Source organism: Streptomyces sp. NPDC026062 (assembly GCF_055568375.1).
Genome location: NZ_JBVHOQ010000009.1, coordinates 57,672 through 171,812, shown reverse-complemented (window position 1 = coordinate 171,812; position 114,141 = coordinate 57,672). Strand labels below are relative to the sequence as shown.

Below are 114,141 nucleotides of genomic sequence, written 5' to 3'. Positions count from 1 at the left end.
CCGCCGCCGTACGCAACGGGGGCTGGAGCGGGACCGCGTCGAAGTCCTGCTGCTGAATGATCGAGGAGACCGTGAAGTCGTCCTGCGCGGGGGCGCCGTCACCGCCGCCGCCGTGGGTGATCGCGTCCGGCAGCATGACCAGCGAGGTGGTACCGGCCTGCTCGCCCGAGGGACGCAGCTGGACCTGGATGCCGTGCCGGTCGGCGAGACGGCCGACCACGAACAGGCCCATGCGCTGGGAGACGGCGGCGTCCACCGTGGGCGGGTTGGCCAGCTTGTGGTTGATGTCGGCGAAGTCCTCGCCGGTGAGGCCGATGCCCTTGTCGTGGATCTCGATCATCACGCGGCTGTCGGGCAGCCGGGTCGCGGTGACCCGCACCTTGGTCTGCGGCGAGGAGAACGTGGTGGCGTTCTCCAGCAGCTCGGCCAGCAGGTGCACGAGGTCGGTGACGGACTGGCCGTGGATCTCGGTCTCCGGTACGCCGGAGAGCTCGATGCGCTCGTAGGACTCCACCTCGGACGAGGCGGCCCGCAGGACGTCCACCAGCGGGACCGGCTGGTTCCAGCGGCGGCCCGGCTCCTCACCGGCGAGGACGAGGAGGTTCTCGCCGTTGCGCCGCATACGGGTCGCCAGATGGTCCAGCCGGAAGAGGCTGTCCAGCTGGTCCGGGTCGGCCTCGTTGTTCTCCAGGTCGGTGATGAGGGTCAGCTGGCCCTCGATGAGCGACTGGTTGCGGCGCGAGAGGTTGGTGAAGATCGCGTTGACGTTGCCCCGCAGCATGGCCTGCTCGGCCGCCAGCCGGACCGCCTCGCGGTGCACCTGGTCGAAGGCGCGGGCGACCTCGCCGATCTCGTCCTGGCTGTTGATCGGGATCGGGTGGACACGGGTGTCCACCCGGCCCGGATCGGTCCGGGAGAGCTGATCGACGAGCGAGGGCAGCCGCTGCTCGGCGATGGAGAAGGCGGCCGTGCGGAGCCGGCGCATCGAGCGGCTCATCTGACGGGCCATGAGCCCGGCCAGGACGAATGCGGCCAGCAGGGCGATGACCACGATCGCGGCGTTGACGAAGGCGTCGGTCCGGGCGGTGGACGAGATCTGGGCGGCCTCGGTCACCGCCTTGTCGACGAGCTCCTCCTCGACCGTGGTGTAGCCGTCGAACTTCGCGGTGGCCGCGGCCATCCAGCTCTCGGGGGTGATCCCCTTGGCCTTGAGCTGCTTGGGGTCCTTGCCCAGGCCGATCTCCTGGGCCATGCCGTCGTAGACCGAGCCGTCGATGGTGGGCGGCGTCACGAACGGCTCGCCCGCCGCCTCGGCCTTCTCCTTCGCGGACTTGAGGTCCTCGGCGCCCTCGGCGGCCTTGCCGGCCATGACCGCCTTCAGCCGGGCGGCGTCGGCCTCCGTGCCGCCGGAAGTGAACTCGCCGAGGGCGATCTGCTCCAGGTAGTTGTACGAGCCGAAGGCCTTGACCTGGTCGTTGAACTTGCCGCTCTCCCGGCTGGGCCGCACCAGAAGGTGCATGCCGATGGAGCGCTGAAGCGATTCTGCAGCCTTGGCCAGCTCAAGGGCGTACACGGTACGGCCGTAACTGGTGATGTTGCCGGTGCCGAGGCCGAGTTCGTTGCAGAACTCCATGAGGGAGTGCTGGACCTGGGTGTATCCCTCTTCGGCCTTCACCGGGTCCATGGCGGCGGTGTACGCGGCCTTGCGCAGCTCCGGGAGCTTCGGCTCCTCCAGCTTGAACAGCTTGAGACGGCGCTCCAGTCCCTGCTTCCCGGGCATGTCCTCGACGGCCGCGTCGAACTTCTTCGCGGCCGCGTCGGTGGTGGCCCGGACCCGGGTGACGATCTCGGAATCACGCTGGTTGGACAGCAGCGGCTGGGCGGTGAGGTCACGTTCGTTGAGCAGCGCCTGCCCGTACTCGGACGCCGCGCGCACGATCAGCGCGGTCTTCTCGGCGTCCTGGGCCTCCTGCCAGGTGTCGACCGAGCCCTTCACCTGGAAGCCGCCCATGATCAGGCCGACGAGCACCGGGATCAGGAGGATCGCGTTCAGCCGGGTGGGCACCCGCCAGTTGCGCGGGGACAGCCGGCTGGTGCTGCCACCGGCGGACGTCCCCTCGGACACGTCGGCGGACGGCGCCACGGCACGCGGCGGTGGGGTGAAGTTGCCCCGCTCCGCCCGCGCTGTCGTGCCCTCGTTGTTACGCCTCACTCGACCAACAACCTCTCGGCGTCGGCACCTACGTTGTGCCGTGTTTCGTTCAGGGCCGTACTACTCGGGAGTTCATCGAATTGCAGCACGCCTACCGGTCGCGTTCCAAACAGTCGGAATGTGCGATTCCGAGTGGCCCGCACCTCGAATAAAACGGGCATAAAGAACGAGCCCCGCCAAAAGGCGGGGCTCATGTGAGCGCAGCGATACCGAGCGTGTGCGTCGGGTGCTGGCTCTGGGGCAATTCTCCTTCGAAACGTTATGAACACAGGGGTGGATCGTGTCAAAGGACACAGCCCACCCCCGTGCGACTACCGTAATTGGCGTACGGCAATACCGACTTGTGCCTACTTGAGCCGCGCCATCAAGGCGTGCTCGACCAGGGTGATCAGACCGCTCTTCGCGTCACCGCGGTGCCGCGCGTCGGTCGTGATGATCGGGGTGTCGGGCCCGATCTGGAGGGCTTCGCGGACCTCGTCGGGGGTGTAGGGCTGGTGTCCGTCGAAGCCGTTGAGGGCGATGACGAAGGGGAGACCGCTGTTCTCGAAGTAGTCGACGGCGGGGAAGCAGTCGGCGAGGCGGCGGGTGTCGACGAGGACGACGGCGCCGATGGCGCCGCGTACGAGGTCGTCCCACATGAACCAGAAGCGGTCCTGTCCGGGTGTACCGAAGAGGTACAGGATCAGGTCCTGGTCCAGGGTGATGCGGCCGAAGTCCATCGCGACCGTCGTGGTCGTCTTGCCGCCGGTGTGTGTGAGGTCGTCGATGCCCGCGGACGCGGACGTCATCACGGCTTCGGTGCGCAGCGGATTGATCTCCGAAACGGCACCGACGAACGTGGTCTTACCCACGCCGAACCCGCCCGCCACCACGATCTTCGCCGAGGTGGTGGCCCGGGCTGCACCGCCACTAGAGCTTGCGAAGTCCACTGAGCACCCTTTCGAGCAGTGTCACATCCGGCGCGCCGCCGGCCTCTCCATTGCCCGGCTGGTGGATGGCCACCATGCCGGCTTCCGCCAGGTCCGCGACGAGAATCCGGGCCACACCGAGCGGCATCGACAGCAGGGCCGACACCTCGGCCACCGACTTGACCTCGCGGCACAGGTGGCAGATCCGCTGGTGCTCGGGGAGCAGCGTCCCGAGGTGCGCCGGGTCGGCCGTGGTGCTGACCAGCGCCTCTATCGCGAGTTGGTAGCGCGGTCGGGTCCGTCCACCGGTCATGGCGTACGGGCGGACCAGCGGCTGGTCGCCTTCACCTTCGTACGACGCGTGGTTCAACGCGCCGTACGGATCGGGTGAGGCGGGGGGCGGGGTCATGAATCCTCCGGGCGTGACAGCAGGGTGTCGGCTTGCCGTCTGAAGGGGCCGGTGGGGGTCTGTAAACGGCCGGACGGGCGAGTGATGAGTGCGGTACCTGGGCTAATCGTCTGTGTCACCGGTTCACGGCCGCCTAGTGAAGCAGGCTGCCCTGGAGTTCGGCGCGGAGGTCCGGCGTCAGGACAGTGCCTGCCCGGTCCACCAGCAGAGCCATCTCGTAGCCGACCAGACCGATGTCGGCGTCCGGGTGGGCCAGCACGGCCAGTGAGGAGCCGTCCGAGATGGACATCAGGAAGAGGAATCCGCGTTCCATCTCCACCACGGTCTGGCTGACGGCGCCGCCCTCGAAGATCCGGGAGGCACCCGCGGTCAGCGACGTCAGACCGGAGGCGACAGCCGCCAGCTGGTCGGCGCGGTCGCGCGGGAAACCTTCGGACATCGCCAGCAGGAGTCCGTCGGCGGAGACCACCACTGTGTGGGACACCCCTGGGGTGTTGTCCACGAAGTTGGTGATCAACCAGTTCAGATTCTGCGCGGCCTGACTCATCGGGCTCAACTAACGCTCCTGCTGGTGAGTGGGGCCGATTGGGAAACTGCCGGTCGACGGGCCGTTGTTGGCCTGACGTCCCTGCTGGATGCCCCGGCGGAGATTGGTCAGCCGCCCGCGCACATCATCGGGCGCACGCGACACCTGGGGACCGGACTGATGGTTCTGCTGCTGGGCGGTACCCGGCACCAGATTGGCACGCGGGACCCGGCGGGGCAGACCGGACGTGGTAATTCCGCCTGCTGCGGGCTTCTTCACCCGCTCCGCCTGCCGACCGAGTTCATCGTTCGGCGAGGCGCGCCAGGAGCTTGTGGCGCCGTTGGCGTCGCCCGCGCCGCGGCGCGGTGCGGCGGGAGCGGGACGCTCCTCGGCGGGCTGCTGGGGGAACCCGGGCACCTGTGGCGCGGCGGGCGGCTGCTGGCCGCCCTGCTGCGGACCGTGGAACCAGTTCGTCTCCAGCGTGTCGTAGAGCGGGGTACGGCCGTCGCCGGGACCGGCCGGCGGCAGTGCCTCGGGCTGCGACTGCTGCGGCAGCACCGGCCGGTACTCCCCACCCGGAGCCGGCGGGACGGGCGGACGCGGGGCACCGAAGTCCCCGTTGTCGCGGTCACGCTGGCGCGGCGCCGGCCGGCCCTGGTCCTGGGCGGGCTGGCCGAAGTCCGGGCGGGCGAACTGCGCGGTGCTCGCCGGGTCCGGCATCTGCGGCACGGGCCGCTGCTGCGGGGCCGGTGCCGAGAAGTCGGGACGGGCGAACTCGGAGGTCGAGCCGGGCCCCTGACGGCTGTCCAGCGGCGGACGGGGGCTGAGCGGCGGCGGGTTCTGCGGCTGCTGGAACTGGCCGGTGGACTCGGGCTCCTCGTGGCTGCGGGGTGCGTCCAGCGGGGAGTACCCGGATGCGGACGGTTCCTCGTTGCTGCCCCAGCTGGTGGCCTGCGGACGCTGCGGCTGCGGGTTGCCGCCCGGCAGCTCCGCACGCGGACCGCCCACCGGAGGCAGCTGGCGGTCGTTCTGACCGGGTCCGCCGACCGGAGGCAGCTGGCGGTCGTTCTGACCGAACCCGCCGGGCTGCTGGAAGCCGCCGCCCTGGTTCGGCCGGGGCTGCGGGGCCTGACGTCCGGGACCGTTCTGCTCCGGACGCTTCTGGTCGAACAGGCTGGGCCGGCCCGAGTCCGTACGGCCGGTGCCGTCGCCCTGGCCGCGGGCGCCGAGACGGGCACCGCCGCCGAAGGCACCGGAGAGCCCGCCGCCCTGACGCGGCGGCTCCTGACGCGAGGCGTCCGGCTGCCGGCTCTGCGGACCGGTGTGCGGGAACCCGCCGCCCTGGAAGACGTCCGGCCGGCCGCCGGTCTGCTCGGACTGGCCCGGCTGACCCTGCGGATTCTGGGGGCGGCCCGAGCCGGTGTCGCGGGACGGCAGGGCCGCCCTCGGACCGGAACCGGCGCCGACCTGCCCACGCGTGGCGCCGGGACCGGCGGGCAGCCGGCCGCCCGGGGCCGACGGAGCGCTTTCGAGGCCGGTACGGGGCGCGTTGTCGCCGGCGAGCAGCCCACCGGGGGCGGGCTGCTGGCCCGGGGCCTGCTTCGGCACCGGCTGCTTGTTGCCGTGCGCGACGTCGACCGGAAGCATGACCAGCGCGGTCGTACCACCGGAGTCGGAGGGCCGCAGCTGGATGCGGATGCCGTGACGCAGCGACAGCCGGCCGACCACGAACAGACCCATGCGGCGGGATACCGAGACGTCCACGGTGGGCGGCGAGGCGAGCCGCTCGTTGATCGCCGCGAGGTCCTCGGGGGAGAGGCCGATACCCGTGTCGTGGATCTCGACGAGCACCCGGCCGTCGGGCAGCGCGTGACCGGTGACCCGGACCTTCGTCTGCGGCGAGGAGAACGACGTGGCGTTCTCCAGCAGCTCGGCGAGGAGGTGCACGAGGTCGTTGACGACCCGGCCGGCGACCTCGGTGGCGGGCACCGCGGCCAGTTCGATGCGCTCGTACTGCTCCACCTCGGAGGCGGCGGCACGGAGCACGTCGACCAGCGGCACGGGGCGGGTCCACCGGCGGCCCGGTTCCTCGCCCGCGAGGACGAGGAGGTTCTCACCGTTACGGCGCATACGGGTCGCGAGGTGGTCGAGCTTGAAGAGCGAGGACAGCTGGTCCGGGTCGGCCTCGCGCGACTCCAGCTCGGAGATGAGCGAGAGCTGACGCTGGATGAGGCCCTGCGAACGGCGCGAGAGGTTCGTGAACATCGCGTTGACGTTGCCCCGGAGGAGGGCCTGCTCGGCGGCGAGGCGGACGGCCTCGCGGTGCACGTCGTCGAAGGCCGCGGCCACCTTGCCGATCTCGTCCCGGGAGTGCACACCGACCGACTCGACCGAGGTGTCGACGTCCTGCGGGTCGGCCTCGGAGAGCTGCTTGACGAGCTCGGGCAGCCGGTCCTGCGCGACGCGCGTAGCGGTGTCCTGGAGGCGCCGCAGCGAGCGGATCATGGACCGGGCGACGACGAAGGCACCGACCAGCGAGACACCGAGCACGAGCAGGATGAGCGCACCCGAGATGATCGCCTCGCGCTGGGACTCGTCGCGCAGCTCGCGCGCCTTGCCCTCCATGTCGCTGAGGAGCGTCTCCTCGATCTGCTTCATGGCCTGGATCTTGGTGGAGTCCTGGTCGTACCAGTCCATGTACGAACGGCGCACACCCGGGCCGCTCATGCCGTTGGCGTTGTCGAGCACCTTCTTGGCGTAGGTGTCGGCGGCCTTGATCTCGGGCTGGCCCTCGTCGAGCGTCGAGGTCAGCTCGTCGGCGCTCTTGCCCGTGGTCGTGTAGATGGCCTCGAAGGAGCGGCGGGCCGCGTCCTCCTTGCGCTGAGCGGCCAGACCGAACTGCTGGTCGTTGCGGTCGAGGTGCGGTTCCTTGTCGTTGCCGCCCGGCAGCGCCGCGGCGATGATCGCGCGCTGGACCGACGCGTACTCCTTGGCGGAGGAGAAGGCCGCCAGGGCGCGGGTCCGCTTGATCATCTCGGGGCTGCTGGTCGCCTGCGCCATGTCCTGGGAGAGGCTCAGCAGCGAGGTGATCAGCTGGCTGTAGGCGTCGACGGTCTGGAGACTCGGACTGTCCTTGGCATACGCCTGCTTGCGGATGTCGCGGATGGAGCCGAGCTGCGAGGCGATCTGCTGGACGCTGGAGTGGATGCTCTCCAGGGCCTCGTCACCGGTGGTGTCACCGAGGTCGCTCGTCGCGGTGAGGAACGACTTCTTCGCCCGGTCGGTCTTCTTCCGGGGCTCCGTGACCTTGAAGTCGTCCGCCGGCACCCCGTTGGACAGCGGTCCCGCCGACCGGTCGCGCTCCTCCTGGAGCGCCTGGGCCAGTGAGGTCGCCTGCTTCGTCATCTTCGTCAGCAGCTGCATGTGCTCCAGCTGCTGGATGTCGTTCATGGAGTCGTTGATACGGAGACCACCCAGCGTGGTCGCGGCGACCACGGGGAGGGCGAGCAGGGAAACCAGGCGCGTGCTGATGCGCCAGTTGCGAAGAGCTACTCGTGACCCCGGGCCCGCCGCCGCTCGCGGCTTGGGCGTGGCGGCCGGATCGGACTCGCTGCCCGCTGCCCCGCCGGAGCGCTGGGCGCGGTCGTTGTTGTCGCCGGCCGCAGCCGGTCCGGGGTTCTGGGCGTGCTGGGGCGAGGAACCGCGGTCGGTCCCGCCGCGCGGCTCCTGTTCCGCCGCAGCGCTGCCATCCCTCTTGAAACGTCCCTGCACTAGCGTCGCAACCTCTGGACCAGGCGTTCTTCCGTCATGACGGAAGGAACGGTGTCGGCGTCGTGGGGCGTTGTGCTGCCCCATGGTGGTCGTGAGTGACCGGCGCTCCTCCCCTTCCCGCCGCCACTCGGCGCTGCGTTGCGCCCCTGCGCGCCGGCTTTGAAACCGCGGCGGTGCGTGGAATTTCAGCACAGTGACGGATCTCCAACAAGGGCCCAGTGCCGGGCTGTGACCTGGGTGACACGTTGTGACGGGGGAGTGACAAGTCGTGGAGAGTGATCACTGACATAACGGACCATTGGGGGTGAAGCAGGTGGGGGTGGCGGGTGTCCCAGTCGACATGATCGGGAGCGGAATAAATCATTCAGTGATGCAATGTCCGTTTCCTCCGATCGCATCCGTCGCCCGAATTGGCGGAATTGTCGCCCACTTCGTGAGCAAACTCACAGGATGATCGCCGTCTCATCCAGGCCCCCGGAGGGAATCGAATGTTTAGCCTGGCGCTTTACAGGGATGGCGAAACCGACAACCGGCGCCCCTTCAGGGGGGTGCCCCTAGTGACAGGGTCCGTACGGCAGATGAAGACGACGATGATGTTCCGCAACATTGCCAACCCCCGGCGCACCACGCTGGCGCACCTCAAGGACGCCGAAGCTCTGCAGACGCCGGAGCGGCCGGAGCACGCAGTCGACCTGCCCACGCAGACGGCCAACCCGCGCCGCACGATCCTGATGACCGCCCCCGCGGCCGCCACCGCCGCGGAGTAATACGCGCGGCGTCTCCCCTCATCACCCGCGCCGCCGCTCGTCCGGCGAGGTCCGCCCCGCCGTGCCGTGCGGCGCACGGCGTTGCGGGAACGCCCTGGTGGCCCCGCCGCCGGACTGTCGCCGCACCCTTCGGCCGCGGGCACCGGACGACGCTCCCAATCGGGGGCAAACCCCGCGGGGCGAGGCGATAGCCTGGAGCGTCAGTCTTCAGCTACCCAGCAAGTGAGGGGCGACAGCTTCCCGTGCGCATCGCCAGGTTCTCCATCGACGGCAATGTCGCCTTCGGCGCCGTCGAGGGCGACGGGCCCGATGGTCTCGTCCTCGACATCATCAAGGGCATCCCGTACACCGAGTTCGAGCTCTCCGGGACCAAGGTTCCGCTGAGCAAGGTCCGGCTGCTGCCGCCCGTGCTCCCCAACAAGGTCGTGGGCATCGGCCGCAACTACACGGAGCACGCCGCGGAACTCGGCAACGAGGTCCCCGACGTCCCCGTCGTCTTCTTCAAGCCCACCACCTCGGTGACCGGCCCCGGCGACGCCATCGAGTACCCCTCCTTCTCCGAAGAGGTGCACCACGAGGCCGAGCTGGCCGTGGTCATCGGCCGGATGTGCCGTGAGGTGCCACGGGAGCGGGTCAAGGACGTCATCTTCGGCTACACCTGCGCCAACGATGTGACCGCCCGCGACGCCCAGAAGCGCGAGAAGCAGTGGGGCAGGGCGAAGGGCTTCGACACCTCCTGCCCGCTCGGCCCCTGGGTGGAGACCGACCTCGATCCGAGTGACCTGGCCATCCAGGCCACGGTCAACGGCGAGCAACGCCAGCTCGGCCGGACGAGCGAAATGATCCGGAGCATCGAGGACCTGGTGGTCCACATCACGGAAGCCATGACGCTGCTCCCGGGCGATGTGATCCTCACCGGGACTCCCGCAGGGGTCGGACCCCTCCATGTCGGCGACGAGGTCGCCGTCACCATCGAAGGCATCGGCACTCTCACCAACAAGGTGATCAAGCGTGGTTAACGGACCTGTCCGCGTACGTTTCTGTCCCTCCCCGACCGGCAACCCCCACGTGGGCCTGGTCCGGACGGCTCTCTTCAACTGGGCCTTCGCCCGGCACCACCAGGGCACCCTGGTCTTCCGCATCGAGGACACCGACGCGGCCCGCGACTCCGAGGAGTCGTACGAGCAGCTCCTCGAAGCGATGCGCTGGCTCGGCCTCGACTGGGACGAGGGCCCCGAGGTCGGCGGCCCGCACGCCCCGTACCGCCAGTCGCAGCGCATGGACATCTACAAGGACGTCGCCGAGAAGCTTCTCGCCGCCGGCCACGCGTACCACTGCTACTGCACCACCGAGGAGCTCGACGCCCGCCGCGACGCCGCCCGCGCCGCCGGCAAGCCGTCCGGCTACGACGGGCACTGCCGCGACCTGAGCGCGGAGCAGAAGGCCGCGTACGAGGCCGAGGGGCGCGCGTCCATCGTCCGTTTCCGGATGCCCGACGAGGTCCTCACCTTCACCGACCTGGTCCGCGGCGACATCACCGTCCAGCCGGAGAACGTGCCGGACTACGGCATCGTCCGCGCCAACGGCGCCCCGCTCTACACGCTGGTCAACCCGGTCGACGACGCGCTGATGGACATCACCCACGTCCTGCGCGGTGAGGACCTGCTCTCCTCCACCCCGCGCCAGATCGCCCTGTACGCGGCGCTCATCGAGCTGGGCATCGCCAAGCAGACCCCGGAGTTCGGCCACCTGCCGTACGTCATGGGCGAGGGGAACAAGAAGCTCTCCAAGCGCGACCCGCAGGCCTCGCTCAACCTCTACCGCGAGCGCGGCTTCCTGCGCGAGGGGCTGCTCAACTACCTCTCGCTGCTCGGCTGGTCGATCGCCGAGGACCGGGACATCTTCGACATCGACGAGATGGTCGCCTCGTTCGACATCACGGACGTCAACGCCAACCCGGCCCGCTTCGACCTCAAGAAGTGCGAGCACGTCAACGCCGAGCACATCCGCCGGCTGGATGTGAAGACCTTCACCGAGGCCTGCGGCCCCTGGCTCAAGGCCCCGTTCGCCCCCTGGGCCCCGGAAGCCTTCGACGCGGACGTGTTCGCGGCGATCGCCCCGCACGCCCAGACCCGGCTCACGGTCCTCTCCGAGATCACGGCCAACGTCGACTTCCTCTTCCTCGACGAGCCGGCGACCGACGAGGCGTCCTGGGCCAAGGCGATGAAGGAGGGCTCCGACGCCCTGCTCGTGACGGCCCGCGCCAAGCTGATCGCCGCCGAGTGGAACGCGGACGCCCTGAAGAACGCGATCCTCACCGCGGGCGAGGAGCACGGCCTGAAGCTCGGCAAGGCGCAGGCTCCGGTCCGCGTCGCCGTCACCGGCCGCACGATCGGCCTGCCGCTCTTCGAGTCCCTGGAGATCCTGGGCCGCGAGCGCACCATCGCCCGCATCGACGCGGCGCTGGCGAAGCTGGCCGCGTAGCGGTTTCGATCACACGATGGGGTGGCTGCTCTCCTGGAGCAGCCACCCCATCGGCATGTCTCCGTATTCATGTCGGCGCCCTGCCTTCCGCGGAACGCGGGCAGCCCGGCCCGGGCGATCGCGAGTGCGGCGTCCGACTTGTCGCCCCAAGGCCTCGGACCTGAGGAGTTGAAGATCGAAGTCTGTCCGCGCCGCGAACCGGTGGGGGCGGCCCAAGGGCACGGTTTCGGCCGAGCCGCACGCGGCATTCGGCCCCATGTTGCTGTTTGCTCACGGAAACTCGCGTGATGAATAGCGTCAGTGGACATCACCCGGTGGGGGTTCGGCAGGACGGTGCGGAGGGCGGACGGACAGCGATCTCAACGTGTCCGTAAGCGAGTTGTACACATCGGCGGGCGCCGCGAACGTACTCGTATCGGATCTGGAAGGGCCTTTGCGCAAGGCCATCGACAACGCCGCTGCGGCAGCACCCCCTGCCTCCTGCCGCCGGGTGCCGAGCAGCAGTTCCGGGCACCGTCCGCGCAGAGGTCTGTGACGCCCACCCGCGTTAGTGTGGCCGCATGCCGATCCGAGCCGTGCTCTGGGACATCGACGACACGATCTTCGACTACTCCGGCGCCGACCGCGTCGGCATGCGCAAGCACCTGGAACACGAGGGCCTGCCCGAGAGATATGCCTCCCTCCCGCGGGCCCTCGACGCGTGGAAGGCCATCACGGACGTGCAGTGGGCACGGTTCGCGGCCGGGGAGGTCAGCTTCCAGGGGCAGCGCAGGGAGCGGGTCCGGACGTTTCTCGGGCGGCCGCTGAGCGACGGCGAGGCCGACGAGTGGTTCGGCAGGCACGCCGGGCACTACGAGGCGGCCTGGGAGCTGTTCCCGGACGCCGTGCCGACGCTGGACCGGCTGGCGGACGGGTACCGCCACGCCGTCCTGTCGAACTCCAGCATCCACAACCAGGACCACAAGCTGCGCGCGCTCGGGGTGCGGGACCGCTTCGAGGTGGTGCTGTGCGCCGTGGAACTGGGCGTCTCCAAGCCCGCTGCCGGGGCCTTTCTCGCCGCCTGCGAGGCACTGGCGCTCGATCCGCACGAGGTGCTGTACGTCGGCGACGAACCCGACATCGATGCCGCGGGCGCGACGGCGGCGGGACTGACGGGTGTCTGGCTGGACCGGCGCGGCCTTGGCGGACGCCCCGAACTCGTCCGGATCACGGCTCTCGACCAGCTCCCCGGCGTACTTGCGGGCCATACCCGTTTTGGAGCGCCGGACACCTTCGGGTAATGTTCTTTCTGCGCCGCCCGAGCGGAACGAAAGATCCGGACGGGAAGCGCAGACAGGAACAAGACCCTCAGGGGTTGCGTTTCATTGGGCTATGGTGTAATTGGCAACACTACGGTTTCTGGTACCGTCATTCTAGGTTCGAGTCCTGGTAGCCCAGCGCAAGACAGTATGTTTGCAAGATCAGCAAGTTGTAGTAAGCAAGCCCCCGTTGTGTAGCGGCCTAGCACGCTGCCCTCTCACGGCAGTAGCGCCGGTTCAAATCCGGTCGGGGGTACAGATCCTTCCCGCGAGAACATCTGGGTCGCACCCACGTTCTTGATGCAGGATCGCTAGGGCCCCCGTTGTGTAGCGGCCTAGCACGCTGCCCTCTCACGGCAGTAGCGCCGGTTCGAATCCGGTCGGGGGTACTTGTAACACCATGGGCTATGGTGTAATTGGCAACACTACGGTTTCTGGTACCGTCATTCTAGGTTCGAGTCCTGGTAGCCCAGCGCAAGACAGTATGTTTGCACCATCAGTAAGTCGCAGTATCCAAGCCCCCGTTGTGTAGCGGCCTAGCACGCTGCCCTCTCACGGCAGTAGCGCCGGTTCAAATCCGGTCGGGGGTACAACAGAGCAGAAGCAGAAGGTCCCTCACTCCGGTGAGGGACCTTCTGCTTCTGCGTGGGGGCTGTTCGGCCCCAGGCTCCGGAGCCGCTCTCACAGCCCGTACCGTCCGCGAAACCGAAACAGGGACGGACGACCGCGGCGGCCGAGGAGGATGTGGTGATCCTGCCGACCGGCATGCGCGTCAACCACTTCTGGGGAGTGCGCCGTCGGCTCCCCGTGGTCCTCGCGATGCCGCGCCTGCTGGGGGAGTTGAGCCGGGACAAGAGCCACGGCCTGCTCGGATACCACGTGCTGTCCGGCTCGCCCAGGACGTACTGCGTCGTCCAAGTACGGGGAGTCGGAGGAGAAGCTGTACGCGTACGCCGTGGCGCCGGACACGCCGCACCTCAAGGCGTGGGCGATGATCAGTCGCAAGGAGAAGAAGTCCCGGCAGCACGTGGGGCTGTGGCACGGGACCCATGTCGTGCCCGAGGGCGGCTGCGAGTCCGTATACGCGGAGATGCCGGCGTACGGACCGGTCGCGGCGACCGGGTCGCTGCCGGTCGAGGGGCGGGGCCGCCGAGCGGCGGACCGGCTCGCGCACCGTTCCGGCGCGAAGTGAGGCGTTGAGCCGAGACTGATCTCGAAGGGGGCCGCCACGACGCTGGGGCGGCCTGTTGGGGGAGGAGCGGGAGCGTCGGTTCAGCCGGTACGGCGCAGGGCCTCGCTCAACCGGGCGGCGGAGTCGATGACCGCCTGGGCGTGCATCCGGCCCGGGTGGCGGGTCAGCCGCTCGATCGGCCCGGAGACCGAGACCGCCGCGACCACGCGGTTCGAGGGGCCGCGCACGGGGGCGGATACCGAGGCGACGCCCGGTTCGCGCTCACCGATCGACTGGGCCCAGCCCCGGCGGCGTACGCCGGAGAGCGCCGTCGCGGTGAACCGGGCGCCCTGGAGTCCGCGGTGGAGGCGCTCCGGCTCCTCCCAGGCCATCAGGATCTGCGCGGAGGATCCCGCCTTCATGGTGAGCGTGGAGCCGACCGGCACGGTGTCCCGTAGTCCGGACAGCCGCTCCGCCGCCGCCACGCAGATGCGCATGTCACCCTGCCGGCGATAGAGCTGGGCGCTCTCGCCGGTGATGTCGCGGAGGTGGGTCAGCACCGGGCCCGCCGTGGCGAGCAGCCGGTCCTCGCCCGCCGCGGCGGCGAGCTCCGAGAGCCGGGGGCCGAGAATGAAGCGGCCCTGCATGTCCCTTGCCACCATGCGGTGGTGTTCCAGTGCCACGGCCAGCCGGTGAGCCGTGGGTCGTGCGAGCCCGGTCGCCGCGACCAGCCCGGCGAGTGTGGCCGGTCCGGACTCCAGGGCGCTCAATACCAGAGCTGCCTTGTCGAGAACGCCGACGCCGCTAGAGTTGTCCATACGACGATACTCGCGTCTCACTCTGTGAAACGCAAGTTCAATTTTCCGGGGAAGTTGCGAACCTGTACGGGCGGCCCCACAACGGCCCGTAGCCACCGCCCCGCACGGGGGTCCGGACGGGGGCGCACCGAATCTCTAGTTGGGCCGGCGACGACGCCGGCCGGAGGGAAAGCGATGGGTAGGACACTCGCGGAGAAGGTTTGGGACGACCATGTCGTCCGGCGCGCCGAAGGTGAGCCCGACCTCCTCTACATCGATCTGCACCTGCTGCACGAGGTGACCAGCCCGCAGGCCTTCGACGGTCTGCGGCAGGCCGGACGCCCGGTGCGGCGCCTCGACCTCACCATCGCCACCGAGGACCACAACACCCCGACCCTCGACATCGACAAGCCGATCGCCGACCCGGTCTCCCGCGCACAGCTGGAGACCCTGCGCAAGAACTGCGCGGAGTTCGGCGTCCGGCTGCACCCGCTGGGCGACGTCGAGCAGGGCGTCGTGCACGTGGTCGGCCCGCAGTTGGGTCTGACCCAGCCCGGCACCACGGTCGTATGTGGTGATTCCCACACCTCCACGCACGGTGCGTTCGGTGCGCTGGCGTTCGGTATCGGCACCAGCCAGGTCGAGCACGTGCTGGCCACGCAGACGCTGCCGCTGGCCCGCCCGAAGACGATGGCCATCACCATCGACGGCGAACTGCCCGACGGCGTCACCGCCAAGGACCTGATCCTCGCGATCATCGCGCGGATCGGCACCGGCGGCGGCCAGGGCTACATCCTCGAATACCGCGGCTCCGCCATCGAGAAGCTCTCGATGGAGGCCCGGATGACCATCTGCAACATGTCGATCGAGGCCGGCGCGCGGGCGGGCATGATCGCCCCCGACCGCACCACCTTCGACTATCTGCAGGGCCGGGACCACGCCCCGCAGGGCGAGGACTGGGACGCTGCCGTCGCGTACTGGAAGACGCTGCGCACGGACGACGACGCGGTCTTCGACGCCGAGGTGGTCATCGAGGCCGCCGAACTGGCGCCGTTCGTCACCTGGGGCACCAACCCCGGCCAGGGCGCGCCGCTGTCGGCCAACGTCCCCGATCCCGCTTCGTACGAGGACGCCTCGGAGCGCAACGCCGCCGAAAAGGCCCTGGAGTACATGGGGTTGACCGCCGGCCAGCCGCTGCGTGAGATCGGTGTCGACACCGTCTTCGTAGGCTCCTGCACCAACGGCCGGATCGAGGACCTGCGCAACGCGGCCGCGATCATGGACGGCCGCAAAGTCGCCGACGGCGTGCGGATGCTGGTCGTCCCGGGCTCGGTCCGGGTCGCCCTCCAGGCCGTCGAGGAGGGCCTGGACAAGGTCTTCACCGCCGCGGGTGCCGAATGGCGGCACGCGGGTTGCTCGATGTGCCTCGGTATGAACCCCGACCAGCTGGCCCCCGGCGAGCGCTCCGCCTCGACCTCGAACCGCAACTTCGAGGGCCGGCAGGGCAAGGGCGGCCGTACCCACCTGGTCTCCCCGCAGGTTGCCGCCGCGACCGCCGTGCTGGGCCATCTGGCCTCGCCGGCCGACCTGTCCGACGCCCGTACGCCCGCCGGAGTCTGAGAATCATGGAAGCTTTCACCGCACACACCGGCCGGGCCGTCCCGCTGCGCCGCAGCAACGTGGACACCGACCAGATCATTCCGGCCCACTGGCTGAAGAAGGTCACCCGGGACGGCTTCGAGGACGGGCTCTTCGAGGCCTGGCGCAAGGACGGGGACTTCGTCCTCAACCGCCCGGAGCGCAAGGGGGCCTCGGTCCTGGTGGCAGGTCCCGACTTCGGTACCGGATCGTCTCGCGAGCACGCCGTCTGGGCCCTCCAGAACTACGGCTTCAAGGCCGTCATCTCCTCCCGGTTCGCCGATATCTTCCGGGGCAACTCGTTGAAGAACGGGCTGTTGACCGTGGTCCTGGACCAGCAGGTGGTCGACGCCCTGTGGGAGCTGACCGAGGCCGACCCGACCGCCGAGGTCACCGTCGACCTGGAGAAGAGGCAGGTCCTCGCCGAGGGAATCACGGCCGACTTCGAGCTCGACGAGAACGCCCGCTGGCGGCTGCTGAACGGCCTGGACGACATCAGCCTCACCCTGCAGAACGAAGCGGACATCGCGGCCTACGAGGCGGCCAGGCCGGCCCACAAGCCCCGTACAATTAGCGCCTGAGCAGCACGTTTCCCGTACTGCGCCCCCTGCCTTCTGGTAGGGGGCGCAGTCGCTTGTTGAGCCCCCGTCGGGCGACAACTCGCCCCAGATGGCACAATCGGTGCATGGAACGCGACAGCCAACTCAAGCTTTACGGCCAAGTCGCCGACCAATTGAAGGAAGCGCACTCGCGAGTGCGTGCACTGCAAGTCCCGGAGGGCGTACGGATGGCGCTGAACCGGAAGCTGTTGGTCGTCACGGCCGCGGCAAAGCACGATCTCCCGGATGCGGCAAGGCGTCTGGACCGGTTGATGAAGGACCTCGATGAGGGCCGATTCCCCGAAGGTGACTGACTCTGCGGAACTGTGCAGCGGTCGACTTCGTTGCGGCACTAGGGTGATTAGCCCGTTTCGTGTTTGATTTGCGGTATATATCTGCCTAACGTGCGAAAAAGCCTGAACAGTTTCGTTCGGGCGATGTCTCCGAAGGGGAAGACGTGAACAAGGCGCAGCTCGTAGAAGCGATTGCCGACAAGGTCGGCGGCCGTCAGCAGGCCGCGGACGCCGTCGATGCGGTGCTCGACGCGATCGTTCGTGCGGTTGTCGCAGGTGACCGGGTTTCGGTCACCGGCTTCGGCTCGTTCGAGAAGGTCGACCGCCCCGCCCGTTACGCCCGCAACCCGCAGACGGGTGAGCGCGTACGGGTCAAGAAGACCTCGGTGCCCCGCTTCCGTGCGGGACAGGGCTTCAAGGACCTGGTGAGCGGCTCGAAGAAGCTCCCCAAGAACGACGTGGCCGTGAAGAAGGCCCCCAAGGGCAGCCTCTCGGGCGGATCTTCCACCCGTACGACGGCCAAGGCCGCCGCGAAGAAGGCGACCGCCAAGAAGGCCGTGGCGAAGAAGGCCACCGCCAAGAAGACCGTGGCAGCGGCGAAGACCACAGCCGCCAAGAAGACCGCCGCGAAGAAGACCTCCGCGGCGGCGAAGAAGACCACGGCGGCCGCGAAGAAGGCGGCCCCGGCGGCGAAGAAGACCGCGACGGCGGCCAAGAAGGCCGTCGCGGCCAAGACCGCGCCCGCCAAGAAGACCACGGCGAAGAAGGCGCCCGCCAAGAAGACCACCGCGCGCAAGACCACGGCCAAGAAGGCCACTGCACGCAAGAAGTGAGGACCGGCTCCACAGGGCTCCTCACACGCGCCGGGCCGGGCTCCCCTCGGGGAGCCCGGCCCGCGGGCTTTTCCGGGCCCGGCCGGTCTCAGAACGTCTGGAGCGTCACCAGGGTGATGTGCAGCCCGGCGCCCTCGCCCCGGCCCTCGATCCGCACCCGCTGCCCCGGACGCAGCAGCCGCAGGCCGCCGGCGTCGAAGGCCGGGGCGTCGAAGTCCACCGGGGTGCCGTCGTCGAGCAGCACGCTGCCGGTGCGGGTCTCGGGGTCGTACGTGTACGAGGTCGCCTGCATGGGCGGCAGCCTATCGGTCCGCGGCCCGGGCCCTCGCGGCCCAGCGCCCCGCGGTGTAGGGGCCGACGCCCAGGGCCAGCGCGGCCCGCAGATCGTCGCCCGTGTCCACGTCCTGGCGCACCGAATCGATACCGGACAGCGTGACCTCCGTGGCCCCCGAGGCGAGATGCCTGGCTCTCGAAGGACCACCGAAAGCGGGGCGCAATTCCACTCCTGGCCCAGCGGAGAGAAACGTTGTTCCGATTCCCGCGGCATCGGTCACAAAGGCCCGGGGAAAAGCGGCGGAGAATTCGAGTACGCGAGACAATTCCGCCGCCCGCAATGCGGGCAGATCGGCGTTGAGCGCGGCGACGGCCGCCCGGGGACGGGCCGACCGCACCGCGCGTTCACCGTGTGCGAGGGCGGCGTTGAGCCCGACGGCAGGAGTGTCGGCGACGATCCGGGCCCCGAGAGCCGCAAGCGCCGCCCCGGCCGCCGTGTCGTCCGTGACGACCACCACATCGGTGACCCCCGGGCAGGACAGCGCGGCGGACACGGTGTCCCGGGCGAAGGCCAGGGCGAGCCGGGGCCGCAGCAGAGCGCCGGAAGCGGGCGCCAGCCTGCTCTTGGCGTGCGCCAGGGGCTTCAACGGGACGACCAGTGACCAGGGGCCGGTCGGGTCGGTGTTCGTGGCGGTCTCCCCTTCGATGCGCATGGCCGCCTATTGTCGCCTGCCGGTACGACAACCCGGAGGGTCGGTCCCGAAGGCGAGGCGTACGGTGTTCTCGACAGAGCAGGGGCCTGGGGCGAGACTTGACCGTCGGTAGTCAGCCAGCAGTGAGCTCCACAGTCAGGTCTTAGAGGAAGGTGTCCGAGTGTCCCGCCGCAGAATCGGCTTCTGGTACCGCCTGGCGGCGGTCATCGCGAAACCGCCGCTGGTGATTCTGTTCAAGCGCGACTGGCGGGGAATGGAACACATTCCGGCCGACGGCGGATTCATCACCGCGGTCAACCACAACTCGTACCTGGACCCTCTTTCGTACGGGCACTTCCAGTACAACACCGGACGGGTGCCGAGGTTCCTCGCCAAGGCCGGTCTCTTCAAGGCCCCCTTCGTCGGGATGATGCTGCGCGGCACCGGCCAGATCCCGGTGTACCGCGAGACCACGAACGCGCTGGACGCCTTCAGGGCCGCCGTCGACGCCATCGCGCGCGGCGAGTGCGTCGCCTTCTACCCCGAGGGCACCCTCACGCGGGACCCCGAGATGTGGCCGATGGCCGCCAAGACCGGCGCCGCCCGCGTCGCGTTGATGACCAGGGCCCCGGTCATCCCCGTCGCGCAGTGGGGCGCCAACCTGGCGGTGCCGCCCTACGCCACGGAGAAGAAGATGCGGTTCTTCCCCCGCAAGACCCTCCAGGTGCAGGCAGGACCGCCCGTCGACCTCTCCCGGTTCTACGGCCAGGAACCCACGCCCGACGTGCTGCGCGAGGCGACCGAGGCCATCATGGCCGCCGTCACCGCGCAGCTCGCGGAGGTGCGCGGCGAGAAGGCGCCCGCCGAGCTCTACGACCATCGCAAGGCCCGTGCGGAACAACGGCGCAAGGCCGAAGGAGAGGGAACCAAGTGACGCACCCCGTAAAGGCGGCCGTCTTCGGAACGGGCTCGTGGGGTACGGCCTTCGGCATGATTCTCGCGGACGCGGGCTGCGAGGTCACGCTCTGGGGCCGCCGGGCCGAGGTCGCCGAGGCCGTCAACACCACGCGCACCAACCCGGACTATCTGCCGGGCATCGAACTTCCCGCGTCGGTGCGGGCCACCACGGACGCCGCCGAGGCGCTGCGTGGTGCCGACTTCGCGGTGCTCGTCGTGCCGTCCCAGACGCTGCGGGCCAATCTCGCCGCGTGGGCCCCGCACCTGGAGCCGCAGACGGTACTCGTCTCCCTGATGAAGGGCGTCGAACTCGGCACCGCGAAGCGGATGAGCGAGGTCATCGAGGACGTCGCCCAGGTCCCGGCCGACCGTGTGGCCGTCGTCACCGGGCCCAACCTCGCCAAGGAGATCGCCGAACGCCGGCCCGCCGCGGCCGTCGTGGCCTGCCGGGACGAGTCCGTCGCGCGCCGCCTCCAGACCGCCTGCCACACCCCGTACTTCCGCCCGTACACCAGCACCGACGTGGTCGGCTGCGAACTGGGCGGCGCCGTCAAGAACGTCATCGGGCTGGCCGTCGGCATCGCCGACGGCATGGGCCTGGGCGACAACACCAAGGGCTCGCTCATCACCCGCGGACTCGCCGAGACCATCCGGCTGGGCGTCGCCATGGGCGCCGACCCGCTGACCTTCTCCGGACTCGCCGGCCTCGGTGACCTGGTGGCGACCTGTTCGTCGCCGCTCTCGCGCAACCACACCTTCGGCGTCAACCTCGGCCGGGGCATGACGCTCCAGGAGACCATCGCGGTCACCAAGCAGACTGCCGAGGGCGTCAAGTCGTGCGAATCCGTGCTCGACCTGGCCCGCAGGTACGGCGTCGAGATGCCCATCGCCGAGACGGTCGTCGGCATCGTCCACGAGGGCAAGCCGCCGATGGTCGCGCTCAAGGAACTGATGTCGCGCAGCGCCAAGGCCGAGCGGCACTGAGAGGCCGCCGGGCGGCCCGGGGTTGGGCGCAGCCCCCCCACGGCGGTTCACCCGCCGGGCGGCCCGGGCCGCGCTGACGTGACCCCTACCAGAAGGTACGCTCGTCGCGATATGAGCAGCGAGAACCTCCCCCAGAGCACGGAGCAGCAGCTCCGCAAGCCGCGTGTGGCCGTCGTGTTCGGCGGCCGCAGTTCCGAGCACGGCATTTCGGTGGTCACGGCCGGTGCGGTCCTGAACGCGATCGACCGGACGAAGTACGACGTACTGCCGATCGGCATCACGACGGACGGCCGCTGGGCGCTCACCGCGGACGAGCCCGAACGCATGGCCATCACGGACCGGAAGATGCCCGACGTGGCACAGCTGGCCGAGTCCGACGAGGGCGGCGTGGTGCTCTCCGTCGATCCCGGCAGCCGCGAAGTGGTCTACAGCGAGCCCGGATGCGTCCCCAAGGCGCTCGGCGAGGTCGACGTCGTCTTCCCCGTCCTGCACGGTCCCTACGGTGAGGACGGCACGCTCCAGGGCCTCCTGGAGCTCTCCGGTGTGCCGTATGTCGGCGCCGGAGTCCTCGCGTCGGCGGTCGGCCAGGACAAGGAGTACATGAAGCGCGTCTTCACCTCCTTCGGGCTCCCCGTCGGGCCGTACCTGGTCGTGCGTCCCCGCGAGTGGGACAACGACCCCCAGGGCGCCCGCGCGCGCATCACGGACTTCGCCGACGAGCACGGCTGGCCGCTCTTCATCAAGCCCGCCCGGGCCGGCTCGTCCATCGGTATCACCAAGGTCGACGACGCCTCCGGTCTCGACGAGGCGATCGTCGAGGCCCGCCGCCACGACCCCAAGTTCCTTGTGGAGTCGTTGCTGCGGGGCCGCGAGATCGAGTGCGGGGTGCTGGAGTTCGAGGACGGCCCGCGCGCCAGCGTGCCCGCCGAGATCCCCCCGGTCACCTCGCACGACTTCTACGACTTCGAGGCCAAGTACATCGACGCGGCGTCCGGGATCGTGCCCGCCCCGCTCACCGCCGAGGAGACCGCCGAGGTCCAGCGGCTCGCGGTCGAGGCCTTCGAGGCCACCTCCTGCGAGGGCCTGGTGCGCGCCGACTTCTTCCTCACCGAGGACGGCGGCTTCGTCATCAACGAGATCAACACCCTGCCGGGATTCACCCCGATCTCCATGTACCCGCGCATGTGGCAGGAGAGTGGCGTCAGCTATCAGCAGCTGGTCGACCGGCTCATCCAGGCGGCGCTGGACCGGCCGACCGGCCTGCGCTGAGGGCGCGCACCGGCACAGCACAGGGAGTGCGCTCCGCCCGGAGCGCACTCCCTACATGCTGGGCACCGTCTTCTTGACCGCCGGCGCGAAGGCCGCCAGCGGGGTCGCGTCGTGCGCGTACGCCGACGAGAGGGTCACCTCGACGTACGCCTTGCGCAGGGTCGTCGTGAAGCGCGGCCCGCCGTCCTCCTCCTGCTCCAGCAGCCAGTTGACGCCGTTCGCCTCGGCGGCCTTCGACTGGGCGTCGTTCATCTTCGCGGGGCGGGCGACACCGCAGCGCAGTACGATCGCCCCGTCCCCCCACCCGGCGGTCAGATCCGAACGGGGCGCGGGATCACTGCGCTCCAGACCGGCGACGGAACTCGGCAGCTCCTTGTGCAGCGCACGGCAGTAGGCTGCGGCTTCCGAGGACGGCGTGGGCACCGTGACCGATGCCGAGGGGTCCGTGGAGGTGCAGCCCGCCGCAGCCATGAGGACCAGGGCGGCGGACGGACCGAGGAGCACGGGGTGGAGGAGCCGGCGGCAGGAAGATGTCACCGGCCCAGCGTAGACGGGGGCTACAGGTGAACGACCGGACAGGTCAGGGTTCTGGTGATGCCTTCCACCTGCTGGACTTTGGCGACCACCATGCGGCCGAGTTCATCGACCGTGTCGGCCTGGGCGCGCACGATCACGTCGTAGGGACCGGTGACGTCCTCTGCCTGGATCACTCCCGGAATCTTGGAGATGGTCTCGGCGACGGTCGACGCCTTGCCCACCTCGGTCTGGATAAGGATGTACGCCTGTACCACGGAACCTCCAGGGCGGCCACGAGGATCATGTGGGGGAAAGGGACGCCACGTTATCGCGTTGCCGAGGGCCGCGGGGAGACCTGTGGGCCGGATGACGCCCACAGCGTGGCGTACGGAGCGCACAAGTTGACGTATCCCTTGACGGTACCGACAGCGGTGAAGGCCCGCGACCGCAAGCTCAGCGGCGCGGACGGGGGACGCGCGCGCCCGTGACCAGCACGACGGACGGCCGCCCTCGTCGGCGGCCGCGCTCCACGCCGGACGGGCGCCCGGCCGGTGAAGCGGGCCGGACGCCCGTCCGGCCCCATAGATGAGAGGTGAGACTCGGTGAAGGGAACCGTGGGCGAGTTGGGGGAGTTCGGGCTCATCAGGGAACTGACCTCCCGGCTCACCACCACTCCGGCGGTACGGCTGGGGCCCGGCGACGACGCCGCGGTCATCACCGCCCCCGACCGAAGGGTCGTGGCGAGCACGGACATCCTGCTGGAGGGGCGGCACTTCCGGCGGGACTGGTCGACGGCGTACGACGTCGGCCGCAAGGCCGCCGCGCAGAACCTGGCCGACATCGCGGCCATGGGCGCCGTGCCCACCGCACTGCTCCTCGGCCTCGTCGTCCCGGCCGAACTCCCGGTCACCTGGGCCGGGGAGCTGATGGACGGCATCATGGACGAGTGCCAGGTCGCGGGGGCGGCCGTGGTCGGCGGGGACGTGGTGCGCGGTGACACCATCACCGTCGCGATCACCGCGCTCGGCGATCTGCGCAACCACGAACCCGTCACCAGGGCGGGCGCCCAGCCCGGCGACGTCGTCGCCGTCACCGGCTGGCTCGGCTGGTCCGCCGCCGGATACGCTGTGCTCTCGCGCGGCTTCCGCTCGCCCCGCGCCTTCGTGGAGGCCCACCGCCGCCCCGAACCGCCGTACCACGCGGGTCCCGCGGCAGCCGGGCTCGGCGCCACCGCGATGACGGACGTCAGTGACGGGCTCGTCGCCGACCTCGGCCACATCGCCGAGGCCAGCAAGGTCCGTATCGACCTGCGCTCCGGGCTCATCGACATCCCGTCGCAGATGTCCGACATCGGGCAGGCCGTCGGCGTGGACCCGCTCCAGTGGGTGCTCACCGGCGGCGAGGACCACGCGATCGTCGCGACGTTCCCGTCCGACGTGAAGCTGCCGGCCCGCTGGAAGGTGATCGGTGAGGTCCTCAACCCCTCGGCGCTGCCGCAGGTGACCGTCGACGGGGCGCCCTGGACGGCCAAGAACGGGTGGGACCACTTCGGCGACATCGAGGACGCCCAGTAGATTGCGGCGTATGCCGATACCTTCCGCCGTACCGCCCCGTGTGCTCACCGTCGCCGGATCCGATTCCGGCGGCGGTGCGGGCATCCAGGCCGACCTGAAGACGATGCTGGCCTTCGGTACGCACGGCATGAGCGTCCTGACCGCCGTCACCGCACAGAACTCACAGGGCGTGCAGGGCGCCTGGGAGCTGCCCGCGGAGGCCGTACGTGCCCAGTACCGCAGCGTCGTGGACGACATCGGCGTGAACGCGGTCAAGACCGGGATGCTGGCGTCGGCCCTGCTTGTCGAGACCGTCGCCGGACTTCTCGCCGGGACGGACGCCCCCGTCGTCGTGGACCCGGTCGGCGTCTCCAAACACGGAGACCCGCTGCTGGCGGCCGAGGCGCTCGACTCGGTCCGTACGAAGCTGCTGCCCGTCGCGACCGTGGCGACCCCGAACCTCGACGAAGTGGCACAGCTCACCGGCATCACGGTCACCGACGAGACCGGAATGCGGCAGGCGGCGGCCGCACTGCTCGGACACGGGCCCCGCTGGGTCGTCGTCAAGGGCGGACATCTGCCGGGCGAACCCGTGGACCTGCTCACGGACGGTTCGCGGGAGCACTGGCTGCGCGCCCCCCGCCACGACAACCGCCATACCCACGGCACGGGCTGCACTCTCGCATCCGCCATCGCCTGCGGACTGGCCCTGGGGCAGGACGTGCCCACGGCGGTACGGGCCGCGAAGGCCTATGTCACCGGCGCGATCGCGGCGGGCTTCCCCCTGGGATCGGGGATCGGCCCGGTCGATCACGGCTGGCGGCTGCGCGGCCGCTGAGCGGGCCCCGGCCACCGCCGGGGCGACGCCTCCGCCGCCGGAGCACAGCAAAAAGCCGGTCCACCGAGGTGGACCGGCTTTTTGGGCAACCGGTAGGGCTGCGCTACGACGGGAACGTCAGCGCGCGACCTTGCCGGCCTTGATGCACGAGGTGCAGACGTTGAGCCGCTTCGGCGTCCGCCCGACCACGGCACGCACGCGCTGGATGTTGGGATTCCAGCGACGGGACGTACGGCGGTGCGAGTGCGAAATGCTGTTGCCGAAGCTCGGCCCCTTGCCGCAAACGTCGCAGTTGGCAGCCACGGGTCACTCCAAAACTTCAGATGCACTTACAGTGAATTCCGGCACGCCGGATTCATTGACTGAAGTGGCGGTACCGGGGGATGTTCCCGACTCTCGTCGGGCAACCGAAGCAGCATACAACGGCTGCGTCGGAGATACGAAACTACCATGGGTCCACAGCCGCCCGTCCCGCCCCTGGCCCCGTCCCCGCCGCCCGCCGGGGCTACTCTGCGGTCAGCCCGCCGTCCCGGTACGCGTTTTCGAGGAGGACCATCAGGTGCCGCAGCCCGCCGACGACCTGGACGCCGTCGCGGTGCGTACCTGGTGCTCACTGGCGCTGGACGCACTGGGCCGGGAGCGCGAGGCCATCGACGCGATCAACGTGTATCCCGTCGCCGACGGCGACACCGGAACCAATCTCTACCTGACCGTGGAATCAGCGGCGGCGGCCGTCGAGGCCGTATTCGCCGCCCATGAGACCGGCACCTCGGCACCCTCCACCGCCGACGCGATGCGCGCCATGGCGCACGGGGCGCTGATCGGAGCCCGCGGGAACTCCGGCACGATCCTGGCCCAGCTGCTGCGCGGCATGGCCGGGGTACTGGCCGAAGGCGCGGGAACCGGCTCGCTGCGCGCCGCGCTGGCCAGGGCCGCGGAGTCGGCCCGCGAGGCGGTCGCCCACCCCGTCGAGGGCACGGTCCTGACCGTGGCCGCCCAGGCCGCCGAAGCGGCGGGGCGGACACCGGACGGCGCGGGAGCGTCCGAGGTGGCCCAGACGGCGTACGAGGGGGCACGGAAGGCCCTGGACGCGACCCCCGGGCAGCTCGCCGTGCTCGGCCGTGCCGGGGTCGTCGACGCCGGCGGACGGGGTCTGGTGACGGTGCTCGGCGCACTGGTCGAGGCGGTCTCGGGCCGGGCTCCGCAAGGGGCGCCCGTCTCGTCCACGGCACCGATCGTTCCCGTTGCCGTGGACTGCCCCGCGGGTGACGAGCCGCAGGACGGACCGGCCTTCGAGGTCATCTACCTGCTGGAGGCCGGCGACGAGGCCGTGGAGCGGCTCAGGGGCCGGCTCGACGGGCTGGGCGATTCCCTCGTGGTGGTCGGCGGCGACGGACTGTGGAACGTCCATGTGCACGTCGACGACGCGGGAGCGGCGGTGGAGGCCGGAGTCGAGGCCGGGCGTCCGTACCGCATCCGGATCACCCACTTCGCCGCGGACCGGGTGCACGCCCGCCCCGAGCCCGCCCAGCGCGCGGTCGTCGTGGTCGTCCCGGGCGACGGCCTCGGCGGCCTGTGCGCGGAGGCGGGCGCGACGACGGTGCTCGCGCGGCCCGGTGAGCCCCCAGCCAGCGGCGAACTCGTCGACGCCATCCGCCGCGCGCACGCCCGCGAGGTGGTGCTCCTGCCCAACGACGGGGACCTGCGCCACACCGCCGCGGCCGCCGCCGAACAGGCCAGGGCCGAGGGCATCCGGGTCGCCATCATCCCGACCAGGGCCGCGGTCCAGGGCATTGCCGCCCTGGCCGTCCACGAACCGGACCGCAGCTTCGATGAGGACGTCGTCGCGATGACCGCGGCGGCCGGCGCCACCCGCTACGCCGAACTGGCCGTCGCCGAGCGGCAGTCCTGGACCATGGCGGGCATCTGCCAGGCCGGCGACATCCTCGGCCTGATCGACGGCGATGTCGCCGTCATCGGCGAGGACGTCCCCGAAACGGCCCGCAAGGTGCTGGACCGGATGCTGTCGGCGGGCGGCGAACTCGTCACGCTGGTCCTCGGCGAGGACGTCCCCGACGCCCTGGCGGACGCACTGGACGTACATGTCCGTGAGGGCTACCTGGCGGTGGACACGGTGGTCTACCGAGGCGGCCACCAGTGCGCTCCGCTGCTGATCGGCGTGGAGTGACACCGGCCTCCACCGCTGTCGCGTCCACCGCCCCACTTCTGCGGGCGGCCCGCGGCCCGGAGTTCGCGCACACAGACGCGGGGAGAGGAGTGCGGATGAGAGGAGAGAACGTCGACCTGCCCGCGCAGATCCCCCTGGAAGGAGCGACAGCGCGGGCCGGGCGAACCCTGGTCGGGTGATCGCGAACGAGCAGCGTGGGAGCCGGTCCCGGGCGCGCCGACACGGTGGTGACCAGGACTTTTGAGGGGCCCGGTGGCGCCCGGCGGACAACTGTCGGTGGCGTGGTGTGCAATGGATCGCGTGTCTGCGTTCGATGAACCCCTCAAGAAGCTGCTCGGCGGCGCCACCGCGAAGGTGATGGCCGAACACCTCGACCTGCACACGGTCGGTGATCTCCTCCATCACTACCCGCGGCGGTACGAGGAGCGCGGCCGGCTCACGGCGCTGACCGACCTCCCGCTCGAAGAGCATGTGACGGTCGTCGCCCAGGTCCAGGACGCCCGCGTGATGACGTTCAACGGCGGCCGGGGAAAGCGCCTCGAAGTGACGCTCACCGACGGCCACGGCAGGCTCCAGCTGGTCTTCTTCGGCCACGGCGTCCACAAGCCGCACAAGGAGCTGCTGCCGGGGCGGCGCGCCATGTTCGCCGGCAAGGTCTCCGTCTTCAACCGCAAGATGCAGCTGGCCCACCCCACGTACCAGCTGCTCGACGCGGAGACCGCCGACGAGGCCGGGGCGACCGAGGCCGTCGACGCCTTCGCAGGCAAGCTGCTCCCGATCTACCCCGCCTGCAAGCAGCTCGACTCCTGGCGCATCGCCAAGGCGGTCGACGCCGTGCTGCCCAGCGCGCAGGAGGCCGTGGACCCGCTGCCGCCCGCACTGCGCGAGGGCCGCGGCTTCACCGCGCTGCCCGAGGCCCTGGTGAAGATCCACCGGCCGCGGACCAAGGCCGACGTCGCCGAGGCCAGGGACCGCCTGAAATGGGACGAGGCCTTCATCCTCCAGGTCGCCCTGGCCCGCCGCAGATACGCGGACACCCAGCTGCCCGCCGTCGCCCGCAGACCGGTGACCGGCGGACTCCTCGACGCCTTCGACGCCAAACTGCCGTTCACCCTCACCGACGGCCAGGTCAAGGTCTCCAAGGAGATCTTCGACGAGCTGGCCACCGAGCACCCCATGCACCGGCTGCTCCAGGGGGAAGTCGGCTCCGGCAAGACGTTGGTCGCCCTGCGCGCCATGCTCGCCGTGGTCGACACCGGTGGCCAGGCCGCGATGCTCGCGCCCACCGAGGTCCTCGCGCAGCAGCACCACCGGTCGGTCACCGAGATGATGGGGGAGCTGGCCGAGGGTGGCATGCTGGGCGGCTCCGACCAGGGTACGAAGGTGGTGCTGCTCACCGGCTCGATGGGCATGGCCGCTCGCCGCCAGGCACTTCTGGACCTGGTCACGGGCGAGGCCGGCATCGTCATCGGTACGCACGCCCTGATCGAGGACAAGGTCAGGTTCCACGACCTGGGCCTGGTCGTCGTCGACGAGCAGCACCGCTTCGGGGTGGAACAGCGCGACGCCCTGCGCTCCAAGGGCAAGCAGCCCCCGCATCTGCTCGTCATGACGGCCACCCCCATTCCCCGTACGGTCGCCATGACCGTCTTCGGTGACCTGGAGACCTCCGTCCTGGACCAGCTCCCGGCCGGCCGCTCGCCCATCGCCAGCCATGTCGTCCCCGCCAAGGACAAACCCCATTTCCTCAGCCGCGCCTGGGAACGGGTCCGCGAAGAGGTGGAGAACGGCCACCAGGCCTACGTGGTCTGCCCCCGCATCGGCGACGACGAGGACGAAGCGGCCAGGAAGAAGGGGAAGAAGACCGCAGAGGAGAAGGAGGCCGGGGCGGAGGGGGACAAGCGTCCTCCGCTCGCCGTCCTGGAGATCGCCGAGCAGCTGGCCAAGGGCCCGCTGACCGGTCTGCGGATCGAGGTGCTGCACGGCAGGATGCACCCCGACGACAAGGACGACGTGATGCGCCGCTTCGCGGCCGGCCAGGTCGACGTCCTGGTCGCCACCACCGTCATCGAGGTGGGGGTCAACGTCCCCAACGCCACCGCGATGGTGATCATGGACGCCGACCGGTTCGGCGTCTCCCAGCTCCACCAGCTGCGCGGCCGGGTGGGCCGGGGATCCGCTCCCGGGCTCTGCCTGCTGGTCAGCGAGGCGCACGAGGCGAGCCCCGCGCGGGCCCGGCTCTCCGCCGTCGCCGCCACCCTCGACGGCTTCGAACTCTCCCGGATCGACCTCGAACAGCGGCGCGAGGGCGACGTCCTCGGGCAGGCCCAGTCCGGGGTCCGCTCCTCGCTCCGGGTCCTGAGTGTGATCGACGACGAGGAGGTCATCGCCGCCGCCCGTCAGGAGGCCGTCACGGTCGTGGCCGCCGACCCGGACCTGGAGCACCTGCCCGAGCTGCGCATCGCCCTGGACGCCCTGCTCGACAAGGACCGCGAGGAGTACCTGGACAAGGGGTGACCCGCGGCGGCAACAGGGCAGCAGGGGGAGAGGCGGCGGCACCGGGCAGCAGGGGGAGGGGCGGGCGCCCGGGGGGAGCCCCGGCAGCCCCGACGCCATATCGTGGGTGGCACGGCGCCCGCAGCACCCTGCGCGCCGCCCCGAACCGAGGACCAGACACCCATGACCCGCGTGATCGCAGGCGTGGCCGGCGGACGCCGCCTGGCCGTCCCGCCCGGCACCGGCACCCGCCCGACCTCCGACCGCGCGCGAGAGGGCCTGTTCTCCACCTGGCAGGCGCTCCTCGGCACGCTCGACGGCATCCGGATCGCCGACCTCTACGCGGGTTCGGGAGCCGTCGGCCTCGAAGCGCTCTCCCGCGGAGCGGTCCACGCCCTGCTCGTCGAGACCGACGCCAAGGCCGTCCGCGCGGTCCGCGACAACGTCCGCACGCTCGGCCTGCCCGGCGCCGAGGTCCGAGCCGGCAAAGCCGAACAGATCGTGACAGGACCGGCACCCGCCGATCCGTACGACGTGGTCTTCCTCGACCCTCCCTACGCCGTCACCGACGACGATCTTCGCGAGATCCTGCTCACACTCCGTGCCCAGGGGTGGCTCACAGCCGATGCGCTCGTCACGGTAGAACGCAGCACCAGAGGCGGAGAATTCAGCTGGCCCAAGGGATTCGAGCCATTGCGGACCCGTCGCTACGGCGAGGGAACGTTTTGGTACGGTCGCGCCGCCGCTACGTGCGAAGACGCACGATGACCGGACCGGAGAGCGAGGGAACCAAGTTGCGCCGCGCCGTCTGCCCGGGGTCGTTCGACCCCATCACCAACGGACATCTCGACATCATCGGCCGCGCCTCGAAGCTGTACGACGTCGTACATGTCGCGGTGATGATCAACCAGTCCAAGAAGGGCCTCTTCACGGTCGACGAGCGGATCGATCTGATCCGCCAGGTCACCTCGGACTTCGGCAACGTCCAGGTCGAGGCCTTCCACGGCCTGCTGGTCGACTTCTGCAAGCAGCGCGACATCCCGGCCATCGTGAAGGGCCTGCGCGCCGTCAGCGACTTCGACTACGAACTCCAGATGGCCCAGATGAACAACGGGCTCTCCGGCGTCGAAACGCTCTTCGTGCCGACCAATCCGACCTACAGCTTCCTTTCGTCCTCCCTGGTCAAGGAGGTGGCGACCTGGGGCGGAGACGTCTCGCACCTGCTGCCGCCGCTGGTCCAGCAGGCGTTGACCGAACGCCTCGCGCAGCAGTGAGACGCTGACAGTCCGTCACCAGGGCCTTCCGGAGGTCCCGTAGGTGTCGTACGGGCACCGACTGGCCGTACAGTCGTCCCGTCCGTCTCCAATCGGCAGTAGAGAGTGGCGAGCACACGGTGGACGTGCAGAAGAAGCTCGACGAGATCGTCGAGGCGGTCGGGAACGCCCGGTCCATGCCCATGTCGGCATCCTGCGTGGTCAACCGCGCCGAACTGCTCTCGATGCTCGAAGAGGTGCGCGAGGCCCTGCCCGGCTCGCTCGCCCAGGCCGCGCAGGTCATCGGCGGCCACGAGCAGCTTGTCGAGCAGGCCCGCCAGGAGGCCGGCCGGATCATCGAGGGCGCCCACGCCGAGCGCGGCTCGCTCATCTCCGGCACGGAGATCGCCCGGCAGGCCCAGGCCGAGGCCGACCGGATCCTCGGTGAGGCCCGCAAGGACGCCGAGGAGGTCCGCGCGGAGGCCGACGAGTACGTCGACAGCAAGCTCGCCAACTTCGAGGTCGTCCTCACCAAGACGATCGGCTCGGTCGACCGGGGCCGCGAGAAGCTTCTCGGCCGGGGCCAGGGCTTCGACGAGCAGGGCTACGAGGACCCCGACTTCGCCGAGGCCCCCGAGCGCAGCACCGACCCGGCCATACTCCGGAGCCGGGCCGACGAGTACGTGGACACCAAGCTCGGCGCCTTCGAGGCGGTGCTCGCCAAGACCCTGGAGGCCGTCGGCCGGGGCCGGCAGAAGCTCCACGGCCGGGTCGCCACCGACGACCTCGGCGCGCACATGGCCGCGCAGGACGCCGCGGGCGCCCAGGGGCACACCAGCGACGAGGACCACTGGGCCGGGCTGGCCGAGATCGCCACCCCGGAACCCCTCCAGGTCCCCCAGCAGCACGGCGAGCCGCAGTACCCGGCACAGCCGGAACCGCAGTACGCGCAGACGTACGCGTACCAGGAGCAGCCGCAGGACGTGTACGGGAGCGCGCGGCAGCCCGATCCGTACACCGGCTACCAGCAGCAGCCCGATCCGTACGCGGGGTACCAGCAGCAGGGCTACGACCCGAACCAGGCCCGGGCCACCGTCCCGGCGCAGGGCTACGACGCCTGGCAGCAGCCGGCGCAGGCCCCGCAGCAGCACCTTCAGCAGCACGGTGAGGCCGCACTGGACGAGACCAGCCTGTTCGACACCAGCATGATCGACCTGGACCAGCTCCGGCGCTACGAACAGGAGCGCTGAGCGCGCCCGCGGGTCCGGACCCGGTCCCGGATCAGGGCCGGATTGGGAGCTGGGCGGTGTGTCCAGTATCCTGGCTCTTCGGTCGCGCGTATATCCGCGATCCCGGCTGCCCGCTTCGACTCCGAACCGGTCGGCCCACTCCCACCCAGCGTGATGCGCATGATCTCGAAAGCAGGAAAAGCCCTGAACGGCCACCTCGACCACCGAAACCCTCTCGTGTTCGATACGCACGAGCTGGGCCGGCGTCCGGGTGCCCTCAAGCGGCTGACCCGCTCGGCGGACGCCCCCAAGGACTTCGGTATCGACGGGGTCATCGGTGTGCCGGAAGGCGCACCCGTGGAGCTGGAGGTCCGCCTCGAATCGGTCATGGAAGGTGTGCTTGTCACAGGCACCGCCCGTGCAACCGCCGAGGGAGAGTGCGTAAGGTGTCTGGAGCCGCTGAACCTTCGGGTGGAGGCGGACTTCCAGGAAATGTTCTCGTACCCTGACGCCGATGACCGGAACCGCAGCAAGACCGCGGACCCGGTCGACGACGCCGAGGACGACGAGGACAGGTTCTTCCTCGAGGACGGCTTGTTCGACCTCGAGTCTGTGCTGCGTGATGCGGTGGTGCTCGCACTGCCGATGCAGCCGGTGTGCAAGGAGACCTGTGCCGGTCTGTGTTCCGAATGCGGAATCAGGCTGGACGAGAATCCGGGCCACCACCACGATGTCGTCGACGCTCGTTGGGCGGCATTGCAAGGACTCGCCGAGACCGTTCAGGACGGCGAGAAGGACAACATGGGCGGCGCCGCACCCGGCGTCGACGAGAAGCAGGAGAAGTAGCCGTGGCTGTTCCGAAGCGGAAGATGTCGCGCAGCAACACGCGCCACCGCCGGTCGCAGTGGAAGGCTGCGGTCCCCACCCTGGTTTCGTGTGAGCGTTGCCAGGAGCCGAAGCTGCAGCACATCGCGTGCCCCAGCTGCGGCACGTACAACAAGCGCCAGGTCCTCGAGGTCTGAGCGGCTGGTGAGAGGCCCGATGTCTGAGTTGTCCCACGCCAAGAAGCAGGCAGACAACGTCAACACAGCCTCGTCCCACACGCTTCTGGAAGGGCGGCTCGGGTATCACCTCGAGTCCGCCCTTCTGGTGCGTGCGCTGACCCATCGTTCGTACGCGTACGAGAACGGCGGTCTGCCCACCAACGAGCGGCTCGAATTCCTCGGGGATTCGGTGCTCGGACTGGTGGTCACGGACACGCTGTACCGCACCCACCCCGACCTGCCTGAAGGCCAGCTGGCCAAATTGCGGGCCGCGGTGGTCAACTCTCGGGCGCTCGCGGAAGTGGGCCGCGGCCTCGAACTCGGCTCCTTCATCCGGCTCGGCCGAGGTGAAGAGGGCACGGGTGGCCGGGACAAGGCGTCCATCCTCGCCGACACCCTTGAAGCGGTGATCGGCGCGGTCTATCTCGACCAGGGCCTCGACGTGGCCTCGGAGCTGGTCCACCGGCTCTTCGACCCGTTGATCGACAGGTCCTCGAACCTCGGTGCCGGCCTGGACTGGAAGACCAGTCTCCAGGAGCTCACCGCGAGCGAGAGCCTCGGAGTCCCCGAGTACCTCGTCACGGAGACCGGCCCGGATCACGAGAAGACCTTTACTGCTGCCGCTCGCGTCGGTGGTGTCTCGTACGGCACCGGCACCGGCCGTAGCAAGAAGGAAGCGGAGCAGCAGGCGGCCGAGTCCGCCTGGCGCGAGATCAGCGCCGCCGCGGAAGCACGGGAGGCCGCGGCGAAGTCCGCTGCCGACGGAGGGGCCGCCGACACCCCTGCCGGCCCGGCGTCCACGGACATTGCTCCTGCCTGACCCCGAGAGCCCCCCGGCGCCCAGTGCGTCGGGGGGTTCTCTCTGTCCCGACCCACTTCCGAACCGTCCTTCCGGACCCTTCGGACCACCGACAGGAGAGACACCGTGCCCGAGCTGCCCGAGGTCGAAGTCGTCCGGCGCGGTCTTGAGCGCTGGGTCACCGGGCGCACGGTCGGCGAGGTCGACGTCCTGCACCCGCGTGCCGTCCGCCGGCATCTCGCGGGCGGTGCGGACTTCGCCGCCCGGCTGGGCGGTGTCCGCCTGGGTACGGCGATGCGCCGGGGCAAGTACCTCTGGGTGCCGCTCGATGACGCGGCCACATCGCTCGTCGGCCACCTGGGCATGAGCGGCCAGCTGCTCGTACAGCCCGAGGGCACCCCGGACGAGAAGCATCTGCGCGTCAGGATCCGCTTCGCCGACGCCGTCGGCACCGAGCTGCGCTTCGTCGACCAGCGGACCTTCGGCGGGCTCTCCCTCCACGAGAACACCGCCGAGGGACTGCCCGACACCCTGGCCCACATCGCCCGCGATCCACTGGACCCGGCCTTCGACGACGCCGCGTTCCACACGGCGCTGCGGCTGCGCCGGACGACCGTCAAGCGTGCTCTGCTGGACCAGTCGCTGATCAGCGGCGTCGGCAACATCTACGCGGACGAGGCGCTCTGGCGGGCCAGGCTGCACTACGACCGGCCGACCGCGACCCTGACCCGCCCCAAGTCGGCCGAGCTGCTGGGCCATGTCCGCGACGTGATGAACGCGGCGCTGGCCCAGGGCGGCACGAGCTTCGACAGCCTCTATGTGAACGTGAACGGCGAGTCGGGATACTTCGACCGCTCGCTCGATGCGTACGGACGCGAGGACGAGCCGTGTCACCGCTGCGGTACGCCGATGCGGCGGCGCGCCTGGATGAACAGGTCGAGCTATTTCTGCCCCCGCTGTCAGCGTCCGCCGCGCGCCTGAGGGCTGTCCGGCCGGGCGTCGTCGTAACGCCCGCGCGCGGCCAGGACCTCGGACATCCGGCCTTCGACGAGCTGGATCAGCCCGAGCAGCTGTCCGGCGACCTGACGCCCCAGGGGCGTGAGCTCGTAGTCGACGCGCGGCGGATTGGTCGGCTGGGCCTCGCGGTGCACGAGTCCGTCGCGCTCCAGCGCCTGCAGGGTCTGGGAGAGCATCTTCTCGCTCACTCCGTCGACCCGGCGGCGCAGGGCGTTGAACCGGAGGCCGCCCTCGTACAGCGCGCCGAGCGTCAGCGCGCCCCAGCGGCCGGTGACGTGCTCAAGCGTGCCACGCGAGGGGCACTCCTTGGAGAACACGTCGAAGGGGAGTGTCTCGTGCGGACAGCCCTCGTCCGGTGTGCTGTCGCCGATCCTGTCCATGACGGCAGCGTACGCCCACACAGCGCTTTCCACGAGGGTGCGCAATCTGTGGGTGAGTGCGAGCGAAGCCGCCGAAGCGCGAGGGGCGGGGCGGCGGATGTCGTGGGCAGGACACGCCCGGCGTGTCCTGGGGTGCCCCACCATCCCCCGCGGCTTCCTGCCACAGGGGATCGGCTGCGAGAGGCACCACGAAGGGCCATAGGCTGCGAATCGGGGTGCGATTTGTGATACGGGGCGAGGCGTCGGGCACTTCTCGGTCAACCGTCCGACCGCGCCGCCGCAGGACGATTCCTCTCGGACGAGCCAGAACGGCGGCGGCCTCGTCACCGACGGCATGGTGGCTGTCGGTACCTCGCAGTTCAGCGGGAACACCCGCCGGTACCGCGGGCGGCGGCATCGCCAGCATCGGAGTGCTCACGGTCGACGCCAGCAGCATCGTGCGCAACACCGCGCAGACCGGTGCGGGCCTGGCCAACGGTGTGCCGGCCGCGTCCGGTGGCACCTCCACGGTGACGGCCAGCAATATCAGCAACAACGTCGCCGAAGGCGCCAACCCGGGTGGCGTCTACAACAACGGCGGCACCGTGACCCTGCGCTTCAGCCGGGTCGGCGCCAACACCCCGGACAACTGCCTCAACAGCCCCAGCCCGGTGCCCGGTTGCTTCGGCTGATTCGCGGGCCCGTCATCGACGGCATGATCCGGTGAGATGTGGGACCGCACACATCTGACGGCCCAGGAGAGCTGAGGACGCTTGCCCGCGGCAGGTCAGAAGCCGAAGTCCTGCGTCCACCAGGGGCCGCCGGCGCCGAAGTGGACACCCACGCCCAGCGTCTTGTAGTCGCAGTTGAGAATGTTCGCGCGGTGGCCGTCGCTGTTCATCCAGGACTCCATCACGGCTGCGGCATCGGCCTGGCCGCGGGCGATGTTCTCACCGCCGAGACCCGTGACGCCGACTGCCGCGGCACGGTCCCACGGGGACTGCCCGTCGGGGTCGGTGTGATCGAAGAACCCGCGGGCCGCCATGTCGTCGCTGAAGTTCTGGGCGAGCGAGGCCAGTGACGCACTCGCGGTCACCGGGCTGCAGCCGACCTTGGCGCGCTCCTGGTTGACCAGGGCCAGCACGGCGGCCTGGGCCGAGGCGGCGGGGGTCGGTGCGGTGCTGGCGCGGGCGGCAGGGGCGGAGGTCTCGGGTGCGGCCGGACTCGACGCGGCGGCCGGTGCCGAGCTCGTCGTGGTGCCGGTGGCGGGGGCCTTCGAGGCGGCGGTGCGCTTCGCCTGCTCCTTCGCGGCGGCCTCCTTCGTCCTCGCCGGGCCCGAGGTCTTCGAGGGGGACGCGGACGAAGCCGAAGGCGTCGCGGAATCGGGGGAGTCCGACGGCGTGGGTGCCTTGGCGCGTTCGGTGCTCCTGCTTGCGGCGGCCGACGACTCACGGTCGGCGGGCGCGGTCGTGGAGCCGCCCTGGGTCAGGAGATCGGGGGCCCCGCCGGAGCGCACCTGGTCGGCGGCCGGACCGCCGCTCACGCTGTGGCTGTCGCCACCGGGCAGCAGACCGGAGGTCACCGCCACGGCTCCGACGGCCAGGGCTGCGGAGACGCCGAGCAGTCCCGTACGTACCGGTATGCCGGACCGCTTCCTGCGGCGCGTGCTCCTGCTCCGGCCCGCGGTCTCCCCCGCGTACTGTTCAGCGGCGGGAGCTGCGGCGGAGCGTCGATGGCGTCCCATCTGCTGTGCCCTTCTGAAGATCCGGACGCCGTTGCCGGCGCACCTTTGCTCACCCGATCGAGTGAAGCTATTGCGAGGGGACTGTACGCCATGGGGATTCGCCGAGAAGTGCTCCGAGAGCAATTGGCCCGTTAGCGTTCGGGCATGAACGAAGATGTGCGACTCACCGCTTGGGTACGCGGCCGAGTGCAGCAAGTAGGGTTCCGCTGGTTCACCAGGGCAAACGCTTTGGAGATCGGCGGACTCACCGGATTCGCCCTCAACCTCGAAGACGGCAGAGTGCAGGTCGTGGCCGAGGGGCCGCGTGAGAATTGCCACCGTCTGCTGGATTGGCTGCGCTCCGACGACACACCCGGCCGCGTTGACGGAGTCACTGAGATCTGGGACACGCCGCGGGGTGGATACGAGGGATTCGCGATCCGCTGATCCGGTCGTCGGGAGGGGAGGGATACGGCCCGTGTTCGGGCCGTGTTCGAGGTGCGTCGAGGGGTGACGGCGAAGGGCGCGGCCATGCGTACACATGAAATGACCTGCGGAATGAGCTGATGGTTGCCAAGATTCGGTTGCCGTGCCAGGCTGCCGGAGTAAGGGTGATCTCCGCTCCCCCGAGGGCCCCGTCGCAGAGTCGCGCCGCATGATCGCCAAGCCGTGCGCGCCCGGGGTGCCCGCCTTTACGGGGTGTGATCGTGTTGACCGTCAAACTTTTTGGTGAGACGCTGAAATCCCCGCGCACCTCAGCTGTTCGGCAGAGCTGTTTGGCAGCAGAACAGCAGTGAACACAGAGCACTGCCGAGCACCGCGGGTGCGATTCCCTCACGACCCACACCGCATCGGTCGGTCACTCAGTGTGGAGGACCATCCATCATGGCAAAGGCGCTTCTCGGTTACGTCGGCGGTTCCGACCCGCGACTCCTCGCCGAGATGCGACGGCTTCAGCAGCGCGTCCAGGATCTTGAGTCCGAGCTCGTCAGGATTCAGGACGAGAACGACGCGCTCAACGCCGCCGCCCAGCACCAAGAGTCGCTGCTCGACAGCATCGACATCGACGTACCTCAGGCGGAGCCGGCGCTGACCTGACCGCAGGCCCCCAGGGGCCGGTCGGGCCGTACGCGTCAGCCGCACGGGAACACCGCCGGATCGTCACCGGATCATTGAAGATCAATCGCTTTTGATCTGCCTCTTCCTATGCCTTGTCACTGGTCCGGCACGCGTGCCTTCATGGAGGCCGCGGATCCGTCGAGGCAGCATCGCAACAAGATTTACCGGGGACGCTTCGGCGTCCCTTCTTTCTTTTCCTCTCCGGCCTGCGCCCGTCCCGCCCCGGACGTACACCCCTTCCCTTAACGTCTGATGTGCCCTGCACCTTCATCAGCGAAACCGAGAGCGAAAGGTAGAGTCCGGCGGCGTGCACCTCAAGGCCCTGACCCTGCGTGGTTTCAAATCGTTCGCCTCCGCCACCACTCTGCGGTTCGAACCCGGGATCACCTGCGTGGTCGGCCCCAATGGGTCGGGCAAGTCCAATGTGGTGGACGCGCTCTCCTGGGTCATGGGGGAGCAGGGCGCCAAATCCCTGCGTGGCGGCAAGATGGAGGATGTGATCTTCGCCGGCACCACCGGGCGGCCGCCGCTGGGCCGGGCGGAAGTATCGCTGACCATCGACAATTCCGACGGCGCGCTGCCCATCGAGTACGCCGAGGTGACCATCACCCGGATCATGTTCCGCAACGGCGGCAGCGAGTACCAGATCAACGGCGACACCTGCCGGCTGCTGGACATCCAGGAACTCCTCTCGGACTCCGGTATCGGCCGGGAGATGCACGTCATCGTCGGCCAGGGCCAGCTGGATTCCGTGCTCCACGCCGACCCGATGGGACGCCGCGCGTTCATCGAGGAGGCGGCGGGCGTCCTCAAACACCGCAAGCGCAAGGAGAAAGCGCTGCGGAAGCTGGACGCGATGGGGGCGAACCTGGCCCGGGTGCAGGACCTCACCGACGAACTGCGGCGCCAGCTGAAGCCGCTCGGCCGGCAGGCGGCGGTGGCCCGCCGGGCCGCCGTCATCCAGGCCGATCTGCGTGACGCCCGGCTGCGTCTCCTCGCCGACGACCTGGTGCGGCTGCACACCGCACTGCGCAGCGAGATCGCCGACGAGGCGGCCCTGAAGCAGCGCCGTGAGGCGGCCGAGACGGAACTGAAGGCCGCTCTCGCGCGCGAGGCCGAACTGGAGGGCGAGGTACGGCGGCTGACGCCGCGGCTCCAGCGCGCCCAGCAGACCTGGTACGAGCTCTCGCAGCTGGCCGAACGGGTACGCGGCACCATCTCGCTCGCCGACGCCCGGGTGAAGAGCGCCACCGCGCCGCCCGAGGAGGAGCGGCGGGGGCGCGATCCCGAGGACATGGAACGCGAGGCCGCCCGGATCCGTGAGCAGGAGGCGGAACTGACCGCCGCGCTGGAGGCGGCGGAGCACGCACGGGAGGACACCGCGTCCCACCGCGCCGAACTCGAACGGGAACTGGCGGCCGAGGACCGCAGGCTCAAGGACGCGGCCCGCGCGCTCGCGGACCGCCGCGAAGGGCTCGCCCGACTGAACGGCCAGGTCAACGCGGCCCGTAGCCGGGCCGGTTCGGCGCAGTCGGAGATCGACCGGCTGGCCGCGTCGCGCGACGAGGCGCAGGAACGGGCAGTCGCGGCCCAGGAGGAGTACGAGCAGCTGAAGGCCGAGGTCGACGGCCTGGACGCGGGCGACACCGAACTCGGTGAGCGGCACGAGGACGCCCGTCGCGAGCTGAAGGAGGCGGAGGGGGCGCTCTCCGCGGCCCGGGAGGAGCTCACCGCCGCCGAGCGCAAGCGCGCGGCGGTCTCGGCCCGCCATGACGCGCTGGCCCTCGGGCTGCGACGGAAGGACGGGACCGGGGTGCTGCTGGGCGCCCGGGACCGGCTGGCGGGCCTGCTCGGACCGGCTGCCGAACTGCTCACGGTGGCCCCGGGCCATGAGGTCGCGGTGGCGGCGGCGCTGGGCGCGGCGGCGGACGCGGTGGCCGTGACGGACCCGGCCACGGCGGCGGAGGCGATCAGGCTGCTGCGTAAACAGGACGCGGGACGCGCCTCCCTGTTGCTCGGCGGCGTCCCCGCAGACGTGAGCCAGGGCGGGGGCGCGCTCGTGAACGGTGGTGAGGGCCGGGGCCTGCCCGTCGGCGGCGCTGTTCCCGGCGGGCCCGATGCCGTGGGCGCGGGGCACGTACCCGGTCAGGGGCCGGAGGCCCGCCCCGCGCCGGGGACCGGTGCGGCCCATGTCCCCGGGCAGGGGGTGGAGCACCATGTTCCCGGTCAGGGTGCGGAGCCCGGCCCCCGGGCACCGGCCGCCGCTTCCCTCACCTCCCACGGCGCGGACGAGGCCGCAGCCGAGGCAGCCGGACGGACGACAGTCCTGGCCCTCGCCGATGGCCGGGGCGCCCCCGCCGTCGCCGACCTCGTCAGCGGTCCCGTCGAACTGATGGCCGCGGTCCGCAGGCTGGTACGGGACATGGTGGTCGTCGGGACGCTGGAGGACGCCGAGGACCTGGTGGCCGCCCGCCCGGAGCTGACAGCGGTGACCGGCGAGGGGGACGTGCTCTCGGCGCACTTCGCCCACGGCGGCTCGGCAGGGGCGCCCAGCCTCCTGGAGGTCCAGGCTTCCGTGGACGAAGCGGCGGCGGAGCTGGCCGAACTCACTGTGCGGTGCGCGGAGCTGGCCGAGGCGCAGCGGCACGCGGACCGGCGGCGCGGCGACTGCGTGGCGCTCGTCGAGGAGCTGGGGGAGCGGCGGCGGGCCGCGGAGCGGGAGAAGTCCGGCGTGGCCCAGCAGCTCGGCCGGCTGGCCGGCCAGGCCCGCGGGGCGGCGGGCGAGGCCGAGCGGATGGCATCGTCCGCCGCCCGCGCGCAGGAGGCCCTTGAGCGGGCGACCGAGGATGCCGAGGAGCTGGCCGAACGGCTGCTGGTGGCCGAGGAGACGGCAGAGGACGGCGCGGACGAGGAGCCGGACACCGCCGTGCGCGACCGGCTGGCCGCCGACGGTGCCAACGCCCGCCAGACCGAGATGGAGGCCCGGCTCCAGGTCCGTACCCACGAGGAACGGGTCAACGCCCTCGCCGGCCGCGCCGACTCGCTCGACCGTGGCGCCCGTGCGGAGCGCGAGGCCCGCGCCCGCGCCGAGCAGCGCCGCGCCCGGCTGCGCCGCGAGGCCCAGGTGGCCTCGGCCGTCGCGGCCGGTGCCCGTCAGCTGCTCGCCCATGTCGAGGTGTCGGTCGTGCGGGCGCAGGAGGAGCAGGCCGCCGCGGAGACGTCGAAGGCCGAGCGGGAGCGGGAGCTGGCTGCCGAACGTCACCGGGGCCGTGAGCTCAAGGGTGAGCTCGACAAGCTGACTGACTCGGTCCACCGGGGCGAGGTGCTCGGTGCCGAGAAGCGGCTGCGCATAGAGCAGCTGGAGGCGAAGGCCCTGGAGGAGCTGGGCGTGGAGCCGGCCGGTCTGGCGGCGGAATACGGGCCGGACCAGCTCGTGCCGCCGTCCCCAGCCGCGGAGGGCGAGGAGCTGCCGGAGGATCCGGAGCATCCGCGCAACCAGCCGAGGCCGTTCGTCCGGGCCGAACAGGAGAAGCGGCTGAAGTCGGCCGAACGGGCGTATCAGCAACTCGGGAAGGTGAATCCTCTCGCCCTTGAGGAGTTCTCGGCGCTGGAGGAGCGGCACAAGTTCCTCTCCGAGCAGCTGGAGGACCTGAAGAAGACCCGGGCCGATCTGATGCAGGTCATCAAGGAGGTCGACGAGCGGGTCGAGCAGGTGTTCACCGAGGCGTACCGGGACACGGCCCGGGAGTTCGAGGGGGTCTTCTCACGACTCTTCCCGGGCGGCGAGGGCCGGCTCATCCTGACCGATCCCGACAACATGCTGGCGACCGGCGTGGACGTCGAGGCCAGGCCGCCGGGCAAGAAGGTCAAGCGGCTCTCCCTGCTGTCGGGCGGGGAAAGGTCGCTGACGGCGGTGGCGTTGCTGGTCTCGATCTTCAAGGCCAGGCCGAGCCCGTTCTATGTGATGGACGAGGTCGAAGCGGCGCTCGACGACACCAATCTGCAGCGCCTGATCCGGATCATGGAGGAGCTCCAGGAAAGCTCCCAGCTCATCGTGATCACCCACCAGAAGCGGACGATGGAAGTCGCCGACGCGCTCTACGGAGTCTCGATGCAGGGGGACGGCGTCTCCAAGGTGATCAGCCAACGGCTGCGCTGAACCTTCGCCCATTCTTCAAGAATTCAACACGCGGATAGGGGTGTTCTTGGGTAGGCGGGGGGAGAAATTGCACCTGCTTCGCAATGTTGACTTTATGAATTGAATGCATAGTCTCTGCGGTGCCGTTTCTCTCTTCAGGTGGTGGCAGCGCTGAAGTTATGCCCCACTAGGAGAGTTCACCCCCCACCGCCTGACGTTGCGGCCAGGCCCCAGGAGTTCATGTGACCAGCACCTCGCAGGGACCGGAGTCCGGAGCACGGGCGGCCCATCCGGACCACATCGGCCATGTCATCTTCATCACCGCCGCGGCCGCTATGGGTGGCTTTCTCTTCGGCTACGACAGCTCCGTCATCAACGGCGCGGTCGAAGCGATCCGCAGCAGGTACGACATCGGCTCCGGCACGCTCGCGCAGGTCATCGCCATCGCACTGATCGGCTGTGCGATCGGTGCCGCCACGGCCGGCCGGATCGCCGACCGCATCGGCCGTATCCGCTGCATGCAGATCGCCTCCGTGCTCTTCACCATCAGCGCCGTGGGCTCCGCGCTTCCCTTCGCGCTGTGGGACCTGGCGATGTGGCGCATCATCGGCGGCTTCGCCATCGGCATGGCGTCGGTGATCGGCCCGGCGTACATCGCCGAGGTCTCCCCGCCCGCCTATCGCGGCCGGCTCGGTTCCTTCCAGCAGGCGGCGATCGTCATCGGTATCGCCATCTCCCAGCTGGTCAACTACGGCATCCTGCAGATCGCCGACGGAGACCAGCGCGGCAAGATCGGCGGGCTGGAAGCCTGGCAGTGGATGCTCGGTGTGATGGTCCTGCCCGCGGTGCTCTACGGACTGCTCTCGTTCGCGATCCCCGAGTCGCCGCGCTTCCTGATCTCCGTCGGCAAGAAGGACCGGGCCCGGCAGATCCTGGAGGAGGTCGAGGGCAAGAACATCGATCTCGACGCCCGGGTCGCCGAGATCGAGACCGCGATGCACCGTGAGCACAAGTCGAGCTTCAAGGACCTGCTCGGCAGCCGCTTCGGCTTCCTGCCCATCGTCTGGGTCGGTATCGGTCTGTCGGTGTTCCAGCAGCTCGTCGGTATCAACGTGGCCTTCTACTACTCGGCGACGCTGTGGCAGTCGGTCGGCATCGACCCGACCGACTCGTTCTTCTACTCGTTCACGACCTCGATCATCAACATCATCGGCACGGTGATCGCGATGATCCTGGTGGACCGGGTCGGGCGTCGCCCGCTGGCCCTCGTCGGCTCCTGCGGTATGGCCATCGCTCTCGCCTTCGAGGCCTGGGCCTTCTCCGCCGACCTGGTCGACGGCAAGCTCCCCACGACCCAGGGCGTGGTCGCGCTCGTCGCCGCCCATGTCTTCGTGCTCTTCTTCGCCCTGTCGTGGGGCGTCGTGGTCTGGGTCTTCCTCGGCGAGATGTTCCCGAACCGGATCCGCGCCGCCGCACTCGGCGTCGCCGCCTCCGCGCAGTGGATCGCCAACTGGGCGATCACCGCGAGCTTCCCGAGCCTCGCCGACTGGAACCTGTCGGGCACGTACATCATCTACGCCTGCTTCGCCACGCTCTCGATCCCCTTCGTCCTCAAGTTCGTCAGGGAGACCAAGGGCAAGGCGCTGGAGGAGATGGGCTGATCCCCGCTGCCCTTCCCCTCGAAGCCGTGAGGCCTCGCCCCGCCCCGGCGGGACGAGGCCTCACGCGTGCTCATCCCCCGATCGCCCCGCAGAACAGGCGCAGGCTGCGCCACCCCTCCTCGACCGGCATCCCGCCGCACAGCGGGTGCAGCACCAGGCTGTCCAGCTCCCCGGCCAGGCCCGCGCACCGGTCCGGTGTGACGATCCGGTAGACGCCCTCGTCCCGGAGCTCCTCCACCGTCGTCGCCGCCGACCGGACGGCCGAGCGGATCTCCTTGGACTGCCAGGAGGCGTACGTACGCGCCTCGTGCAGGAAGTGCTTCCCGTAATCGGCCCACGCCCGGTCCGGATCCTCGGAGACGTGGAGCAACGGCGTCTCGGCCGAGGGCATCATGCAGAAGCCCTCCGTGCCGTGCTCCGCGCGCTGCTCGTGGTAGTACGCCTCCAGCTCCGGCAGATGCGCGCTCGGGAACAGCGGCAGCCCCAGCCGGGCCGCCCGTCGCGCCGCCGCCCGTGAGCTGCCGCCCACCAGCAGCAGCGGATGGGGGCGGGTGAACGGCTGCGGGGTGACCGTGACCGTACGGCCGCGGAACACGAACGGCTCCCCGGTCCACGCCTTCAGCAGCGTCTCCAGCAGCTCGTCCTGGAGCCGCCCCCGCCTGCCCCACTCGACGCCCGCCCGCTCGTACTCCTCGGGCCGGTAGCCGATCCCCGCGACCGTGACCAGCCGGCCCGCGCTCAGGAGATCGAGCACGGCGATGTCCTCGGCCAGCCGCAGGGGATCGTGCAGCGGTCCGATGACGGCGGAGACCGTCACCGCGATCCGGCGGGCGGCTCCGAAGACCGCTCCGGCGAAGGCGAAGGGGGACGGCAGCCACGAGTTGGCCGCCCCGTGGTGTTCCTCGGTCTGCACCGTGTCGACGCCGTTCTCGTCGGCGTACGCGGCCATGTCCAGCGCCGCGCGGTAGCGGGCGGAGAGGGAGTCCGGGGTGGCTGCCGGATCGACGAGGTTGAACCGGACGACGGTGAAGGCCATGACGCTGTCCCCCTGGGGCCTGGCTGGCGGGCTGGGCGGGAGCGGACCATAGCTGACGTAGCGTCAGATGTGTAGGGGTGCGATTCGTGGTCCGCAGCCGCCGGGCGGCCGGGCTGCCCGGCGGCTGGGCGGGTATCCAGGCAGCACCGGCACACGCGCCGGGGTCCGCTGCCCGGGGCCGAAGCCGCTCCCGGACGGGTGTCCGGCCGCGCGGTCGGGGGCTGCCGCGCACACGCGGCCCCGTGAGGGACCGGGCATCCCCCGCGCGGTGCCGCACGTGACCGATACTGGGTGGGTTATGGAATTCGTCATCCTTGCTGTAGTCATCGCCCTGGTCGCGGTCGGCGTGATCAGCGGGCTCGTGGTCAGCAGCCGCAAGAAGAAGCAGCTGCCCCCGGCGCCGTCGAGCACGCCGACCATCACTCCTCCCGCCGAACCCCATGTCGGCGAGGAGGCCGAAACGCCGCGCGACGAGTCGCGCCGCACCATCGAGGAGGCCGGCCTTCCGCCCGAGGGGGCCGCCGGGAAGGCCCCGGAAACCGCCGAGCCGGAGGCGCCCGCCGCCCCCGCGCTGGACGTCCCCGAGCCCACAGCCGGCCGTCTCGTACGGCTCCGGGCCCGGCTCGCCCGCTCGCAGAACTCCCTCGGCAAGGGGCTGCTCACGCTCCTGTCCCGGGACAATCTCGACGAGGACACCTGGGAGGAGATCGAGGACACTCTCCTCACCGCCGACGTCGGTGTCGCTCCCACCCAGGAACTGGTCGAACGGCTCCGGGAGCGCGTCCGCGTCCTCGGCACCCGCACCCCCGAAGAGCTGCGCAAGCTGCTGCGTGAGGAGCTCCTCACTCTCCTCGGAACCGACTTCGACCGTGCGGTCAGGACGGACGGCGGCGCCGAGACCCCCGGCGTCGTGATGGTCGTCGGCGTCAACGGCACCGGCAAGACCACCACCACCGGCAAGCTGGCCCGGGTGCTGGTGGCCGACGGCCGCAGCGTCGTGCTCGGCGCGGCCGACACCTTCCGGGCCGCCGCCGCCGACCAGCTCCAGACCTGGGGCGAGCGCGTCGGCGCCCGCACCGTGCGCGGACCCGAGGGCGGCGACCCGGCGTCGATCGCCTTCGACGCGGTGAAGGAAGGGATCGCCGAGGGCGCCGACGTCGTCCTCATCGACACGGCGGGCCGGCTGCACACCAAGACCGGGCTGATGGACGAGCTCGGCAAGGTCAAGCGGGTCGTCGAGAAGCACGGACCGCTCGACGAGGTCCTGCTCGTCCTCGACGCCACCACCGGGCAGAACGGCCTGGTTCAGGCGCGCGTGTTCGCCGAGGTCGTCGACATCACCGGCATCGTCCTCACCAAGCTCGACGGCACCGCCAAGGGCGGCATCGTCATCGCGGTCCAGCGCGAGCTGGGCGTACCGGTGAAGCTGGTCGGGCTCGGCGAGGGGCCGGACGACCTGGCTCCCTTCGAGCCGGAGGCATTCGTGGATGCCCTGATCGGGGACTGAACCCCCTCCGTACAGCGAGGAGCCCGGCCGCACGCACCGCGTGGGGCCGGGCTCCTCGCTTTCGCGCCCGGGCCGTCGCCGGGCCGCCGGCCCGCAGCTCAGCCGCCGGGGGGCAGCCGGTGGCAGATGTACGCCAGCGTGCCCAGCAGCAGCCGGGCCTCCGGCGGCGCGGCCGCGGTGTCCAGGGCCGGCGGGCGCAGCCAGCGGACCGGGCCGAGGCCGCCCTGGTCCGAAGGGGGTGCGGTGATGTGGGAGCCGGCGCCGAACGCCCGCAGGTCGAGGCCCATGCCGTCCCAGCCCATCCGGTACAGCAGCCGGGGAAGTTCGGCGGCCGCTCCGGGGGCGACGAAGAACTGCGCCCGGCCGGCCGGGGTCACCGCCACCGGGCCCAGGGGCAGCCCCATCCGCTCCATCCGCACGAGCGCCCGGCGCCCGGCGGGCTCCGCGACATCGAGCACATCGAAGCTGCGGCCCACCGGAAGCAGCATCGAGGCGCCGGGCACCTCGCCCCACGCGCGCGCCGCGGTGTCGAGCGTCGCCCCGGCGGGCACCTCCCGCGCGAACGCCAGCGGATGCGCCCCCGGGGAGGGGCAGCCGGCGTCCCCGCACGAGCAGTCGCCGTCCGAGGCACGCGCGCCGGGCATGACCGCCCAGCCCCACAGCCCTGTGTACTCGGCCACCGCGGTGGTCTCGGCCGCACGGCCGCGGCGCCGTGTGCCGGACCGCATCTCGCGGATGCCGCCGATCGTGAAGCCCATACCCCCTCCAACGGGTCCAACGCGCCGGTGGTTACGAACCGGAGCACACTTCGAGAAGCCCTGTCGCTCCCGGCGCTCGGTGTGCACCCGGAGTACGCCCCGGGTGGTGCGAGGGCCCGCGCGCGCCCTTGAATGCATCTCTGCGCCCACCACTGATCGCTGCCCGTCAAGTGAATCGCGCCCGGCCGTGGTGGCGTTCATTCGAAGGGGTGGCGAATGGTGGCGTTTCAGCAAACGCCCTGCCGAGGGGGTGATCGTAGGATTACCGTCGGTACGCGAACCGTGGAAGTATGTACGCCCGTGGGCATGCCGGAGGCAACTCGATTTTCTGTTCGATGCTGGGTAACCGGCATACGATCAGCGTCGGTTCGCGGCATTCTGATAGAGGTCCGCGCGACAGTATTTCGACGGATGGGGGCGTTCCGGTGAGTGGCAGCGGCGCAGGCGATTCGAATGCCGGTAAGCGCCCGAACGGGCAATTGGGATCGTGGTTCGTGCGCAGCGGCTGGTCGAAAGGCGAGCTGGCCCGTCAGGTCAACCGCAGAGCGCGCCAGATGGGTGCCCACCACATCAGCACCGACACCTCGCGGGTGCGGCGCTGGCTCGACGGTGAGCAGCCGCGCGAACCGATCCCGCGCATTCTGTCCGAGCTGTTCTCCGAGCGCTTCGGTTCCGTCGTGGCCGTCGAGGACCTGGGGCTGCGCACCGCCCACCAGGCGCCCTCCGTGGCCGGCGTCGATCTGCCCTGGGCCGGACCCCAGACCGTTGCCCTGCTCAGCGAGTTCTCCCGCAGCGACCTGATGCTCGCCCGCCGGGGATTCCTCGGCAGCTCACTCGCGCTCGCCGCCGGACCCGCCCTCATCGAACCCATGCAGCGCTGGCTGGTGCCCGTCACGCCCGGCGGATCCGGCGCCTCCGTCGAGCCGGAGTCGCCCGACGCCGCCCGCCGCCCCTCCCGGCTCTCCGGCCCCGAGCTCGACCTGCTGGAATCCACCACCGCGATGTTCCGGCAGTGGGACGCCCAGTGCGGCGGCGGACTGCGCCGCAAGGCCGTCGTCGGCCAGCTCCACGAGGTCACCGACCTGCTCCAGGAGCCGCAGCCGGCCGCCACCGCCAAGCGCCTCTTCCGCTGCGCCGCCGAACTGGCCGAGCTGGCGGGGTGGATGAGTTACGACGTCGGCCTCCAGCCCACGGCCCAGAAGTACTTCGTGCTGGCCCTGCACGCCTCCAAGGAGGCCGGTGACAAGCCGCTGGGCTCGTACGTCCTGTCCAGCATGAGCCGCCAGATGATCCACCTCGGCCGGCCCGACGACGCCCTTGAGCTCATCCACCTCGCGCAGTACGGCAGCCGCGACTGCGCCACCGCACGGACCCAGGCCATGCTGTATGCGATGGAGGCCCGCGCCTACGCCAACATGGGCCAGCCCAGCAAGTGCAAGCGGGCCGTCCGGATGGCCGAGGAGACCTTCCTCGACGCGGGGATCGACGGCGAGCCCGAGCCCGACTGGATCCGCTTCTTCTCCGAGGCCGAGCTCAACGGCGAGAACTCGCACTCCTACCGCGACCTGGCCTATGTGGCCGGCCGCAGCCCCACGTACGCCTCGCTCGCCGAACCCGTCATGCAGAGGGCGGTCGAGCTCTTCCGCGAGGACGACGAGCACCAGCGTTCGTACGCACTCAATCTGGTCGGTCTCGCCACCGTCCACCTCCTCAAGCGCGAGCCCGAGCAGTCCACCGTGCTGGCCGAGAAGGCCCTGCGGGTCGCCAAGAAGGTCCGCTCGGAGCGTGTCAACACCCGGCTGCGCAAGACCGTCGACACCGCGGCCAGGGATTTCGGGGACATTCCCGAGGTCGCCCGGCTCACTGATCTCCTCACCGCGCAACTGCCCGAGACCGCTGAAGCGGTCTGAGCGGCACCTCCACTCCGGCCACGACGGCCACCCCGCACCGACCGACTTCGGCTCCCCCGATTGCCTGGTCAGTGGGTGGTTGTCGTGGCCGGTTCGTGTGGTCGTTCCCCTGCCGGAGCGTCGTAACCGCACCGTATGCGGCGTCGGCCGCAGAGTAGGCCCGAGCGCGGGCACGGCATGGGCGGTTCATGGGGACGTAACACGGCGGTCCTCTTAGTCACTGCGGTGAAACACCGTGTGGCATCGGGCGAAACGGCGCTGGGCGAATCTCATGGCGCATAAGGACCGACCGGCAATCGGAGGGCGGTCCGAACCGGCCCGCACCTTTTCCCCAGTGGTCCCGCACGTGGATACGTCCCCACCGCCCCCGCACGCGGCCGCACCGACGACGAGGAGACGCCGATGCCCCCAGGCATCACGACGCTTGCAGCAGACGCCCCGACGCTCTCTGCCGCCAACACCGGGTTCATGCTCATCTGCTCGGCCCTGGTGATGCTCATGACGCCGGCCCTGGCCTTCTTCTACGGAGGCATGGTCCGCGTCAAGAGCACCCTCAACATGCTGATGATGAGCTTCATCAGCCTCGGGATCGTCACGATCCTGTGGGTGCTGTACGGATTCAGCCTCGCTTTCGGCACCGACTCCGGCTCGGTCATCGGCTGGAGCCAGGACTTCGTCGGCCTCAGCGGGATCGGCGTCACGGAACTCTGGGACGGCTACACCATCCCGGTCTACGTCTTCGCCGTCTTCCAGCTGATGTTCGCCGTGCTCACCCCGGCCTTGATAAGCGGCGCCCTCGCCGACCGCGTCAAGTTCACCTCGTGGGCGCTCTTCATCACCCTCTGGGTCACCGTCGTCTACTTCCCGGTCGCGCACTGGGTCTGGGGCGCCGGCGGCTGGCTCTACGAGCTCGGCGTCATCGACTTCGCCGGCGGTACGGCCGTCCACATCAACGCGGGTGCCGCGGCCCTCGGCGTGATCCTGGTGATCGGCAAGCGCGTCGGCTTCAAGAAGGACCCGATGCGGCCGCACAGCCTGCCGCTCGTCATGCTCGGCGCCGGTCTGCTGTGGTTCGGCTGGTTCGGCTTCAACGCCGGCTCGTGGCTCGGCAACGACGACGGCGTCGGCGCGGTCATGTTCGTCAACACACAGGTCGCCACCGCCGCCGCGATGCTCGCCTGGCTCGGCTACGAGAAGCTCCGCCACGGCTCGTTCACCACCCTCGGCGCCGCCTCCGGTGCCGTCGCCGGACTCGTCGCCATCACCCCGGCCGGCGGCGCGGTCAGCCCGCTCGGCGCCATCGCCGTCGGCGCCATCGCCGGTGTGCTGTGCGCCATGGCCGTCGGCCTCAAGTACAAGTTCGGCTACGACGACTCCCTGGACGTCGTCGGCGTCCACCTCGTCGGCGGTATCGCCGGATCCCTCCTCGTGGGCTTCTTCGCCACCGGCGGAGTGCAGTCCGACGCCAAGGGCCTCTTCTACGGCGGCGGGCTCGACCAGCTCGGCAAGCAGGCCGTCGGGGTCTTCGCGGTCCTCGCGTACTCTCTGGTCGTCTCCGCGGTCCTCGCGCTCCTGGTGGACAAGACCATCGGAATGCGGGTCCAGGAGGACGACGAGGTCTCCGGCATCGACCAGGTCGAACACGCCGAGACCGCATACGACTTCAGCGGTGCGGGCGGCGGTTCGTCCTCGCGCTCCACACCCCCCGCACCCGGCACCGCGGCAGCCCCGGCGAACAAGAAGGTGGACGCATGAAGCTCATCACCGCAGTCGTGAAGCCCCACCGGCTCGATGAGATCAAGGAGGCCCTCCAGGCCTTCGGCGTCCAGGGCCTCACGGTCACGGAAGCCAGCGGTTACGGGCGGCAGCGCGGCCACACCGAGGTCTACCGGGGCGCCGAGTACACCGTCGACCTCGTCCCGAAGATCCGCATCGAGGTCCTGGTCGAGGACGAGGACTCCGAACAGCTCATCGACGTCGTCGTGAAGGCCGCCAGGACCGGCAAGATCGGTGACGGCAAGGTCTGGAGCGTCCCGGTCGAGACCGCGATCCGGGTCCGTACCGGCGAACGCGGCCCGGACGCACTCTGACCGACTGTTCCGTACACGGAAAGGCAGCTGGGTGACGAGCACCGAAGTGACCACCGAATCAGAGGACTCGGGACCCAGCGGCTACGCGGCGGCCCGGCTGCTCCTTCTCCAGGAGAAGGAGCGGTCCGGGCCGCCGCGCCGTGCGGCCCTCGCCTCGCTCACCGACGAGTGGCTGACCGCGCTCTTCACCGCCGCGGCCGAACACGCCGGCGTGCGGGGCGCCGCCCTCGTCGCCGTCGGCGGCTACGGCCGGGGCGAACTCTCCCCGCGCAGCGACCTCGACCTCCTCCTCCTGCACGACGGCAGCGCGGACGCCGGAGCCGTCGCCGCTCTCGCCGACCGCGTCTGGTACCCCGTATGGGACCTGGGCCTCTCCCTCGACCACTCGGTACGCACCCCCGCCGAGGCCCGCAGGACAGCGGGGGAGGACCTCAAGGTCCAGCTCGGCCTCCTCGACGCACGGCCCGTCGCCGGGGACCTCGGCCTCGTCGCCTCCCTGCGCACGGCGATCCTCGCCGACTGGCGGAACCAGGCCCCCAAGCGCCTGCCCGCCCTCGACGAGCTCTGCCGCGAACGGGCCGAGCGCCAGGGCGAGCTCCAGTTCCTCCTGGAACCCGACCTCAAGGAGGCCCGAGGCGGACTGCGCGACGCCACCGCCCTGCGCGCCGTCGCCGCCTCCTGGGTCGCCGACGCCCCCCGCGAAGGCCTCGCCGAGGCCCGCCGCGTCCTCCTCGACGCCCGCGACGCCCTCCACCTCACGACAGGCCGCGCCACCGACCGTCTGGCCCTCCAGGAGCAGGACCAGGTCGCCGCCGCCCTCGGCCTTCTCGACGCCGACGCGCTGCTCCGCCAGGTGTACGAGGCCGCCCGCACCGTCTCGTACGCCACCGATGTCACCTGGCGCGAGGTCAACCGGGTGCTGCGGGCCCGCTCGGTCCGTCCCCGGCTGCGCGCCATGCTCGGCGGCGGCAGGGCACCGGCCACCGACCGCACCCCGCTCGCCGACGGCGTCGTCGAGGCCGACGGCGAGGTCGTCCTCGCCCGCACGGCCCGGCCCGAGCGCGACCCGGTTCTCGTCCTGCGGGCCGCCGCGGCCGCGGCCCAGTCCGAGCTGCCGCTCTCCCGCCATGTCGTACGCCACCTCGCCGGCGCCGCCAAACCGCTGCCGGTGCCCTGGCCGGCCGAGGCCCGGGACGAACTCGTCACACTCCTCGGCGCCGGCGAGGCCACCGTCCCCGTCTGGGAGGCACTGGAGGCCGAAGGGCTCATCACCCGGCTGCTGCCCGACTGGGAACGGGTCCACTGCCGGCCCCAGCGCAACCCCGTCCACACCTGGACGGTCGACCGCCACCTCGTCGAGACGGCCGTCCGCGCCTCCTCCCTCACCCGCCGCGTCGGCCGCCCCGACCTCCTGCTCGTCGCCGCGCTGCTCCACGACATCGGCAAGGGCTGGCCCGGCGACCACTCCGTCGCCGGTGAGGTCATCGCCCGCGACATGGCCGCCCGGATCGGCTTCGACCAGCACGACGTGGGCGTCATCGCCACCCTCGTACGCCACCATCTGCTGCTCATCGAGACCGCCACCCGACGCGACCTCGACGACCCGGCCACCGTCCGCTCCGTCGCCGACGCGGTGGGGAGCGCCGCCACTCTGGAGCTTCTGCACGCGCTCACCGAGGCCGACGCGCTCGCCACCGGGCCCGCCGCCTGGTCCACCTGGCGCGCCTCCCTCGTCGCCGATCTCGTCAAACGTGCCGCGGCGGTCCTCGCCGGGGAAGCACCCGAGGAGCCCGAGGAGACGGCGCCCAGCGCCGAGCAGGAGCGCCTGGCCATCGAGGCCCTGCGCACCGGCGAACCCGTCCTCGCCCTGCACGCCCAGGCGGAGACCCCGCAGGAGGACGGGGGCCCCGAACCCGTCGGCGTCGAACTCCACATCGCCCTCCCGGACCGCCCCGGCGTGCTTCCCGCAGCGGCCGGGGTCCTCGCCCTGCACCGGCTGACCGTCCGCGCCGCCGACCTGCGTGCAGTGGAGCTCCCCACGGAGCTGGGCGAGAGAGCGGATCTGCTGCTGCTCAGCTGGCGGGTGGCGGCCGAGTACGGGTCCCTGCCCCAGGCCGCCCGGCTGCGCGCCGACCTCGTCCGCGCCCTGGACGGCTCCCTGGACATCAGGGCCCGTCTCGCCGAGCGGGAGGCCGCCTATCCGAGGCGCCGGGGGGTGAAGGCCCCGCCGCCGAGGGTGACCGTCGCGGCGGGCGGCTCGCAGCTGGCCACGGTGATCGAGGTACGCGCCCAGGACGCCCCCGGCCTGCTGCACCGGATCGGCCGGGCGCTGGAACAGAGCGCGGTCCGGGTACGCAGCGCGCATGTGTCGACGCTGGGGGCCAACGCGGTGGACACCGTCTATGTCACGGACGCGGCGGGCGAGCCGCTGTCCGCGGAGCGGGCCGCCGAGGTGGCCCGGGAGATCGAGAAGGCGCTCGGCTGAGGCGTGCCGCTTCCGTCGGCGAACCACCGGACCGGATGGCGTCCCCGCTGTCGCGGGGCGCTCCGCGCCACGGCGTAGCGGCCTTCCGTACCCCGGCACCCTCCCCGTCGGCCGCGGGGATGGCCGACCTCGCACGCCGAATACGACGGGCGAGGCCGGCCGCTCGCCGGAGCCGGATACCCTGGGGGACGACTACCTGCCCACACCCCCGACCCTGAGGACCGACGAGCGCCGTGTTCGATACTCTCTCCGACCGCCTTGCCGCGACTTTCAAGAACCTCAGGGGCAAGGGCCGCTTGTCCGAGGCGGACATCGACGCCACGGCTCGCGAGATCCGTATCGCCCTGCTGGAAGCCGATGTCGCGCTCCCCGTCGTCCGGTCCTTCATCGCCAAGGTCAAGGAGCGGGCGCGCGGCGCCGAGGTCTCCCAGGCGCTGAATCCTGCGCAGCAGATGATCAAGATCGTCAACGAGGAGCTCGTCTCCATCCTCGGTGGCGAGACCCGGCGGCTGCGGTTCGCCAAGACCGCCCCCACCGTGATCATGCTCGCGGGTCTCCAGGGTGCGGGCAAGACGACCCTCGCCGGAAAGCTCGGTGTCTGGCTCAAGGGCCAGGGCCACTCCCCGCTGCTCGTCGCCTGTGACCTCCAGCGCCCCAACGCCGTCAACCAGCTGAGCGTCGTCGCCGACCGCGCCGGAGTGGCGGTGTACGCGCCGGAGCCGGGCAACGGCGTCGGCGACCCGGTCCAGGTCGCCAAGGACTCGATCGAGTACGCCCGGTCCAAGCAGTTCGACATCGTCATCGTCGACACCGCCGGCCGTCTCGGCATCGACCAGGAGCTGATGCGGCAGGCCGCGGACATCCGCGACGCCGTCAGCCCCGACGAGATCCTCTTCGTCGTCGACGCGATGATCGGCCAGGACGCGGTCAACACCGCCGAGGCCTTCCGGGACGGCGTCGGCTTCGACGGCGTGGTGCTCTCCAAGCTCGACGGTGACGCCCGCGGTGGTGCGGCCCTGTCGATCGCCCATGTCACGGGCAAGCAGATCATGTTCGCGTCGAACGGCGAGAAGCTTGAGGACTTCGACGCCTTCCACCCCGACCGCATGGCGTCCCGCATCCTCGACATGGGTGACCTGCTCACCCTGATCGAGCAGGCGGAGAAGACCTTCAGCCAGGAAGAGGCCGCTCAAATGGCCTCCAAACTGGCGTCCAGCAAGGGCGGAAAGGACTTCACGCTCGACGACTTCCTGGCCCAGATGGAGCAGGTCAGGAAGATGGGCTCCATCTCCAAGCTGCTCGGGATGCTGCCCGGCATGGGGCAGATCAAGGACCAGATCAACAACATCGACGAGCGCGACGTCGACCGCACCGCCGCGATCATCAAGTCGATGACCCCGAAGGAGCGCGCCGAGCCGACGATCATCAACGGCTCTCGGCGGGCCCGTATCGCCAGGGGCTCCGGTGTCGAGGTCAGCGCCGTGAAGAACCTGGTCGAGCGGTTCTTCGAGGCCCGCAAGATGATGTCGAAGATGGCCCAGGGCGGCGGCATGCCGGGGATGCCCGGGATGCCGGGCATGGGCGGCGGCCCCGGCCGGCAGAAGAAGCAGGTCAAGCAGGCCAAGGGCAAGCGCAAGAGCGGTAACCCGATGAAGCGCAAGGCCGAGGAAGCGGCCGAGGCGGCCCGCCGCGAGCAGGCGGCCCAGGGCGGCGCGCTCGGGCTGCCCGCCGGCCAGGCCGACAAGAACTTCGAGCTGCCGGACGAGTTCAAGAAGTTCATGGGCTGAGCGGCCTGCCGAGTCACGTCCCCGAGGGGGCGCCCGCTTCACCGCGGGCGCCCCCTCGGGCGTGTACGGGGGTGAAGGCCCTCGCGGGAATCCCTCCATGGGCCCAGCGGACCACCGCTCCGAGGGCTTCGTCCGCGATTCTCCCTTAATGTCGGCTCAACGGCTGTCGGCAGAGGAGACCGCGTGACCAACCCCGTACCTCCCCGCGACCGCACCGACCAGCCCTGGCGTTCCGAGGGCGCACCGAAGCCCCCGCCCCCCGGACGGAAGATGCCGGGAGGCTGGGGCCGACTTCTGCTGACCGCGCTCGCCGTCTATCTGATCGCCAACCTGGTGCTCTCCTTCTTCAACGGCAAGGACGAGCCGACGATCGCGTACACGGAGTTCAGCAAGCAGGTCACCTCGGGCAATGTCTCCAAGATCTACTCCAAGGGCGATGCCATCCAGGGGCAGCTGAAGAAGGAGGCGAAGGTCCCGGGCAGCGACGACAAGTACACCAAGTTCGTCACACAGCGGCCCGCCTTCGCCGACGACAACCTCTGGGGGGAGCTGGTCAAGGACGGCGTCACGGTCACCGCCGAACCGGTCGTCAAGGAACGGAGCTTCCTGGCCAACCTGCTGATCTCGCTGGCGCCGATGCTGCTGCTGGTCCTGCTGTGGGTGTTCATCGCCCGGCGGATGTCGCGCGGTGGGATGGGCGGCGGAATGGGCGGGTTCGGCCGCAAGGCCCCGCCCAAACCGGTCGAGCTGGAGGGAGACCGGCGTACGACGTTCAAGGACGTGGCGGGCATCGACGAGGTCGAGGGCGAGCTCAACGATGTCGTCGACTTCCTGAAGAACCCGGACGCCTACCGGCGGATGGGCGCCCGGATGCCCGGGGGAGTGCTGCTGGCGGGCCCTCCCGGCACGGGCAAGACGCTGCTGGCGAGGGCGGTCGCGGGAGAGGCGGGGGTGCCGTTCTTCTCGGCCTCGGCCTCCGAGTTCATCGAGATGATCGTCGGGGTCGGGGCCGGCCGGGTCCGGGAACTGTTCGCCGAGGCCCGCAAGGTCGCCCCGGCCATCGTGTTCATCGACGAGATCGACACCATCGGACGGGCCCGCGGCGGCGGATCGGGCATGGGCGGGCACGACGAGCGCGAACAGACGCTCAACCAGATCCTCACGGAGATGGACGGCTTCTCCGGCTCGGAGGGAGTGGTGGTGCTCGCGGCGACCAACCGCGCCGACGTACTCGACCCGGCGCTCACCCGGCCCGGCCGCTTCGACCGGATCGTTCAGGTCAGTCCGCCGGACAAGAAGGGCCGGGAGGCGATCCTGGAGATCCACACCCGGCAGATCCCGGTGGCGGGGGACGTGGACCTGGCCCAGGTGGCCCGTACGACCCCGGGAATGACCGGCGCCGATCTCGCCAACCTCGCCAACGAGGCCGCGCTCCTCGCCGTGAAGCGGGGGCAGCACGAGGTGAACGGCGCCGATTTCTCGGACGCGCTGGAGAAGGTGCAGCTCGGGGCGGAGCGCTCACTCGTCATGTCGGACGAGGAGCGTCGCCGGACCGCCTACCACGAGAGCGGGCACGCGCTGCTGGGGATGGTCCAGCCGGGCTCGGACCCGGTCCGCAAGGTCACCATCGTGCCGCGCGGGCGTGCGCTGGGCGTCACTCTCTCGACCCCGGACGCCGACAAGTACGCGTACACCGAGGAGTACCTGCGCGGCCGGATCATCGGCGCGCTCGGCGGGATGGCGGCCGAGCAGGTGGTGTTCGGCGTCATCACCACCGGTGCGGAGAGCGATCTGGAACAGGTCACCCAGCTGGCCCGGGGCATGGTGGGCCGCTGGGGTATGAGCCACAAGGTGGGCCGGCTGACGGCGATCCCCGGCGACGCCCAGCAGGCGTACGGCCTGTCGGCGGCGCCTTCGACGCTGGACGCGGTGGACGGCGAGATGCGGCGCATCGTCGACGAGTGCTACGAGGACGCCTGCCGGCTGCTCCGCGAGAACCGGGACCGGCTGGACTCACTGGCCACGACGCTGCTGGCGAGCGAGACCCTGGACGAGGCGGACGCCTACCGGGCGGCAGGGATCACCCGGCTGTCGAAGTAGGGCCTCCGGAGTCCGGCCCGCAGGGCCGGCCCGCACAGGGACCGGCACCGTGAGGTCCTACGTGGTGCAGACACCGTGAGGTCCTACGTGGTGCAGACACCGTGAGGTCCCTACGTGGTGCAGACGAGGTAGCGGAACACATTCGGCATCCACACCGTGCCGTCCCGGCGCAGATGCGGACGCAGAGCCTCCGAGACCTCCTTCTCGACCTGCGACCGGTCCGTCGCCTCCATGGCGGCGTCGAAGAGCCGCGTCGACAGCAGGCCCCGTACCGCGCTGTCCATGTCCGCGTAGCCGAACGGGCACGCCACCCGCCCCGACCCGTCCGGCTTCAGACCGGACCGGAACGCCACGTTCTCCAGATCGTCCCGCCGCGCTCCGCGCCCGCTCGCGCCCCGCGCCGCGTCCGGGCCCTCCGCGAGCCGGGCAGCCACCCGCAGCACGGCATCGGTCGCGCACCGCTCGGGCGGCCCCCAACCGGTCAGCACGACCGTGCTGCGTCGCTCCGCCGAGGCGGTGGCGGCACCCAGCGTCCTCACCAGCTCCTCGCCGTCGCCGGGGGAGCAGCCGATCGGGGTGAAGGCGGTGATCAGGTGGTAGGGCTCGTGGCTGGACACCGGGGCGGGAAGGGACTCCAGCAGCTGCGGTTCGGCGGCCCCTGGCCCCCGCCCGTCCTCCGGGCCGGGCAGCAGCCGGATCCGGGCGAGCGCCAGACGTTCGAGATCGGCGTCGACGCCGGTGACGCGGGCCCCGCGGCCGGCCGCGATCAGCAGCGCGAGCCCGGATCCGCAGCCGAGCGAGAGCATGCGCGTGGCGGGGCCGACTTCGAGCCGCGTGTACACCGCTTCGTAGAGCGGTGCGAGCATCCGCTCCTGGATCTCGGCCCAGTCACGGGCACGGGAACCGGTGTCCACGGGCGCCGACGGCTTCGCCTGCGAGTGGTGCCGGACGAGCGTGGGTGTCATGGAATGTGCCCCAATCAGCCGAGATGCCGGTCATGCCGATGAGTCGTGCCGGAATGGACGATCTCCCCGTGGCCGTGCGTCCGCGCTTCCCCCGTATGCCAGAGAACTGCGCATCCGCCTCCGCGTCCAGGGGTCTGCGGGCCGTGGTTGCCGGCGGTGGCGGCCGACGGGCCGGGACCGGGCACCCGAATGACCCCGGTGCCCGGGGGCGTGCTCTCCCGCGCCGCCGTCCCAGTCTCACCCGTCGGGCGGGGGTGGGCACGTCGAGGGCTCCGTGCCGTGCGGGGACCGGGTTCCGGGGCTGCTCGGGGGACGGGGCCGCGGGGCGCGTGCGAGCCGGGTAGTGTCGGGTCTCCACGCCCGGCGCCCCGCATCACCGACGGGTGGGCGCGTACGCGCCGTCTACGCCCCGGCGTACGCGACGCTACGTACCACCTTGGCGTGAGCTGTGAGTCTTCTCCGCAGATCAGCGCACCCGCCCTCGTCAGGACGTATGAACGGCAACTGACTGGTACGTGCAAAATATTTGGGATGGCCCGGAATCGGAACACCGGGGCACTCGCGCTCGTTGTCACGACGTGAGCACGACACCACCTGTACTTGCCGCAGAGCTGGCACAGGCGTGGGCCGACATTCAGCGGTACCACCCCGAGCTGCCCGATCTAGCCGCGCCCGAGTCCCTTATCGGAGAGTCCTCGTCCGCCTGTGGCGCCGAGCTCTCCTTCGAGCGACTGCTCCATGAGGCAGTCCATGGCATTGCCGCCGCCAGAGGTGTCCGCGACACCTCGCGCGCCGGCCGATACCACAACCGTCGATTCCTCGCGATCGCCGAGGAGCTGGGCCTCGATCACGCCGAGGAACCCCACCCCAGCAGTGGCTTCTCGCTGGTCACGCTCAACCCCGAAGCCAAGCGCCGGTACCGGCCGACGATGGAACGGCTGCAGCGCGCCCTCAAGGCGCACACCGTCGCCACCGCCGCCGACACCAAGCGCTCCTTCCGGGGCCCCGCGGCCCGGCACGGCTCCTCCGGAGGAGGTGTGCGGGTGAAGGCCGTCTGCGACTGCGGCCGCAATGTGCGCGTCGTTCCGTCGGTCCTCGCACAGGCCCCGATCGTCTGCGGCGGCTGCGGAAAGCCCTTCCGGATCCCGGAAGCAGTGGTCGCGGTGGGGTGAGGCGATGTGGTGTGGCACAATGGCTAGCTGTACTCGACAGTCGCATAGGACCCCTCTCTCCTCCGGCTGACGCGTCCATCGGGCACTCCGAGTACCGCAACCCCACGTGGCATCTACGTTGTGCCCAACCACGTCATAGACCAGGAGACACCACTTCCGTGGCAGTCAAGATCAAGCTGAAGCGTCTGGGCAAGATCCGTTCGCCTCACTACCGCATCGTCGTCGCCGACTCCCGCACCCGCCGTGATGGCCGGGCGATCGAGGAGATCGGCCTGTACCACCCGGTGCAGAACCCCTCGCGCATCGAGGTCAACGCAGAGCGCGCGCAGTACTGGCTGTCCGTCGGCGCCCAGCCGACCGAGCCGGTTCTCGCGATCCTGAAGCTCACCGGTGACTGGCAGGCGCACAAGGGCCTCCCGGCCCCCGCGCCGCTGTTGCAGCCGGAGCCCAAGGCTGACAAGCGCGCCCTGTTCGAGGCTCTCACCAAGGACATCGGTGAGGAGTCCAAGGGCGAGGCCATCACGCAGAAGGCGAAGAAGGCCGACAAGAAGGCGGACGACGCTGCTGAGGCAGCTGCGCCCGCCGAGTCGACCGAGGCCTGAGCATGCTCGAGGAGGCTCTCGAGCACCTCGTGAAAGGCATCGTTGACAACCCCGACGACGTGCAGGTCGCCTCGCGTGATCTGCGCCGTGGACGTGTGCTCGAGGTCCGGGTCCATCCCGATGACCTTGGCAAGGTGATCGGCCGCAACGGTCGCACCGCACGCGCGCTGCGTACCGTCGTGGGCGCCATCGGCGGCCGTGGTATCCGCGTCGACCTCGTCGATGTGGATCAGGTTCGCTGACAAGAGTTGAACACCGGCACGGGCCGGGGAGGGCCATGAGCCCACCCCGGCCCGTCGTCGTACGACAGGAGAGACACAAGGTGCAGTTGGTAGTCGCACGGATCGGTCGCGCCCACGGGATCAAGGGCGAGGTCACCGTCGAGGTGCGTACGGACGAGCCGGAGCTCCGGCTCGGGCCCGGCGCCGTACTGGCCACCGAGCCGGCCTCGGCCGGGCCGCTGACGATCGAGACCGGCCGGGTGCACAGCGGCAGGCTGCTGCTCCGCTTCGAAGGAGTACGGGACCGTACGGCCGCCGAGGCGCTGCGCAACACGCTGCTGATCGCCGATGTGGATCCGGCGGAGCTCCCGGAGGATCCCGAGGAGTTCTACGACCATCAGCTGATGGATCTGGACGTGGTCCTCGCCGACGGCACCGAGATCGGCCGGATCACCGAGATCACGCACCTGCCGTCCCAGGACCTCTTCATCGTGGAGCGTCCCGACGGCACCGAGGTGATGATCCCGTTCGTCGAGGAGATCGTCACCGAGATCGACCTGGAGGAGCAGCGCGCGGTGATCACGCCGCCGCCGGGTCTGATCGACGAGAGCGAGGCGATCGTGGTGTCCACGCGGGACGAGGACGCGGCGGCCGGGTCCGGGTCCGCCGAGGCGGGTTCCGCCGAATCCGGGAAAGACGTCTGATGCGCCTCGACGTCGTCACGATCTTCCCCGAGTACCTGGAACCGCTGAACGTCTCGCTCGTGGGCAAGGCCCGCGCGCGCGGGCGCCTCGACGTGCATGTGCATGACCTGCGGGAGTGGACGTACGACCGCCACAACACGGTCGACGACACCCCCTACGGCGGAGGTCCCGGCATGGTCATGAAGACCGAGCCATGGGGCGAAGCGCTGGACGAGACCCTGGCGGACGGATACGAGGCAGGGGCGCACACCCCCGTGCTGGTGGTCCCCACGCCGAGCGGCCGGCCCTTCACCCAGGAGCTGGCCGTCGAGCTCTCCGAGCGACCGTGGCTGATCTTCACCCCGGCCCGCTACGAGGGCATCGACCGGCGGGTGACGGAGGAGTACGCGACCCGGATGCTGGTCGTCGAGGTGTCCATCGGCGACTACGTGCTGGCCGGCGGCGAAGCCGCGGTGCTGGTGATCACGGAGGCGGTGGCCCGGCTGCTGCCCGGCGTACTCGGCAACGCCGAGTCGCACCGGGACGACTCCTTCGCGCCCGGAGCGATGGCGAACCTGCTGGAGGGTCCCGTCTACACCAAGCCGCCCGAGTGGCGCGGCCGGGAGATCCCGGATGTGCTGCTCAGCGGCCACCACGGGCGGATCGCGCGCTGGCGCCGGGACGAGGCCTTCCGTCGTACCGCACTCAACCGGCCCGATCTGATCGAGCGCTGCGAGGCGACGGCCTTCGACAAGAAGGACCGCGAGATGCTCTCCATCCTGGGCTGGTCACCGGAGCCCGGCGGCCGATTTTGGCGCAGGCCCCAAGCCGTGGAACAATAGCCGCTGCTGTACGTCCGCGTGCGCCCCTGCCACAGGGGGAAAGCGGCCACTGCGTTCCCTCTCATACGGGGGGTGGTCCCGACGCCCGTCCGACGCGATCAGCACTCTGAACTCACCACTCTCCCGTCGATGACCTGTGGCATCGGCGAAGAAAGCAGACACCATGGCTTCCCTGCTCGATGACGTCAATGCCGCTTCGGTGCGCACCGACGTCCCGGCGTTCCGCCCCGGCGACACCGTCAACGTCCACGTCCGCGTGATCGAGGGCAACCGCTCCCGTATCCAGCAGTTCAAGGGCGTTGTCATCCGCCGCCAGGGCGCCGGCGTCAGCGAGACCTTCACGGTCCGCAAGGTCTCCTTCAGCGTCGGCGTCGAGCGCACCTTCCCGGTGCACAGCCCGATCTTCGAGAAGATCGAGCTGATCACCCGCGGTGACGTCCGCCGCGCCAAGCTGTACTTCCTCCGTGAGCTGCGCGGCAAGGCCGCGAAGATCAAGGAGAAGCGCGACCGCTGAGCTGATTCCCAGGTCCACAGGACGGCCGGATAAGCTCTGGCCCCGATGGACACGGAAGCAAAGCCCCAGGAGCGCGACCGCTCCTCCGCACCCGCTACGGGAACGGAGGAGGGGGCGCGCTCCTCGCGTATCCCGAGCCGGTGGGTCACCTCGATGTCGTGGCGGCGCACCCTTGCGCTCGGTGCTGTCGGCTCGGTCTGTGTGCTGCTCTTCAGTAACTTCGTGGTGCAGCCCTATCTGATTCCCAGCGGCTCGATGGAGTCCACGTTGCGGGTCGGGGACCGGGTGCTCGTCAACAAATTGGCGTACCGTTTCGGCTCCGTACCCCAGCGCGGCGATGTGGTGGTCTTCGACGGCACCGGCTCCTTCGTCCGGGAGACCCCGCCGGAGAACCCGGTGACCGGCCTGCTGCACGGAGCAGCGGCTTCCCTCGGGCTCGCGGAGCCCGCCGAGACCGACTTCGTGAAGCGAGTGGTGGGTGTGGGGGGTGACCGGGTGGTCTGCTGCGACAAGCGCGGACAAGTCGAGGTGAACGGCCGGCCCGTGAACGAGGACTACCTGTTCGCGGGGGACGCGCCGTCCCGAGTGGCCTTCGACATTGTCGTGCCCGACGGCAAGCTGTGGATGATGGGCGACCACCGGAGCAACTCCCGCGACTCCCGTGACCACCTGGGTGAACCGGGCGGCGGCATGGTGCCGGTCGAGAAGGTGATCGGCCGGGCCGACTGGTTCGGCTGGCCGCTGGGCCGGCTGGGATCGGTTCCGGACACCGCTGCCTTCGACGGAATACCGGCGCCCGGTTCGGCGCATGGGTAACCGCGGGCGGAGGCACGGAGCAGCGGATCCGGAGACTCCGCTGCCCACGGGCACCCGGCCGACGACTCCGCGTTCGCTGCCCACTCGCGCGGAGCGGCGCAAGCTGGCCCGCAAGGTGAAGCGGAAGCGGCGAAGGTCGGCGGTGAGGGAGATCCCGCTCCTCATCACCGTCGCCCTGGTGATCGCGCTGATCCTCAAGACCTTTCTGGTACAGGCCTTCGTGATCCCGTCGGGGTCGATGGAACAGACCATCCGGATCGGTGACCGGGTACTCGTGGACAAGCTGACGCCCTGGTTCGGGTCCAAGCCGCAGCGCGGCGATGTCGTTGTGTTCAAGAACCCTTCGGACTGGCCGCCGCCGAACCCTGTGGAGAAGTCGGAGGAGTCGCCCGTCGTCATCAAGCAGGTGAAGCAGGCGCTGACCTTCATCGGACTGCTGCCGTCCGACGACGAGCAGGATCTGATCAAGCGGGTGGTCGCCGTCGGTGGCGACACGGTGAGGTGCTGCGGGAAGGACGGCAGGCTCATCGTCAATGGGGTAGCAGTCGACGAGCCCTACATCTATCCCGGTGATTCGCCCTCCACGATCAAATTCGAGGTAAAGGTTCCAGCCGGAAGAATCTTTGTGATGGGGGACCATCGCTCCAATTCCGCTGATTCACGCTTCCATCTGGACAAGACGGGTAACGGCACGGTTTCCGAGGATGCGGTCGTGGGGCGGGCCGTGGTGATCGCCTGGCCCTTCGGACACTGGCGTGGACTGGAGGAACGTTCGGCGTTCTCCTCGGTCCCGGACGCGCGTGCCGGGACGGCGGCAGGCCCCGGACCGTCGAATAGTGTGTCCCCGGATCCCAACGGATTGATCCGGCTCCCGACCCCTGCGGAACTCCCGCTCGTTATGGGAGTGGTGGGCCTGCACCGGCTGGGGCGCAGGCGGTGGCACGGAATAAGGAGTGGATGTGGGGGATTTGGCGGTCGGCGCACGATCCGGACACGGCGAACCCGAGGACCGGCCGGAGAATCCGGGGAACGCCGAGTCCGCCGGGGCCGCGGCGGACTCGACGGAGAATGACGACAGCACCCCGAGCAGCGGCAGCACGGCGCGGAACAAGCCCCGCTCCTTCTGGAAGGAGCTGCCTCTCCTCATCGGTATCGCGCTTGTTCTCGCGTTGCTGATCAAGACGTTTCTGGTGCAGGCGTTCTCGATTCCTTCGGACTCGATGCAGGACACGCTGCAGCGGGGTGACCGGGTGCTGGTCGACAAGCTGACGCCGTGGTTCGGCTCGGAGCCCGAGCGCGGTGAGGTGGTGGTGTTCCACGACCCGGGCGGCTGGCTGAACGACACCCCGCAGGTCCATCCGAATGTGGTCCAGAAGGTCCTCAGCTTCATCGGACTGATGCCGTCCGTCGAGGAGAAGGACCTGATCAAGCGGGTCATCGCGATCGGCGGCGACACGGTGGAATGCAAGACGAACGGCCCGGTCGTGGTCAACGGCAAGGCCCTGGACGAGAAGTCGTTCATTTTCCCGGGCAACACACCTTGCAACGACAAGCCCTTCGGCCCGATCAAGGTGCCCGAGGGCCGTATCTGGGTCATGGGCGACCACCGCCAGGACTCGCTCGACTCCCGATTCCACCAGGAACTGCCGGGTGGCGGCACGGTCTCCAACGACGAGGTCGTCGGCCGGGCCATCGTCGTGGCGTGGCCGATCAACCGCTGGGCGACCCTGCCGGTTCCGAAGACCTTCGACCAGCCGGGGCTGAACGCCGCGATGGCCGCGGCGCCCGGCGCGATCGGCTTCGCCGGAGCCGTGCCGCTCGTTCTCTGGCGACGCAGGCGGGCCGAGAGGGACGCCGGCCGGCGGTAGCGAGTGACGGTGCTTCGTGGTTCGTTCAGTCGTGCCGATTTGCCGGGGTGCCGGGATGGCAGGGCGTCGGGATGGCAGGGCGTCGGGATGTCGGGATTTCGTTGTGATCAAGACATCGGCAAGACCGAGTAAATGACCGTCGATTTCCGGATGTTTTCGTACGATCATTTCCGTCGATTTTGCATAACTTCACTCGGGAAAGACATGAAACGTATTTCTCGGTGAAGGCCATGGGTGCTACTGCCGCAGCCGCAGCCGCAGCCGTCGTGGGTGCGGGCCTCGCAAGCGCTCCGGGTCGCTGCTGACTCGGGCATTCCTGGGGCTGCGACGCCCGCGGCCGCGTGCCACGGCCGGGACCGGGGCGCTGCTTCCGTCAGCGGGAGGCGGACCTTGGGGCAGAGGCCGTACGGTGTGTCAGGAAAGACGTCGGTGCTCGCTATGCGGGCACCGGGTGGCACGGTTGAACCGCCCTCCGGTCGCTCGGCGAGCACGCTGAGCGACCGGAGGGCGGTTTTCGGTGGTGGGATGTCTGGTGGCCCGCTGACGACGCGGCGGTCGGGGACGCGGTGTCCCCTGTGGAACTCCCGTTCGTTGTTCGAGGCAGTGGGCTCGAACAACGAACCCTGGAGCAGGTGTGGGCCGCAGAGTGAGGACTGGAACGTGAGCGACATGGCTGCCGGTGCACGACCTGGACGCGAAGAGCCTGCGAAGTGGCGAGACCAGCCCGCCGATGCCGCCTCCGGTCCGCCGGAGGAGATCCCGGGTTCGGATGCGCCCGGGGGGATTCCGGGTTCTGATGGGCTTGCGGAGAGCCGGGTTTCGGACAAGCCCGAGGAGGCGTCGGGGCCGGATGGGCCTGCGGAGGCTTCGGGTTCGGGCGGGCCTGCGGAGGCTTCGGGTTCGGACCGGCTCGGGGAGGCTTCGGGTTCGGGCGATCTCGCGGAAACGAAGACTACGGACGCGAGCGGGGACGGCGAGGGAGACGGGGACAAGGACGGGAGGAAGGCGCGCAAGCAGCGTCCCTTCTGGAAGGAGCTGCCCCTTCTCATCGGTATCGCGCTTGTTCTCGCGTTGCTGATCAAGACGTTTCTGGTGCAGGCGTTCTCGATTCCTTCGGACTCGATGCAGGACACGCTGCAGCGGGGTGACCGGGTGCTGGTCGACAAGCTGACGCCGTGGTTCGGCTCGGAGCCCGAGCGCGGTGAGGTGGTGGTGTTCCACGACCCGGACAACTGGCTGGCCGGGGAGCCGACGCCCGATTCGAATGTGGTCCAGGACTTCCTGAGCTTCATCGGCCTGATGCCGTCGGCCCAGGAGAAGGACCTCATCAAGCGGACGATCGCGGTCGGCGGCGACACCGTGGAGTGCGCGAAGGGCGGTCCCGTCAAGGTCAACGGGAAGGCGCTCGACGAGCCGTACATCTTCCCGGGCGACTCGGCGTGCGACGACAAACCCTTCGGGCCGTTCAAGGTTCCCGAGGGGAAGATCTGGGTGATGGGCGACCACCGGCAGAACTCCTGGGACTCGCGCTATCACACCGAGGAGGCGACCAAGGGGTTCGTGCCTGTCGATGACGTGGTGGGACGGGCCGTGGTGGTGGCGTGGCCGGTCAATCGATGGTCGGCGCTGTCGGTCCCGGACACCTTCGACCAGTCGGGGATCGATGCCGCGGCGGGCCTGGCCCCCGGGGTGTTCGGTGTCGCGGGCGCGCTGCCGCTCGTGCTGTGGCGGCGCAGGAGGCTGACCGGCGGACGTACCGCCGGGTAGGGTGCCGACTCGGATCAGCGATTGTCGATCTCCGATGGGGGACGCTGCGATGAGTGCAACAGGACGTACAGGTGACGGCCACGGCCGTCTCGGCAGCAAGCTGTCGGGGCTGGCCGTGGCCGTCGGCTGTGTGCTCTTTCTCGGCGGCTTCGTCTGGGTGGCCGTGGTGTACCGGCCGTACACGGTGCCGACCGAGTCGATGACCCCCACGGTGAACGCCGGCGACCGGGTCCTTGCGCAGCGGGTGGACGGCAGCGAGGTGCGCCGGGGCGATGTGGTGGTGTTCACGGACAAGGCGTGGAGCGACATGCCGATGGTGAAGCGGGTCGTCGGTATCGGCGGTGACAAGATCACCTGTTGCGAGAAGGACGGCCGGCTCACCGTCAACGGCGTACCCGTGGCTGAAACGTATCTCCCGTCGGGGGACCCGGCCTCGGCGATCGATTTCACGGCCGAGGTGCCGAAGGGGAAGCTCTTCCTCCTGGGAGATGACCGCAGCGTCTCGCAGGACTCCCGGGTCCACCTGGAGGAGGGCGGGCAGGGTTCGGTGCCGCGCAGCGCCGTACAGGCCCGGGTGGATGCCGTCGCATGGCCGATGGGCGGCATGATCGGACGGCCGCAGGCCTTTGCCGCACTGCCTGGCGGGGTGTCGTCCGAGGGGCCGCTGATGCTTCAGCTCACTGCCATGGCCGCGGGCGTGGTGCTCATCCTCGGCGGTGCCGCGTACGGGCCGGTCGCGGCTCGGTCCTCCCGCTCCAAGCGGAACAAGCACGGGAAGGCGACCGTCGGTGCACGCTGAGACGCGCAAGGTCGCCCGCCTGGTGCTCCTCGATCCGGACGACCGCATTCTGCTGATGCACGGATTCGAGCCGGAGGACCCGGCGAGTACCTGGTGGTTCACTCCGGGCGGCGGACTGGAGGGCGACGAGACCCGGGAGCAGGCCGCCCTGCGGGAGCTGGCCGAGGAAACCGGGATCACGGACGTCGTTCTGGGCCCGCTGCTCTGGCAGCGGATGTGCTCCTTTCCGTTCGACGGGCGGCGCTGGCACCAGGACGAGTGGTACTTCCTGGCCCGCACGGCGCAGACCGCGACGGACACCAGCGGGCAGACCGGGCTGGAACGCCGCAGCGTCGCGGGTCTGAGGTGGTGGACCTCCGCCGAACTGTCGGCGGCGCGTGAGACGGTGTACCCGACCAGACTCGCCGAGCTGCTGCGCACGCTGCTCGACGACGGTCCTCCAGGTACACCGCTGGTTCTGGCCCCCGAAATCGCCTGAGCGACCGAGGAGCCGGTCCCTGGCGCACAATGGGGGAACGCACGGCTGAAGGGGAACATGCCAATGAGCGCCGAGGACCTCGAGAAGTACGAGACCGAGATGGAGCTGAAGCTCTACCGGGAGTACCGCGATGTCGTCGGTCTGTTCAAATATGTGATCGAGACCGAACGGCGCTTCTACCTCACCAACGACTACGAGATGCAGGTGCACTCGGTCCAGGGCGAGGTCTTCTTCGAGGTGTCCATGGCGGACGCCTGGGTCTGGGACATGTACCGGCCCGCACGGTTCGTCAAGCAGGTACGGGTTCTGACGTTCAAGGACGTCAATATCGAGGAGCTCAACAAGAGCGATCTCGAGCTTCCGGGTGGCTGAGTTGTCCACAACGGATGAGTTGTCCACCAAGATCCAATAGTTGGGGGCGGTCGCGTCACAGTCGGTGCCGGAGGTGGTGCCGATATGAACGCACGGGGGGCACTCGGGCGGTACGGCGAAGATCTGGCGGTACGGCTGCTGACCGATGCCGGCATGTCCGTACTCGAACGGAACTGGCGCTGTCGCGTCGGCGAGATCGACATCGTCGCGAAGGACGGTGACGCTCTCGTCGTCTGCGAGGTGAAGACCCGCAGGGTGGGGGCTTTCGAGCACCCGATGGCCGGGGTCACCCCGGCCAAGGCGGACCGTCTGCGGCGGCTGGCCGAGTTCTGGCTGGCCCGCCATGGCGGGCCGCCGCCGGGCGGGGTGCGGATCGACCTGATCGGCGTGGTGCTGCCCAGGCGCGGCGCGCCCCTCGCCGAGCATGCGCGGGGGGTGGCCTGATGGGGTTCGCGCGAGCCTGCTCGGTGGCACTGGTCGGCGTCGAGGGCGTGGTGGTGGAGGTCCAGGCGGACCTGGAGGCCGGGGTCGCGGCGTTCACGCTGGTGGGTCTGCCGGACAAGAGCCTGGTGGAGAGCCGGGACCGGGTCAGGGCTGCCGTGGTCAATTCCGGGGCGGAGTGGCCGCAGAAGAAGCTCACGGTGGGGCTGTCCCCGGCCTCGGTGCCCAAGGGCGGGTCCGGCTTCGACCTGGCCGTCGCCTGCGCCGTGCTCGGCGCGGCCGAGCGGATCGACCCCGCTTCGATCGCCGACGTGGTGATGATCGGGGAGCTCGGGCTGGATGGCAGGGTGCGGCCGGTGCGCGGAGTCCTGCCCGCAGTCCTGGCCGCGGCGGAGGCCGGGTACCGGCAGGTCGTCGTACCCGAACAGACCGCGGGTGAGGCGGCTCTGGTGCCAGGGATCTCCGTGCTCGGGGTCCGGAGCCTGCGGCAGCTGATCGCCGTGCTCTGCGACGAGCCGGTGCCCGACGAGGCGGCGGCCCACGACCAGGGCCGCCCCGACACCATGCTGGCCGGGCTGATGGTGCCCGGCGCCGGGATGGGTGCCGGGCCGGCCGGGGGAGCGGTACCGGGCGGCGGCAACCTGCCCGATCTGGCGGATGTCGCGGGTCAGGAGCGGCCGCGCAAGGCCCTGGAGGTCGCGGCGGCGGGCGGACACCACCTCCTGCTGTCAGGGCCGCCAGGAGCGGGCAAGACCATGCTGGCCGAACGGCTGCCCGCCATCCTGCCGCCGCTGAACAGGCAGGAATCCCTTGAGGTGACCGCAGTGCACTCGGTGGCCGGCATCCTGCCGCCCGGTGAGCCCCTGGTCTCCCGCCCGCCCTACTGCGCACCGCACCACTCCGCGACCATGCAGTCGCTGGTCGGCGGGGGGAACGGGCTGCCCCGGCCCGGAGCCGTCTCGCTGGCTCATCGTGGGATTCTCTTTCTGGACGAGGCGCCGGAATTCTCCGTACGCGCACTGGACGCGTTGCGTCAGCCGCTGGAGTCGGGGCATGTGGTGGTGGCACGCAGCGCCGGGGTGGTGCGACTGCCCGCGCGCTTCCTGATGGTGCTCGCCGCCAACCCCTGCCCGTGCGGGCGGCACACCCTGAGCGGGGCGGGGTGTGACTGCCCGCCCTCGGCAGTCCGCCGGTATCAGTCCAGGCTCTCGGGGCCGCTGCTGGACCGGGTGGACCTACGGGTCACCGTGGACCCCGTCAGACGTGCGGACCTGATCGGCCGGGGCGGTCGGGGTGAGTCGACCGAGACGGTCGCCGCCCGGGTGATCCGGGCCAGGGCGCGGGCCGCGGAGCGCCTGGCGGGCACCCCGTGGACCACGAACAGCGAGGTGCCCGGACATGAGCTGAGGACCAGGCTGGTCGCGGCACCGGGTGCGCTGATGGCGGCCGAGCGGGACATGGAGCGGGGCATGCTCACAGCACGTGGTCTGGACCGGGTGCTGCGGGTGGCGTGGACGGTCGCGGATCTGCGCGGAGCCGACCGTCCGGACGCCTCGGACATCGGGGTGGCCCTGGAGCTGCGGACCGGCATTCCGCGCGGGGCCTCGATGACCGCGGGGGCGTCATGACAGGGCAGCGGGCCGGGGAATGCGCGGGCGCCGCCGGGGGAGCGGGGCGGGCGGAAGACACGAACGGGCCGGCGGCCGGTGAGCGGCGGATTCCCGGCGGGACCGGCTCTCCCGGCGGGACAGGATCTCCCGGCGGGACCGGTTCTCCCGGCGGGGTGAGCGATCGGGAGCGGCTGGCGCGGGCGGCACTGACCCGGGTCATGGAGCCGGGGGACATCCGGGGTGGGCGCTGGCTGCGTGAGTGCGGTGGCGCGGAGCTGATACGGCGGATCACCGCCCGGGACGGATCGGCCGAGCAACTGAGCGGGATGACCGCGCGGCGGCTGGCGGGCTACCGACTGCGGGTCCGGAACGTCGAGCCCGAGCGGGACCTGGCCGCGGTGGCCTCGGCGGGCGGGCGCTTCATCTGCCCGGGTGACCGGGAGTGGCCGAGCCAGCTCGACGACCTGGGGGACGCCAGGCCGACAGGGCTCTGGGTGCGAGGGAGGCCCGACCTACGGCTCTGGGCGTTGCGTTCGGTCGCCGTGGTGGGAGCCCGAGCCTGCACCCCGTACGGGGTGCACATGGCGACGACGCTCGGCGCGGGCCTCGCGGAGCGGGGGTGGGTGGTCGTCTCGGGCGCGGCTTTCGGGATCGACGGAGCGGCTCACCGGGGTGCCCTGGCCGCCGGTGGTGCGACGATAGCGGTCCTGGCCTGCGGGGTGGACGTCGCCTACCCACGCGGTCATACCGAGTTGATCGGACGCATGGTCGAACAGGGGCTGGTCCTCGGTGAACTGCCGCCGGCCGAGCACCCCACCCGCAGCCGATTCATCCTCCGGAACAGAGTGATCGCCGCGTTGACGCGGGGAACCGTCGTTGTCGAGGCCGAGTACCGCAGCGGCTCGCTCGTCACGGCGCGAAGCGCGCAAGGGCTCGGCCGCTACACCATGGGTGTACCGGGCCCCGCCACCAGCGGTCTGTCGGCAGGAGTCCACGAACTCCTGCGGGGTGAGGGCGTGCTGGTCACCGACGCTGCGGAAGTCGCCGAACTGGTCGGGGAAATCGGGGATCTGGCCCCTGTGAGGCGGGGGCCGATGCTGCCTCGCGATCACCTGGACGCCGTCTGCGGCAGGGTACTTGACGCCCTGCCGGCTCATGGGCTCGTCAACGGACGAGAGGTTGCGCGTGCCGCCGCCACAAGTGCTGACGAGGCGCTCGGCAAGCTGTACGAACTGCACTCACTGGGGTTCGTCGAACGCGAAGGCGACGGATGGAGATTGACGAAGCGGCCCACATGCAATGGCGACGCGCGGCGAGGCGGTTCTTGACCTGGGGCATTCGGGTGAAAAGGTGATGCCGATGACCTCGGTGGATCCGTCAGTGACACCTCCGGGGCCGGCGCGTGAGGCGCCGGCCCCGGAGGCCCGTCATGTCCTCGCCCAGGTGCGCGCCCATGTCCGCCGCCGCGTCACGTTCCATGTCCGCTCGCCGGGAAGCGCACAGCGCCGATCCTTTATCCTGCGCGGACCGCGACAACTCGGTCACGCTACGCTCACAAGGATTCCGGCCCAGACACAAGTCCCCCGGCACTTCACAGCAGAACGGCTCAAGGCACTACATGCCCCAGCACACCTCCGGGTCTGACCGCGCGGCAGCACCACCGGCTGCGCGTGGCACTGTGCGCCCGCCCGCCCCCTCCTCGCTCGACGAGTTGTGGCGTTCGTACAAGACCACGGGCGACGGGCGGCTGCGGGAACAGCTGATCCTGCACTACTCGCCCCTGGTGAAGTACGTCGCCGGCCGAGTGAGCGTGGGCCTGCCGTCCAACGTCGAGCAGGCGGACTTCGTTTCCTCCGGGGTCTTCGGACTGATCGACGCGATCGAGAAGTTCGACATCGAGCGCGCGATCAAGTTCGAGACCTACGCGATCACCCGCATCCGTGGGGCGATGATCGACGAACTGCGGGCCCTGGACTGGATCCCGCGCTCCGTGCGCCAGAAGGCGCGAGCGGTCGAGCGCGCCTACGCCACCCTGGAGGCGCAACTGCGACGCACCCCCTCGGAGGCGGAAGTGGCCGCCGAGATGGGCATCGCGCTGGAGGAACTGCACGCGGTTTTCAGCCAGTTGTCGCTCGCCAACGTTGTCGCGCTGGAGGAGCTGCTCCATGTGGGCGGTGACGGAGGCGGCCGTCTGAGTCTGATGGACACGCTGGAGGACACGGCCGCCGACAATCCGGTGGAGGTGGCCGAGGACCATGAGCTCAGACAGCTCCTCGCCCGCGCCATCAACACTCTCCCCGACCGCGAGAAGACGGTCGTCACGCTCTACTACTACGAGGGCCTCACCCTCGCCGAGATCGGAAATGTTCTCGGGGTCACCGAGAGCAGGGTCAGCCAGATTCACACCAAGTCGGTGCTGCAACTGCGCGCGAAGCTGGCCGACGCAGGACGTTGACACGGACGTTGACACGGGCGGGGAGGGACCGGGCAGCTCCCGGGGCAGCCTCCGGGGGAAGCTCTTCGGCCGACGACCGAGGCCGCCCGCCCCCTCGTGAACACCGGCCGCCGTACAGTGGTGGTGTGCCCAGGATTCGAGCGGCCTCCGTGGCCGAGCACCGGACCATGCAGCGCGGCGCCCTCCTGGACGCAGCGCGCTCCCTGCTGTCCGAGGGGGGCACGGAGGCATTGACCTTCCCCGCGCTCGCCGAACGCACGGGCCTCGCCCGCTCCTCCGTCTACGAGTACTTCCGCTCGCGCGCCGCCGTGGTCGAAGAGCTCTGCGCCGTCGATTTCCCTGTGTGGGCGGCCGAGGTCGAGAGTGCGATGGAGCGGGCGGGGACGCCCGAGGAGAAGATCGAGGCGTACGTCCGGCGGCAGCTCGATCTTGTCGGCGACCGTCGGCACCGGGCCGTGGTCGCGATCTCGGCGAGCGAGCTGGACGCGGGGGCCCGCGAGAAGATCCGGGCGGCGCACGGCGGTCTGATCGCCATGATCGTGGAGGCGCTCAGCGATCTCGGGCACGATCAGCCCCGGCTCGCGGCCATGCTCCTCCAAGGCTCCGTGGACGCAGCGGTCCGTCGTATCGAGCTGAGCGTGGCGGAGGAACCGGGCGTGATCGCGGATACCGCCGTCGCCATGGTCCTGAACGGCGTCCGGGGCATTCGAGGCGACCGGGACTGAGGGCCCTCGTCGGCTCCCCGGCCCAGGTGCTCACCGTGGTGAATGGAACCCATGACCGGCGGGGTGGGGCAGGGGTACTCCCGCGACCGGCAACAGCCGGGACGGTCCGCGTCGCACCAGTGACGGGGGCAGCAATGACAGCGGGTCCAGATACGAGTCCCCGAGCCGCAGGCCCCAGTGCAGACAGCCGGACACGCAGTGGGAAGGCCCGGCCGAAAGGAGCGCCACCACCTGCCCCGGCCTGACCTCCTCGCCCTCCTCGACCTGCGGGCGCACCGGTTCGTACGTGGTCCGCAGCGGCGGATCGCCCGTCCCCGCAAGCTCGATCACGACCACGCCCCGCCCCGCGACGGTGCCCGCGAAGGACACCCGCCCCGCAGCGACCGCGAGCACCGGCGCACCCGGTCCGCCACCGAGGTCCACGCCGCGATGCCCCCGCCCGTACTCCGTGGCAGGCGGCTCCCACCCCCGAAGGACCGGGGGCCGCCCCTTCAGCGGCCAGACCCGCCCGGCGGCCGGATCCAACGGCACGGGGCCATGGCCATCCGCCACGCCCTGCGAACCGGCGGCTGACACCCCCGACGTCCCCGCTCCGCGCCGGGCTCCCGGCATCTCGGCCCCACCCCAAACGCCCGCACCGTCCGCAGTCCCTGCCGCGCCCCCGGGCGGCCGCTTTGCCGCCAGGGCGTAGAGCCCGCCGAATCCTGTCGCGAGCAGCCCCATGAGCAGTAACCCCACGACGGCCACCACCGTCCCGCCGGCCCGCCACCCGGCCCCGCGGGACGGCGCCACGCGGCGCGCGGCAGGGCGGGCGGAGCGGATCCGGGAACGCGTCCGTTCAGGAGTGAATCGCATGCCGCCACCGTCCCCCGCCCGGCGGATCCGTGGGGATCATGGACCGGATCTGTGGACTACCGGCCGGTTGTGGACATCGCCGTCACCCGGCACCCGGCGGGTCCCGTACACTTCTTCTGGCGATCCGGGTCACCGGGTCGACTTCGCACGCCCCGCCACCTGCCTCTCTGCGGAAGGTGGCCGCGCTCCTCGGTCCTTCGTGGCACGGCGCGTCGGGGCGTCAGGCGCGACAGCAATCCTGCGGTCGCGATAACCGAGCACCTCAAGGAGTACGGCCATGGCCGTCGTCACGATGCGGGAGCTGCTGGAAAGCGGCGTCCACTTCGGTCACCAGACCCGTCGCTGGAACCCGAAGATGAAGCGCTTCATCTTCACCGAGCGCAACGGCATCTACATCATCGACCTGCTCCAGTCGCTGTCGTACATCGACCGCGCCTACGAGTTCGTCAAGGAGACCGTCGCCCACGGCGGCTCCATCATGTTCGTGGGTACGAAGAAGCAGGCCCAGGAGGCCATCGCCGAGCAGGCGACGCGCGTCGGCATGCCGTACGTCAACCAGCGTTGGCTCGGTGGCATGCTCACCAACTTCTCCACCGTCTACAAGCGCCTTCAGCGTCTGAAGGAGCTTGAGCTCATCGACTTCGAGGACGTGGCCGCCTCCGGCCTCACCAAGAAGGAGCTCCTGGTTCTCTCCCGCGAGAAGGCCAAGCTGGAGAAGACCCTCGGTGGTATCCGCGAGATGCAGAAGGTGCCGAGCGCCGTCTGGATCGTCGACACCAAGAAGGAGCACATCGCCGTCGGTGAGGCGCGCAAGCTCCACATCCCGGTCGTCGCGATCCTGGACACCAACTGCGACCCCGACGAGGTCGACTACAAGATTCCGGGCAACGACGACGCGATCCGCTCCGTCACCCTGCTCACCCGCGTGATCGCCGACGCCGTCGCCGAGGGCCTCATCGCCCGCTCCGGCGCTGCGACCGGCGACTCGAAGCCGGGCGAGAAGGCTGCCGGCGAGCCGCTCGCCGAGTGGGAGCGTGACCTGCTCGAGGGCGACAAGAAGGCCGACGCCGAGGTCCAGACCTCCGCCGAGACCGAGAAGGTCGCGGACGCGGAGGCCGCCGAGGCCCCCGCCGCCGAGGCTGCTGCCGAGGCTCCGGCCGCGGACGCCGAGCAGGCCTGACACCCGTCACGGCTGAAGACGGCGGGGGCCGGTGCCACAAGCACCGCCCCCGCCGTTCACCCGTAGATCTTTCAGACTTCGAGAGAGAAATACAGACTCATGGCGAACTACACCGCCGCTGACGTCAAGAAGCTCCGTGAGCTCACCGGCGCCGGCATGATGGACTGCAAGAAGGCGCTCGACGAGGCCGACGGCAACGTCGACGGGGCTGTCGAGGCCCTCCGCATCAAGGGTCAGAAGGGCGTCGCCAAGCGCGAAGGCCGTTCTGCCGAGAACGGCGCGGTCGTCTCCCTCGTCTCCGAGGACAAGACGTCCGGCGTTCTGCTCGAGCTGAAGTGCGAGACCGACTTCGTCGCCAAGGGTGACAAGTTCCAGGCCGTCGCCAACACGCTCGCCGCGCACGTCGCCGCGACCTCCCCGGCCGACATCGAGGCGCTTCTCGCGTCCGAGATCGAGCCCGGCAAGACCGTCCAGGCGTACGTGGACGAGGCCAACGCCAACCTCGGTGAGAAGATCGTCCTGGACCGCTTCGCGCAGTTCGAGGGCGCCTTCGTCTCCGTGTACATGCACCGCACCATGCCCGACCTGCCGCCGCAGATCGGTGTCCTGGTCGAGCTGGACAAGGCCGACGCCGATCTGGCGAAGGGCATCGCCCAGCACATCGCCGCCTTCGCGCCGAAGTACCTGTCCCGCGAGGACGTCCCGGCCGAGGTCGTCGAGGCCGAGCGCCGTGTCGCCGAGGAGACCACGCGCGCCGAGGGCAAGCCCGAGGCCGCGCTCCCGAAGATCGTCGAGGGTCGCGTCAACGGCTTCTTCAAGGAGGCCACCCTCCTTGGCCAGCCGTACGCGCTGGACAACAAGAAGTCCGTCCAGAAGGTCCTGGACGAGGCCGGTGTCACCCTGAAGCGCTTCACGCGTATCAAGGTCGGCATCTGAGTCCGTCCGCGAAAAACGGTGGACCCCGATAGGGTCTGGTGCAGTCGACGGCCGCACACCGCCGTACGACCGCAGATCTGACGAGGAGGCCATTGCCGCTGAGGGACACCAGACCCACCGGCAATGGCCTTCTTCGTATGTGCACGAGGAGAATCTCCATGAACAAGGGCGCGGACGCCGCAACAGGTGACCACAAGCGCGACGACGGCAAGGTGCGCGGACGCTTCATGCTGAAGCTGTCCGGAGAGGCGTTCGCCGGTGGCGGGGGTCTCGGTGTCGACCCCGACGTCGTGCACGCCATCGCCCGCGAGATCGCGGCAGTCGTCCGCGACGGCGCGGAAATCGCGATCGTCATCGGTGGCGGCAACTTCTTCCGCGGTGCCGAGCTCCAGCAGCGCGGCATGGACCGGGCCCGGTCCGACTACATGGGCATGCTCGGCACCGTCATGAACTGCCTCGCACTCCAGGACTTCCTGGAGAAGGAGGGCATCGACTCCCGCGTCCAGACGGCCATCACCATGGGCCAGGTCGCGGAGCCGTACATTCCGCTGCGTGCCGTACGGCACCTGGAGAAGGGGCGCGTCGTCATCTTCGGCGCCGGCATGGGTATGCCGTACTTCTCCACCGACACCACCGCGGCACAGCGCGCCCTGGAGATCGACGCCGAGGCGCTGCTGATGGGAAAGAACGGCGTGGACGGGGTCTACGACTCCGACCCCAAGACCAACCCCGGCGCGGTGAAGTTCGACGCGCTGGAGTACAGCGAGGTGCTCGCCCGCGATCTCAAGGTCGCCGACGCCACCGCCATCACGCTCTGCCGTGACAACCAGCTGCCGATCCTCGTCTTCGAGCTGACGACCGAGGGCAATATCGCCCGCGCCGTCAAGAGTGAGAAGATCGGCACGCTCGTGAGTGACCAGGGCACCCGGGCCTGACAGCCGGGGGACTCCGCCGGGGCGACCCGGTGGGATCCCGGGGGCCCACGGGACGGCCCCGAAAGATGGACAACGGCCTGCCGGTCGGACACCGTGCAGGTGAGGACGCGACGCAGGACCCGCCGGGCCCGAGCACGCCGGGCCCACTCAAGACACGCAGGAGCACGTGGTGATCGAAGAAACCCTCCTCGAGGCCGAGGAGAAGATGGAGAAGGCCGTCGTGGTCGCGAAAGAGGACTTCGCCGCGATCCGCACCGGCCGTGCGCACCCGGCGATGTTCAACAAGATCGTCGCCGACTACTACGGCGCGCTGACCCCGATCAACCAGCTGGCCTCGTTCTCGGTGCCCGAGCCCCGTATGGCCGTTGTGACGCCGTTCGACAAGACCGCGCTGCGCAACATCGAGCAGGCCATCCGCGACTCGGACCTCGGCGTCAACCCGAGCAACGACGGCAATATCATCCGGGTGACCTTCCCCGACCTCACCGAAGAGCGTCGTCGCGACTACATCAAGGTCGCGAAGACCAAGGCCGAGGACTCCAAGATCTCGATCCGGGCCGTCCGCCGCAAGGCCAAGGAGACGCTCGACAAGCTGGTCAAGGACAAGGAGTCCGGCGAGGACGAGGTGCGCCGCGCCGAGAAGGAGCTCGACGACACCACCGCGAAGTACGTCGCGCAGGTGGACGAGCTGCTGAAGCACAAGGAAGCCGAGCTGCTCGAAGTCTGATGAACGACTCTCCCTGGGGCGTCCCGCAGGGTGCTGGCCACCGGGCGGCGCCCGAGATGCGGGCCGCTCCGGCGGGTCCTGCATATGATGTGCATGACGCCCAGCAGACTCGGCCCATGCCCATCGTGCCGGACGTTCCCGACGCAGGTAGAGACGCCGACGACCGTGATGACAGGGACCAGGGGGCCGGACGCCTGAGCGGCGGCCCCCTGTTCCGTGACGAGAAGCCGCAGGAGCCCATGTCCACCGCGCCACCACCCCCGCAGAAGAAACGTGCGGGCCGTGATCTGGGAGCTGCCATAGGGGTCGGCGTCGGGCTCGGTGCCGTCGTCATCGCCTCGCTCTTCGTCGTCCAGGCCGTCTTCGTCGGTGTGATCGTGATCGCCGTTGTTGTGGGCCTGTGGGAGCTCACCTCCCGGCTGGAGGAACGCAAGGGCATCAAGGCCCCCCTCGTGCCCCTCGCGATCGGTGGCGCGGCCATGGTCGTGGCCGGTTACGCACGCGGTGCCGAGGGCGCCTGGATCGCCATGGCGCTGACCGCCCTGGCGGTGCTCGTCTGGCGGATGGCCGAGCCGCCGGAGGACTACCTCAGGGACGTCACGGCCGGCGTCTTCGCCGCGTTCTACGTACCGTTCCTGGCGACCTTCGTCGCCATGCTCCTGACCGCCGACGACGGACCTCAGCGGGTTCTGACCTTCCTGCTGCTGACCGTGGTCAGCGACACCGGCGCGTACGCCGTCGGGTGGCGGTTCGGCAAGCACAAGCTCGCACCGCGCATCAGCCCCGGCAAGACCCGCGAGGGCCTGTTCGGAGCCGTGGCCTTCGCGATGGTGGCCGGTGCGCTGTGCATGCAGTTCATGATCGACGACGGCTCGTGGTGGCAGGGGCTGCTGCTCGGCCTCGCGGTCGCCGCCAGCGCCACCCTGGGTGACCTGGGCGAGTCCATGATCAAGCGGGACCTGGGGATCAAGGACATGGGCACGCTGCTGCCCGGGCACGGCGGGATCATGGACCGGCTGGACTCGCTCCTGCCGACCGCTCCGGTGGTCTGGCTACTGCTGGTGATCTTCGTCGGATCCGGCTGAGATGCCGCCGGTCCAGGGGTACCGCTTCTGACCTGCGTTTTTACGAGTGAGGGTCCGTTGTCCACAGGGCGGCGGGCCCTCACTGTTCTGTCTGCGACACTGGATGAACCATGCCTAAGCCCGGAGAACTCACTTTCGTCGCGCCCCGCGGAGCCAAGAAGCCGCCGCGGCACCTCGCCGACCTCACGCCCGCCGAGCGCAAGGAAGCCGTCGCCGCGACCGGCGAGAAGCCCTTCCGCGCGCAGCAGCTCTCGCAGCACTACTTCGCGCGGTACGCGCACGACCCGTCGGAGTGGACCAACATCCCGGCCGGATCGCGGGACAAGCTCGCCGAGGCGTTGTTCCCCGACCTGATGTCCGTGGTGCGGCACATCAGCTGCGACGACGACACCACTCGCAAGACGCTGTGGAAGCTGCATGACGGGACGCTGGTCGAGTCCGTCCTGATGCGCTACCCCGAGCGCGTCACCATGTGCATCTCCTCACAGGCCGGCTGCGGCATGAACTGCCCGTTCTGCGCCACCGGGCAGGCCGGTCTCGACCGGAACCTCTCCACCGCGGAGATCGTCCACCAGATCGTCGACGGCATGCGCGCCCTGCGCGACGGCGAGGTCCCGGGTGGCCCGGCCCGGCTCTCCAACATCGTCTTCATGGGCATGGGCGAGCCGCTCGCCAACTACAACCGCGTGGTCGGCGCGATCCGCCGGCTGACCGACCCCGAGCCCGACGGCCTGGGGCTCTCGCAGCGTGGGATCACCGTCTCCACCGTCGGTCTCGTCCCCGCGATGCTCCGCTTCGCCGACGAGGGCTTCAAGTGCCGTCTCGCCGTCTCGCTGCACGCCCCGGACGACGAGTTGCGCGACACCCTCGTGCCGGTGAACACCCGGTGGAAGGTCCGCGAGGTACTGGATGCCGCGTGGGAGTACGCGGAGAAGTCCGGCCGCCGTATCTCCATCGAGTACGCGCTGATCCGCGACATCAACGACCAGGCCTGGCGGGGTGACCGGCTCGGCCGGCTCCTCAAGGGCAAGCGGGTCCACGTCAACCTGATCCCGCTGAACCCGACGCCCGGCTCGAAGTGGACCGCCTCGCGGCCCGAGGACGAGAAGGCGTTCGTCGAGGCGATCGCCGCCCACGGAGTTCCGGTGACCGTCCGGGACACCCGCGGCCAGGAGATCGACGGGGCCTGCGGACAGCTGGCGGCAGCCGAGCGCTGAGGCCGAAACCGGGCGTGTAGCCTGGGATCGAAATCAACTTCATATTCCGACAGGGGAGCGCCACAGCGCTGAGAGTGCGGCACCGAGGACAGGTTGGCCGCAGACCCTCTGAACCTCGCCCGGGTCATTCCGGGTAGGAAGTTCGGACATTACTCAAGCTGTTGCGCCCTGCCCGCTTCCGGTTTCGACCGGTGCGGGCAGGGCCGCGTCTCTTCCTGGTCATGCCCAGGAGGAATCACATGAGCACCACCAAGAAGATCGCGGTGACGGCTGTCGCCGCCGCGCTCGGCGCGACCGCGCTCGCAGGTTGCGGAAGCTCCCACGACCCGGCCGCCGGCAGCGGCGGGACCAAGGGCTCCGGCTCCAAGACCGTCACCCTCGTCAGCCACGACTCCTTCAATGCCTCCAAGGACGTGCTGAAGGAGTTCACCCGGCAGACCGGCTACACCGTCAAGGTGCTGAAGAGCGGGGACGCGGGCGCCGCCCTCAACCAGGAGATCCTGACCAAGGGCTCGCCCCGCGGCGATGTGTTCTTCGGAGTCGACAACACCCTGCTCTCGCGTGCCCTCGACAACGGTCTGTTCACGCCGTACGAGGCCAAGGGCATCGACCGCGTCGCGTCCGATGTCCAGCTGGACGCGGGCAAGCACCGGGTCACCCCGGTCGACACCGGCGACATCTGCGTCAACTACGACAAGAAGTACTTCGCGGACAAGAAGCTCGCGCCGCCGAAGACCTTCGACGACCTGGCGAAGCCCGCGTACAAGAACCTGCTCGTCACGGAGAACGCGGCGACCTCCTCGCCCGGTCTGGGCTTCCTCCTCGGCACCGTCGCCACCTATGGCGAGGACGGCTACCAGGACTACTGGAAGAAGCTGAAGGACAACGGCGTCAAGGTCGTCGACGGCTGGGAGCAGGCCTACAACGAGGAGTTCTCCGGTTCCGCCGGCGGGAAGAAGACGAAGGCCGACCGGCCGCTGGTCGTCAGTTACGCCTCCAGCCCGCCCGTCGAGGTGCTGTACGCGGACCCGCAGCCGAAGACCGCTCCGACCGGCGTCGCCACCGGGACGTGCTTCCGCCAGATCGAGTTCGCGGGCCTGCTCGACGGGGCGAAGAACGAGGCGGGCGGAAAGGCCCTGCTGGACTTCCTGATCAGCAAGAAGTTCCAGGAGGACATGCCGCTCAACATGTTCGTCAGCCCGGTCACGAAGGACGCGAAGGTGCCGGAGCTGTTCACCGAGTTCGGTGCCACCGCCGACAAGCCGGCGACCGTCGCCCCGGACACGATCGCCAAGAACCGTGAGCAGTGGGTCCAGTCATGGTCCTCGCTCGTAGTGAAGTAGCGAGGACTCCCGTACGCGGACCGGGCGCGCGCGGGAGGGCCGCGCGCGCCCGGTCGCTGCGGGGGAGCGCGGTGCGGCTCGGTCTGATGGCCGTCCCCGTGGCGTTCTTCGCGCTGTTCTTCGCCTACCCCGTCGTCGCGATCGTCGGACGCGGGCTCAAGGCCGACGGGGTATGGCAGTTCGGACGGTTCGGCGAGGTACTGAGCCGGCCGGACATCCAGGACGTCCTCCGGTTCACCTTCTGGCAGGCGCTCGCCTCAACCGCTCTGACCCTGCTGATCGCGCTGCCGGGTGCCTATGTGTTCGCCCGGTTCGACTTCCCGGGCAAACAGCTGCTGCGGGCGGTCGTCACCGTGCCGTTCGTTCTGCCGACCGTCGTCGTGGGTACCGCGTTCCTCGCGTTGCTGGGGCGCGGCGGGCTGCTCGACGAGCTGTGGGGTGTAAGGCTCGACACCACGGTGTGGGCGATTCTGCTGGCACATGTCTTCTTCAACTACGCCGTCGTCGTGCGTACTGTCGGCGGGCTCTGGTCGCAGCTCGACCCCCGGCAGGAGGAGGCCGCACGGGTCCTGGGCGCCGGGCGGTTCGCCGCCTGGCGGCGTGTCACCCTTCCGGCGCTCGCCCCCGCCGTGGCCGCCGCCGCGCTGATGGTCTTCCTCTTCACCTTCACCTCCTTCGGTGTCGTCCAGATCCTCGGCGGCCCCGGATTCTCCACGCTGGAGGTGGAGATCTACCGGCAGACCGCACAGCTGCTGGCCCTGCCCACGGCCGCGGTCCTGACCCTGGTGCAGTTCGCCGCGGTCGGCGGTGTCCTCGCCGTGCACGCCTGGACCGTGCGGCGCAGGGAGACCGCGCTGAAACTCGTCGACCCGGCGCGGACGGCCCGCAGGCCACGCGGCGCGGCGCAGTGGACGCTGCTCGGCGGGGTGCTGCTGACCGTACTGGTCCTGATCCTGCTGCCCCTGGCCGTCCTGGTGGAGCGGTCGCTCGATGTGTCCGGCGGGCATGGATTCGCGTTCTACCGCGCGCTCGGCTCGGCGGAGGCGAACAGCGGTACGTTCCTGGCCGCGCCCCTCGAAGCGATCGGGAACTCGCTGCGCTACGCCCTGGTCGCGACCCTCATCGCCCTGGCAGTCGGGGGACTGGCCGCGGCGGCCCTGACCAGGAAGGCGGGCCGGCTCGTCCGGGGGTTCGACGCGCTGCTGATGCTGCCGCTCGGTGTCTCCGCCGTCACCGTCGGCTTCGGGTTCCTGATCACTCTCGACAAGCCGCCGCTGGATCTGCGGACCTCCTGGATCCTGGTACCGCTCGCCCAGGCGCTGGTGGGGGTGCCCTTCGTCGTACGCACCATGCTGCCGGTCCTCAGAGCGGTGGACGGGCGGCTGCGTGAGGCGGCCGCGGTGCTCGGCGCATCGCCGTGGCGGGCCTGGCGGGAGGTGGACCTGCCGCTCGTGCGCCGTGCACTGCTGGTAGCCGCCGGTTTCGCCTTCGCCGTTTCCCTCGGTGAGTTCGGTGCCACGGTCTTCATCGCGCGGCCCGACAACCCGACCCTCCCGGTTGCCGTCGCCCGGCTCCTTGGCCGGTCCGGAGAGCTCAACTACGGCCAGGCGATGGCCCTCAGCACCATCCTGATGCTCGTGTGCGCGGTGTCCCTGCTGCTGCTCGAACGCATCCGCACCGACCGATCCGGGGAGTTCTAGAGATGCTGACACTTGAATCGGCCACCGTGCGCTTCGGTGACCGCGCAGCGCTCGACGCCGTGGACCTGGAGGTCGCGGAACACGAGATCGTCTGCGTCCTCGGACCGAGCGGCAGCGGGAAGTCGACCCTGCTGCGTGTCGTCGCCGGTCTCCAGCAGGCCGATGACGGACGGGTACTGCTCGACGGCGCGGACCAGGACGGCGTGCCCGTGCACCGGCGCGGCCTCGGCCTGATGTTCCAGGACCACCAGCTGTTCCCGCACCGCGACGTCGGTGCCAACGTCGCCTTCGGCCTGCGGATGCACGGTGTGAAGCGGGCGGAGCAGGACCGCAGGGTCGCCGAACTCCTCGACCTGGTGGGCCTGGCCGGAGCCGAGCGCCGGGCCGTCGCAGCGCTCTCGGGCGGCGAGCAACAGCGCGTCGCCCTCGCCAGGGCCCTCGCCCCCCGCCCCAAACTGCTGATGCTGGACGAACCGCTCGGCCAGCTGGACCGCGGTCTGCGCGAACGGCTCGTCGTCGAACTGCGCACGCTCTTCGGCAGGCTGGGTACGACGGTGCTCGCCGTCACCCACGACCAGGGAGAGGCCTTCGCGCTCGCCGACCGGGTGGTCGTGATGCGCGACGGACGCATCGCCCAGGTGGGCACCCCGCTGGAGGTCTGGCAGCGTCCCGCCTCCGCCTTCGTCGCCCGGTTCCTCGGCTTCGACAACGTGGTGGACGCGATGGTCGCCGGCGAGGCCGCGGTCACGGACTGGGGCCGGGTGCCGGTGCCGGCGGGATCGCCGCAGGGAGCGTGCGACCTGCTGGTGCGGCCTGCCGGGGTCCTGATCGGCGGCGAGCGGGACGGTCTGCCCTGCACCGTGGGCGCGCGCACCTTCCGCGGCAACCATGTGGCTGTGAAGCTGCACCCCGACCGCGGGCCGGTCCTGGACGCGGAGTGCCCGCTGAGCGGTGCCCCGGACGAGGGCGCGCGGGTCGGCGTCACCTTCGCCGCCGCGGAGAGCGTCGTGCTGCCCGCCGGCCGCTGACTCCGCACGGGGCACCGGCTGCCCGGGCCGGGGCCGCGGGGGCGGATCCCGGGCACATTCTGCGTCGGGCGTCACCCCGCGCCCGCCTTCGTACAGCGCCGCGCCGCGGTCCGTCAGATCGACGGACTGGACGCGGTGGCCCGTCACATGCGCCGACGGCTGCCGCCGCGCCGAATGCGGGGAGCGATTCGATCTCGGCGCCGCGTGCGGGAGCGCCGGCTGCCGGTCTCTCCACGCCCCTCGTGCCACCGACCTGAGCCCCCGCGCGCGGAGCCGCCGTAGGCGGACCCGGCCGGGAACGATGCCCAGGCCGGGTCCTGGTCAGGCAGTCAGCGGCAGTGCGGCCAGCTCGGCGATTGCCCAGGTCAGTGGGGCGAAGACGAGGAGCAGGGCGGCCGCCCGCAGCGCTGTCGCCGCGCGCAGCGCCGACGCGGGTGCGCCGAGCCGCAGCAGCGTCCGAGCCGTCTCCGCACGGGCCTGCTTCGCCTCCAGCGCCGACGTCAGGAGCGTCGCGGTGGTGCAGCCGATGACCAGCAGGGCGCCGAGCGCGGTGAGCGGGCCGAACGGCCGCGGTCCCGTCCCGTACAGCGCGAACGCGGCGACGATCGCGGAGAGGACGGCGCAGACGACCCCCAGCGGCCGGCCGATCCGGCGCGCCTCGTTCATCAGGACCCGGCCCGCCAGCAGGCGTACGGCTCCGGGGCGTACCGCCTGGAGCAGTCGCCCGCACAGGTAGGTCAGTCCAGGGCCTGCCGTGGCCAGGCCGATCGCTGTGAGGGTCCACCCGACGAGCACCCAGGCCGGCGTGGAGTCGAGCTTTCCCGGGAGGGGGAAGGCGCTGCCCGTCGAACCACGGTTCGCGTACGCTTCCACGGCGAGTCCTGCGGCGGTCAGGGCCACGCCCCACGGCAGCCCGGCGGGTGGTGCGGCGGGTGCCGGGGTCTGCTTCCCGGGCAGCAGGTCCTCGGTGTCCTCCACAGCCGTGGCCCGCACCGGGCTGGTCCGAAGGGCCAGGGCGCTCGCCGTCGCGGCGGCGACGGGCAAGAGGGCCAGCAGGACGAGGACGGCGGCCGGCGGCAGCGGCGCCTCGGCGTTGAGGAGCCCGGCAGCGGCACCGTCGAAGGGCAGTCCGGACAGGTCACCGCGCAGGTGGAGGAAGAAGAGCAGCGCCACCATCGAGCCGAGGGCGCACGAGACGGCGGTGGAGACCGCGGCGAGCACGCTGAGCCGTACCGGGCCGAGGCCGACGGCCGACAGTCCGGCGCGTGGCCGGGTGCTCGGGTCCGTACGGGCCACCGCGACCGCGAACTGCACCGTGGCGGCCAGCGGTACGAAGCACCACAGCAGACGCAGCACGGAGCCGGCGGATTGGGCCGGGTGTCCCGAGGCGTAACCGAGCGTGCACAGCAGGAGGAAGCCGACCCCGGCGGAGGCGGCCGCGACGAGCAGCCGCCGCATCAGGACCAGTGGATGGGAACCGCGGGCTAGACGGAGAGCGAGCACGCCGCGCGGCCCTCCGCATCGGTCACGGCGGGCAGGGCGACCGTGGCGACCCGGCGCCCGTCCAGCAGCGGCACCACGCGGTCGGCGAGTGCAGCGGTCTCCAGGTCGTGCGTGGCGAGCACCACCGTGATGCCGTGGGACCGGGCCGCGCTCGTGAGGGTGCGCAGGACATGAGCGCGGTCGGTGCGGTGCAGCGTGGCGGTCGGCTCGTCGGCGAAGATCACCGAGGGCCCGGCGGCCAGGGCGCGGGCCACCGAGATCCGCTGCCGCTGGGCCTGCTGGAGGGTGTGCGGCCGTTTCCGCGCGCACATGCCGATGTCGAGGCGCTCCAGCCACTCCATGGCGGCCTTCCTGGCCTCGCGGTGCGGGGTGCCGCGCAGCAGCAGTGGCAGGGCGGTGTTCTCCCAGGTGTTCAGTTCCGGGACGAGCTGGGGTTCGGGGGCGATCCACCCGAACCTGTCGCGGCGCAGCCGCTCACGCAGGCGCGGGCCCATGGTGTGGACGGGGACGCTGTTGAACCACACCTCGCCCTGCTGGGGTACCAGCTGGCCGGAGAGGCAGTGCAGCAGAGTCGTCTTGCCGCTGCCGCGCGGGCCGGTCACGGCGAGGATCTCGCCGTCGCGGATTCCCAGGGAGACCCCGCCGAGCGCGGGTGAGCCGTTGTGGGAGTGCTGCAGGGAACGTGCCCAGATCACGTCGTTGTCCGGCGGGGCCACCATGGCGTACACCTCGGTTCAGATCAGATATCCCGTTCCCCCGTACGAGGGAACGAAGGCGGGGCCGATCGGTCACTCGGCACCGTAGGGATTCGGATCGCGGTGTGCGCACAGCACGCGGCCCGGGTGCGCTTCTTCCCACTCGAATGGGCGCATCCGGGCCGCGTGGACCGTATGAAATGACCGCCGGGAGCCCGTCGCGGGACGGCAGGGCCGGGGCGAACCGGTACCGGCAGAGGGGGCCGTCCGGGCTAATGCTCAGAGCTTCGTCCAGGCTTCCGTCAGGACGGACCGCAGGATGCCCTCGATCTCGTCGAACGTGGACTGCTCGGAGATCAGCGGCGGTGCGAGCTGCACGACCGGGTCGCCCCGGTCGTCGGCCCGGCAGTAAAGGCCGTTGTCGTACAGTGCCTTGGAGAGGAAGCCGTACAGGACCCGCTCGGTCTCCTCGTCGGTGAACGTCTCCTTGGTCGTCTTGTCCTTCACCAGCTCGATGCCGTAGAAGAAGCCGTTGCCGCGGACGTCGCCCACGATCGGCAGGTCGAGCAGCTTCTGGAGCGTGGTGAAGAAGGCGTTCTCGTTGTCGAGGACGTGCTGGTTGAGGCCCTCGCGCTCGAAGATGTCGAGGTTGGCGAGGCCGACAGCGGCGGAGACCGGGTGGCCGCCGAAGGTGTAGCCGTGCAGGAAGGTGTTGTCACCCTCGTAGAACGGCTCGGCGAGCCGGTCCGAGACGATGCAGGCACCGATGGGCGAGTAGCCCGAGGTCATGCCCTTGGCGCAGGTGATCATGTCCGGCACGTAGCCGAACTTGTCGCAGGCGAACATCGTGCCGAGACGGCCGAACGCGCAGATGACCTCGTCGGAGACGAGCAGCACGTCGTACTTGTCGCAGATCTCGCGGACGCGCTGGAAGTAGCCGGGCGGCGGAGGGAAGCAGCCGCCGGCGTTCTGCACGGGCTCCAGGAAGACGGCCGCGACGGTGTCCGGGCCCTCGAAGAGGATCTCCTGCTCGATCTGGTCGGCGGCCCAGCGGCCGAAGGCCTCCGGGTTGTCGCCGTGGATCGGGGCGCGGTAGATGTTCGTGTTCGGCACCTTGTGCGCACCGGGGACCAGTGGCTCGAACGGGGCCTTGAGGGCCGGCAGACCGGTGATGGACAGGGCGCCCTGCGGGGTGCCGTGGTAGGCGACCGCACGCGAGATGACCTTGTACTTGGTCGGCTTGCCCTTGAGCTTGAAGTACTGCTTGGCCAGCTTCCAGGCGGTCTCGACGGCCTCGCCGCCACCGGTGGTGAAGAACACCTTGTTGAGGTCGCCCGGGGCGTAGCCGGCGAGGCGCTCGGCCAGCTCGACGGCCTTCGGGTGGGCGTAGGACCACACCGGGAAGAAGGACAGTTCCTGGGCCTGCTTGTAGGCGGCCTCGGCGAGCTCGTGGCGGCCGTGGCCGGCGTTGACCACGAACAGGCCTGACAGGCCGTCGAGGTAGCGCTTGCCCTGGGCGTCGTAGATGTAGGTGCCCTCGCCACGCACGATGGTGGGAACGGGCGCGTTCTCGTAGTCCGACATGCGGGTGAAGTGCATCCACAGGTGGTCGTACGCGGTCCGGCTGAGGTCCTTGCTCACGGCTATCGGGTTCCCCACATATAGGTCTGCTTCTTGAGCTTGAGGTAGACGAAGCTCTCGGTGGAGCGCACGCCGGGTATGGCCCGGATGCGTTTGCTGATCGTCTCCAGCAGGTGGTCGTCGTCCTCGCAGACGATCTCCACCATCAGGTCGAAGGAACCGGCGGTCATCACCACGTACTCGCATTCGGTCATGGCCGACAGCGCCTCCGCGACGGGGTCGAGTTCGCCCTCGACATTGATCCCGACCATGGCCTGCCGCCGGAACCCCACGGTGAGCGGGTCGGTGACGGCGACGATCTGCATCACGCCCTGGTCGAGCAGCTTCTGGACGCGCTGCCGGACAGCCGCCTCGGAGAGGCCTACGGCCTTGCCGATCGCGGCGTACGGGCGGCGCCCGTCCTCCTGGAGCTGCTCGATGATCGCGAGGGACACGGCATCGACCGCTGGGGACGATCCGTTCCCGGTCCTGGAGTCTGCGCTGCGACTGGCCACGTGGCCACTCTGCACCGGGACTCGTCTGTCTCGCAACCCCGGATCGATGAAATTCGTTGTCGAAGGGCTCAGATATCACTGAATCCGAAGTTGGCAGCGGTTGGGCATGTCGAAACCGTTACCCATGCGACTAGGCTGGAAGTCTCACCCATTGGACGTGTCGACAGGAGGGGTGGTTGTGACCACCGAGGTGCGCCGTCTGCGCAACTACATCAACGGAGAATTCCGGGACGCCGCCGACGGGCGGACCATCGATGTGGTCAACCCGGTGACGGAGGAGGTCTACGCGACCTCCCCGCTGTCCGGCGGGGCCGACGTCGATGCCGCCATGGAAGCTGCCGCGGCGGCCTTCCCCGCGTGGCGCGATGCCACGCCCGCCGAGCGTCAGCGTGCCCTGCTGAAGATCGCGGATGCCTTCGAGGAGCGTGCCGAGGACCTCATCGCTGCCGAGTCCGAGAACACCGGCAAGCCGCTCGGGCTGACCCGGACCGAAGAGATTCCGCCGATGGTGGACCAGATCCGCTTCTTCGCGGGCGCCGCCCGGCTCCTGGAGGGCCGCTCGGCCGGCGAGTACATGGAGGGGCTGACCTCCATCGTCCGCCGCGAGCCGGTCGGTGTCTGCGCGCAGGTCGCGCCCTGGAACTACCCGATGATGATGGCCGTGTGGAAGTTCGCCCCGGCGCTCGCCGCGGGCAACACCGTCGTCATCAAGCCGTCCGACACCACCCCGGCGTCCACCGTGCTGATCGCCGAGATCATCGGGCAGATCCTGCCGAAGGGCGTCTTCAACGTCATCTGCGGCGACCGTGACACCGGCCGCGCGATGGTGGAGCACCGGACCCCGGCGATGGCCTCCATCACCGGTTCGGTACGGGCCGGGATGCAGGTCGCCGAGTCCGCGGCCAAGGACGTCAAGCGAGTCCATCTGGAGCTCGGCGGGAAGGCCCCCGTCGTCGTCTTCGAGGACACCGACATCGCCAAGGCCGTCGAGGACATCTCCGTCGCGGGCTACTTCAACGCCGGACAGGACTGCACCGCCGCGACCCGGGTGCTCGTCCACGAGTCGATCCACGACGAGTTCGTGGCCGCGCTGGCCAAGGCCGCCACCGACACGAAGACCGGGCAGCCGGACGACGAGGACGTGCTCTACGGCCCGCTCAACAACGCCAACCAGCTGGCCCAGGTCAGCGGCTTCATCGAGCGGCTTCCCGCCCACGCCAAGGTCGAGGCGGGCGGCCACCGGGTCGGCGACAAGGGGTACTTCTACGCCCCGACCGTCGTGTCCGGGCTCAAGCAGGACGACGAGATCATCCAGAACGAGGTCTTCGGCCCGGTCATCACCGTCCAGTCCTTCACGGACGAGGCCCAGGCCCTGGAGTGGGCGAACGGCGTCGAGTACGCGCTGGCCTCCTCGGTGTGGACCAAGGACCACGCCCGGGCCATGCGGATGTCCAAGAACCTCGACTTCGGCTGCGTGTGGATCAACACCCACATCCCGCTCGTCGCCGAGATGCCGCACGGCGGATTCAAGAAGTCCGGCTACGGCAAGGACCTCTCCGCCTACGGCTTCGAGGACTACACCCGCATCAAGCACGTCATGACCTCGCTCGACGGCTGACCGCCGCGGTCCGGGTACGGGTACGGACGGGTAGCGACAGGGCCCCCGGGCGCACTGTGCGAGTGCCCGGGGGCCGTACCCGTACCGCGGGCATCCGTACGGCAGCTCTGCGGTGCGGCAGGCATCCGTACCGCTGGGCAAGGCCGCCCTCGACAGGGTGTGCGCGGGGAGCCGCCGCCGCTGGACGGTTGGTCCATTGTCTGCCGCACCGGCGGACAGGCATTCTGCGCAGGTGCGAGCGATCCCGAACCACCCCATGTCCCGCCGGTCCCTGCTCCGCGTCTTCGGGGCGGGAGCGGCCGGCGTCACGCTGGCCGGCTGCGGAGTCCCCGCCGCCTACGTGGAGCCGGGTGACCGTGCCGGACGCGACTACTCCGCAGGCGACCACACCCTTCACTTCGCCAACTGGCCCCTCTACATCGACACCGACGACGAGAACGAGTCGAAGCGGCCCACCCTCGACGCGTTCAGCAAGCGGACCGGCATCTCCGTCACTTACACCGAGGAGATCAACGACAACGACGAGTTCTTCGGCAAGATCAGCCCGGCGCTGATGAACCACCAGCGGACCGGCCGGGACCTGATCGTCATCAGCGACTGGATGGCCGCGCGTTTCGTCCGGCTCGGCTGGGTCCAGGAGATGGACCGGGCGAAGCAGCCCAATGTGACGAAGTACCTCGACCCGCAACTGCGCTCGCCCGCCTTCGACAAGGGCCGTACGCACAGCGTGCCCTGGCAGTCCGGGATCACCGGCATCGCGTACAACCGCAAGAAGCTGGGCCGGGAGATCAGGCACATGAGTGACCTGTGGGCGGACGACCTGCGCGGCAAGGTCACCCTGCTGTCCGGTCTCGACGAGTCCTTCGCGCTGCTGATGCAGGGCAACGGCGTCGACATCACCCGCTGGAAGCGCGACGACTTCTACGCCATCTGCGACCAGGTGGAGAAGCTGGTGAAGAGCAAGCACATCCGCCGCTTCACCGGCAACGACTACATCAAGGATCTCTCCACCGGCGACGTTCTCGCCTGCCAGGCCTACTCCGGTGACGTCATCCAGCTCCAGGCGGACAATCCCGAGATCGAATTCGTGGTGCCGGAGGAAGGGGCCGAACTCTGGGCGGAGTCCCTCATGATCCCCAACCTCGCCCGCCACAAGCGCAATGCGGAGAAGCTCGTCGACTACTACTACGAGCCCGAGGTCGCCGCCGAACTCGCCACCTGGGTCAACTACGTCTGCCCAGTGCCGGCCGCCCGCGAGGTGCTCGCCTCCTCCAAGGACGAGGAGACCGCCGCGCTGGCCGAGGATCCACTGATCTTCCCCGACGACGCCATGCGCAAGCGGCTCGCCATCGCCCGCGACATCACGTCCGAGGAACGCACGGAATTCGCCAAGAAGTGGAACTCGATCGTCGGTTTGTGAAGTCGTGCCGGGGTGGTGTGAGGGAGAGGTGAACCCAGGCATACGCTGCCTGGCATGAGCGAGCGACGCGTCTTGCGGAGGCGTATACGCGTGTGGTTGGCCGTCTTCATCGTCTGTCTGGTTCTGAGCGGGCTGACCGCCTTTCCGCTCGTCCATGAACTGCGGTGGGCCGAGGACCTGCTGACCTCCTCCGCCTCGCCCGTCCCCGAGCACTTTCCGGCCCTGATGGAGTGGATCACCCGCGTCCGGACCGGGCTCGACACGGCCGACGCCGAGTACCCCTTCGTGCTCTACGGCACCGACTGGCTGGCCTTCGCCCATCTTGTGATCGCGGTCGCCTTCTACGGTCCCTACCGCGATCCGGTCCGCAACATCTGGGTCGTCGAGTTCGGCATGATCGCCTGCGCCGGAATCATCCCGCTCGCGCTGATCTGCGGACCCATCCGCGACATTCCCTTCTGGTGGTCGGTCATCGACATGTCATTCGGCTTCTTCGGGGTGATCCCGCTGCTGGTCGTGCACCGCAAGATCAAACAGTTGGAGGTCATGAGCGGACACCGGTGCCCGCCCAGGAGAGCGTTCCGGCGGTCTGAGTCACGGAGCGGACGGGGCGCCGAAGGCGGCCACCACTATGTCCATCGCCGTCGCATTCATGTCCTTGCCCTTCGCATCGTTCGAGTTGACGCTGTAGACCAGGGTCCGCGAGAGGTCACGGGTTGCTCCGATGGCCGTGTTGTAGCCCCAGCGGCCGCCCGTCTTGCCCCAGATCTCGCGCCCGCCGAGCTTCATGACGGAGAGGCCCGCGCCGAACACGGCGGGCTTGCCCGTGCCGAACTCGCGCACCGACGGATCCGGCAGCGTGAACATCTCCTCCAGCAGTGGTCCGCGCACCACCCGCCCGCCGAACAGAGCCCGGGTGAACCGCTCCAGATCGGCGGTGGTCGAGATCAGGTCCCCCGCGGCCCAGGCGTCGCTCACCCCCCACACCGTGACATCGCGCAGTTCGCCTTCGGTGCCGAAGATCTGGTAGCCGTGGTTGTGCGGCCCCCGGATCGTCGGGTCGGTGCCGGGGAAGCAGGTGTCCTTCAGACCCAGGGGCCTCAGGACACGGCGGGAGACCTCGGAGGCGTACGAGCCGCCCGTGACGCGCTCGATCAGCAGGCCCGCCACGGTGTAGCCGATGTTGGCGTAGTGCTGCTGGGTGCCGGGCGCGAAGTCCGGCTTCCGCGCGGTTGCTTCGCGTACGACGTCCTCCGGGTCGGTCACGTCGAAGCGGTGTGCGTACCAGTCCTCCAGCGTGTCGCCGTCGTCCGAGCCGACGGACGGGATCCCGCTCGTGTGATTCAGCAGCTGGCGCACCGTAACTTTCGAGTAGGCCGCCGGAATCAGGTCCGGCAGATAACGCCGGACGGGACGGTCGAGGCCGATCCTGCCCTCGCCCGCCAGTTGCAGCACGACGGCCGCCGTGAACACCTTGGTGACCGAGCCGGCCCGGAACCGGCCGGCCGGGTCTGCAGGCCGCCCGGACGCCAGGTCATGAACGCCGGAGCTGCCCCGCCAGACGCCGGCGGTGCCCGAGACGCGCACCAGCGCGGCCGTGGCGTCGGCCGCCGGGAGCCCCTGGATCGCGGCCCGCAGCGCCTCGCCGTCCGGCGCCTCGGCTGCCGGTGACCACAGCGCGCTCCGGCCCCCCACCGGGGAAGAGGCCGCCAGGGCCGGTGAGGCGGGGGCCGCGGCGAGGCCGAGGAGCAGCGCGGCCGGCAGTGCTGCCGCGATGACGGTGCGGGACGTACGGGTGTTCATGTCCGGTGCCTCCTGGGCGTGGAATCCGGTGGATCCGTCAACTGCTGACGGATTCCATCCTGTTGATCCACACCTCCGGGCGGATCACCCGGCCGGGGGTTTCTCCGGGGGAGGCCTCCTCCCCTGCGCGGGGGAGGAGAGGACCGGACCTCCCTCCGCGGAGGGAGAGACGACACCGCACTCGTACGCGCAGATCACCGCCTGGATCCGGTCGCGCAGCCCGAGTTTGGAGAGCACGTTGCCGACATGCGTCTTCACCGTGTGCTCGCTGACGAACAGCGCCGCCGCTATCTCCGCGTTGGACAGCCCGCGCGCCAGCTGGAGCAGCGTCTCGCGCTCCCGTGCGGTCAGCACGTCCAGGCGGGCGGAGGGCTCCGCGGCCACGGCGGCGGGCGGACGCGAGGTGTACTCGGCGATCAGCCGACGGGCCACCGAGGGCGCCAGCAGTGAGTCCCCGGCCGCCACCACTCGTACCGCGTGCACCAGGTCGTCGCGGCGGACGTCCTTGAGCAGAAAGCCGCTGGCACCCGCGTGCAGCGCCTCGTAGACGTACTCGTCGGAGTCGAAGGTGGTCAGCATGACCGTCCGGCAGGCGCTCCTCGCGGTGATGGCGCGGCAGGCCTCGATCCCGTCCGTTCCGGGCATCCGGATGTCGAGCAGCGCCACTTCGGGCGCCAGCCGCTGTACCGCCTCGACCGCCGCGGCGCCGTCACCCGCCTCGGCCACCACCTCGATGTCCGGCTGTGCGTCCAGGATCATCGCGAAGCCGCTGCGCACCAGCTCCTGGTCGTCGGCCACCACTACACGGATCGTCAACTGCCCACCCCTGCCTGTTCCTCTGTCTGTCCCTCTGTCCTCGTTCGCGGAATCGTCACCAGGACCCGGAACCCCCGGCCGCCGGGCCCCGGGCCGGTGCGGGCCGTTCCACCGTGGGCGGCTGCCCGTTCCCGAATGCCGACCAGCCCCAGACCTGTGCCGGTGCCCGGACCGCGCCCGTCATCGGTGATGGTGAGGGTCAACGCCTCAGGACCGTGCTCGAGTTGCACGCGGACCGTGCCTGCGGCCGCGTGCCTGACCACGTTCGTCAGGGCCTCCTGCACGATCCGGTAGACGGTGGCCTCGACCGCCAGGCCGGGCGGGCGGGGGCGCCCCGTGACCTCGTACGAGACCGCCGGGCCACTCGCGCCCACCCGGGCGACCAGCGCGGGCACCCCGGCCAGCGCGGGCTGCGGTTCGCGCGGTGCGTCCGGCGATTCGCCGTCCTCGCGCAGCACGCCGAGCATGCGGCGCAGCTGGCCCATGGCGTCCCGCCCCGCCTCCGAGATCGCGTCGAACGCCGCCTCGGCCCGCTCCGGTGCCGTACGGACCGCCACCGGACCGGCCTCCGCCTGCACGATCATCAGGCTGACCGCATGGGACAGGATGTCGTGCATCTCCCGGGCGATCCGGGCCCGCTCGCGGGCCGCCGCCTGTTCCGCCTCGATGCGGTGCGTCAGCTCCAGTTGACGTGCCCGGTCCTCCACCGCCCGCAGATAGGCCTGGCGCGTCACCGCGAGCCGGCCGAAGGCGTAGGCCGCGGCGAACACGAACAGGGAGAACAGCAGCTCCCTGAGCGCGTCGCTGTCGAGTCCGACGGAGACCACCACCGCCACCGCCGTGAGCGCCGCGATCCCGGTCCGCTTCGACGTCGAGGAAAGCTCGGCCACCGTGTAGAAGGCCACCAGGCCGGTGTACGGGAGCGGCTGGCCCGGACCGTCCACGGCGAACTTGTACAGACCACCGGCCATGAGCACGGCGAGAAGGACCGCGACCGGCGCCCGGCGGCGGGCTGCCAGAGGGAGCACCGTCAGGGTGGTCAGCCCGTACGCCGTCCATGTCGCGTCCGGCAGATCCGGGGCACGTGGGACGACGAACGGCATGGTCACGGCGGCCTGGACCAGCAGCGTGATGAGCAGGTCGACGGCGCGGGGGCCGGGCCGCAGCACTCGCGACACGACGTCCTGTATGTGCACGGGGCCGCGCTGTCAGCGCTTGCGTGCCACGGCACCGAACTGGGCGACCGCGGCCCCGGCCCGGCCGGGTGCGGCGCGCCAGTGCGCGCACGAGACGATGCCTGGCTCCACGAGGTCGAGTCCGGCCAGGAACGAGGCGAACTCGAAACGGCCACGGGCGGTGATCGGGGGCGTGGCGTGCTCGTTCCAGAACCGCATCGCCGCCTCGTTGCCCTCACCGCCCAGTTCCAGCGTGGGGTGGGTGAGGACCAGATGGCTTCCGGAGGGCACCGAGTCCATCAGGCTGCGGACGATGCGCAGCGCTTCGCCCGTGTCGGGGACGAAGTTCAGGATGCCCAGCAGCATGACCGCGACCGGGCGCTCCAGATCGAGGGTGGGCTGCGCGGCCCGCAGGATGGCTTCCGGATTCCGGGCGTCCGCTTCGATGTACTCGGTCGCCCCCTCCGGGGAACTGGTCAGCAGCGAGCGGGCGTGCGCCAGGACGATGGGGTCGTTGTCGACGTAGACGACGCGGGCGTCGGGTGCGGTGTGCTGGGCCACCTCATGGGTGTTGTCCGCGGTCGGCAGGCCGGTGCCGATGTCCAGGAACTGGCCGATGCCCGCGTCACCGGCCAGATACCGCACCGCCCGTCCCAGGAACGCCCGGTCGGCCCGCGCCACTTCGCCGATGCCCGGATACATGCCGGTGACCTGATCGCCGACCGCCCGGTCCACCGGGAAGTGGTCCTTGCCGCCGAGCCAGTAGTTCCAGACCCGGGCGTTGTGGACGACGTCGGAACGGACGCGGGCGGGCGGGGAATCGCTGCGGGGGGCGGTCACGTCTGGCTCCTTGGCGCCGGCCTGGCATCGGGGCGATGAGGTCCTCTCCATGATGCCGGACCGGTCAAGATCTCCCGGTGGTGCCGAAGTCGGCCTTCACCGTGTGCAGGACATCGATCCGGTTGGTGGTGATGGAGTCCACACCATGCCGGATCAGCCGGCGCATCGTGCGGCCGGTGTCGGCCGTCCACGCCGAGACCAGCAGTCCGTCCCGGTGGTTGCGGTCCGTCAGTTCCCTGCTCACCAGCCCGAACCGGTAGTTCAGCCAGCGGGGCCGTACGGCGTCCAGCAGCGCCGCCCGGGGCGGCGCGAGCGTCGTCCAGGTCATCGCGATCTCGGCGGACGGGTCGGCGGCCCGCACCCGCAGCATCGCTTCGGGCCCGGCGCAGTAGTAGGCGCGCTCCCCGGCCCCGCACTCCCGGACGACGCCGACGGTCTTCCGTACGGACGCGTCGGTGGAACCGGGGAGATCGACCATGACGCGGTGCGCCCCGGCGGCGAGCAGCGCCTCGCGCAGGGTCGGTACAGCGCCCCCGGTCAGCTCGGTCACCTCCTGGTGGGTGAGCCGGTCCAGCCGCAGGTTGTGCCCCCAGAGCCGCTTCAGCGTGGCGTCGTGCAGCAGGACCGGCACGCCGTCGCGGGTGAGCCTGACATCGATCTCGACCGCGTCCGCGCCCCGTTCGAGAGCGGAGCGGATCGAGGCGAGGGTGTTCTCCCGAACACGGTACGGATCGCCGCGGTGCGCGACGGCGGTGACAGGGGTGACAGTGGCCATGGGGTCATTGTCACCACCGAACGGTCACCGGCCGGTCTGCTCCAGCCACTTCGCCGTGTACGTGTCGATCTCGGCGGACAGCGCGCGCTTGCCGGACGCGTCGAGGAAGGACGCCTCGACGGCGTTCTTCGCGAGCGCGGCAAGGCCCCGCTCGTCGAGGCCGAGGAGGCGGGCCGCCACTCCGTACTCGCTGTTGAGGTCCGTACCGAACATGGGCGGGTCGTCGCTGTTGATGGTGACCAGGACACCGGCCTCCACCATCTCCCTGACCGGGTGCTGCTCGATGTCCGCGACCGCGCGGGTCGCGATGTTGGAGGTGGGGCAGACCTCCAGCGCGATGCGGTGCTCGGCGAGGTGGGCCAGCAGCCTGGGATCGCGCACCGAGCTGGTGCCGTGGCCGATGCGCTCGGCCCGCAGCGAGGTCAGCGCGTCCCAGACCGTCTGCGGTCCCGTGGTCTCACCGGCGTGCGGTACGGAGTGCAGGCCCTCCGCGATCGCCCGGTCGAAGTAGGGCTTGAACTGCGGCCGCTCGACTCCGATCTCGGGGCCGCCGAGACCGAAGGAGACGAGCCCCTCGGGCCGCAGGTCCACGGCGAGCCGGGTGGTCTCCTCGGCGGCCTCCAGCCCTGCCTCGCCCGGAATGTCGAAGCACCAGCGCAGGACGACCCCGAGCTCGGACTCGGCGGCCTTGCGGGCGTCCTCGATGGCTTCCATGAACGCCTGCTCGGGGATGCCCCGGCGGGTGGAGGAGAAGGGGGTGACGGTCAGTTCCGCGTACCGGATGTTCTGCCGCGCCATGTCGCGGGCGACCTCGAACGTCAGCAGCCGGACGTCCTCCGGGGTACGGATCAGGTCCACGACCGAGAGGTACACGTCGATGAAGTGGCCGAAGTCGGTGAAGGAGAAGTAGTCGGCCAGCGCCTCGGGGGCGGTGGGGACCTTGGAGTCGGGGTGGTGCGCGGCCAGTTCGGCGACGATACGGGGCGAGGCCGAGCCGACATGGTGGACATGGAGTTCGGCCTTGGGCAGCCCCGCGATGAAGGGGTGCAGATCGGTCATCGGATCCTCCGGGGACAGGAGTGGCACGGGCCCGGCACATGGGGACCCGGGCAGGGGACGGGAGTCATCGTAGGACCACGCGGCCCGTAGCATGACGGGCATTACGATGGGGGAGGCCCATGTCAGACAGCTCAGAACGGCCCGTTGACGGGTCCGTGCCGCGAGATCCGTGGGCTCCGCCGAGCAGCAGGGTGCCGTTGGAGAAGAACACCGCGGATTCCCGCCCGGTACAGGACGGGGACACCGGCAACAGCGGGGACACCGGCAACACCGGGGACACCGGCAACACCGGGGACGCCGGTACTCCCGATCCGTCGTCGGCGCACGACCAGCGGACGGTCACATCGATGCCGGGCCCCGGGACGGGCCCGATACCCACCGCCGGTTTCGGTCCGCCCGGCCAGGGACAGCCGACGGATCCCTGGCAGGGTCCCGGCTCGGTGCCGGCACCACCGCTCGGGCCGAACGGTCCGGGTCAGCCGGTACCGCCGCCCGCCGGGCAGTACGGCTACCCGGCTCCGCAGCAGCCGCAGTACGGCTACCCGGTCCAGCAGTACCCGGGCTACCCCGGCTACGGCGGCCAGCCCGGGTGGGGGGCCGGGCCCGCCAACGGCATGGGCACGGCTGCGATGGTCCTGGGGATCCTGGCCGTCTGCCTCTTCTGCGTCTACGGCATTCCCAGTCTCATCCTGGGTGTGCTCGCGCTGATCTTCGGCATCCTCGGCCGTAAGCGGGTCGCCCGGGGCGAGGCCGACAACTCCGGCCAGGCGCTGGCCGGGATCATCCTGGGGTCCATCGGCATGGCCATCGGCGTTCTCATCATCGGAGGCCTCATCTGGCTCATCGCCACGCACGCGGACGAGTTCGACGACGACACCTACGTCGACGACACCTACGGGGCGTCACTGGTCGTCGACGACGCACGGTGACGGCCTCGGCCGCCGGCCGTCGACGAACCCCGGGGCTGTGCGCGGCCGGGACGCGGTGACGGCTCCCGCGGGCGTCGACGACCACAGGACGGCATCGGCAATCGGCGACCCATGATGACGTCCGACGCATGCTCATGATGATGTCCCCGGTCCGGGTGCTGCCCGACAAGCGGCCGGGAAACCGGTCTGCGGGGCGGTGGGGAGCAGCCCCTCCGCCCCGCAGACCGTCTCATATGCCGCCCGACCCGCTCCGCAGCCCGGCCCGCGCCTCCATCAGCGCGAATCCCAGCAGATTCAGCCCCCGCCACGTCGCCGGATCCTCCGCGCGCGGGTCGTCCGCCGCCAGCCCGATGCCCCAGATCCGGTCCATCGGGCTCGCCTCGACCAGCACCCGGTCGCCCGTGGCCAGCAGGAACCCGCCCAGCTCCGGGTTCTGGCCGAACTTGTGCACGCTGCCCGCCACCACCAGGCCGTACCGCTCGCGCTCCCAGACGGGCTCGTCGAAATCGCGGACCAGCCGGCCCACCTTCTTCGCTTCCGCCGGGCTCTTCGCCGCCACGGCCCGCTCCATGGCCTCCGCGTCTCCGAACAGTCTCGCCTTGGCGGCCATCATCCAGTGCTCGGCCGACGCGTACGTCACCCCGTCGACCGTGAACGGCGACGGCCACCACTGGCTGAGACAGCTCGCACCGATCCGGCCGTCCGGGCGCGGCCGGTGTCCCCAGAACAGCAGATACTTGACCCGCTCGCTTCCGCTCCGGCCGGCCAGGGCCACGAGCCCGCCGACATCCCGGACATCCCCGATGTGTTCCATGACACGCGAGTCTGACATCCGCCACTGACAATACGTACGGGGAATTCCGCGCCGACACGACACATGGTCGACAGATTCCGTCGCGTAACCAAAAGGCAACAACGGAATCACTTGTTGGGCTCAGTCCCCTCTGTCAGGATCGGCACTCAAATCGAGCAGAAGCTACGCCGCCCCCGGTCTGCGGGCAGCGGCGGAGGAGAGCATGATGGGCAACAGCTTCCAGGTGCAGGACCGCTTCGCGGACGGCGCGCAGTACATCGGCGGAAGGCTGCGGTCCGGCACATCAGGGCACAGGCACGAGGTGGTGAATCCGGCCACCGGTGAAACGGTCTACACCTACGAGACGGCCGGAACCGCCGACGTGGACGCGGCCGTCGCCGCCGCGCGCGAGGCCTTCCCCGGCTGGTCGGGAGCGACCCCCGCCGAACGGTCCGAGGCCATGCACCGCTTCGCCGCGGTCCTCGCCGGGCAGGCGGACGACTTCGCGTACGCGGAATCCCTCCAGTGCGGCAAGCCGGTCAAGCTCTCCACCGAGTTCGACGTTCCGGGCACGGTCGACAACACCTCCTTCTTCGCCGGCGCCGCCCGCCATCTGGAGGGCAGGTCGGCCGCCGAGTACGACGGCGACCACACCTCGTACGTACGGCGTGAGGCGATCGGTGTCATCGGCTCGATCGCCCCCTGGAACTACCCGCTCCAGATGGCCGCCTGGAAGGTCCTGCCGGCCATCGCGGCCGGTAACACCATCGTGCTCAAACCTGCCGAGATCACCCCGTTGACCTCGCTGATGTTCGCGCAGGCGGCCACCGAGGCGGGCATCCCGGACGGCGTCATCAACATCGTCACCGGCACCGGCAAGGAGGCGGGCGAGCACCTTGTCGGCCACCCCGACGTCGTGATGACCTCCTTCACCGGCTCCACCGCCGTCGGCAAGCGCGTCGCGGAGATCGCCACCTCCACCGTCAAGCGCCTCCACCTCGAACTCGGCGGCAAGGCCCCCTTCCTGGTGTTCGACGACGCCGATCTGGAGGCCGCGGTCAACGGAGCCGTCGCCGGCGCCCTCATCAACACCGGCCAGGACTGCACGGCGGCCACCCGCGCCTACGTCCAGCGCCCGCTCCACGACGCCTTCGTCCAGGGGGTCGCCGCACTGATGGAGACCGTCCGGCTCGGCGACCCGTTCGACCCGAAGACCGACCTCGGCCCGCTGATCAGCCACGCCCAGCGTGACCGGGTCGCCGGCTTCGTCGAGCGGGCCCGCGCCTACGCCACCGTCGTCACCGGCGGCGAGGCCCCGGGCGGAGACCTGGCCGACGGCGCGTACTACCGGCCGACCCTGGTCGCCGGGGCCGCGCAGGACAGCGAGATCGTCCAGTCCGAGATCTTCGGCCCCGTCCTGGTCGTGCTGCCCTTCGACACCGACGACGAAGGCATCGCCCTGGCCAACGACACCCCCTACGGACTCGCGGCCTCCGCCTGGACCCGTGACCTGTACCGGGCGGGCCGTGCCACCCGCGAGATCGAGGCGGGCTGCGTCTGGATCAACGACCACATCCCGATCATCAGCGAGATGCCGCACGGCGGATACAAGGCCAGCGGGTTCGGCAAGGACATGTCGTCGTACTCCTTCGAGGAGTACACGCAGGTCAAGCACGTCATGTACGACAACACCGCGGTTGCCAGGAAGGACTGGCACCGCACGGTCTTCGGGGACCGGTAGGACCCGTCCGCCACACGGGGGCAAGAGGGAACGGGACCGGATGCGCGCGGCTGCGATGCGGAGGCATCGAGCCATGGCGCAGCCCTGGTGACCGACGACAACGCGGCACACGCACCCGCCCGCCCCGCGCCGCCACCCCCCTGTGACGGACGGTCCAACCCGGCCGGTCCGGCCGCACACCCACCCGAAAGGGCAACGCGTATGGAGCAGTACGAGCCCGAGCGTCTCTCCGCGGTCCAGCTGGCCGCGATGCGCCGGAGTCTGACCCACGGCAGAGGAGCTCTCACCCGCCGATCGCTGCTGCGCGCCTCAGGCCTCGGCGCACTGGCGGTCGGCGGGCTGGGGACGCTGAGCGCGTGCGGCATCCCGCCGGCCAAGCGGGAGGGCGACGCGGCGGCTGCCTCGGACGACCACTCGGCCACGGAGAAGCGCGTCAACTTCTCCAACTGGACCGAGTACATGGACGTCGGCGAGGACGAGAAACACCGGCCCACCCTGGACGCGTTCACCGAACGCACCGGGATCAAGGTCAAGTACACCGAGGACATCAACGACAACGTCGAGTTCTTCGGGAAGATCAAGCCGCAGCTCGCGGCCGGCCAGGACACCGGCCGCGACCTGATCATCGTCACCGACTGGCTGGCCGCCCGTATCATCCGGCTCGGCTGGGCCCAGAAGCTCGACCCGGCGAACCTGCCGCACGCCTTCGCCAACCTCTCGCCCCAGTTCCGCACCCCCGACTGGGACCCCGGCCGCGCCTACTCCTACCCCTGGACCGGCATCCCGGCCGTCATCGCGTACAACTCCAAGGCGACGGACGGCCGCAAGGTCGACTCCGTGACGCAGCTGCTCGACGACCCCACGCTCAAGGGCCGGGTCGGTTTCCTCTCCGAGATGCGCGACTCCGTCGGCATGACCCTGCTCGACATGGGCAAGGACCCGGGGAAGTTCACCGACGCCGACTACGACGCGGCGATAGGCCGGCTCCAGAAGGGCGTCGACAGGAACCAGATACGCCGCTTCACCGGCAACGACTACACCGCCGACCTCGACAAGGGCGACATCGCCGCCTGCGTCGCCTGGGCAGGCGACATCATCCAGCTCCAGGCCGGAAACCCGGACATCAAGTTCGCCATCCCGGCCGCCGGATACATCACCTCCAGCGACAACATGCTCGTCCCGGCCAAGGCCCGGCACAAGACCAACGCCGAGAAGCTCATGGACTACTACTACGAGCCCCCGGTCGCCGCCCAGCTCGCCGCGTACATCAACTACGTCTGCCCGGTCGACGGAGTCCGCGAGGAGCTCGCCGCCATCGACAAGGCGATGGCCGCGAACACCCTGATCCTCCCGGACAAGGCGATGGCCGCCAGGTCGCACGCCTTCCGATCCCTCACCTCCAAGGAAGAGACGGCGTACGAGGAGAAGTTCGCCAAGCTCATCGGTGCCTGACGCCGTGCCCCTCCTCTCCTGATCTCCCTCTGACACCACTGGGACTGCGATCCATGACACAGCAGCAGACAGGCGGCGACGTCCGCCTCACCGGGATCAGCAAGACGTACGGCTCCTTCGCCGCCGTCCAACCGCTCGATCTGACCGTCCCGCAGGGCTCCTTCTTCGCGCTGCTCGGCGCGTCCGGCTGCGGCAAGACCACCACCCTGCGGATGATCGCGGGCCTGGAGGACGCCACCACCGGCACCATTTCGCTCGGCGGCCGGGACATCACCGGCCTCCCCCCGTACAAGCGGCCCGTCAACACGGTCTTCCAGAGCTACGCGCTGTTCCCGCACCTCGACATCACGGAGAACGTCGCCTTCGGACTGCGCCGCCGCGGCATCAAGTCGGTCAAGAAGCAGGTCGACGACATGCTGGAACTCGTCCAGCTCGGCGACTTCGCGAAGCGCAAGCCCCATCAGCTCTCCGGCGGCCAGCAGCAGCGCGTCGCCGTGGCCCGCGCCCTGATCAACCACCCGCAGGTACTGCTGCTCGACGAGCCGCTGGGCGCCCTCGACCTCAAGCTGCGCCGCCAGATGCAGCTCGAACTCAAGCGCATCCAGACCGAGGTCGGCATCACCTTCATCCACGTCACCCACGACCAGGAGGAGGCCATGACGATGGCCGACACCGTCGCGGTGATGAACGCGGGCCGGGTCGAGCAGCTCGGCGCCCCCGCCGATCTGTACGAGAACCCGTGTACGACCTTCGTCGCCAACTTCCTCGGCACCTCGAACCTCATCGAGGGCGAAGTCGTCTCCGGCGGCACCGACCTCGTCGTCGCGGCCGGCGGCGGCAAGCTGCGGCTGCCCGCCGACCGGTGCGCCGGGCCCACCGGGAACGGCGGCAGACTGCTGCTCGGCATCCGTCCGGAGAAGATATCGCTCGCCCGCGCCGGCGAGGCGGACGCGATAGCGGACGGGCGCAACCGGGTCACCGGCCGGATCGTCGACTCCAGCTTCATCGGCGTCTCCACGCAGTACGTGGTCGAGAGCCCGGCGGGCAAGGCGCTGCACGTCTACGAGCAGAACGTCGAATCCCGCACCGGCCTCACCCCCGGCGCCGAGGTCGTCCTGCACTGGAACCCGGCCCACACCTTCGGCCTCGACGCGGCCCAGGACATCGACGCCGGTGTGGAGACGGTGGAGGACGCGGCGTGACCCTCACCAAGGAGGCGCCACCGGCGCCCGCCACCGAGCCGGACGTGCGCAAGCCCTCCACCCGCAGGCGCCTCGTCCCCTACTGGCTGCTGCTCCCGGGCATCCTCTGGCTCGTCGTCTTCTTCGCCCTGCCGCTGGTCTACCAGGCCTCGACCTCCGTACAGACGGGATCCCTGGAGAAGGGCTTCGAGGTCACCTGGCACTTCCGGACGTACTGGGACGCGCTGGCCGACTACTACCCGCAGTTCATCCGGTCCCTGCTGTACGCCGGCACCGCGACGGTCCTGTGCCTGCTTCTCGGCTACCCGCTCGCCTACTTCATCGCGTTCAAGGCCGGGCGCTGGCGCAACCTGGTGCTGGTGCTGGTCATCGCGCCCTTCTTCACCAGCTTCCTGATCCGTACGCTCGCCTGGAAGACGATCCTCGCGGACGGCGGTGCGGTCGTCGACGTACTGAACACGCTGCACGTCCTGGACGTCACCAGCTGGCTCGGCTGGACCGAGAACAACCGGGTGCTGGCCACTCCGATGGCAGTGGTCTGCGGCCTCACGTACAACTTCCTGCCGTTCATGATCCTGCCGCTCTACACCTCCCTGGAGCGGATCGACGGCCGGCTGCACGAGGCGGCCGGGGACCTCTACGCGACCCCCGCCACCACCTTCCGCAAGGTGACCTTCCCGCTCTCCATGCCGGGGGTCGTCTCCGGGACCCTGCTGACCTTCATCCCGGCCAGCGGTGACTACGTCAACGCGGAACTGCTGGGCTCCACCGACACCAAGATGGTCGGCAGCGTCATCCAGACCCAGTTCCTGCGCGTCCTCGACTACCCGACGGCGGCCGCGCTCTCCTTCATCCTCATGGCGGTCGTCCTGATCATGGTCACCGTCTACATCCGCCGCTCCGGCACGGAGGACCTGGTCTGATGCCCGTACTGCGCCGGCTGCGACGCCATCTGGTCGTCATCGCGGGTCTGCTGACCCTCGCCTACATGATCCTGCCGAACATCGTCGTGATGGTGTTCTCCTTCAACAAGCCCAACGGGCGCTTCAACTACTCCTGGCAGCGCTTCTCGCTGGACGCCTGGAAGGACCCCTGCGGCGTCGCCGACATGTGCGGCTCGCTCTCGCTGTCCCTGCGGATCGCCGCCTGGGCCACGGTCGGCGCGACCGTACTCGGCACGATGATCGCGTTCGCCCTGGTCCGCTACCGGTTCCGGGCACGGGGCGCGATCAACTCGCTGATCTTCCTGCCGATGGCGATGCCCGAGGTCGTCATGGCTGCCTCGCTGCTCACCCTCTTCCTCAACATGGGCGCGCAGCTGGGTTTCTGGACGATCCTCATCGCACACATCATGTTCTGCCTCAGCTTCGTCGTGACCGCCGTCAAGGCACGCGTCATGTCGATGGACCCGAGGCTGGAGGAGGCGGCCCGCGATCTGTACGCCGGACCGGTCCAGACCTTCGTGCGGGTGACGCTGCCGATCGCCGCCCCCGGAATCGCCGCGGGAGCGCTGCTCGCCTTCGCGCTCTCCTTCGACGATTTCATCATCACCAATTTCAACGCGGGCTCCACCGTGACCTTCCCCATGTTCGTCTGGGGCTCGGCACAGCGCGGCACGCCCGTGCAGATCAACGTCATCGGTACGGCGATGTTCATCATTGCGGTACTGGTGGTACTCGTCGGCCAGCTGATCGCGAACCGGCGGAAGAACGCGCGACCCTGAAAGTCCCGAAGGAGTTGGAAACCATGGCCCCAGCTGCCATGCGTACTGCCGCACAATCACTTTCCGACGCGAAGCCGGTGTCGTTCTGGCTCGACGACCCCGGCAAGCCCGAGGCGCTTCCCGCGCTCACCGGCGACGAGCACTGCGATCTCCTCGTCATCGGCGGCGGCTACAGCGGACTGTGGACCGCGCTGCTCGCCAAGGAACGTGAACCGGAACGCGATGTCGTCCTGATCGAGGGGCACGAGACGGGCTGGGCCGCCTCGGGCCGCAACGGCGGATTCTGTGCCGCGTCCCTCACCCACGGGCTGCCCAACGGTCTCGACCGCTGGCCGGACGAGATCGGGAAGCTGGAGGAACTGGGCGCCCACAACCTTGACGCCATCGAGGCGGCCGTGGCCCGCTACTCCATCGACTGCGAGTTCGAGCGCACGGGCGAGATCGATGTCGCCACCCAGCCCCACCAGCTCGAAGAGCTGCGGGAATGGCATCAGGAGACTGAACGGCAGGGTTTCGGAGGAGTCGACTTCCTCGACGCTGACGCGCTCCGCGCCGAGGTCGACTCGCCGACCTTCCTGGGCGGTCTCTGGGACCGGCGCGGCGTCGCGATGCTGCATCCGGCGAAGCTCGTCTGGGGTCTGAAGCAAGCCTGTCTCGACCTCGGTGTGCGGATCTACGAGACCACTCGCGGACTGGAACTGGCCAGAACCGGAACCGGAATGGCGGTCCGGACGCCGTACGGCAAGGTCCTCGCCCGCCGCGTCGCGCTGGGCACGAACATCTTCCCCTCGCTCGTGAAGCGGGTCCGTCCGTACACCGTCCCGGTCTACGACTACGCGTTGATGACCGAGCCGCTGAGCGGGGAACAGCTCGCGTCCATCGGCTGGAAGAACCGGCAGGGACTCGGTGACAGCGCCAATCAGTTCCATTACTTCCGCCTTTCCGCGGACAACAGGATTCTGTGGGGCGGATATGACGCGATCTATCCGTACGGCGGCCGGCTCAGTTCCGGACTCGACCAGCGGCCCGAGACGTTCCTGAAGCTCGCCGGGCAGTTCTTCGAGTGTTTCCCGCAATTGGCGGGTGTGCGTTTCAGTCATGCCTGGGGCGGTGCGATCGACACCTGTTCCCGGTTCTCCGCATTCTTCGGAACGGCCCATCAGGGCCGGGTCGCCTACGCCGCCGGATTCACCGGACTCGGCGTCGGAGCCACCCGGTTCGGCGCCGATGTCATGCTCGACCTTCTCGCGGGCCGGCCCACCGGGCGGACCGCCCTGGAGATGGTGCGCACGAAGCCGGTGCCGTTCCCGCCGGAGCCCCTCGCATGGGCCGGGATCGAGCTGACGAAGCGCTCGCTGGCCAGGGCGGACGACAACGGCGGCCACCGCAATCTGTGGCTGCGGACGATGGACCGGCTGGGCCTCGGCTTCGACAGCTGAGCCACGGAGCATGGCCGAGACGATCCCCGTGACCCAGCTCACTACCGATGGGTAGCCGAACCCGCGTAAGGGATCGGCCCGACCGCTCTCTCCCTGGTGAACGCGCCGGCAACTCCTGCCGGTGCGACACGGAACGGAGGCCGGCCATGGTGGGCACGGAGGTCAGGGCAGCAGTCGAGTGGCTTGCGTCGGCGGCGCCGGATCCCGGCGCCTGCCGGTGGGAATGGGAGCGTGATCCGAGGGGGATCGTGCTCCTGCCCGCCGGCAGGCGCTGGGACGTACTCATTCTTCCGGGGGAGCTCGGCCGTCCGACGCTCGACGTGGTCTCCCGCCTCGTCGACCGGCCGGGACCGGTCCTCGCCGACTTCGGCGACGCCCGCATGGGCTTCTTCGTGCCGCCGGGCACGGTCACCCGCTGGGTGGGCACCGGGGTGCGGGGTGCCGGCACGGGCACCTGGATCGTCGTCCCCCACCCGGCGCGTGCCGCCGTCGGCGGGGTGCGCTGGCTGATCCCGCCGGACGGATCGGGCACACTCACCGACGCCACGCTGCTGGAACTGGCGATGCACGAAGCCGTGGCGAGGGGCCGGGACAGGGGGGACGGCTGCCAGAGGTCTTGACAACTCGATTGGTCTGGACCATGTTGTGCGCCACCATCAATTCCCCCCTGCACGGAGGCCGTTGTGGAACGCACGGGACCCCCCGCCCGCATGACCGGACTTCTGGCCGTCTTCTCGGCCGCCCTTCTGGCCGTCGGCGGCCTGGTCGCCACGGCGACCGGCGCCGTCGCGGCCGACGCCGATCTGGCGAGCAACGGCACCTTCGAGGCCGGCCTGACCGGCTGGAACTGTACGGGCGGCAGCGGAGCCGCCGTCAGCACGCCCGTACATGGCGGCATCTCGGCGCTGAAGGCGACCCCGGCCGGCAGCGACAACGCCAAGTGCTCCCAGACCGTGACGGTCAAGCCCGATTCCACGTACACGCTGAGCGCCTGGGTGCAGGGCAGTTACGTCTACCTGGGCGCGGACGGCACCGGCACGACGGACGCGTCCACCTGGACGCAGTCGGCCGGGGACTGGAAGCAGCTCACCACGACGTTCAAAACGGGTGCCTCGACCACCTCGGTCACCGTGTACACACACGGCTGGTACGGCACCCCCGCCTACTACGCCGATGACCTCACCCTCGTAGGCCCCGGCGGCGACCCGGTGGCGCTCCCCGCCGTCCCCGCGGGCCTCAGGGCCGGCACGCCCACCGCGTCCTCGGTCCCGCTGTCCTGGACCGCGGCCGCGGGCGCCACGGGCTACAACGTCTACCGGGGCGGTACCAAGGTCCTCTCCGCCACCGGCACCTCGGCGACCGTGACGGGCCTGACCGCCTCGACCGCGTACAGCTTCCAGGTCTCCGCCACCAACTCCGCGGGCGAGTCCGCGAAGTCGGCCGCGGTCTCCGCCACCACGGCCACCGGCAGCACCGGGGGAGGCGGCTCCGCGGACCTGCCGGCCCACGCACTCGTCGGCTATCTGCACGCCAGCTTCGCCAACGGCTCCGGCTACACCCGGATGGCGGACGTGCCCGACTCCTGGGACGTCATCGACCTCGCCTTCGGCGAGCCGACCTCCGTCACCTCCGGCGACATCCGCTTCTCGCTCTGCCCGGTCACCGAGTGCCCGAACGTCGAGTCCGCGGCCGAGTTCAAGGCGGCCATCAAGGCCAAGCAGGCGGCGGGAAAGAAGGTGCTGATCTCCATCGGCGGCCAGAACGGCCAGGTGCAGCTCGCCACCACCGCCGCCCGTGACACCTTCGTCTCCTCGGTCAGCAAGATCATCGACGAGTACGGCCTCGACGGCCTCGACATCGACTTCGAGGGCCACTCGCTCTCGCTGAACACCGGCGACACCGACTTCCGCAGCCCCACCACGCCGGTGATCGTGAACCTGATCTCCGCGGTGAAGACCCTCAAGGCCAAGTACGGCGAGAAGTTCGTCCTCACCATGGCCCCCGAGACCTTCTTCGTGCAGCTCGGCTACCAGTACTACGGCTCCGGACCGTGGGGCGGCCAGGACCCGCGCGCCGGTGCCTACCTGCCGGTGATCCACGCGCTGCGCGACGACCTCACCCTGCTGCACGTCCAGGACTACAACTCGGGTTCCATCATGGGTCTGGACAACCAGTACCACTCGATGGGCGGCGCCGACTTCCACATCGCGATGACCGACATGCTGCTGACCGGGTTCCCCGTCGCGGGCGACCAGACGAAGATCTTCCCCGGCCTCCGCCCCGACCAGGTCTCCATCGGCCTGCCGGCCTCCACCCAGGCGGGCAACGGGCACACCTCCCCGGCCGAGGTCACCAAGGCGCTGAACTGCCTGACGAAGAAGACCGACTGCGGCTCGTACGCCACGCACGGAACGTGGTCGGGTCTGCGCGGGCTGATGACGTGGTCCGTCAACTGGGACCGCTTCAACAACTGGGAGTTCTCGAAGAACTTCGACGCGTACTTCGGCGGCTGAGCAGCCACAGCGCCACCAGCATCACTCCGCACAGAAACCAGCTGCCGAGCACGTCCAGCGGCCAGTGGTAGCCGCGGAGCACCAGACCGATGCCCGTCGCCACCGTCATCAGGACGGCGGCGACGGGCATCATCCACGCGCGCCGCACATACGGGGCAAGCAGGAGAGCCGTGGCGCCGTACGCGACCGCTGCCGTCGCGGCATGGCCCGACGGGTAGTAGCCGGTGGCGTCGGTCAGCGGCCCCGGACGGGCGATCCAGTCCTTGAGCGGGACGACGAGCAGCGGCACCGCGATCATGGCCAGGGCGGCGGCGAGGGGAGCCCGGCGCTCCCCGCGGACCAGAGCAAGGACGATCGCGCAGCCGAGGACCGGGAGCGCGACCTGCATGTTGCCGAGATCGGCGAGGAATTCGGTGAACCGCTCCGGACCGTGCCCGACGAGAGCCCGGCCGGTGCGCTCGTCCAGCCCGCGCAGCGGGCCGTCGGCCGCGATCTGCCAGGTGGTGAGCGCGAACAGGGCCGACAGACCCGACACCACGGAGAGGAAGAGGGCCGTCCGGCCCGGAACAGGGGGGGTTGTTCCGGGCCGGACGGTGGGACCGGAATGCCGCGCGCCCCGGGGGGTGTGGGGCGGGCGGCCGTCCGATCGGTGAGGAGTTCCGGAGCCGGAGGCTCCAGTGGCGTGCGCGAAGGCACAACCAGGACGGCGCTGGGGGAGCCCCGACCCGGTATCGCCCGCAGTCCCCTGCGGGCGGGGTGTATCTCTCATCTGCGGAAACCGTACGTCAGGCGGTGGGGGACCGACAGCGGCAACGGTATCCCGCCATCGCCCCCGCACACGTTCTTCACAGGCCCTCACGCGGGCACCGGGCATCCCCGGAGAAAACGCCGTGCGCCGCCTCCGGGGACGGTGCGGGTCACGCGGATCAGGCCACGCGGACGGAACCGCCCGCGTCCGATCCGGACGGGACCACCCGTGTCGGACGGCCCGACGGGACCGCGCGGATCGGACGGCCTGATGGGACCGTCCGATGGTTCCGGACGCCGGGCGGACGGCAGAGGTCAGACCCCGGCGAACGCCTGCTCGATGACGTCCAGGCCCTCGTTGAGCAGGTCTTCGCCGATGATCAGCGGCGGCAGGAAGCGCAGGACGTTTCCGTACGTGCCGCAGGTGAGGACGAGAACGCCCGCGGCGTGGCAGGCCTTCGCCAGCGCGGCCGCCACCTCCGGGTTCGGGTCCTTGGTGCCCGCCTTCACCAGCTCGATCGCGATCATCGCGCCGCGGCCCCGGATGTCACCGATGAGGCCGCCGTTGGGCAGCTTCGACTGCATCTCGGCGAGCCGGCCCTTCATGACCTCCTCGATGCGCTTCGCCTTCCCGTTCAGGTCCAGCTCGCGCATCGTCTCGATGGCGCCGAGCGCCCCGGCGCAGGCGACCGGGTTACCGCCGTACGTGCCACCGAGGCCACCGGCGTGCGCCGCGTCCATGATCTCGGCGCGGCCGGTCACGGCGGAGAGCGGGAGGCCGCCCGCGATGCCCTTGGCGGTGGTGATCAGGTCCGGGACGATCCCCTCGTCCTCGCAGGCGAACCACTGACCGGTGCGGCAGAAGCCGGACTGGATCTCGTCGGCGACGAAGACGATGCCGTTGTCCTTGGCGAACTGCGCGATCGCCGGCAGGAAGCCCTTCGCCGGCTCGATGAAGCCGCCCTCGCCGAGGACCGGCTCGATGATGATTGCGGCGACGTTGTCCGCGCCGATCTGCTTGGTGATCTGGTCGATGGCCTGGGCGGAGGCCTCCGCGCCGGCGTTCTCGGCACCGGTCGGCCAACGGTAGCCGTACGCCACCGGTACGCGGTGGACCTCGGGCGCGAACGGGCCGAAGCCCTGCTTGTACGGCATGTTCTTCGCCGTCAGCGCCATCGTGAGGTTGGTCCGGCCGTGGTAGCCGTGGTCGAAGACGACGACTGCGGTGCGCTTGGTGTACGCGCGGGCGATCTTCACCGCGTTCTCGACGGCTTCGGCGCCCGAGTTGAACAGCGCGGACTTCTTCGCGTGGTCGCCCGGCGTCAGCTCGGCGAGCTGCTCACAGACCTCGACGTAGCCCTCGTAGGGCGTGACCATGAAACAGCTGTGGGTGAAGTCGGCCAACTGGGCGGAGGCGCGGCGCACGACGGCCTCGGCGGAGGCGCCGACGGACGTCACGGCGATGCCGGAACCGAAGTCGATCAGACGGTTCCCGTCCACGTCCTCGATGATTCCGCCGCCGGCCCGGGCAGTGAACACCGGCAGGGTGGAGCCCACCCCCGCGGCGACCGTCGCGAGCCGGCGGGCCTGCAGCTCCACGGACTTCGGGCCGGGAATGGCAGTGACGACGCGGCGCTCCTGCGGAATTGCGGTCATGCGGGGCTCCTGGGGGTGTTTCGGACGCTTCTCTCTCTGCAGGCTAGGGGTGGGGGCGGGGGTCCGGCATGCTCCGATCGGGAGTGATGGCCGGACCGCGTTGTCCGCCGCGGACATAGTGAGGGTCATTCGGCCGGAGCCGCGGCGCCCGGGGGTGCGGCTCAGGACAACCCTGGCGGACCGCGTCCGGCGAGGTGGCACGGGGCACTAGATTGATGACTTCGGGTGCGTGCGCCCGGAGTTACCGGTCGGCGCTGGTCAGGGGACGAGGGACAGCACATGGACACCGAGGGCACGTACGACTCACGCGGTACCCGCTCCGGCCATCCCGTGCCGCGCCCCGCGGGCCCGCCTCCGTCCGCACCCCCGCCCCGGCCGGGTTACGCACCGGCCTCGGGGCCCCCGCTCCGTGAGTGGCTGAGTACTCCGCGCGCGCCCGCCGAGCCGGGCCTGTGGCGCTTCGGCCACACGCCGCGCCCCGAGGAGGACCCGGACCGGGTGCCCGACCGTGCGCTCATCGGCGGGGCGGTGGTGGCGCTGCTCGCGGCCGTTCTCGTCTGGTCGCTGTGGCGCAATGGGTACATTCCGCACAGCAGGATTCTCCTTGAGCTGGTCACGCCGACCGACTGGTGGGGGCTCGAACGGCCCGAGGCGGCCCAGAACGCCATCTACATCTACAACAGTCTGGTCGCCTGTCTGGTGATCTACGGCTTCGGCCGACTGGGTAACTGGTACGAGGCCTTCCGCCGCTACGCGGTCGTCCCGACCCAGCCGGGCCGGGCCCTGCGCACCGCACTGGCCGGCGCCGTACTCGTCTGGGTCTTCGTGAAGTCCGACGATCTGCTGCCCTTCTTCTATCTGGTCCTCGGGCTGACGCCGCGTTCCTGGCTGTTCGGCGGCACCAACGAGCAGAACGCGGCGAGCCTGGAGAACTTCAGTACCGCCTACCACCTGGTGGGTGCCGCCCTGATCCTGCTCCCCATCGCCCGCGCGGGTGACTGGCTCACCTGCGTGCGGGAGGCGCTGAACGGCCGGAAGGAGGAGCCGGAGCCCGTGACGGCCGAGGCGGTCGTCGCCGACTGGCCCCAGCTCCGCGCCGCCGGCCAGACGGCGGCCGCGGACCGGCTGATGGCGGAGGAGCATGCCGGGCGCATGAACGACGTCGACTTCGTACGGATCCGGCGGGCCTGGAGCTCGGTGCGGGCCGATGCCTCGAAACTCGGCCGGTTCACCGACGCCGTGTCCGGCCACGGCGCGCGAGCCTGTCTGCACCCGTCCGGCGACC

103 protein-coding genes, 5 tRNA genes and 2 pseudogenes (2 of these 110 running past the window's edge) are annotated in these 114,141 nt (G+C 70.1%); 80 read left to right on the top strand and 30 right to left on the bottom strand.

The genetic code is table 11. The annotated features are described in order from the left end of the window. The 5 genes from ACZ4LX_RS10995 to ACZ4LX_RS10975 form a co-directional block, all read right to left on the bottom strand. Window positions 1–2,212, bottom strand: the 5' portion of a protein-coding gene (locus ACZ4LX_RS10995; protein WP_467640947.1) for a sensor histidine kinase. It extends 1,010 nt beyond the left edge of the window; 2,212 of the gene's 3,222 nt are visible here — the first part of the coding sequence; its start codon is at window positions 2,210–2,212; its stop codon lies beyond the left edge, outside the window. 347 nt (window positions 2,213–2,559) lie between these two features. Further along, window positions 2,560–3,141 (bottom strand): GTP-binding protein, encoded by a 582-nt coding sequence (locus ACZ4LX_RS10990; protein WP_073738725.1) that lies wholly within the window; start codon window positions 3,139–3,141, stop codon window positions 2,560–2,562. After that, window positions 3,122–3,529 carry a DUF742 domain-containing protein gene (locus ACZ4LX_RS10985; RefSeq protein WP_073738726.1) on the bottom strand — a complete coding sequence of 136 codons (408 nt, stop codon included), beginning with the start codon at window positions 3,527–3,529 and terminating at the stop codon, window positions 3,122–3,124. Before ACZ4LX_RS10985 ends, ACZ4LX_RS10990 begins: the two co-directional genes overlap by 20 nt. 133 nt (window positions 3,530–3,662) lie before the next feature. Further along, on the bottom strand, window positions 3,663–4,076 hold the full coding sequence (locus ACZ4LX_RS10980) for a roadblock/LC7 domain-containing protein (RefSeq protein WP_006127850.1): 414 nt from the start codon (window positions 4,074–4,076) through the stop codon (window positions 3,663–3,665). 9 nt (window positions 4,077–4,085) lie between these two features. Continuing rightward, window positions 4,086–7,826, bottom strand: coding sequence for a sensor histidine kinase (locus ACZ4LX_RS10975; RefSeq protein WP_467640942.1), 3,741 nt, complete (start codon window positions 7,824–7,826; stop codon window positions 4,086–4,088). A 578-nt stretch (window positions 7,827–8,404) separates the two neighbouring features. Between ACZ4LX_RS10975 and ACZ4LX_RS10970 the strand changes: the two genes are divergently transcribed. From ACZ4LX_RS10970 to ACZ4LX_RS10925, 10 genes and pseudogenes are all read left to right on the top strand, one after another. Next, complete coding sequence (locus tag ACZ4LX_RS10970) at window positions 8,405–8,593, top strand: hypothetical protein (protein WP_467640939.1); 189 nt, start codon at window positions 8,405–8,407, stop codon at window positions 8,591–8,593. 242 nt (window positions 8,594–8,835) lie between these two features. Continuing rightward, the gene (locus ACZ4LX_RS10965; RefSeq protein ID WP_467640936.1) at window positions 8,836–9,612 is read left to right on the top strand and encodes a fumarylacetoacetate hydrolase family protein; all 777 of its coding nucleotides are present in this window, start codon (window positions 8,836–8,838) and stop codon (window positions 9,610–9,612) included. After that, complete coding sequence (gene gltX / locus ACZ4LX_RS10960; protein WP_467640933.1) at window positions 9,605–11,077, top strand: glutamate--tRNA ligase; 1,473 nt, start codon at window positions 9,605–9,607, stop codon at window positions 11,075–11,077. Before ACZ4LX_RS10965 ends, gltX begins: the two co-directional genes overlap by 8 nt. A gap of 560 nt (window positions 11,078–11,637) precedes the next feature. Then, window positions 11,638–12,357, top strand: coding sequence for an HAD family hydrolase (locus tag ACZ4LX_RS10955; RefSeq protein ID WP_467640930.1), 720 nt, complete (start codon window positions 11,638–11,640; stop codon window positions 12,355–12,357). A gap of 85 nt (window positions 12,358–12,442) precedes the next feature. Then, a tRNA-Gln gene (locus tag ACZ4LX_RS10950) sits at window positions 12,443–12,514 on the top strand. 44 nt (window positions 12,515–12,558) lie between these two features. Next, a tRNA-Glu gene (locus ACZ4LX_RS10945) sits at window positions 12,559–12,631 on the top strand. Between the two features lie 60 nt (window positions 12,632–12,691). Then, a tRNA-Glu gene (locus tag ACZ4LX_RS10940) sits at window positions 12,692–12,764 on the top strand. Window positions 12,765–12,776: 12 nt separating this feature from the next. Further along, window positions 12,777–12,848: transfer RNA gene (locus ACZ4LX_RS10935), tRNA-Gln, on the top strand. Between the two features lie 44 nt (window positions 12,849–12,892). Further along, window positions 12,893–12,965: transfer RNA gene (locus tag ACZ4LX_RS10930), tRNA-Glu, on the top strand. A gap of 175 nt (window positions 12,966–13,140) precedes the next feature. Then, a pseudogene (locus ACZ4LX_RS10925) lies at window positions 13,141–13,567 on the top strand (monooxygenase family protein). Between the two features lie 80 nt (window positions 13,568–13,647). On the opposite strand, the gene ndgR reads toward ACZ4LX_RS10925, so the two are convergent. Continuing rightward, a complete protein-coding gene (gene ndgR / locus ACZ4LX_RS10920) occupies window positions 13,648–14,364 on the bottom strand; it encodes an IclR family transcriptional regulator NdgR (protein WP_003966003.1) in 717 nt (238 codons plus the stop codon). Window positions 14,365–14,538: 174 nt separating this feature from the next. Between ndgR and leuC the strand changes: the two genes are divergently transcribed. The 4 genes from leuC (at window position 14,539) to ACZ4LX_RS10900 (ending at window position 17,706) form a co-directional block, all read left to right on the top strand. After that, the gene (gene leuC, locus ACZ4LX_RS10915) at window positions 14,539–15,963 is read left to right on the top strand and encodes a 3-isopropylmalate dehydratase large subunit (protein ID WP_467640926.1); all 1,425 of its coding nucleotides are present in this window, start codon (window positions 14,539–14,541) and stop codon (window positions 15,961–15,963) included. Between the two features lie 5 nt (window positions 15,964–15,968). Then, window positions 15,969–16,562, top strand: a complete 594-nt coding sequence (leuD, locus tag ACZ4LX_RS10910) for a 3-isopropylmalate dehydratase small subunit (protein WP_467640923.1) — start codon at window positions 15,969–15,971, stop codon at window positions 16,560–16,562. 104 nt (window positions 16,563–16,666) lie between these two features. Then, window positions 16,667–16,894, top strand: coding sequence for an SCO5555 family protein (locus ACZ4LX_RS10905; protein ID WP_136330716.1), 228 nt, complete (start codon window positions 16,667–16,669; stop codon window positions 16,892–16,894). 143 nt (window positions 16,895–17,037) lie between these two features. After that, window positions 17,038–17,706, top strand: coding sequence for an HU family DNA-binding protein (locus ACZ4LX_RS10900; RefSeq protein ID WP_467640919.1), 669 nt, complete (start codon window positions 17,038–17,040; stop codon window positions 17,704–17,706). An 88-nt stretch (window positions 17,707–17,794) separates the two neighbouring features. On the opposite strand, the gene ACZ4LX_RS10895 is transcribed toward ACZ4LX_RS10900, so the two are convergent. After that, window positions 17,795–17,998 (bottom strand): hypothetical protein, encoded by a 204-nt coding sequence (locus ACZ4LX_RS10895; protein WP_326739002.1) that lies wholly within the window; start codon window positions 17,996–17,998, stop codon window positions 17,795–17,797. A gap of 10 nt (window positions 17,999–18,008) precedes the next feature. Further along, window positions 18,009–18,692, bottom strand: coding sequence for a 2-phospho-L-lactate guanylyltransferase (gene cofC, locus ACZ4LX_RS10890; RefSeq protein WP_467640916.1), 684 nt, complete (start codon window positions 18,690–18,692; stop codon window positions 18,009–18,011). Window positions 18,693–18,852: 160 nt separating this feature from the next. Between cofC and ACZ4LX_RS10885 the strand changes: the two genes are divergently transcribed. From ACZ4LX_RS10885 to ACZ4LX_RS10875, 3 genes are all read left to right on the top strand, one after another. Beyond that, window positions 18,853–19,605 (top strand): lysophospholipid acyltransferase family protein, encoded by a 753-nt coding sequence (locus tag ACZ4LX_RS10885; protein ID WP_467640914.1) that lies wholly within the window; start codon window positions 18,853–18,855, stop codon window positions 19,603–19,605. Then, window positions 19,602–20,612 (top strand): NAD(P)H-dependent glycerol-3-phosphate dehydrogenase, encoded by a 1,011-nt coding sequence (locus ACZ4LX_RS10880; RefSeq protein ID WP_467640911.1) that lies wholly within the window; start codon window positions 19,602–19,604, stop codon window positions 20,610–20,612. The genes ACZ4LX_RS10885 and ACZ4LX_RS10880 overlap by 4 nt, the downstream gene beginning before the upstream one ends. A 111-nt stretch (window positions 20,613–20,723) precedes the next feature. Further along, window positions 20,724–21,881 (top strand): D-alanine--D-alanine ligase family protein, encoded by a 1,158-nt coding sequence (locus ACZ4LX_RS10875; RefSeq protein ID WP_467640908.1) that lies wholly within the window; start codon window positions 20,724–20,726, stop codon window positions 21,879–21,881. Window positions 21,882–21,932: 51 nt separating this feature from the next. Here the strand turns inward: ACZ4LX_RS10875 and ACZ4LX_RS10870 are convergent, their stop codons facing one another. Further along, entirely contained in the window at window positions 21,933–22,418 is a 486-nt protein-coding gene (locus ACZ4LX_RS10870; RefSeq protein WP_467640905.1) for a DUF3515 domain-containing protein, read from the bottom strand. A gap of 20 nt (window positions 22,419–22,438) precedes the next feature. Then, window positions 22,439–22,672 (bottom strand): Lrp/AsnC family transcriptional regulator, encoded by a 234-nt coding sequence (locus ACZ4LX_RS10865; RefSeq protein ID WP_360979368.1) that lies wholly within the window; start codon window positions 22,670–22,672, stop codon window positions 22,439–22,441. A 327-nt stretch (window positions 22,673–22,999) separates the two neighbouring features. On the opposite strand from ACZ4LX_RS10865, the gene ACZ4LX_RS10860 reads away from it, so the two are divergent. Continuing rightward, on the top strand, window positions 23,000–23,971 hold the full coding sequence (locus tag ACZ4LX_RS10860) for a thiamine-phosphate kinase (protein ID WP_467640901.1): 972 nt from the start codon (window positions 23,000–23,002) through the stop codon (window positions 23,969–23,971). 10 nt (window positions 23,972–23,981) lie between these two features. Continuing rightward, window positions 23,982–24,788 carry a bifunctional hydroxymethylpyrimidine kinase/phosphomethylpyrimidine kinase gene (gene thiD, locus ACZ4LX_RS10855; protein ID WP_467640899.1) on the top strand — a complete coding sequence of 269 codons (807 nt, stop codon included), beginning with the start codon at window positions 23,982–23,984 and terminating at the stop codon, window positions 24,786–24,788. A gap of 117 nt (window positions 24,789–24,905) precedes the next feature. Here thiD and rpmB read toward each other — a convergent pair whose 3' ends face one another. Continuing rightward, window positions 24,906–25,091, bottom strand: coding sequence for a 50S ribosomal protein L28 (rpmB, locus tag ACZ4LX_RS10850; protein WP_003965989.1), 186 nt, complete (start codon window positions 25,089–25,091; stop codon window positions 24,906–24,908). A gap of 256 nt (window positions 25,092–25,347) precedes the next feature. On the opposite strand from rpmB, the gene ACZ4LX_RS10845 reads away from it, so the two are divergent. The 9 genes from ACZ4LX_RS10845 to mutM all read left to right on the top strand — a co-directional run bounded on the left by ACZ4LX_RS10845 (window position 25,348) and on the right by mutM (window position 34,777). Then, complete coding sequence (locus ACZ4LX_RS10845; RefSeq protein ID WP_467640896.1) at window positions 25,348–26,976, top strand: DAK2 domain-containing protein; 1,629 nt, start codon at window positions 25,348–25,350, stop codon at window positions 26,974–26,976. Window positions 26,977–27,267: 291 nt separating this feature from the next. Further along, complete coding sequence (gene recG / locus ACZ4LX_RS10840) at window positions 27,268–29,493, top strand: ATP-dependent DNA helicase RecG (RefSeq protein ID WP_467640893.1); 2,226 nt, start codon at window positions 27,268–27,270, stop codon at window positions 29,491–29,493. A 162-nt stretch (window positions 29,494–29,655) separates the two neighbouring features. After that, window positions 29,656–30,240 carry a 16S rRNA (guanine(966)-N(2))-methyltransferase RsmD gene (gene rsmD, locus ACZ4LX_RS10835; protein ID WP_467640890.1) on the top strand — a complete coding sequence of 195 codons (585 nt, stop codon included), beginning with the start codon at window positions 29,656–29,658 and terminating at the stop codon, window positions 30,238–30,240. 26 nt (window positions 30,241–30,266) lie between these two features. Further along, window positions 30,267–30,746 (top strand): pantetheine-phosphate adenylyltransferase, encoded by a 480-nt coding sequence (coaD, locus tag ACZ4LX_RS10830; protein WP_467641160.1) that lies wholly within the window; start codon window positions 30,267–30,269, stop codon window positions 30,744–30,746. Window positions 30,747–30,865: 119 nt separating this feature from the next. Further along, window positions 30,866–31,975 carry an ATP synthase F0 subunit B gene (locus tag ACZ4LX_RS10825; RefSeq protein WP_467640887.1) on the top strand — a complete coding sequence of 370 codons (1,110 nt, stop codon included), beginning with the start codon at window positions 30,866–30,868 and terminating at the stop codon, window positions 31,973–31,975. A gap of 159 nt (window positions 31,976–32,134) precedes the next feature. Next, a complete protein-coding gene (locus ACZ4LX_RS10820; protein WP_467640884.1) occupies window positions 32,135–32,800 on the top strand; it encodes a YceD family protein in 666 nt (221 codons plus the stop codon). Window positions 32,801–32,802: 2 nt separating this feature from the next. Next, window positions 32,803–32,976 (top strand): 50S ribosomal protein L32, encoded by a 174-nt coding sequence (gene rpmF, locus ACZ4LX_RS10815; protein WP_003965982.1) that lies wholly within the window; start codon window positions 32,803–32,805, stop codon window positions 32,974–32,976. Between the two features lie 19 nt (window positions 32,977–32,995). Next, entirely contained in the window at window positions 32,996–33,817 is an 822-nt protein-coding gene (rnc, locus tag ACZ4LX_RS10810; RefSeq protein ID WP_467640881.1) for a ribonuclease III, read from the top strand. 105 nt (window positions 33,818–33,922) lie between these two features. Next, window positions 33,923–34,777 (top strand): bifunctional DNA-formamidopyrimidine glycosylase/DNA-(apurinic or apyrimidinic site) lyase, encoded by an 855-nt coding sequence (gene mutM, locus ACZ4LX_RS10805; protein ID WP_467640878.1) that lies wholly within the window; start codon window positions 33,923–33,925, stop codon window positions 34,775–34,777. Here mutM and ACZ4LX_RS10800 read toward each other — a convergent pair. Next, a complete protein-coding gene (locus tag ACZ4LX_RS10800; RefSeq protein WP_467640875.1) occupies window positions 34,756–35,193 on the bottom strand; it encodes a winged helix-turn-helix transcriptional regulator in 438 nt (145 codons plus the stop codon). The two genes, mutM and ACZ4LX_RS10800, sit on opposite strands and share 22 nt — an antisense overlap. Window positions 35,194–35,603: 410 nt before the next feature. On the opposite strand from ACZ4LX_RS10800, the gene ACZ4LX_RS10795 reads away from it, so the two are divergent. Beyond that, a complete protein-coding gene (locus tag ACZ4LX_RS10795; protein ID WP_467640872.1) occupies window positions 35,604–35,864 on the top strand; it encodes a hypothetical protein in 261 nt (86 codons plus the stop codon). A gap of 95 nt (window positions 35,865–35,959) precedes the next feature. Here the strand turns inward: ACZ4LX_RS10795 and ACZ4LX_RS10790 are convergent, their stop codons facing one another. Then, a complete protein-coding gene (locus tag ACZ4LX_RS10790) occupies window positions 35,960–36,916 on the bottom strand; it encodes a CAP domain-containing protein (protein WP_467640869.1) in 957 nt (318 codons plus the stop codon). Window positions 36,917–37,060: 144 nt separating this feature from the next. Here ACZ4LX_RS10790 and ACZ4LX_RS10785 point away from each other — a divergent pair, with 144 nt between their 5' ends. The 4 genes from ACZ4LX_RS10785 (at window position 37,061) to ACZ4LX_RS10770 (ending at window position 43,813) form a co-directional block, all read left to right on the top strand. After that, the gene (locus ACZ4LX_RS10785) at window positions 37,061–37,342 is read left to right on the top strand and encodes an acylphosphatase (protein ID WP_326739020.1); all 282 of its coding nucleotides are present in this window, start codon (window positions 37,061–37,063) and stop codon (window positions 37,340–37,342) included. 438 nt (window positions 37,343–37,780) lie between these two features. Further along, the gene (locus tag ACZ4LX_RS10780; protein WP_018551753.1) at window positions 37,781–37,993 is read left to right on the top strand and encodes a hypothetical protein; all 213 of its coding nucleotides are present in this window, start codon (window positions 37,781–37,783) and stop codon (window positions 37,991–37,993) included. A gap of 328 nt (window positions 37,994–38,321) precedes the next feature. Beyond that, window positions 38,322–42,173: an AAA family ATPase gene (locus ACZ4LX_RS10775; RefSeq protein ID WP_467640863.1), complete on the top strand. Its 3,852-nt coding sequence runs from the start codon at window positions 38,322–38,324 to the stop codon at window positions 42,171–42,173. A 221-nt stretch (window positions 42,174–42,394) separates the two neighbouring features. Continuing rightward, window positions 42,395–43,813 (top strand): sugar porter family MFS transporter, encoded by a 1,419-nt coding sequence (locus ACZ4LX_RS10770; protein WP_467640860.1) that lies wholly within the window; start codon window positions 42,395–42,397, stop codon window positions 43,811–43,813. Window positions 43,814–43,883: 70 nt separating this feature from the next. Here the strand turns inward: ACZ4LX_RS10770 and ACZ4LX_RS10765 are convergent, their stop codons facing one another. Further along, window positions 43,884–44,849, bottom strand: coding sequence for an LLM class flavin-dependent oxidoreductase (locus tag ACZ4LX_RS10765; protein ID WP_467640857.1), 966 nt, complete (start codon window positions 44,847–44,849; stop codon window positions 43,884–43,886). Window positions 44,850–45,147: 298 nt separating this feature from the next. On the opposite strand from ACZ4LX_RS10765, the gene ftsY reads away from it, so the two are divergent. After that, window positions 45,148–46,356, top strand: a complete 1,209-nt coding sequence (gene ftsY, locus ACZ4LX_RS10760; protein ID WP_467640855.1) for a signal recognition particle-docking protein FtsY — start codon at window positions 45,148–45,150, stop codon at window positions 46,354–46,356. A gap of 98 nt (window positions 46,357–46,454) precedes the next feature. On the opposite strand, the gene ACZ4LX_RS10755 is transcribed toward ftsY, so the two are convergent. Further along, window positions 46,455–47,114: a bifunctional DNA primase/polymerase gene (locus ACZ4LX_RS10755; RefSeq protein ID WP_467640852.1), complete on the bottom strand. Its 660-nt coding sequence runs from the start codon at window positions 47,112–47,114 to the stop codon at window positions 46,455–46,457. Window positions 47,115–47,539: 425 nt separating this feature from the next. Between ACZ4LX_RS10755 and nsdA the strand changes: the two genes are divergently transcribed. From nsdA to ftsH, 6 genes are all read left to right on the top strand, one after another. After that, complete coding sequence (gene nsdA / locus ACZ4LX_RS10750; protein WP_467640849.1) at window positions 47,540–49,024, top strand: transcriptional repressor NsdA; 1,485 nt, start codon at window positions 47,540–47,542, stop codon at window positions 49,022–49,024. A 402-nt stretch (window positions 49,025–49,426) separates the two neighbouring features. Then, window positions 49,427–50,779, top strand: a complete 1,353-nt coding sequence (locus tag ACZ4LX_RS10745; RefSeq protein ID WP_467640846.1) for an ammonium transporter — start codon at window positions 49,427–49,429, stop codon at window positions 50,777–50,779. Next, window positions 50,776–51,114, top strand: a complete 339-nt coding sequence (locus ACZ4LX_RS10740) for a P-II family nitrogen regulator (RefSeq protein ID WP_136330688.1) — start codon at window positions 50,776–50,778, stop codon at window positions 51,112–51,114. Before ACZ4LX_RS10745 ends, ACZ4LX_RS10740 begins: the two co-directional genes overlap by 4 nt. A gap of 31 nt (window positions 51,115–51,145) precedes the next feature. Then, window positions 51,146–53,599, top strand: a complete 2,454-nt coding sequence (locus ACZ4LX_RS10735) for a [protein-PII] uridylyltransferase (protein ID WP_467640843.1) — start codon at window positions 51,146–51,148, stop codon at window positions 53,597–53,599. A 233-nt stretch (window positions 53,600–53,832) separates the two neighbouring features. After that, on the top strand, window positions 53,833–55,386 hold the full coding sequence (ffh, locus tag ACZ4LX_RS10730; protein WP_467640840.1) for a signal recognition particle protein: 1,554 nt from the start codon (window positions 53,833–53,835) through the stop codon (window positions 55,384–55,386). 183 nt (window positions 55,387–55,569) lie between these two features. Then, window positions 55,570–57,486 carry an ATP-dependent zinc metalloprotease FtsH gene (gene ftsH, locus ACZ4LX_RS10725; protein ID WP_467640838.1) on the top strand — a complete coding sequence of 639 codons (1,917 nt, stop codon included), beginning with the start codon at window positions 55,570–55,572 and terminating at the stop codon, window positions 57,484–57,486. Between the two features lie 110 nt (window positions 57,487–57,596). Here the strand turns inward: ftsH and ACZ4LX_RS10720 are convergent, their stop codons facing one another. After that, window positions 57,597–58,451: an SAM-dependent methyltransferase gene (locus tag ACZ4LX_RS10720; RefSeq protein ID WP_467640835.1), complete on the bottom strand. Its 855-nt coding sequence runs from the start codon at window positions 58,449–58,451 to the stop codon at window positions 57,597–57,599. A gap of 578 nt (window positions 58,452–59,029) precedes the next feature. Between ACZ4LX_RS10720 and ACZ4LX_RS10715 the strand changes: the two genes are divergently transcribed. The 18 genes from ACZ4LX_RS10715 to ACZ4LX_RS10630 all read left to right on the top strand — a co-directional run bounded on the left by ACZ4LX_RS10715 (window position 59,030) and on the right by ACZ4LX_RS10630 (window position 73,816). Next, a complete protein-coding gene (locus tag ACZ4LX_RS10715; RefSeq protein WP_073739095.1) occupies window positions 59,030–59,623 on the top strand; it encodes a hypothetical protein in 594 nt (197 codons plus the stop codon). Window positions 59,624–59,781: 158 nt separating this feature from the next. Next, window positions 59,782–60,225, top strand: a complete 444-nt coding sequence (gene rpsP / locus ACZ4LX_RS10710; protein ID WP_467640831.1) for a 30S ribosomal protein S16 — start codon at window positions 59,782–59,784, stop codon at window positions 60,223–60,225. Between the two features lie 2 nt (window positions 60,226–60,227). Further along, window positions 60,228–60,467: an RNA-binding protein gene (locus tag ACZ4LX_RS10705; protein ID WP_014153811.1), complete on the top strand. Its 240-nt coding sequence runs from the start codon at window positions 60,228–60,230 to the stop codon at window positions 60,465–60,467. Window positions 60,468–60,547: 80 nt separating this feature from the next. Then, complete coding sequence (gene rimM, locus ACZ4LX_RS10700) at window positions 60,548–61,150, top strand: ribosome maturation factor RimM (protein ID WP_467640828.1); 603 nt, start codon at window positions 60,548–60,550, stop codon at window positions 61,148–61,150. Further along, window positions 61,150–61,971: a tRNA (guanosine(37)-N1)-methyltransferase TrmD gene (gene trmD / locus ACZ4LX_RS10695; protein WP_467640825.1), complete on the top strand. Its 822-nt coding sequence runs from the start codon at window positions 61,150–61,152 to the stop codon at window positions 61,969–61,971. Before rimM ends, trmD begins: the two co-directional genes overlap by 1 nt. A gap of 163 nt (window positions 61,972–62,134) precedes the next feature. Then, window positions 62,135–62,485: a 50S ribosomal protein L19 gene (gene rplS, locus ACZ4LX_RS10690; protein ID WP_467640823.1), complete on the top strand. Its 351-nt coding sequence runs from the start codon at window positions 62,135–62,137 to the stop codon at window positions 62,483–62,485. Between the two features lie 45 nt (window positions 62,486–62,530). After that, entirely contained in the window at window positions 62,531–63,301 is a 771-nt protein-coding gene (gene lepB, locus ACZ4LX_RS10685; RefSeq protein WP_467640820.1) for a signal peptidase I, read from the top strand. After that, the gene (lepB, locus tag ACZ4LX_RS10680) at window positions 63,294–64,373 is read left to right on the top strand and encodes a signal peptidase I (protein WP_467640817.1); all 1,080 of its coding nucleotides are present in this window, start codon (window positions 63,294–63,296) and stop codon (window positions 64,371–64,373) included. Before lepB (ACZ4LX_RS10685) ends, lepB (ACZ4LX_RS10680) begins: the two co-directional genes overlap by 8 nt. Continuing rightward, window positions 64,270–65,169 (top strand): signal peptidase I, encoded by a 900-nt coding sequence (gene lepB, locus ACZ4LX_RS10675; protein ID WP_467641157.1) that lies wholly within the window; start codon window positions 64,270–64,272, stop codon window positions 65,167–65,169. Before lepB (ACZ4LX_RS10680) ends, lepB (ACZ4LX_RS10675) begins: the two co-directional genes overlap by 104 nt. 660 nt (window positions 65,170–65,829) lie before the next feature. Then, window positions 65,830–66,936 carry a signal peptidase I gene (lepB, locus tag ACZ4LX_RS10670; protein ID WP_467640814.1) on the top strand — a complete coding sequence of 369 codons (1,107 nt, stop codon included), beginning with the start codon at window positions 65,830–65,832 and terminating at the stop codon, window positions 66,934–66,936. Window positions 66,937–66,985: 49 nt separating this feature from the next. Then, window positions 66,986–67,735 (top strand): signal peptidase I, encoded by a 750-nt coding sequence (gene lepB / locus ACZ4LX_RS10665; protein WP_467640812.1) that lies wholly within the window; start codon window positions 66,986–66,988, stop codon window positions 67,733–67,735. Then, entirely contained in the window at window positions 67,725–68,213 is a 489-nt protein-coding gene (locus ACZ4LX_RS10660; protein WP_467640809.1) for an NUDIX hydrolase, read from the top strand. The genes lepB (ACZ4LX_RS10665) and ACZ4LX_RS10660 overlap by 11 nt, the downstream gene beginning before the upstream one ends. 63 nt (window positions 68,214–68,276) lie before the next feature. After that, complete coding sequence (locus tag ACZ4LX_RS10655) at window positions 68,277–68,585, top strand: DUF2469 domain-containing protein (protein ID WP_003965949.1); 309 nt, start codon at window positions 68,277–68,279, stop codon at window positions 68,583–68,585. An 84-nt stretch (window positions 68,586–68,669) separates the two neighbouring features. Further along, window positions 68,670–69,029: a YraN family protein gene (locus ACZ4LX_RS10650; RefSeq protein WP_467640806.1), complete on the top strand. Its 360-nt coding sequence runs from the start codon at window positions 68,670–68,672 to the stop codon at window positions 69,027–69,029. Further along, a complete protein-coding gene (locus ACZ4LX_RS10645) occupies window positions 69,029–70,654 on the top strand; it encodes a YifB family Mg chelatase-like AAA ATPase (RefSeq protein ID WP_467640803.1) in 1,626 nt (541 codons plus the stop codon). Before ACZ4LX_RS10650 ends, ACZ4LX_RS10645 begins: the two co-directional genes overlap by 1 nt. Beyond that, window positions 70,651–71,964: a DNA-processing protein DprA gene (dprA, locus tag ACZ4LX_RS10640; protein WP_467640800.1), complete on the top strand. Its 1,314-nt coding sequence runs from the start codon at window positions 70,651–70,653 to the stop codon at window positions 71,962–71,964. Before ACZ4LX_RS10645 ends, dprA begins: the two co-directional genes overlap by 4 nt. Before the next feature lie 290 nt (window positions 71,965–72,254). Continuing rightward, the gene (gene whiG, locus ACZ4LX_RS10635) at window positions 72,255–73,091 is read left to right on the top strand and encodes an RNA polymerase sigma factor WhiG (protein WP_467640797.1); all 837 of its coding nucleotides are present in this window, start codon (window positions 72,255–72,257) and stop codon (window positions 73,089–73,091) included. Window positions 73,092–73,240: 149 nt separating this feature from the next. Next, window positions 73,241–73,816 (top strand): TetR/AcrR family transcriptional regulator, encoded by a 576-nt coding sequence (locus tag ACZ4LX_RS10630; protein ID WP_467641150.1) that lies wholly within the window; start codon window positions 73,241–73,243, stop codon window positions 73,814–73,816. 30 nt (window positions 73,817–73,846) lie between these two features. On the opposite strand, the gene ACZ4LX_RS10625 is transcribed toward ACZ4LX_RS10630, so the two are convergent. Further along, complete coding sequence (locus ACZ4LX_RS10625) at window positions 73,847–74,539, bottom strand: murein hydrolase activator EnvC family protein (RefSeq protein ID WP_467641145.1); 693 nt, start codon at window positions 74,537–74,539, stop codon at window positions 73,847–73,849. A 409-nt stretch (window positions 74,540–74,948) separates the two neighbouring features. Between ACZ4LX_RS10625 and rpsB the strand changes: the two genes are divergently transcribed. The 9 genes from rpsB (at window position 74,949) to ACZ4LX_RS10580 (ending at window position 84,822) form a co-directional block, all read left to right on the top strand. Beyond that, window positions 74,949–75,851, top strand: coding sequence for a 30S ribosomal protein S2 (rpsB, locus tag ACZ4LX_RS10620; protein WP_383772891.1), 903 nt, complete (start codon window positions 74,949–74,951; stop codon window positions 75,849–75,851). A gap of 99 nt (window positions 75,852–75,950) precedes the next feature. Then, window positions 75,951–76,787 (top strand): translation elongation factor Ts, encoded by an 837-nt coding sequence (tsf, locus tag ACZ4LX_RS10615; RefSeq protein WP_467640794.1) that lies wholly within the window; start codon window positions 75,951–75,953, stop codon window positions 76,785–76,787. Between the two features lie 158 nt (window positions 76,788–76,945). Beyond that, window positions 76,946–77,722, top strand: coding sequence for a UMP kinase (pyrH, locus tag ACZ4LX_RS10610; protein WP_467640791.1), 777 nt, complete (start codon window positions 76,946–76,948; stop codon window positions 77,720–77,722). A gap of 169 nt (window positions 77,723–77,891) precedes the next feature. Further along, window positions 77,892–78,449 (top strand): ribosome recycling factor, encoded by a 558-nt coding sequence (gene frr, locus ACZ4LX_RS10605; protein WP_037690170.1) that lies wholly within the window; start codon window positions 77,892–77,894, stop codon window positions 78,447–78,449. Beyond that, entirely contained in the window at window positions 78,449–79,534 is a 1,086-nt protein-coding gene (locus ACZ4LX_RS10600; protein WP_467640787.1) for a phosphatidate cytidylyltransferase, read from the top strand. Before frr ends, ACZ4LX_RS10600 begins: the two co-directional genes overlap by 1 nt. Before the next feature lie 110 nt (window positions 79,535–79,644). Then, complete coding sequence (gene rlmN / locus ACZ4LX_RS10595; RefSeq protein ID WP_327178246.1) at window positions 79,645–80,751, top strand: dual-specificity RNA methyltransferase RlmN; 1,107 nt, start codon at window positions 79,645–79,647, stop codon at window positions 80,749–80,751. 239 nt (window positions 80,752–80,990) lie between these two features. Next, window positions 80,991–82,094, top strand: coding sequence for a thiamine ABC transporter substrate-binding protein (locus tag ACZ4LX_RS10590; RefSeq protein ID WP_467640783.1), 1,104 nt, complete (start codon window positions 80,991–80,993; stop codon window positions 82,092–82,094). 86 nt (window positions 82,095–82,180) lie between these two features. Further along, window positions 82,181–83,794, top strand: a complete 1,614-nt coding sequence (locus ACZ4LX_RS10585; RefSeq protein ID WP_467641142.1) for an ABC transporter permease — start codon at window positions 82,181–82,183, stop codon at window positions 83,792–83,794. Window positions 83,795–83,796: 2 nt separating this feature from the next. Continuing rightward, window positions 83,797–84,822 (top strand): ABC transporter ATP-binding protein, encoded by a 1,026-nt coding sequence (locus ACZ4LX_RS10580; protein WP_467640780.1) that lies wholly within the window; start codon window positions 83,797–83,799, stop codon window positions 84,820–84,822. A gap of 321 nt (window positions 84,823–85,143) precedes the next feature. Here the strand turns inward: ACZ4LX_RS10580 and ACZ4LX_RS10575 are convergent, their stop codons facing one another. The 4 genes from ACZ4LX_RS10575 to ACZ4LX_RS10560 form a co-directional block, all read right to left on the bottom strand. Next, entirely contained in the window at window positions 85,144–86,325 is a 1,182-nt protein-coding gene (locus ACZ4LX_RS10575) for a hypothetical protein (RefSeq protein WP_467640777.1), read from the bottom strand. Beyond that, entirely contained in the window at window positions 86,307–87,044 is a 738-nt protein-coding gene (locus ACZ4LX_RS10570) for an ABC transporter ATP-binding protein (RefSeq protein WP_467640774.1), read from the bottom strand. The genes ACZ4LX_RS10575 and ACZ4LX_RS10570 overlap by 19 nt, the downstream gene beginning before the upstream one ends. Window positions 87,045–87,299: 255 nt before the next feature. Beyond that, window positions 87,300–88,679 carry an aspartate aminotransferase family protein gene (locus ACZ4LX_RS10565; protein WP_467640772.1) on the bottom strand — a complete coding sequence of 460 codons (1,380 nt, stop codon included), beginning with the start codon at window positions 88,677–88,679 and terminating at the stop codon, window positions 87,300–87,302. After that, a complete protein-coding gene (locus tag ACZ4LX_RS10560; protein WP_467640769.1) occupies window positions 88,664–89,155 on the bottom strand; it encodes an Lrp/AsnC family transcriptional regulator in 492 nt (163 codons plus the stop codon). Before ACZ4LX_RS10560 ends, ACZ4LX_RS10565 begins: the two co-directional genes overlap by 16 nt. Before the next feature lie 178 nt (window positions 89,156–89,333). On the opposite strand from ACZ4LX_RS10560, the gene ACZ4LX_RS10555 reads away from it, so the two are divergent. The 3 genes and pseudogenes from ACZ4LX_RS10555 to ACZ4LX_RS10545 form a co-directional block, all read left to right on the top strand. Next, on the top strand, window positions 89,334–90,773 hold the full coding sequence (locus ACZ4LX_RS10555; protein ID WP_467640766.1) for a gamma-aminobutyraldehyde dehydrogenase: 1,440 nt from the start codon (window positions 89,334–89,336) through the stop codon (window positions 90,771–90,773). Window positions 90,774–91,029: 256 nt separating this feature from the next. Beyond that, window positions 91,030–92,193, top strand: a complete 1,164-nt coding sequence (locus ACZ4LX_RS10550; protein WP_467641139.1) for an ABC transporter substrate-binding protein — start codon at window positions 91,030–91,032, stop codon at window positions 92,191–92,193. A gap of 54 nt (window positions 92,194–92,247) precedes the next feature. Then, window positions 92,248–92,742: pseudogene (locus ACZ4LX_RS10545) on the top strand (hypothetical protein); the annotation flags it as partial. Between the two features lie 45 nt (window positions 92,743–92,787). On the opposite strand, the gene ACZ4LX_RS10540 reads toward ACZ4LX_RS10545, so the two are convergent. From ACZ4LX_RS10540 to ACZ4LX_RS10515, 6 genes are all read right to left on the bottom strand, one after another. Continuing rightward, window positions 92,788–93,996: a serine hydrolase domain-containing protein gene (locus ACZ4LX_RS10540; protein ID WP_467640763.1), complete on the bottom strand. Its 1,209-nt coding sequence runs from the start codon at window positions 93,994–93,996 to the stop codon at window positions 92,788–92,790. Between the two features lie 84 nt (window positions 93,997–94,080). Further along, window positions 94,081–94,812 (bottom strand): response regulator, encoded by a 732-nt coding sequence (locus ACZ4LX_RS10535; RefSeq protein WP_467640760.1) that lies wholly within the window; start codon window positions 94,810–94,812, stop codon window positions 94,081–94,083. Next, a complete protein-coding gene (locus ACZ4LX_RS10530; protein ID WP_467641136.1) occupies window positions 94,809–95,981 on the bottom strand; it encodes a sensor histidine kinase in 1,173 nt (390 codons plus the stop codon). Before ACZ4LX_RS10530 ends, ACZ4LX_RS10535 begins: the two co-directional genes overlap by 4 nt. 39 nt (window positions 95,982–96,020) lie before the next feature. After that, window positions 96,021–96,827 (bottom strand): SAM-dependent methyltransferase, encoded by an 807-nt coding sequence (locus tag ACZ4LX_RS10525; protein WP_467640757.1) that lies wholly within the window; start codon window positions 96,825–96,827, stop codon window positions 96,021–96,023. Between the two features lie 64 nt (window positions 96,828–96,891). Then, window positions 96,892–97,602 (bottom strand): glycerophosphodiester phosphodiesterase, encoded by a 711-nt coding sequence (locus ACZ4LX_RS10520; RefSeq protein ID WP_467640754.1) that lies wholly within the window; start codon window positions 97,600–97,602, stop codon window positions 96,892–96,894. 24 nt (window positions 97,603–97,626) lie between these two features. After that, a complete protein-coding gene (locus ACZ4LX_RS10515) occupies window positions 97,627–98,661 on the bottom strand; it encodes an adenosine deaminase (RefSeq protein ID WP_467640751.1) in 1,035 nt (344 codons plus the stop codon). A gap of 119 nt (window positions 98,662–98,780) precedes the next feature. Here ACZ4LX_RS10515 and ACZ4LX_RS10510 point away from each other — a divergent pair, with 119 nt between their 5' ends. Further along, complete coding sequence (locus ACZ4LX_RS10510) at window positions 98,781–99,590, top strand: DUF4190 domain-containing protein (RefSeq protein WP_467640748.1); 810 nt, start codon at window positions 98,781–98,783, stop codon at window positions 99,588–99,590. A gap of 229 nt (window positions 99,591–99,819) precedes the next feature. Here ACZ4LX_RS10510 and ACZ4LX_RS10505 read toward each other — a convergent pair whose 3' ends face one another. Further along, a complete protein-coding gene (locus ACZ4LX_RS10505; RefSeq protein ID WP_467640745.1) occupies window positions 99,820–100,404 on the bottom strand; it encodes an NADAR family protein in 585 nt (194 codons plus the stop codon). Window positions 100,405–100,609: 205 nt separating this feature from the next. Between ACZ4LX_RS10505 and ACZ4LX_RS10500 the strand changes: the two genes are divergently transcribed. The 8 genes from ACZ4LX_RS10500 to ACZ4LX_RS10465 all read left to right on the top strand — a co-directional run bounded on the left by ACZ4LX_RS10500 (window position 100,610) and on the right by ACZ4LX_RS10465 (window position 110,453). After that, on the top strand, window positions 100,610–102,124 hold the full coding sequence (locus ACZ4LX_RS10500; RefSeq protein ID WP_467641133.1) for a gamma-aminobutyraldehyde dehydrogenase: 1,515 nt from the start codon (window positions 100,610–100,612) through the stop codon (window positions 102,122–102,124). Between the two features lie 201 nt (window positions 102,125–102,325). Next, complete coding sequence (locus tag ACZ4LX_RS10495) at window positions 102,326–103,576, top strand: polyamine ABC transporter substrate-binding protein (protein ID WP_467640742.1); 1,251 nt, start codon at window positions 102,326–102,328, stop codon at window positions 103,574–103,576. 53 nt (window positions 103,577–103,629) lie between these two features. Beyond that, a complete protein-coding gene (locus ACZ4LX_RS10490; protein WP_467640739.1) occupies window positions 103,630–104,778 on the top strand; it encodes an ABC transporter ATP-binding protein in 1,149 nt (382 codons plus the stop codon). Beyond that, the gene (locus tag ACZ4LX_RS10485; protein ID WP_467640736.1) at window positions 104,775–105,701 is read left to right on the top strand and encodes an ABC transporter permease; all 927 of its coding nucleotides are present in this window, start codon (window positions 104,775–104,777) and stop codon (window positions 105,699–105,701) included. The genes ACZ4LX_RS10490 and ACZ4LX_RS10485 overlap by 4 nt, the downstream gene beginning before the upstream one ends. After that, the gene (locus tag ACZ4LX_RS10480) at window positions 105,701–106,501 is read left to right on the top strand and encodes an ABC transporter permease (RefSeq protein ID WP_467640733.1); all 801 of its coding nucleotides are present in this window, start codon (window positions 105,701–105,703) and stop codon (window positions 106,499–106,501) included. Before ACZ4LX_RS10485 ends, ACZ4LX_RS10480 begins: the two co-directional genes overlap by 1 nt. A gap of 23 nt (window positions 106,502–106,524) precedes the next feature. Continuing rightward, entirely contained in the window at window positions 106,525–107,940 is a 1,416-nt protein-coding gene (locus tag ACZ4LX_RS10475) for an NAD(P)/FAD-dependent oxidoreductase (protein ID WP_467640730.1), read from the top strand. Window positions 107,941–108,086: 146 nt separating this feature from the next. Then, window positions 108,087–108,560, top strand: a complete 474-nt coding sequence (locus tag ACZ4LX_RS10470; RefSeq protein WP_467640727.1) for a hypothetical protein — start codon at window positions 108,087–108,089, stop codon at window positions 108,558–108,560. Between the two features lie 63 nt (window positions 108,561–108,623). Next, complete coding sequence (locus ACZ4LX_RS10465) at window positions 108,624–110,453, top strand: chitinase (protein WP_467640724.1); 1,830 nt, start codon at window positions 108,624–108,626, stop codon at window positions 110,451–110,453. On the opposite strand, the gene ACZ4LX_RS10460 is transcribed toward ACZ4LX_RS10465, so the two are convergent. Beyond that, entirely contained in the window at window positions 110,404–111,222 is an 819-nt protein-coding gene (locus ACZ4LX_RS10460; protein WP_467640722.1) for a phosphatase PAP2 family protein, read from the bottom strand. The genes ACZ4LX_RS10465 and ACZ4LX_RS10460 overlap by 50 nt on opposite strands. A 293-nt stretch (window positions 111,223–111,515) precedes the next feature. Further along, window positions 111,516–112,856 carry a 4-aminobutyrate--2-oxoglutarate transaminase gene (gabT, locus tag ACZ4LX_RS10455; RefSeq protein WP_467640719.1) on the bottom strand — a complete coding sequence of 447 codons (1,341 nt, stop codon included), beginning with the start codon at window positions 112,854–112,856 and terminating at the stop codon, window positions 111,516–111,518. Between the two features lie 279 nt (window positions 112,857–113,135). Between gabT and ACZ4LX_RS10450 the strand changes: the two genes are divergently transcribed. Continuing rightward, window positions 113,136–114,141, top strand: partial view of an ATP/GTP-binding protein gene (locus ACZ4LX_RS10450; RefSeq protein WP_467640716.1) — the 5' end (the start) only. It continues 1,346 nt past the right edge of the window; only the first 1,006 of its 2,352 coding nucleotides appear in the window; it begins with the start codon at window positions 113,136–113,138; the stop codon falls past the right edge of the window.

Excerpts from the sequence above, each read along its gene's own strand:
- ACZ4LX_RS10985 (WP_073738726.1), bottom strand. The coding sequence starts at position 3,529 with ATGACCCCGCCCCCCGCCTCACCCGATCCGTACGGCGCGTTGAACCAC.
- ACZ4LX_RS10980 (WP_006127850.1), bottom strand. The coding sequence starts at position 4,076 with ATGAGTCAGGCCGCGCAGAATCTGAACTGGTTGATCACCAACTTCGTG.
- ACZ4LX_RS10970 (WP_467640939.1), top strand. The coding sequence starts at position 8,405 with ATGAAGACGACGATGATGTTCCGCAACATTGCCAACCCCCGGCGCACC.
- ACZ4LX_RS10955 (WP_467640930.1), top strand. The coding sequence starts at position 11,638 with ATGCCGATCCGAGCCGTGCTCTGGGACATCGACGACACGATCTTCGAC.
- ndgR (WP_003966003.1), bottom strand. The coding sequence starts at position 14,364 with ATGGACAACTCTAGCGGCGTCGGCGTTCTCGACAAGGCAGCTCTGGTA.
- leuC (WP_467640926.1), top strand. The coding sequence starts at position 14,539 with ATGGGTAGGACACTCGCGGAGAAGGTTTGGGACGACCATGTCGTCCGG.
- leuD (WP_467640923.1), top strand. The coding sequence starts at position 15,969 with ATGGAAGCTTTCACCGCACACACCGGCCGGGCCGTCCCGCTGCGCCGC.
- ACZ4LX_RS10905 (WP_136330716.1), top strand. The coding sequence starts at position 16,667 with ATGGAACGCGACAGCCAACTCAAGCTTTACGGCCAAGTCGCCGACCAA.
- ACZ4LX_RS10895 (WP_326739002.1), bottom strand. The coding sequence starts at position 17,998 with ATGCAGGCGACCTCGTACACGTACGACCCCGAGACCCGCACCGGCAGC.
- cofC (WP_467640916.1), bottom strand. The coding sequence starts at position 18,692 with ATGCGCATCGAAGGGGAGACCGCCACGAACACCGACCCGACCGGCCCC.
- ACZ4LX_RS10875 (WP_467640908.1), top strand. The coding sequence starts at position 20,724 with ATGAGCAGCGAGAACCTCCCCCAGAGCACGGAGCAGCAGCTCCGCAAG.
- thiD (WP_467640899.1), top strand. The coding sequence starts at position 23,982 with ATGCCGATACCTTCCGCCGTACCGCCCCGTGTGCTCACCGTCGCCGGA.
- recG (WP_467640893.1), top strand. The coding sequence starts at position 27,268 with ATGGATCGCGTGTCTGCGTTCGATGAACCCCTCAAGAAGCTGCTCGGC.
- rsmD (WP_467640890.1), top strand. The coding sequence starts at position 29,656 with ATGACCCGCGTGATCGCAGGCGTGGCCGGCGGACGCCGCCTGGCCGTC.
- ACZ4LX_RS10820 (WP_467640884.1), top strand. The coding sequence starts at position 32,135 with ATGATCTCGAAAGCAGGAAAAGCCCTGAACGGCCACCTCGACCACCGA.
- rnc (WP_467640881.1), top strand. The coding sequence starts at position 32,996 with ATGTCTGAGTTGTCCCACGCCAAGAAGCAGGCAGACAACGTCAACACA.
- ACZ4LX_RS10800 (WP_467640875.1), bottom strand. The coding sequence starts at position 35,193 with ATGGACAGGATCGGCGACAGCACACCGGACGAGGGCTGTCCGCACGAG.
- ACZ4LX_RS10790 (WP_467640869.1), bottom strand. The coding sequence starts at position 36,916 with ATGGGACGCCATCGACGCTCCGCCGCAGCTCCCGCCGCTGAACAGTAC.
- ACZ4LX_RS10785 (WP_326739020.1), top strand. The coding sequence starts at position 37,061 with ATGAACGAAGATGTGCGACTCACCGCTTGGGTACGCGGCCGAGTGCAG.
- ACZ4LX_RS10780 (WP_018551753.1), top strand. The coding sequence starts at position 37,781 with ATGGCAAAGGCGCTTCTCGGTTACGTCGGCGGTTCCGACCCGCGACTC.
- ACZ4LX_RS10765 (WP_467640857.1), bottom strand. The coding sequence starts at position 44,849 with ATGGCCTTCACCGTCGTCCGGTTCAACCTCGTCGATCCGGCAGCCACC.
- ftsY (WP_467640855.1), top strand. The coding sequence starts at position 45,148 with ATGGAATTCGTCATCCTTGCTGTAGTCATCGCCCTGGTCGCGGTCGGC.
- ACZ4LX_RS10755 (WP_467640852.1), bottom strand. The coding sequence starts at position 47,114 with ATGGGCTTCACGATCGGCGGCATCCGCGAGATGCGGTCCGGCACACGG.
- ACZ4LX_RS10745 (WP_467640846.1), top strand. The coding sequence starts at position 49,427 with ATGCCCCCAGGCATCACGACGCTTGCAGCAGACGCCCCGACGCTCTCT.
- ACZ4LX_RS10740 (WP_136330688.1), top strand. The coding sequence starts at position 50,776 with ATGAAGCTCATCACCGCAGTCGTGAAGCCCCACCGGCTCGATGAGATC.
- ACZ4LX_RS10720 (WP_467640835.1), bottom strand. The coding sequence starts at position 58,451 with ATGACACCCACGCTCGTCCGGCACCACTCGCAGGCGAAGCCGTCGGCG.
- ACZ4LX_RS10705 (WP_014153811.1), top strand. The coding sequence starts at position 60,228 with ATGCTCGAGGAGGCTCTCGAGCACCTCGTGAAAGGCATCGTTGACAAC.
- trmD (WP_467640825.1), top strand. The coding sequence starts at position 61,150 with ATGCGCCTCGACGTCGTCACGATCTTCCCCGAGTACCTGGAACCGCTG.
- rplS (WP_467640823.1), top strand. The coding sequence starts at position 62,135 with ATGGCTTCCCTGCTCGATGACGTCAATGCCGCTTCGGTGCGCACCGAC.
- lepB (WP_467640820.1), top strand. The coding sequence starts at position 62,531 with ATGGACACGGAAGCAAAGCCCCAGGAGCGCGACCGCTCCTCCGCACCC.
- lepB (WP_467640817.1), top strand. The coding sequence starts at position 63,294 with ATGGGTAACCGCGGGCGGAGGCACGGAGCAGCGGATCCGGAGACTCCG.
- lepB (WP_467640812.1), top strand. The coding sequence starts at position 66,986 with ATGAGTGCAACAGGACGTACAGGTGACGGCCACGGCCGTCTCGGCAGC.
- ACZ4LX_RS10655 (WP_003965949.1), top strand. The coding sequence starts at position 68,277 with ATGAGCGCCGAGGACCTCGAGAAGTACGAGACCGAGATGGAGCTGAAG.
- ACZ4LX_RS10650 (WP_467640806.1), top strand. The coding sequence starts at position 68,670 with ATGAACGCACGGGGGGCACTCGGGCGGTACGGCGAAGATCTGGCGGTA.
- ACZ4LX_RS10645 (WP_467640803.1), top strand. The coding sequence starts at position 69,029 with ATGGGGTTCGCGCGAGCCTGCTCGGTGGCACTGGTCGGCGTCGAGGGC.
- dprA (WP_467640800.1), top strand. The coding sequence starts at position 70,651 with ATGACAGGGCAGCGGGCCGGGGAATGCGCGGGCGCCGCCGGGGGAGCG.
- whiG (WP_467640797.1), top strand. The coding sequence starts at position 72,255 with ATGCCCCAGCACACCTCCGGGTCTGACCGCGCGGCAGCACCACCGGCT.
- ACZ4LX_RS10625 (WP_467641145.1), bottom strand. The coding sequence starts at position 74,539 with ATGGGGCTGCTCGCGACAGGATTCGGCGGGCTCTACGCCCTGGCGGCA.
- rpsB (WP_383772891.1), top strand. The coding sequence starts at position 74,949 with ATGGCCGTCGTCACGATGCGGGAGCTGCTGGAAAGCGGCGTCCACTTC.
- tsf (WP_467640794.1), top strand. The coding sequence starts at position 75,951 with ATGGCGAACTACACCGCCGCTGACGTCAAGAAGCTCCGTGAGCTCACC.
- pyrH (WP_467640791.1), top strand. The coding sequence starts at position 76,946 with ATGAACAAGGGCGCGGACGCCGCAACAGGTGACCACAAGCGCGACGAC.
- ACZ4LX_RS10600 (WP_467640787.1), top strand. The coding sequence starts at position 78,449 with ATGAACGACTCTCCCTGGGGCGTCCCGCAGGGTGCTGGCCACCGGGCG.
- rlmN (WP_327178246.1), top strand. The coding sequence starts at position 79,645 with ATGCCTAAGCCCGGAGAACTCACTTTCGTCGCGCCCCGCGGAGCCAAG.
- ACZ4LX_RS10590 (WP_467640783.1), top strand. The coding sequence starts at position 80,991 with ATGAGCACCACCAAGAAGATCGCGGTGACGGCTGTCGCCGCCGCGCTC.
- ACZ4LX_RS10585 (WP_467641142.1), top strand. The coding sequence starts at position 82,181 with ATGGCCGTCCCCGTGGCGTTCTTCGCGCTGTTCTTCGCCTACCCCGTC.
- ACZ4LX_RS10580 (WP_467640780.1), top strand. The coding sequence starts at position 83,797 with ATGCTGACACTTGAATCGGCCACCGTGCGCTTCGGTGACCGCGCAGCG.
- ACZ4LX_RS10570 (WP_467640774.1), bottom strand. The coding sequence starts at position 87,044 with ATGGTGGCCCCGCCGGACAACGACGTGATCTGGGCACGTTCCCTGCAG.
- ACZ4LX_RS10550 (WP_467641139.1), top strand. The coding sequence starts at position 91,030 with ATGTCCCGCCGGTCCCTGCTCCGCGTCTTCGGGGCGGGAGCGGCCGGC.
- ACZ4LX_RS10540 (WP_467640763.1), bottom strand. The coding sequence starts at position 93,996 with ATGAACACCCGTACGTCCCGCACCGTCATCGCGGCAGCACTGCCGGCC.
- ACZ4LX_RS10520 (WP_467640754.1), bottom strand. The coding sequence starts at position 97,602 with ATGGCCACTGTCACCCCTGTCACCGCCGTCGCGCACCGCGGCGATCCG.
- ACZ4LX_RS10515 (WP_467640751.1), bottom strand. The coding sequence starts at position 98,661 with ATGACCGATCTGCACCCCTTCATCGCGGGGCTGCCCAAGGCCGAACTC.
- ACZ4LX_RS10510 (WP_467640748.1), top strand. The coding sequence starts at position 98,781 with ATGTCAGACAGCTCAGAACGGCCCGTTGACGGGTCCGTGCCGCGAGAT.
- ACZ4LX_RS10505 (WP_467640745.1), bottom strand. The coding sequence starts at position 100,404 with ATGGAACACATCGGGGATGTCCGGGATGTCGGCGGGCTCGTGGCCCTG.
- ACZ4LX_RS10500 (WP_467641133.1), top strand. The coding sequence starts at position 100,610 with ATGGGCAACAGCTTCCAGGTGCAGGACCGCTTCGCGGACGGCGCGCAG.
- ACZ4LX_RS10495 (WP_467640742.1), top strand. The coding sequence starts at position 102,326 with ATGGAGCAGTACGAGCCCGAGCGTCTCTCCGCGGTCCAGCTGGCCGCG.
- ACZ4LX_RS10490 (WP_467640739.1), top strand. The coding sequence starts at position 103,630 with ATGACACAGCAGCAGACAGGCGGCGACGTCCGCCTCACCGGGATCAGC.
- ACZ4LX_RS10480 (WP_467640733.1), top strand. The coding sequence starts at position 105,701 with ATGCCCGTACTGCGCCGGCTGCGACGCCATCTGGTCGTCATCGCGGGT.
- ACZ4LX_RS10475 (WP_467640730.1), top strand. The coding sequence starts at position 106,525 with ATGGCCCCAGCTGCCATGCGTACTGCCGCACAATCACTTTCCGACGCG.
- ACZ4LX_RS10470 (WP_467640727.1), top strand. The coding sequence starts at position 108,087 with ATGGTGGGCACGGAGGTCAGGGCAGCAGTCGAGTGGCTTGCGTCGGCG.
- ACZ4LX_RS10460 (WP_467640722.1), bottom strand. The coding sequence starts at position 111,222 with ATGAGAGATACACCCCGCCCGCAGGGGACTGCGGGCGATACCGGGTCG.
- gabT (WP_467640719.1), bottom strand. The coding sequence starts at position 112,856 with ATGACCGCAATTCCGCAGGAGCGCCGCGTCGTCACTGCCATTCCCGGC.